At 66.3% G+C, this 112,933-nt stretch carries 104 protein-coding genes, 2 tRNA genes and 10 pseudogenes (2 of these 116 only partly in view); 68 read left to right on the top strand and 48 right to left on the bottom strand.

The window, feature by feature from the left end; all coding sequences use genetic code 11:
• Nucleotides 1-647, bottom strand: the start of a protein-coding gene (locus FGL25_RS12510) for a TonB-dependent receptor domain-containing protein (RefSeq protein WP_138141868.1). The gene continues 1,459 nt to the left of window position 1, outside the view; 647 of the gene's 2,106 nt are visible here — the first part of the coding sequence; the start codon lies at nucleotides 645-647; its stop codon lies beyond the left edge, outside the window.
• A 171-nt stretch (nucleotides 648-818) separates the two neighbouring features.
• Here FGL25_RS12510 and FGL25_RS12505 point away from each other — a divergent pair, with 171 nt between their 5' ends.
• Nucleotides 819-1,889, top strand: a complete 1,071-nt coding sequence (locus FGL25_RS12505; RefSeq protein WP_252970169.1) for a LysR family transcriptional regulator — start codon at nucleotides 819-821, stop codon at nucleotides 1,887-1,889.
• Here the strand turns inward: FGL25_RS12505 and FGL25_RS12500 are convergent.
• Nucleotides 1,854-3,251, bottom strand: a complete 1,398-nt coding sequence (locus FGL25_RS12500; protein WP_138141867.1) for a sensor histidine kinase — start codon at nucleotides 3,249-3,251, stop codon at nucleotides 1,854-1,856. The two genes, FGL25_RS12505 and FGL25_RS12500, sit on opposite strands and share 36 nt — an antisense overlap.
• The gene (locus tag FGL25_RS12495; protein WP_046651725.1) at nucleotides 3,229-3,906 is read right to left on the bottom strand and encodes a winged helix-turn-helix domain-containing protein; all 678 of its coding nucleotides are present in this window, start codon (nucleotides 3,904-3,906) and stop codon (nucleotides 3,229-3,231) included. The genes FGL25_RS12500 and FGL25_RS12495 overlap by 23 nt, the downstream gene beginning before the upstream one ends.
• A gap of 141 nt (nucleotides 3,907-4,047) precedes the next feature.
• Here FGL25_RS12495 and FGL25_RS12490 point away from each other — a divergent pair, with 141 nt between their 5' ends.
• The 6 genes from FGL25_RS12490 to FGL25_RS12465 are packed head-to-tail and all read left to right on the top strand — an operon-like array spanning nucleotide 4,048 to nucleotide 12,506.
• Entirely contained in the window at nucleotides 4,048-5,295 is a 1,248-nt protein-coding gene (locus FGL25_RS12490; protein ID WP_252970168.1) for an isochorismate synthase, read from the top strand.
• Nucleotides 5,292-6,920 (top strand): (2,3-dihydroxybenzoyl)adenylate synthase, encoded by a 1,629-nt coding sequence (locus FGL25_RS12485; protein WP_138141865.1) that lies wholly within the window; start codon nucleotides 5,292-5,294, stop codon nucleotides 6,918-6,920. Before FGL25_RS12490 ends, FGL25_RS12485 begins: the two co-directional genes overlap by 4 nt.
• A complete protein-coding gene (locus tag FGL25_RS12480; RefSeq protein ID WP_138141864.1) occupies nucleotides 6,917-7,564 on the top strand; it encodes an isochorismatase family protein in 648 nt (215 codons plus the stop codon). The genes FGL25_RS12485 and FGL25_RS12480 overlap by 4 nt, the downstream gene beginning before the upstream one ends.
• Nucleotides 7,561-7,824 carry a phosphopantetheine-binding protein gene (locus FGL25_RS12475; RefSeq protein ID WP_024353927.1) on the top strand — a complete coding sequence of 88 codons (264 nt, stop codon included), beginning with the start codon at nucleotides 7,561-7,563 and terminating at the stop codon, nucleotides 7,822-7,824. Before FGL25_RS12480 ends, FGL25_RS12475 begins: the two co-directional genes overlap by 4 nt.
• 9 nt (nucleotides 7,825-7,833) lie before the next feature.
• The gene (locus tag FGL25_RS12470; RefSeq protein ID WP_138141863.1) at nucleotides 7,834-11,724 is read left to right on the top strand and encodes a non-ribosomal peptide synthetase; all 3,891 of its coding nucleotides are present in this window, start codon (nucleotides 7,834-7,836) and stop codon (nucleotides 11,722-11,724) included.
• Nucleotides 11,721-12,506 (top strand): 2,3-dihydro-2,3-dihydroxybenzoate dehydrogenase, encoded by a 786-nt coding sequence (locus FGL25_RS12465; protein WP_138141862.1) that lies wholly within the window; start codon nucleotides 11,721-11,723, stop codon nucleotides 12,504-12,506. Before FGL25_RS12470 ends, FGL25_RS12465 begins: the two co-directional genes overlap by 4 nt.
• A 21-nt stretch (nucleotides 12,507-12,527) precedes the next feature.
• Here the strand turns inward: FGL25_RS12465 and FGL25_RS12460 are convergent, their stop codons facing one another.
• The 3 genes from FGL25_RS12460 to FGL25_RS12450 all read right to left on the bottom strand — a co-directional run bounded on the left by FGL25_RS12460 (nucleotide 12,528) and on the right by FGL25_RS12450 (nucleotide 16,454).
• On the bottom strand, nucleotides 12,528-13,679 hold the full coding sequence (locus FGL25_RS12460; protein WP_252970167.1) for an amidohydrolase: 1,152 nt from the start codon (nucleotides 13,677-13,679) through the stop codon (nucleotides 12,528-12,530).
• 247 nt (nucleotides 13,680-13,926) lie between these two features.
• Complete coding sequence (locus FGL25_RS12455; RefSeq protein WP_138141860.1) at nucleotides 13,927-14,880, bottom strand: hypothetical protein; 954 nt, start codon at nucleotides 14,878-14,880, stop codon at nucleotides 13,927-13,929.
• A 2-nt stretch (nucleotides 14,881-14,882) separates the two neighbouring features.
• Nucleotides 14,883-16,454, bottom strand: coding sequence for a hypothetical protein (locus tag FGL25_RS12450; RefSeq protein ID WP_138141859.1), 1,572 nt, complete (start codon nucleotides 16,452-16,454; stop codon nucleotides 14,883-14,885).
• 100 nt (nucleotides 16,455-16,554) lie between these two features.
• Here FGL25_RS12450 and FGL25_RS12445 point away from each other — a divergent pair, with 100 nt between their 5' ends.
• The 6 genes and pseudogenes from FGL25_RS12445 (at nucleotide 16,555) to FGL25_RS12425 (ending at nucleotide 22,304) form a co-directional block, all read left to right on the top strand.
• Complete coding sequence (locus FGL25_RS12445; protein WP_138141858.1) at nucleotides 16,555-17,247, top strand: IS6 family transposase; 693 nt, start codon at nucleotides 16,555-16,557, stop codon at nucleotides 17,245-17,247.
• A gap of 114 nt (nucleotides 17,248-17,361) precedes the next feature.
• Nucleotides 17,362-17,997, top strand: a pseudogene (locus tag FGL25_RS17635) (oleate hydratase); the annotation flags it as partial.
• Nucleotides 17,998-18,088: 91 nt separating this feature from the next.
• Nucleotides 18,089-19,181 (top strand): annotated as a pseudogene (locus tag FGL25_RS18010) (oleate hydratase).
• Nucleotides 19,178-20,065 carry a 3-hydroxyacyl-CoA dehydrogenase gene (locus FGL25_RS12435; RefSeq protein ID WP_016448220.1) on the top strand — a complete coding sequence of 296 codons (888 nt, stop codon included), beginning with the start codon at nucleotides 19,178-19,180 and terminating at the stop codon, nucleotides 20,063-20,065. The pseudogene FGL25_RS18010 and the gene FGL25_RS12435 overlap by 4 nt, the downstream one beginning before the upstream one ends.
• Nucleotides 20,066-20,251: 186 nt before the next feature.
• Entirely contained in the window at nucleotides 20,252-20,944 is a 693-nt protein-coding gene (locus FGL25_RS12430) for an IS6 family transposase (RefSeq protein WP_138141857.1), read from the top strand.
• Between the two features lie 64 nt (nucleotides 20,945-21,008).
• Nucleotides 21,009-22,304, top strand: coding sequence for a recombinase family protein (locus tag FGL25_RS12425; protein ID WP_290125529.1), 1,296 nt, complete (start codon nucleotides 21,009-21,011; stop codon nucleotides 22,302-22,304).
• Nucleotides 22,305-22,771: 467 nt separating this feature from the next.
• On the opposite strand, the gene FGL25_RS12420 is transcribed toward FGL25_RS12425, so the two are convergent.
• Both FGL25_RS12420 and FGL25_RS12415 read right to left on the bottom strand, forming a co-directional pair.
• Nucleotides 22,772-24,049: a hypothetical protein gene (locus tag FGL25_RS12420; RefSeq protein ID WP_138141855.1), complete on the bottom strand. Its 1,278-nt coding sequence runs from the start codon at nucleotides 24,047-24,049 to the stop codon at nucleotides 22,772-22,774.
• 232 nt (nucleotides 24,050-24,281) lie between these two features.
• Entirely contained in the window at nucleotides 24,282-24,785 is a 504-nt protein-coding gene (locus FGL25_RS12415) for a c-type cytochrome (RefSeq protein ID WP_252970164.1), read from the bottom strand.
• Between FGL25_RS12415 and FGL25_RS12410 the strand changes: the two genes are divergently transcribed.
• The 6 genes from FGL25_RS12410 (at nucleotide 24,687) to FGL25_RS12385 (ending at nucleotide 29,951) form a co-directional block, all read left to right on the top strand.
• Nucleotides 24,687-26,059 (top strand): IS3 family transposase gene (locus tag FGL25_RS12410; RefSeq protein ID WP_095046155.1). Its coding sequence is split into 2 segments (ribosomal slippage): nucleotides 24,687-25,044 and nucleotides 25,044-26,059, totalling 1,374 coding nucleotides; the frame shifts between segments, so codons are not numbered across the junction. The two genes, FGL25_RS12415 and FGL25_RS12410, sit on opposite strands and share 99 nt — an antisense overlap.
• A 93-nt stretch (nucleotides 26,060-26,152) precedes the next feature.
• Entirely contained in the window at nucleotides 26,153-26,401 is a 249-nt protein-coding gene (locus tag FGL25_RS12405; RefSeq protein ID WP_138141854.1) for a hypothetical protein, read from the top strand.
• A 329-nt stretch (nucleotides 26,402-26,730) separates the two neighbouring features.
• Nucleotides 26,731-28,053, top strand: coding sequence for a site-specific DNA-methyltransferase (locus tag FGL25_RS12400; protein WP_138141853.1), 1,323 nt, complete (start codon nucleotides 26,731-26,733; stop codon nucleotides 28,051-28,053).
• A complete protein-coding gene (locus FGL25_RS12395; protein ID WP_040344979.1) occupies nucleotides 28,050-28,484 on the top strand; it encodes a DUF5681 domain-containing protein in 435 nt (144 codons plus the stop codon). The genes FGL25_RS12400 and FGL25_RS12395 overlap by 4 nt, the downstream gene beginning before the upstream one ends.
• 166 nt (nucleotides 28,485-28,650) lie before the next feature.
• A complete protein-coding gene (locus tag FGL25_RS12390; RefSeq protein ID WP_115616142.1) occupies nucleotides 28,651-29,061 on the top strand; it encodes a DUF2924 domain-containing protein in 411 nt (136 codons plus the stop codon).
• Nucleotides 29,058-29,951 (top strand): recombinase family protein, encoded by an 894-nt coding sequence (locus FGL25_RS12385; RefSeq protein ID WP_138141851.1) that lies wholly within the window; start codon nucleotides 29,058-29,060, stop codon nucleotides 29,949-29,951. Before FGL25_RS12390 ends, FGL25_RS12385 begins: the two co-directional genes overlap by 4 nt.
• A 225-nt stretch (nucleotides 29,952-30,176) precedes the next feature.
• Here FGL25_RS12385 and FGL25_RS12380 read toward each other — a convergent pair whose 3' ends face one another.
• On the bottom strand, nucleotides 30,177-31,199 hold the full coding sequence (locus tag FGL25_RS12380) for an IS110 family transposase (protein WP_138141660.1): 1,023 nt from the start codon (nucleotides 31,197-31,199) through the stop codon (nucleotides 30,177-30,179).
• A gap of 148 nt (nucleotides 31,200-31,347) precedes the next feature.
• Between FGL25_RS12380 and FGL25_RS12375 the strand changes: the two are divergent.
• Nucleotides 31,348-31,680: pseudogene (locus FGL25_RS12375) on the top strand (IS6 family transposase); the annotation flags it as partial.
• Nucleotides 31,681-31,715: 35 nt separating this feature from the next.
• Here the strand turns inward: FGL25_RS12375 and FGL25_RS12370 are convergent.
• The 4 genes and pseudogenes from FGL25_RS12370 to tnpA all read right to left on the bottom strand — a co-directional run bounded on the left by FGL25_RS12370 (nucleotide 31,716) and on the right by tnpA (nucleotide 34,551).
• The gene (locus FGL25_RS12370; protein WP_114818814.1) at nucleotides 31,716-32,081 is read right to left on the bottom strand and encodes a DUF3024 domain-containing protein; all 366 of its coding nucleotides are present in this window, start codon (nucleotides 32,079-32,081) and stop codon (nucleotides 31,716-31,718) included.
• A complete protein-coding gene (gene tnpC / locus FGL25_RS12365; protein ID WP_114818816.1) occupies nucleotides 32,081-33,790 on the bottom strand; it encodes an IS66 family transposase in 1,710 nt (569 codons plus the stop codon). Before tnpC ends, FGL25_RS12370 begins: the two co-directional genes overlap by 1 nt.
• 79 nt (nucleotides 33,791-33,869) lie before the next feature.
• Nucleotides 33,870-34,150 (bottom strand): annotated as a pseudogene (tnpB, locus tag FGL25_RS17005) (IS66 family insertion sequence element accessory protein TnpB).
• 62 nt (nucleotides 34,151-34,212) lie between these two features.
• Nucleotides 34,213-34,551: an IS66-like element accessory protein TnpA gene (gene tnpA / locus FGL25_RS12355; protein WP_138141849.1), complete on the bottom strand. Its 339-nt coding sequence runs from the start codon at nucleotides 34,549-34,551 to the stop codon at nucleotides 34,213-34,215.
• A gap of 86 nt (nucleotides 34,552-34,637) precedes the next feature.
• On the opposite strand from tnpA, the pseudogene FGL25_RS12350 reads away from it, so the two are divergent.
• The 4 genes and pseudogenes from FGL25_RS12350 to FGL25_RS12335 form a co-directional block, all read left to right on the top strand.
• A pseudogene (locus tag FGL25_RS12350) lies at nucleotides 34,638-35,015 on the top strand (DDE-type integrase/transposase/recombinase); the annotation flags it as partial.
• A gap of 51 nt (nucleotides 35,016-35,066) precedes the next feature.
• Nucleotides 35,067-35,372, top strand: a pseudogene (locus FGL25_RS12345) (DDE-type integrase/transposase/recombinase); the annotation flags it as partial.
• 364 nt (nucleotides 35,373-35,736) lie between these two features.
• Nucleotides 35,737-36,828, top strand: coding sequence for a protein-glutamate methylesterase/protein-glutamine glutaminase (locus FGL25_RS12340; RefSeq protein ID WP_138141847.1), 1,092 nt, complete (start codon nucleotides 35,737-35,739; stop codon nucleotides 36,826-36,828).
• Entirely contained in the window at nucleotides 36,825-37,658 is an 834-nt protein-coding gene (locus FGL25_RS12335) for a CheR family methyltransferase (RefSeq protein WP_138141845.1), read from the top strand. Before FGL25_RS12340 ends, FGL25_RS12335 begins: the two co-directional genes overlap by 4 nt.
• A 201-nt stretch (nucleotides 37,659-37,859) precedes the next feature.
• Here the strand turns inward: FGL25_RS12335 and FGL25_RS12330 are convergent, their stop codons facing one another.
• Genes FGL25_RS12330 through FGL25_RS12320 form a run of 3 tightly spaced genes read right to left on the bottom strand, consistent with a single transcriptional unit; the run spans nucleotide 37,860 to nucleotide 43,689 of the window.
• Nucleotides 37,860-40,190, bottom strand: a complete 2,331-nt coding sequence (locus FGL25_RS12330; protein ID WP_138141843.1) for a methyl-accepting chemotaxis protein — start codon at nucleotides 40,188-40,190, stop codon at nucleotides 37,860-37,862.
• Between the two features lie 56 nt (nucleotides 40,191-40,246).
• Nucleotides 40,247-40,675, bottom strand: coding sequence for a chemotaxis protein CheW (locus FGL25_RS12325; RefSeq protein WP_252970162.1), 429 nt, complete (start codon nucleotides 40,673-40,675; stop codon nucleotides 40,247-40,249).
• A gap of 50 nt (nucleotides 40,676-40,725) precedes the next feature.
• Nucleotides 40,726-43,689: a chemotaxis protein CheW gene (locus FGL25_RS12320; RefSeq protein WP_167493347.1), complete on the bottom strand. Its 2,964-nt coding sequence runs from the start codon at nucleotides 43,687-43,689 to the stop codon at nucleotides 40,726-40,728.
• Nucleotides 43,690-43,988: 299 nt separating this feature from the next.
• Between FGL25_RS12320 and FGL25_RS12315 the strand changes: the two genes are divergently transcribed.
• The 5 genes and pseudogenes from FGL25_RS12315 (at nucleotide 43,989) to FGL25_RS12295 (ending at nucleotide 47,084) form a co-directional block, all read left to right on the top strand.
• Nucleotides 43,989-44,375: a response regulator gene (locus FGL25_RS12315; protein WP_138141837.1), complete on the top strand. Its 387-nt coding sequence runs from the start codon at nucleotides 43,989-43,991 to the stop codon at nucleotides 44,373-44,375.
• A gap of 1 nt (nucleotide 44,376) precedes the next feature.
• Entirely contained in the window at nucleotides 44,377-44,709 is a 333-nt protein-coding gene (locus tag FGL25_RS12310) for a hypothetical protein (protein ID WP_138141835.1), read from the top strand.
• Between the two features lie 55 nt (nucleotides 44,710-44,764).
• Nucleotides 44,765-45,331 (top strand): response regulator, encoded by a 567-nt coding sequence (locus FGL25_RS12305; RefSeq protein WP_167493346.1) that lies wholly within the window; start codon nucleotides 44,765-44,767, stop codon nucleotides 45,329-45,331.
• A 112-nt stretch (nucleotides 45,332-45,443) separates the two neighbouring features.
• Nucleotides 45,444-45,803, top strand: a complete 360-nt coding sequence (locus FGL25_RS12300) for a hypothetical protein (protein ID WP_138141831.1) — start codon at nucleotides 45,444-45,446, stop codon at nucleotides 45,801-45,803.
• A gap of 92 nt (nucleotides 45,804-45,895) precedes the next feature.
• A pseudogene (locus tag FGL25_RS12295) lies at nucleotides 45,896-47,084 on the top strand (IS3 family transposase).
• Nucleotides 47,085-47,372: 288 nt separating this feature from the next.
• Here the strand turns inward: FGL25_RS12295 and FGL25_RS12290 are convergent.
• Nucleotides 47,373-48,394: pseudogene (locus tag FGL25_RS12290) on the bottom strand (IS110 family transposase).
• Nucleotides 48,395-48,529: 135 nt separating this feature from the next.
• Here FGL25_RS12290 and FGL25_RS12285 point away from each other — a divergent pair.
• From FGL25_RS12285 to FGL25_RS12235, 11 genes and pseudogenes are all read left to right on the top strand, one after another.
• The gene (locus FGL25_RS12285; RefSeq protein ID WP_138141668.1) at nucleotides 48,530-49,228 is read left to right on the top strand and encodes an IS6 family transposase; all 699 of its coding nucleotides are present in this window, start codon (nucleotides 48,530-48,532) and stop codon (nucleotides 49,226-49,228) included.
• Between the two features lie 54 nt (nucleotides 49,229-49,282).
• A pseudogene (locus FGL25_RS12280) lies at nucleotides 49,283-49,417 on the top strand (transposase); the annotation flags it as partial.
• A gap of 57 nt (nucleotides 49,418-49,474) precedes the next feature.
• Nucleotides 49,475-50,023, top strand: coding sequence for a TetR/AcrR family transcriptional regulator (locus tag FGL25_RS12275; RefSeq protein ID WP_138141667.1), 549 nt, complete (start codon nucleotides 49,475-49,477; stop codon nucleotides 50,021-50,023).
• Between the two features lie 68 nt (nucleotides 50,024-50,091).
• Nucleotides 50,092-51,714 (top strand): MFS transporter, encoded by a 1,623-nt coding sequence (locus FGL25_RS12270; RefSeq protein ID WP_252970161.1) that lies wholly within the window; start codon nucleotides 50,092-50,094, stop codon nucleotides 51,712-51,714.
• Between the two features lie 12 nt (nucleotides 51,715-51,726).
• Nucleotides 51,727-52,869, top strand: a complete 1,143-nt coding sequence (locus FGL25_RS12265) for an HlyD family secretion protein (RefSeq protein ID WP_138141666.1) — start codon at nucleotides 51,727-51,729, stop codon at nucleotides 52,867-52,869.
• Nucleotides 52,869-54,233, top strand: a complete 1,365-nt coding sequence (locus FGL25_RS12260) for an efflux transporter outer membrane subunit (RefSeq protein WP_138141665.1) — start codon at nucleotides 52,869-52,871, stop codon at nucleotides 54,231-54,233. Before FGL25_RS12265 ends, FGL25_RS12260 begins: the two co-directional genes overlap by 1 nt.
• 170 nt (nucleotides 54,234-54,403) lie before the next feature.
• The gene (locus FGL25_RS12255; protein ID WP_167493344.1) at nucleotides 54,404-55,279 is read left to right on the top strand and encodes an alpha/beta hydrolase; all 876 of its coding nucleotides are present in this window, start codon (nucleotides 54,404-54,406) and stop codon (nucleotides 55,277-55,279) included.
• A gap of 417 nt (nucleotides 55,280-55,696) precedes the next feature.
• A complete protein-coding gene (locus FGL25_RS12250; protein WP_138141828.1) occupies nucleotides 55,697-56,095 on the top strand; it encodes a hypothetical protein in 399 nt (132 codons plus the stop codon).
• Between the two features lie 142 nt (nucleotides 56,096-56,237).
• Entirely contained in the window at nucleotides 56,238-57,515 is a 1,278-nt protein-coding gene (locus tag FGL25_RS12245; protein ID WP_138141826.1) for a dsDNA nuclease domain-containing protein, read from the top strand.
• Nucleotides 57,512-58,105, top strand: coding sequence for a hypothetical protein (locus FGL25_RS12240; protein WP_138141824.1), 594 nt, complete (start codon nucleotides 57,512-57,514; stop codon nucleotides 58,103-58,105). Before FGL25_RS12245 ends, FGL25_RS12240 begins: the two co-directional genes overlap by 4 nt.
• Nucleotides 58,102-59,214 (top strand): hypothetical protein, encoded by a 1,113-nt coding sequence (locus FGL25_RS12235; protein ID WP_138141823.1) that lies wholly within the window; start codon nucleotides 58,102-58,104, stop codon nucleotides 59,212-59,214. Before FGL25_RS12240 ends, FGL25_RS12235 begins: the two co-directional genes overlap by 4 nt.
• 104 nt (nucleotides 59,215-59,318) lie before the next feature.
• Here the strand turns inward: FGL25_RS12235 and FGL25_RS18005 are convergent.
• The 13 genes and pseudogenes from FGL25_RS18005 to FGL25_RS12175 all read right to left on the bottom strand — a co-directional run.
• Nucleotides 59,319-59,699: pseudogene (locus FGL25_RS18005) on the bottom strand (DDE-type integrase/transposase/recombinase); the annotation flags it as partial.
• A gap of 15 nt (nucleotides 59,700-59,714) precedes the next feature.
• Nucleotides 59,715-60,047: a 2Fe-2S iron-sulfur cluster-binding protein gene (locus FGL25_RS12225; protein ID WP_138141820.1), complete on the bottom strand. Its 333-nt coding sequence runs from the start codon at nucleotides 60,045-60,047 to the stop codon at nucleotides 59,715-59,717.
• A 17-nt stretch (nucleotides 60,048-60,064) separates the two neighbouring features.
• Nucleotides 60,065-60,223, bottom strand: coding sequence for a hypothetical protein (locus FGL25_RS16890; RefSeq protein WP_167493343.1), 159 nt, complete (start codon nucleotides 60,221-60,223; stop codon nucleotides 60,065-60,067).
• Entirely contained in the window at nucleotides 60,162-60,722 is a 561-nt protein-coding gene (locus FGL25_RS12220; RefSeq protein WP_197733844.1) for a group III truncated hemoglobin, read from the bottom strand. Before FGL25_RS12220 ends, FGL25_RS16890 begins: the two co-directional genes overlap by 62 nt.
• Before the next feature lie 117 nt (nucleotides 60,723-60,839).
• Nucleotides 60,840-60,983 carry a cbb3-type cytochrome oxidase assembly protein CcoS gene (ccoS, locus tag FGL25_RS12215; protein WP_138141819.1) on the bottom strand — a complete coding sequence of 48 codons (144 nt, stop codon included), beginning with the start codon at nucleotides 60,981-60,983 and terminating at the stop codon, nucleotides 60,840-60,842.
• Nucleotides 60,980-63,193, bottom strand: a complete 2,214-nt coding sequence (locus tag FGL25_RS12210; RefSeq protein WP_138141818.1) for a cation-translocating P-type ATPase — start codon at nucleotides 63,191-63,193, stop codon at nucleotides 60,980-60,982. Before FGL25_RS12210 ends, ccoS begins: the two co-directional genes overlap by 4 nt.
• A complete protein-coding gene (locus FGL25_RS12205; protein WP_138141817.1) occupies nucleotides 63,190-63,975 on the bottom strand; it encodes a DUF2189 domain-containing protein in 786 nt (261 codons plus the stop codon). The genes FGL25_RS12210 and FGL25_RS12205 overlap by 4 nt, the downstream gene beginning before the upstream one ends.
• Before the next feature lie 17 nt (nucleotides 63,976-63,992).
• On the bottom strand, nucleotides 63,993-64,193 hold the full coding sequence (locus FGL25_RS12200) for a hypothetical protein (protein WP_138141816.1): 201 nt from the start codon (nucleotides 64,191-64,193) through the stop codon (nucleotides 63,993-63,995).
• The gene (gene ccoP / locus FGL25_RS12195; RefSeq protein WP_138141815.1) at nucleotides 64,190-65,068 is read right to left on the bottom strand and encodes a cytochrome-c oxidase, cbb3-type subunit III; all 879 of its coding nucleotides are present in this window, start codon (nucleotides 65,066-65,068) and stop codon (nucleotides 64,190-64,192) included. Before ccoP ends, FGL25_RS12200 begins: the two co-directional genes overlap by 4 nt.
• Before the next feature lie 2 nt (nucleotides 65,069-65,070).
• Complete coding sequence (locus tag FGL25_RS12190; protein ID WP_138141814.1) at nucleotides 65,071-65,241, bottom strand: cbb3-type cytochrome c oxidase subunit 3; 171 nt, start codon at nucleotides 65,239-65,241, stop codon at nucleotides 65,071-65,073.
• A 4-nt stretch (nucleotides 65,242-65,245) separates the two neighbouring features.
• Nucleotides 65,246-65,995: a cytochrome-c oxidase, cbb3-type subunit II gene (ccoO, locus tag FGL25_RS12185; RefSeq protein WP_138141813.1), complete on the bottom strand. Its 750-nt coding sequence runs from the start codon at nucleotides 65,993-65,995 to the stop codon at nucleotides 65,246-65,248.
• A 2-nt stretch (nucleotides 65,996-65,997) separates the two neighbouring features.
• Complete coding sequence (gene ccoN, locus FGL25_RS12180) at nucleotides 65,998-67,623, bottom strand: cytochrome-c oxidase, cbb3-type subunit I (protein WP_252970160.1); 1,626 nt, start codon at nucleotides 67,621-67,623, stop codon at nucleotides 65,998-66,000.
• Nucleotides 67,624-67,754: 131 nt separating this feature from the next.
• Nucleotides 67,755-68,261 carry a DUF4149 domain-containing protein gene (locus tag FGL25_RS12175; protein ID WP_138141810.1) on the bottom strand — a complete coding sequence of 169 codons (507 nt, stop codon included), beginning with the start codon at nucleotides 68,259-68,261 and terminating at the stop codon, nucleotides 67,755-67,757.
• A 118-nt stretch (nucleotides 68,262-68,379) separates the two neighbouring features.
• Here FGL25_RS12175 and FGL25_RS12170 point away from each other — a divergent pair.
• Together FGL25_RS12170 and FGL25_RS12165 are read left to right on the top strand one after the other, a co-directional pair.
• A protein-coding gene (locus tag FGL25_RS12170) for an IS5 family transposase (protein ID WP_099547418.1) occupies nucleotides 68,380-69,137 on the top strand; the annotation gives its coding sequence in 2 pieces (ribosomal slippage) (nucleotides 68,380-68,701 and nucleotides 68,701-69,137; 759 coding nt in all).
• A gap of 73 nt (nucleotides 69,138-69,210) precedes the next feature.
• Nucleotides 69,211-69,968, top strand: a protein-coding gene (locus FGL25_RS12165) for an IS5 family transposase (RefSeq protein WP_099547418.1) whose coding sequence is annotated in 2 segments (ribosomal slippage) — nucleotides 69,211-69,532 and nucleotides 69,532-69,968 — 759 coding nt in all. Because the reading frame shifts where the segments join, the coding sequence is not laid out codon by codon here.
• Between the two features lie 498 nt (nucleotides 69,969-70,466).
• Here FGL25_RS12165 and FGL25_RS12160 read toward each other — a convergent pair.
• Nucleotides 70,467-70,556, bottom strand: a tRNA-Ser gene (locus FGL25_RS12160).
• A 145-nt stretch (nucleotides 70,557-70,701) separates the two neighbouring features.
• Here FGL25_RS12160 and msrA point away from each other — a divergent pair.
• On the top strand, nucleotides 70,702-71,352 hold the full coding sequence (msrA, locus tag FGL25_RS12155; protein ID WP_138141809.1) for a peptide-methionine (S)-S-oxide reductase MsrA: 651 nt from the start codon (nucleotides 70,702-70,704) through the stop codon (nucleotides 71,350-71,352).
• 1 nt (nucleotide 71,353) lies between these two features.
• A complete protein-coding gene (locus FGL25_RS12150) occupies nucleotides 71,354-71,695 on the top strand; it encodes an MmcQ/YjbR family DNA-binding protein (RefSeq protein ID WP_128719590.1) in 342 nt (113 codons plus the stop codon).
• On the opposite strand, the gene FGL25_RS12145 is transcribed toward FGL25_RS12150, so the two are convergent.
• From FGL25_RS12145 to flgF, 9 genes are all read right to left on the bottom strand, one after another.
• Nucleotides 71,692-72,060: a hypothetical protein gene (locus FGL25_RS12145; protein WP_138141808.1), complete on the bottom strand. Its 369-nt coding sequence runs from the start codon at nucleotides 72,058-72,060 to the stop codon at nucleotides 71,692-71,694. The two genes, FGL25_RS12150 and FGL25_RS12145, sit on opposite strands and share 4 nt — an antisense overlap.
• 17 nt (nucleotides 72,061-72,077) lie before the next feature.
• Nucleotides 72,078-73,871, bottom strand: a complete 1,794-nt coding sequence (locus FGL25_RS12140; RefSeq protein ID WP_138141807.1) for a DUF885 domain-containing protein — start codon at nucleotides 73,869-73,871, stop codon at nucleotides 72,078-72,080.
• Between the two features lie 63 nt (nucleotides 73,872-73,934).
• Nucleotides 73,935-74,435, bottom strand: coding sequence for a hypothetical protein (locus FGL25_RS12135; protein WP_138141806.1), 501 nt, complete (start codon nucleotides 74,433-74,435; stop codon nucleotides 73,935-73,937).
• 8 nt (nucleotides 74,436-74,443) lie between these two features.
• Nucleotides 74,444-74,947 carry a hypothetical protein gene (locus FGL25_RS12130; protein ID WP_138141805.1) on the bottom strand — a complete coding sequence of 168 codons (504 nt, stop codon included), beginning with the start codon at nucleotides 74,945-74,947 and terminating at the stop codon, nucleotides 74,444-74,446.
• Nucleotides 74,948-74,983: 36 nt separating this feature from the next.
• Complete coding sequence (locus FGL25_RS12125) at nucleotides 74,984-75,460, bottom strand: hypothetical protein (protein WP_003163668.1); 477 nt, start codon at nucleotides 75,458-75,460, stop codon at nucleotides 74,984-74,986.
• Between the two features lie 124 nt (nucleotides 75,461-75,584).
• Nucleotides 75,585-76,310, bottom strand: a complete 726-nt coding sequence (gene flgH / locus FGL25_RS12120; RefSeq protein WP_046651863.1) for a flagellar basal body L-ring protein FlgH — start codon at nucleotides 76,308-76,310, stop codon at nucleotides 75,585-75,587.
• Nucleotides 76,311-76,321: 11 nt separating this feature from the next.
• On the bottom strand, nucleotides 76,322-77,131 hold the full coding sequence (gene flgA, locus FGL25_RS12115) for a flagellar basal body P-ring formation chaperone FlgA (RefSeq protein WP_138141804.1): 810 nt from the start codon (nucleotides 77,129-77,131) through the stop codon (nucleotides 76,322-76,324).
• Between the two features lie 16 nt (nucleotides 77,132-77,147).
• Nucleotides 77,148-77,936, bottom strand: coding sequence for a flagellar basal-body rod protein FlgG (gene flgG, locus FGL25_RS12110; RefSeq protein WP_138141803.1), 789 nt, complete (start codon nucleotides 77,934-77,936; stop codon nucleotides 77,148-77,150).
• Nucleotides 77,937-77,950: 14 nt separating this feature from the next.
• Nucleotides 77,951-78,688, bottom strand: coding sequence for a flagellar basal-body rod protein FlgF (gene flgF, locus FGL25_RS12105; RefSeq protein ID WP_003163664.1), 738 nt, complete (start codon nucleotides 78,686-78,688; stop codon nucleotides 77,951-77,953).
• A 179-nt stretch (nucleotides 78,689-78,867) separates the two neighbouring features.
• Here flgF and FGL25_RS12100 point away from each other — a divergent pair, with 179 nt between their 5' ends.
• From FGL25_RS12100 to FGL25_RS12070, 7 genes are all read left to right on the top strand, one after another.
• Entirely contained in the window at nucleotides 78,868-79,530 is a 663-nt protein-coding gene (locus FGL25_RS12100; protein WP_138141802.1) for a flagellar basal body-associated FliL family protein, read from the top strand.
• Between the two features lie 2 nt (nucleotides 79,531-79,532).
• The gene (fliM, locus tag FGL25_RS12095) at nucleotides 79,533-80,591 is read left to right on the top strand and encodes a flagellar motor switch protein FliM (RefSeq protein WP_003163662.1); all 1,059 of its coding nucleotides are present in this window, start codon (nucleotides 79,533-79,535) and stop codon (nucleotides 80,589-80,591) included.
• A 1-nt stretch (nucleotide 80,592) separates the two neighbouring features.
• Nucleotides 80,593-81,207, top strand: coding sequence for a DUF6468 domain-containing protein (locus tag FGL25_RS12090; RefSeq protein ID WP_138141801.1), 615 nt, complete (start codon nucleotides 80,593-80,595; stop codon nucleotides 81,205-81,207).
• 100 nt (nucleotides 81,208-81,307) lie between these two features.
• On the top strand, nucleotides 81,308-82,213 hold the full coding sequence (locus tag FGL25_RS12085) for a MotE family protein (RefSeq protein WP_076223475.1): 906 nt from the start codon (nucleotides 81,308-81,310) through the stop codon (nucleotides 82,211-82,213).
• A gap of 66 nt (nucleotides 82,214-82,279) precedes the next feature.
• On the top strand, nucleotides 82,280-82,519 hold the full coding sequence (locus FGL25_RS12080) for a DUF3297 family protein (RefSeq protein ID WP_024354808.1): 240 nt from the start codon (nucleotides 82,280-82,282) through the stop codon (nucleotides 82,517-82,519).
• A gap of 101 nt (nucleotides 82,520-82,620) precedes the next feature.
• Nucleotides 82,621-84,048: a M20/M25/M40 family metallo-hydrolase gene (locus FGL25_RS12075; RefSeq protein WP_354702805.1), complete on the top strand. Its 1,428-nt coding sequence runs from the start codon at nucleotides 82,621-82,623 to the stop codon at nucleotides 84,046-84,048.
• Between the two features lie 50 nt (nucleotides 84,049-84,098).
• A tRNA-Leu gene (locus tag FGL25_RS12070) sits at nucleotides 84,099-84,185 on the top strand.
• 19 nt (nucleotides 84,186-84,204) lie between these two features.
• Here the strand turns inward: FGL25_RS12070 and FGL25_RS12065 are convergent.
• Nucleotides 84,205-85,365, bottom strand: a complete 1,161-nt coding sequence (locus FGL25_RS12065) for a patatin-like phospholipase family protein (RefSeq protein WP_138141800.1) — start codon at nucleotides 85,363-85,365, stop codon at nucleotides 84,205-84,207.
• Between the two features lie 154 nt (nucleotides 85,366-85,519).
• Between FGL25_RS12065 and FGL25_RS12060 the strand changes: the two genes are divergently transcribed.
• The 4 genes from FGL25_RS12060 (at nucleotide 85,520) to FGL25_RS12045 (ending at nucleotide 90,133) form a co-directional block, all read left to right on the top strand.
• A complete protein-coding gene (locus FGL25_RS12060) occupies nucleotides 85,520-87,232 on the top strand; it encodes an alkaline phosphatase family protein (RefSeq protein ID WP_252970159.1) in 1,713 nt (570 codons plus the stop codon).
• Between the two features lie 153 nt (nucleotides 87,233-87,385).
• Nucleotides 87,386-88,849, top strand: coding sequence for a pyruvate kinase (gene pyk, locus FGL25_RS12055; protein ID WP_076223477.1), 1,464 nt, complete (start codon nucleotides 87,386-87,388; stop codon nucleotides 88,847-88,849).
• Nucleotides 88,850-88,858: 9 nt separating this feature from the next.
• The gene (locus FGL25_RS12050) at nucleotides 88,859-89,899 is read left to right on the top strand and encodes a DNA adenine methylase (RefSeq protein WP_138141798.1); all 1,041 of its coding nucleotides are present in this window, start codon (nucleotides 88,859-88,861) and stop codon (nucleotides 89,897-89,899) included.
• Between the two features lie 36 nt (nucleotides 89,900-89,935).
• Nucleotides 89,936-90,133, top strand: a complete 198-nt coding sequence (locus tag FGL25_RS12045; RefSeq protein ID WP_138141797.1) for a hypothetical protein — start codon at nucleotides 89,936-89,938, stop codon at nucleotides 90,131-90,133.
• A 7-nt stretch (nucleotides 90,134-90,140) separates the two neighbouring features.
• On the opposite strand, the gene FGL25_RS12040 is transcribed toward FGL25_RS12045, so the two are convergent.
• The 3 genes from FGL25_RS12040 to FGL25_RS12030 all read right to left on the bottom strand — a co-directional run bounded on the left by FGL25_RS12040 (nucleotide 90,141) and on the right by FGL25_RS12030 (nucleotide 92,974).
• Nucleotides 90,141-90,791, bottom strand: a complete 651-nt coding sequence (locus tag FGL25_RS12040) for a ribonuclease HII (RefSeq protein WP_252970158.1) — start codon at nucleotides 90,789-90,791, stop codon at nucleotides 90,141-90,143.
• Between the two features lie 767 nt (nucleotides 90,792-91,558).
• A protein-coding gene (locus FGL25_RS12035) for an IS5 family transposase (RefSeq protein WP_099547418.1) occupies nucleotides 91,559-92,316 on the bottom strand; the annotation gives its coding sequence in 2 pieces (ribosomal slippage) (nucleotides 91,559-91,995 and nucleotides 91,995-92,316; 759 coding nt in all).
• A gap of 25 nt (nucleotides 92,317-92,341) precedes the next feature.
• Entirely contained in the window at nucleotides 92,342-92,974 is a 633-nt protein-coding gene (locus tag FGL25_RS12030; protein WP_138141796.1) for an HAD-IA family hydrolase, read from the bottom strand.
• Nucleotides 92,975-93,175: 201 nt separating this feature from the next.
• Between FGL25_RS12030 and FGL25_RS12025 the strand changes: the two genes are divergently transcribed.
• The 13 genes from FGL25_RS12025 (at nucleotide 93,176) to FGL25_RS11965 (ending at nucleotide 107,552) form a co-directional block, all read left to right on the top strand.
• A complete protein-coding gene (locus tag FGL25_RS12025) occupies nucleotides 93,176-94,522 on the top strand; it encodes a hypothetical protein (RefSeq protein ID WP_138141795.1) in 1,347 nt (448 codons plus the stop codon).
• A gap of 18 nt (nucleotides 94,523-94,540) precedes the next feature.
• Complete coding sequence (gene ccmI / locus FGL25_RS12020; protein WP_138141794.1) at nucleotides 94,541-95,359, top strand: c-type cytochrome biogenesis protein CcmI; 819 nt, start codon at nucleotides 94,541-94,543, stop codon at nucleotides 95,357-95,359.
• A gap of 67 nt (nucleotides 95,360-95,426) precedes the next feature.
• The gene (ccmE, locus tag FGL25_RS12015) at nucleotides 95,427-95,924 is read left to right on the top strand and encodes a cytochrome c maturation protein CcmE (RefSeq protein ID WP_046651689.1); all 498 of its coding nucleotides are present in this window, start codon (nucleotides 95,427-95,429) and stop codon (nucleotides 95,922-95,924) included.
• A gap of 3 nt (nucleotides 95,925-95,927) precedes the next feature.
• A complete protein-coding gene (locus tag FGL25_RS12010) occupies nucleotides 95,928-97,937 on the top strand; it encodes a heme lyase CcmF/NrfE family subunit (protein WP_138141793.1) in 2,010 nt (669 codons plus the stop codon).
• Nucleotides 97,934-98,413: a cytochrome c-type biogenesis protein gene (locus FGL25_RS12005; protein ID WP_138141792.1), complete on the top strand. Its 480-nt coding sequence runs from the start codon at nucleotides 97,934-97,936 to the stop codon at nucleotides 98,411-98,413. Before FGL25_RS12010 ends, FGL25_RS12005 begins: the two co-directional genes overlap by 4 nt.
• 173 nt (nucleotides 98,414-98,586) lie before the next feature.
• Nucleotides 98,587-100,137, top strand: a complete 1,551-nt coding sequence (locus FGL25_RS12000) for a Do family serine endopeptidase (RefSeq protein WP_138141791.1) — start codon at nucleotides 98,587-98,589, stop codon at nucleotides 100,135-100,137.
• 65 nt (nucleotides 100,138-100,202) lie between these two features.
• Entirely contained in the window at nucleotides 100,203-100,874 is a 672-nt protein-coding gene (locus FGL25_RS11995; protein WP_138141790.1) for a response regulator transcription factor, read from the top strand.
• 9 nt (nucleotides 100,875-100,883) lie between these two features.
• Nucleotides 100,884-102,320: a sensor histidine kinase gene (locus FGL25_RS11990; protein WP_138141789.1), complete on the top strand. Its 1,437-nt coding sequence runs from the start codon at nucleotides 100,884-100,886 to the stop codon at nucleotides 102,318-102,320.
• Nucleotides 102,317-105,202 carry a bifunctional [glutamine synthetase] adenylyltransferase/[glutamine synthetase]-adenylyl-L-tyrosine phosphorylase gene (locus tag FGL25_RS11985; RefSeq protein WP_138141788.1) on the top strand — a complete coding sequence of 962 codons (2,886 nt, stop codon included), beginning with the start codon at nucleotides 102,317-102,319 and terminating at the stop codon, nucleotides 105,200-105,202. Before FGL25_RS11990 ends, FGL25_RS11985 begins: the two co-directional genes overlap by 4 nt.
• A 67-nt stretch (nucleotides 105,203-105,269) precedes the next feature.
• Nucleotides 105,270-105,899: an EF-hand domain-containing protein gene (locus tag FGL25_RS11980; RefSeq protein ID WP_167493342.1), complete on the top strand. Its 630-nt coding sequence runs from the start codon at nucleotides 105,270-105,272 to the stop codon at nucleotides 105,897-105,899.
• Between the two features lie 62 nt (nucleotides 105,900-105,961).
• Nucleotides 105,962-106,594 (top strand): RNA polymerase sigma factor, encoded by a 633-nt coding sequence (locus FGL25_RS11975; protein WP_076223494.1) that lies wholly within the window; start codon nucleotides 105,962-105,964, stop codon nucleotides 106,592-106,594.
• A gap of 2 nt (nucleotides 106,595-106,596) precedes the next feature.
• Nucleotides 106,597-107,022: a hypothetical protein gene (locus tag FGL25_RS11970; protein WP_232463925.1), complete on the top strand. Its 426-nt coding sequence runs from the start codon at nucleotides 106,597-106,599 to the stop codon at nucleotides 107,020-107,022.
• The gene (locus tag FGL25_RS11965; protein WP_138141786.1) at nucleotides 107,019-107,552 is read left to right on the top strand and encodes a periplasmic heavy metal sensor; all 534 of its coding nucleotides are present in this window, start codon (nucleotides 107,019-107,021) and stop codon (nucleotides 107,550-107,552) included. The genes FGL25_RS11970 and FGL25_RS11965 overlap by 4 nt, the downstream gene beginning before the upstream one ends.
• Nucleotides 107,553-107,558: 6 nt before the next feature.
• Here FGL25_RS11965 and FGL25_RS11960 read toward each other — a convergent pair whose 3' ends face one another.
• The 4 genes from FGL25_RS11960 to FGL25_RS11945 form a co-directional block, all read right to left on the bottom strand.
• Complete coding sequence (locus tag FGL25_RS11960) at nucleotides 107,559-109,943, bottom strand: cache domain-containing sensor histidine kinase (RefSeq protein ID WP_138141785.1); 2,385 nt, start codon at nucleotides 109,941-109,943, stop codon at nucleotides 107,559-107,561.
• Nucleotides 109,944-110,019: 76 nt separating this feature from the next.
• A complete protein-coding gene (locus FGL25_RS11955) occupies nucleotides 110,020-110,595 on the bottom strand; it encodes a hypothetical protein (RefSeq protein ID WP_138141784.1) in 576 nt (191 codons plus the stop codon).
• A gap of 86 nt (nucleotides 110,596-110,681) precedes the next feature.
• Complete coding sequence (locus FGL25_RS11950; RefSeq protein WP_046651853.1) at nucleotides 110,682-111,092, bottom strand: CBS domain-containing protein; 411 nt, start codon at nucleotides 111,090-111,092, stop codon at nucleotides 110,682-110,684.
• Nucleotides 111,093-111,175: 83 nt separating this feature from the next.
• On the bottom strand, nucleotides 111,176-112,933 hold the 3' portion of the coding sequence (locus tag FGL25_RS11945; RefSeq protein ID WP_252970157.1) for a vWA domain-containing protein. The gene runs 57 nt beyond the window's last position; only the last 1,758 of its 1,815 coding nucleotides appear in the window; its start codon lies off the right edge, out of view — the gene reads right to left on this strand; its stop codon occupies nucleotides 111,176-111,178.

Here is a 112,933-nt window from a genome sequence, read left to right as displayed (position 1 = left end):
AGGCCCAGGTTCTCCGTGAGCGGGCCGGCCACGTTGACGCCCAGCTGATAGGCGTCGCCGCGCTCGGAATCCTCGGACCAGGTGTAGCTGGTGTTGGCCGACCCGCGCCACGTCGGGGCGATCTTGCGGGTGATGATGTTGATGACGCCGCCCATGGCGTCGGAGCCGTAGAGCGACGACATCGGCCCGCGCACCACCTCGATGCGCTCGATCATGTCGGGCGAGATCCAGTTCAGATCCTGGCGGCCCAGGTCGGGGCGATAGCTGATGTCGCGCGAGTTGCCGACGCGACGCCCGTCGACCAGAACCAGGGTGTAGTTGTCCGGCAGGCCGCGGATGGTGATCTTGGACATGGCGCCGGTCGGGCTGACGCCGCCGGTCACGCCGGGCAGACGGCCCAGCAGTTCGCCCAGGCTCTGCACCGGCTGGCGCTCGATCTCGTCGCGGCTGATGACGCTGACCGAGGCCGGGGCGTCGCGCACGTCGACGGCCGAGCCCGAGGCGGTCACGATCACGTCGCCGACGGCGGTGGCCTGCGGATCGACGCCTGAGAGATCGGCGGGAATCGTCTCGGCCAGGACCGGCGATGTGGCGAGCAGGGTGGTTGTCATCAGGCCCAGCCCGATGCGGCGTTTCGATAGGTGCATCTGCGCCCCCAAAGGCGTGCGTTGGCGGGCGACGAGCGCCCGAGGAGGGGAGGAAAGCTCGACCGTGCGAGCGGCTCGCTCCTAATAATCATTCGCAATATTGTCTCAATGTCGGATTCGGCATGGGGCCTATTCGCCCAGCCGCATGAGGGCGCGGCCGTCGGAGGCGTGATGGGCCGGGGAGCAAAGGCCTATGTCGATATGTTGCAATTAAGAGGCGTTCTTAATACAGCGGAGGCCGACGCGCCGGGCGTCATGCAGCGAGGCCATATGTCGGGGCGACTTCCCCACCGCGTGGATTTCACCCTGCTTCAGCATCTTCAGGTGCTGATCGAGCTGCGCAGCGTCTCGCGCGCAGCCGAGCGCCTGGGCATCGGCCAGCCGGCGATGAGCCGCATCCTGGCCCGGCTGCGCGATCAGTTCGACGACCCTCTGCTGGTGCGCGGGCCGCGCGGCATGATGCCGACGCCGCGCGCCGAGGCCCTGTCCGGTCCCTTGCGCGCCTGGCTCGACGCGGGCGAGAGCCTGCTGCGCGACCCCGGCCTGGACGTCGGGCGGATGAAGCGGGTGTTCCGCCTGGCCTCCACCGACTTCGGCCTGCTCAGCGTTCTGACGCCGGCCCTGGCCCGTATCGAGCACGAGGCGTCGGGGGTGGAGCTGGCGGTCGAGCCTCTGTCGGACGCCAGCCTGCGGCGGCTGGAGGACGGCCGGCTGGATATGGTGTTGACCGGCTGGAGCCCCGAAGGCGCGGGGCTGAAGTCGCGCTGGCTGTTCCGCGAAACTCATCTGGGCCTGGCGCGGCCGGATCATCCGGTGCATCAGGCGACGCCGACGCACGCCGAACTGTTGCGCTGGCCCCATGTCGTCCCCTCGGCGGGGGACGGCTTCGGCGACTGGGTGGCGGATGACCTGCCGGACATGGCCGAGCGCCGCGTCCTAGTGCGGGCCGAGAGCTTCGCCCTGGTTCCCTATCTGTTGCAGACCAGCGAAGCGGTGGCTCTGCTGCCGCGTCGGGCGGCCGAGCATTTCGCGGCGACGCATGGTCTCGGCGCCTTTCCAGCGCCGCAGGAGATGCGGCCGTTCGACTACCATCTGGTCTGGCACGAACGCTCGGACGGGGACGCCGGAACCCAGTGGTTGATCGACGCCCTCTTCGCTGAATTCGAGCCAGGCCCCGCACCGGTGGGGGCTGACGGCGCAGACGGTTCAGGAGACGGTCGGCAGCGCCAGTTCCACGGCTAGTCCGGGCCGGTTGTCGTCCAGCCGCAGTTCGCCGCCGTGCGCCCGCGCCACGGCGGCCACCATGGCCAGGCCCAGGCCCGCGCCGGACGTATGGCCGCTCCCGCCCTGACCAAGGCGATAGAAGCGGCGCAGGATCTTGTCGCGCTCGGCTTCCGGCACGCCGGGGCCGTGGTCGGCGACGCGGACGACCGCCCGGCCTTTTTCGCTGCACGTCGAGACCTCGATTCGGCCGCCGCCATGGAAGACGGCGTTCTCGATCAGGTTGGCCAGGGCCTGCTGGATCAGGGCGGGATCGGCCTCGACCGTTCCTGTAGGGGCGAGGGCGACGGTCAGGCGCCCGCCCGCCTCTTCGACGAAGGGGCTGTAGATGTCGGCCACCGTGGCGGCCAAGGCGGCGAGATCCAGCCGTTCGGTCTGCAAGGCGGCGTCGCCGCTCTCGATCCGCGCCAGGGTCAGCAAGGCCTCGAACAGGGCGCTGACCTGATCCGTCTCCTCCAGCGCGCGTTCGACGGCGGCCTCGCGCGCCTGGGCGTCGTCCAGATTGGCGGCCAGATCCTCCAGTCGATTGCGGATCCGGTTCAGCGGCGCGCGCAGTTCGTGAGCCACGCCCTCGGACAGGGTCTTCAGCGTCGTCAGCGCCGCCTCCTGCCGGTCCAGCATTCGGTTCAGATTGGCCGACAGTTCGTTGAACTCTCGCCCCAGGCCGACGGCGGGCAGGCGCGCCGAATCCTGGCCGGCGATGATGCGGCCGACCGCCTGGTTGACGTCTTCCAGACGCCGCAGGAACAGCCGTCCCGCGAACCAGCCGCCGGCCAGAGCCAGCAGGATCAGGACGATCCCGCTCATCAGGGCGTAGCGGCGGATGCCGCCGCGCAGCTCGTCCAGATGCTGGATGTCGCGTCCGACCGCCAGCAGGCCGCCGTCGGAGGCCCGCGCGCTCAGCGCCAGCATGTTCGGCGTCTGGTCGGGCCATCGCGCGGGGCGCGCCTTGTTGGGCAGGTTGCGGCGGAAGCCGGTCTCATTGACCGCCAGCCGCGTCAGGCCGTTGGAGAAGGTGCTGCCGTCCGGCGCCTCGACCAGCAGCAGATAGCGCCGGGCGTCGCGGTTGCGGGCCTCGGCGTTCAGCTCCTGCACCAGCTGGGCCGTGCCGTGCCGGTCAGCGTCGGCGCGCATGACGTCCATCTGATGGTTCAGCCCGTCGCGGACCTCGGCCTCGGCGAAGCGCATCAGCCCATAGTCCACGCCCGCGATCATCACCGCCGCGCCCAGTCCGAACAGGGCCGAGAAGGCGGCGGCGTAGCGCAGGCTGGCCGTGGACCAGACCGAGGGGCGTTTGGGCTCAGTCCGGGGCCTTGAGGACATAACCCACCCCCCGGATGGTGTGGATCAGCTCCTGATCGAAGCCGCGATCCACCTTGGCGCGCAGGCGGCTGATGTGGGCGTCGATCAGATTGGCGCGGGGGTCGAAGTGAAAGCCCCACAGGCTTTCCAGCAGCATGGTGCGCGTCACGGCGTGACCGGCGTTGCGCGCCAGCCGCTCCAACAGTTTGAACTCATGCGGGGTCAGGTCCAGCGTCCGGCCCGCGCGGGTCGCCCGGTGGGCGGCCACGTCGACCTCCAGATCGGCGACCCGATGCCGCGTCGTGGCTTCGGCCAGCGGGGGGCGCCGCACCAGCGCCTGCAGCCGCGCGCTCAGTTCGCTGAAGGCGAAAGGCTTGACCAGATAGTCGTCGGCGCCCGCGTTCAGCCCCGCCACCCGGTCGTCGACCGAGCCCAGCGCCGTCAGCATCAGCACCGGCGTCTTCAGCCCGCCCGCGCGCATGGCCTGGACCGCTTCCAGACCGAGCAGCCCCGGCATCATGCGGTCAACGACGATGGCGGCGTATGCGCCCTCCATCGCCATGTGCAGACCGGCCTCGCCGTCGCCCGCCTCATCGACCGTATGCCCCTGCTGGCGCAGGCCTTCGGCCACGAAGGCGCGGGTTCGGGCATCATCGTCAATGACAAGCATTCGCATGAGCGCTCTTCTAAACCTCTGCGACGAAACGACCAGACCGGCTTGGAATTAATCTCGCCGCAAGACAATGCGAAGGTTGCTCGGCTATAGGCCAGTTTGTTGCGAATGATATGCAACAGCTTGAGTGCGGCAGGGATCAGCATGGAGTCGAGAATAGCGGAGTTCTGGGGCGCGCCCGATCTGTCGGTTCAGATCGGCGGCGGCGCATCCGAACGGCATGAGGCCGCCGCGCCGAAGGACGACATGGACTGGGCTTTTGGATTGAGCACGCCGGAGCTGCGGCTCTTCACCACGGGCCTGAAGCAGCGCCTGACGCCGGGACCGGCGGCGACCCTGGGCGAGCGCGTGCGCCGCTTCTTCGCCGATCTGCCGGTCGCCCCGGAAACCGATGAGCCGTCGCCGCGCCTGCTGGTCGGCGCCCTGCCGTTCGACCGCAGCGCCGACGACTGCCTGTTCCTGCCCGAGCGCGCCGCCAACCGCATCTGGGACATGCCCTCGGGCGCGCACCGGCCCGCGATCCGCGCCCTGACGCCCGAGCCTTCGCGCGCGGCCTATGAGGCGGCGGTGACGCAGGCGCTTGAGGCCATGCGCGCCTCGCAGGGCGGCGCCGAGCCGGTCGACAAGGTGGTGCTGTCGCGCAGCCTGAAGGTTCAGGGCGACGGCGCGATCGACCCCTTCGCCCTGTGGCGCGACCTGAAGGCCGACCCGACCGCCGCGCGCTTCCTGACGCCGCTTGGTCAAGGGCAGGGCGGGGCCATGCGCCGTCTGGTCGGCGCTACGCCCGAACTGCTGGCGTCCAAGCGCGGCCCGGCCGTCTTCTCACATCCTCTGGCCGGATCGGCCCGCCGCAGCACCGACGTGGTGCAGGACGAGGCGGCGGCGCAAGGCCTGCTGGCCTCCGACAAGGACCGCCGCGAACACGCCCTGGTGGTCGAGGCCATCATGGATCTGCTGGCGCCCTATTGCAGCGACCTGCGCGCGCCGCCCGGCCCGGCGCTCGTCTCGACCCGGACCATGTGGCACCTGGGCACCCGTATCGAGGGGCGGCTGCATCGCCCCGACGAGACTTCCGCCGCCGAACTGGCCGCCCTGCTGCATCCGACGCCCGCCGTCTGCGGCTCGCCGCGCGACCGGGCGGCTGAGATGATCCACGCGCTTGAAGGCTATGACCGGGGCTTCTATGCCGGGGCCGTGGGCTGGACCAACGCCTTCGGCGACGGGGCGTGGTACGTCTCGCTGCGCTGCGCCGAGACGTGCGGCGATCAGGCGCGTCTCTATGCCGGGGCGGGCATTGTCGAAGGCTCCGATCCCGCCGCCGAGGCGGACGAGACGTCGGGTAAGTTCCAGGCCGTCCTGCGCGCCCTGGGCGTGGATGAGGCGAGCGTATGATTCCCCTGCAACAGGTCTGGCCGGACGACATGGCGGCGCATTATCGGGCCAAGGGCTATTGGCGCGGCGAAACCTTCTCCCAACTGCTGCGCAGCCGGGCGGAGGCGCAAGGCGACGCCGTCGCCGTGGTCGGCATGGACCAACGCTGGACCTATGGCGAGCTGCTGGCAAAGGCCGAGACGGCCGCCGCCGGTTTTCTGGCGCTGGGCCTGAAGCCCGGCGACCGGGTGGTGGTGCAGCTGCCCAACCTGCCCGAGTTCCTCAGCGTGGTGTTCGGCCTGTTCCGGGCCAAGCTGATCCCCGTCTATGCGCTGCCCGCGCACCGCTCGACCGAGATCGTCCACTTCGTGACGCGCGCCGAGGCGTCGGCCTATGTCGTGGCCGACCGGCATGAAGGCTTCGACTATCGCGCCCTGGCCCGCGCCGTTCAGGCCGAGGTTCCCGCTCTGCGCCATGTGGTCGTGGTGGGCGAGGCCGAGGAGTTCGCATCCTTCGACGGTTTTCGCGCCGATCCGGCCTCCCTGCCGACGGACGACGCCGATCCGTCCGACGTGGCCTTCCTGCAGATTTCGGGCGGCTCGACCGGCCTGTCCAAGCTGATCCCGCGCACCCACGACGACTATCTCTACAGCGTGCGCGAAAGCGCCGACATCTCGGGGCTGGAGCCGGAGAGCGTCTATCTGACGGCCCTGCCGGCGGCGCATAACTTCCCGATGAGCTCGCCGGGCTATCTGGGCGCCCTCTATGTCGGGGCGACGGTGGTGATGGCGCCGTCGCCGTCGCCGGATGTCTGCTTTCCGCTGATCGAACGCGAGGGGGTGACGATCACCGGACTGGTGCCGCCTCTGGCCCTGCTGTGGATGCAGGCGGCGGCCAATAAGACCCACGACCTGTCCAGCCTTCAGGTGCTGCTGGTCGGCGGGGCGAAGTTCCTGCCCGAGGCGGCGCGGCGCGTGCGCGCTGAACTGGGCTGCACCCTGCAGCAGGTGTTCGGCATGGCCGAGGGGCTGGTCAACTACACCCGGCTGGACGACCCCGAGAGCCTGATCGTCGAGACGCAAGGGCGACCGATCAGCCCCGACGACGAAATCCTGATCGTCGACGACGCAGGCGCGCCGGTGGCCGAGGGCGAGCCGGGCAATCTGCTGACGCGCGGGCCCTATACGATCCGCGCATATCACAATGAACCGGCGGCCAATGCGCGGTCCTTCACCGAGGACGGCTTCTATCGCACCGGCGACGTGGTGCGCCGCACGCCCGAGGGCTATCTGGTCGTCATGGGCCGGGCCACCGACCACATCAACCGCGCGGGCGAGAAGATCTCGGCCGAGGAGGTCGAGGATCATCTTCTGGCCCATCCGGCCGTGTTCGACGCCGCCGTGGTGTCGGTGCCGGACGACTATCTGGGCGAGCGGATCTGCGCCTTCGTCATCCCCAACGGCGCCCCGCCGCGCGGCGTCGAGCTGAAGGCCTGGATGCGCAAGCGCGACATCGCCGACTTCAAGGTGCCGGACCAGATCGTCTTCGTCGACGACTTCGCCGTGACCGCCGTGGGCAAGGTCAGCCGCCGCGAACTGCGCGCGGCCCTGCGTCAGCGCATTCTGGAAGAAGAGGGCAAGGCGTGAGCGTCTCCAGAGGTCTGCCCACCGTCCCGGCCTACGCCCTGCCGACCGAGGCGGAGATCCCCGCCTCGCGCGCCCAGTGGACGCTGGAGCGAGCTCGCGCCGCCCTGCTGGTCCATGACATGCAGCGCTATTTCATGCGCCCCTATGCGCCGGGCGCCGAGCCTCTGCCGGGGCTGATCGCCAACATCGCCCGCCTGATCGCGGCGGCGCGGGCGGCGGGCGTTCCGGTCTTCTACACCGCCCAGCATGGCGATCAGGATCGCCGCGACCGGGGTCTTCAAGCAGATTTGTGGGGACCGGGCATGAGCCGCGCGCCCGAGCATGAAGAGATCCTGCCCGAACTGGCTCCGGCGCCGGGCGACTTCCCTCTGGTCAAGCACCGCTACAGCGCCTTCCAGCGCAGCAACCTCGAGACGCTGATGCGCGTGCGGGGGCGGGACCAGCTGATCGTCTGCGGCGTCTACGCCCACATCGGCTGTCAGCTGACAGCGGCCGAGGCGTTTCAGCGCGATATCGAACCCTTCTTCGTCGCCGATGCGCTTGGCGACTTCTCGCGCGACAAGCATATGGGCGCGGTGGCCTGGGCCGCCGACACCTGCGCCGTGGCCCTTTCGACGGCGCGCGTTCTGGAACGACTGACATGACCAAGCTGACCCCGCAGGATCTGACGCTGGAGCGCATGCGCGCCGATGTCGCCGCCGTGCTGCACGAAACGCCGGACTCCATTCTGGACGACGACAATCTGATGGACCTGGGCGTCGATTCCTTGCGCGCCCTCAACCTGTCGCTGGCGTGGAGCGAGGCGGTGCCGCTGGAGTTCAGCGAACTGGCCGAGCACACCACGCTCGCGGGCTGGTGGAGCGTGGTTCAGGCGCGCCTGCGCGCCGCCGGTCACGACGCCTGACCTGATATCATGGACGACGGACGCATGGCGGCGGCGCTGGAACATCCGCTGACGGAAGCCCAATCCGGCCTGTGGTTCGCCCAGAGGCTGGACCCGGCCAATCCGATCTTCAACACGGCCCACTATCTCGACATCCGGGGCGATCTGGACGTCGAGGCCTTCCGCGCCGCCGTCGACAAGACCGCCGCCGAGGCCGAGGCCCTGTCGCTGCGTTTCGTCGAGAAGAACGGAGAGGTGTTCCAGACCCTCGACCCGACCCATCGGCCTCTGTTGCAGATCGTCGACGTGTCCGCCGCCGCCGATCCGGTCGCTGAGGCCATGGCCGCCATGCGCCGCGATCATGAGACGCCGCTGGACCCGACGCGCGACCCGCTGGCCGCCAACATCCTGTTCCGCATGGGGCCGCAACGCTTCCTTTGGAGCCTGCGCGTTCACCATCTGGCCACCGACGGCTTCGGCATGGCCCTGCTGACCAACCGCGTGGCCGAACTCTACAACGCCGCGCGCGGCGGCCCGGCGCCCGGTCCAGCCTTCAACGCCATCGCCCGGGTGTGGGAAGAAGACGCCGCCTATCGCGCCTCCGAAAAGCGCGCGGCCGACGCGGCCTACTGGCGCGAGATCATGGGCGACGCGCCCGAGGTCGCCTCCCTGGCGCCGGGCAAGGCCACGACCGCCCACCGCTTCCACCGCATCGAGCGCGCCCTGCCGCCGCAGGTCACAGCCCGCCTGCGCGCCCGCGCCGAGGCCGGGCGCCTGTCATGGCCCGACGTGCTGACGGCCATCGGGGCCGCCTATGTCCGCCGCTTCTCGGGCGCGGAAGAGGCCGTGATCGGCGTGCCGTGGATGGGCCGCATGGGCAGCGCCTCGGCACGCACGCCCGCCATGATCATGAACGTCCCGCCGCTGCGCCTGACGCTGGACGAGGACGCCCCGCTGGACGAACAGCTGATCCTGGCCTCCAAGGCTCTGATCAAGACCCGCCGCCACGGCCGTTACCGCAGCGAGCAACTGCGGCGCGACCTGGGCCTGATCGGCGGGGCGCGGCGCCTGTACGGGCCGCTGGTCAATGTCCTGCCGTTCGACCTGCCGCCGCGCTTTGCGGGACTGGACACGACGCTGAAGGTGCTGGGCACCGGCCCGGTGGACGACATCAGCTTCACCTTCCGCGGCGACGCCGCCCCGGCTCTGACGCTGGAGGTCGACGCCAACCCCGACCTCTATACGCTGGAGGAGGCCGCCGCCCACGCAGAGCGTCTGGCCGCCTTCCTCACCAACGCGCTGGACGCCGAGACGCTGGGCGAGGTTCCCATCGCCACGCCGAGCGAGGCCGCGCGCGAACTGGAAGCCTTCAACGCCACCGCCCATCCGGTCCCCGACACGACGCTGACCTCCCTGCTGGAGGCGGCCATGCAGGCGACGCCGCACGCCCCGGCGCTGACCTTCGGCGAGCAGACCCTGACCTACGCCGAACTGGATCGCCGCACGGCGGCGCTGGCCTCGGCGCTGGCGGCGCGCGGCGTGGGGCGCGAGAGTCTCGTCGCCGTCGCCCTGCCGCGTTCGCTGGAACTGGTGATCGCGCTGGTCGCGACCTTACGCGCAGGCGGGGCCTATCTGCCGCTCGATCTGGAGCATCCGGCCGAGCGCATCGCCGCCATCGTCCGCGCCGCCGGTCCGAGCGTCGTGCTGGCCCATGAAGACATCGGCGACGCGTTCGGCGCGGCCCTGCTGGCGCCCGCCGACTGGCCGCTGGACGGGCCTGCCCCTGCCGTCGCGCAAGGGGGCGAGGACGCCGCCTATGTCATCTACACCTCGGGGTCGACCGGCGATCCCAAGGGGGTGCTGGTCGAGCATCGCGCCATCGTCAACCGCCTGCTGTGGATGCAGGCGCAATACGGCATCGGCGCCCAGACCCGCATCCTGCAGAAGACGCCCGCCACCTTCGACGTGTCGGTGTGGGAGTTCTTCCTGGCGCTGATCTCGGGCGGCGAACTGGTCGTGGCCCCGCCCGGCGCGCACCGCGATCCGGCCGCCATCGCCGGGCTGATCCGCCGCCATGCGATCACCGACCTGCACTTCGTCCCGTCCATGCTGTCGGCCTTTCTGGCCGATCCGGCGGCCAAGGGGATCGCGGTCGCCCACGTCTTCTGCAGCGGCGAGGAGCTTCCCGCCGAACTGCGCGACCGCTTCCACCAGACGGTGAGCGCCGAACTGCACAACCTCTACGGCCCGACCGAGGCGGCGGTGGACGTCAGCTATTGGGCCGCCGGTCCGGACGATACGTCGCGCCCCATGCCGATCGGCTGGCCGGTGTGGAACACGCGGCTGGTCATTCTGGACGAGCGGCTGCGCCCCGTGGCGCCCGGCATGGGCGGCCATCTGCATCTGGGCGGCGTTCAGCTGGCGCGCGGCTATCTGAACCGGCCCGACCTGACCGAGGACCGCTTCATACCCGACCCGCACCATCCGGGCCAGCGGCTGTATCGCACCGGCGACGTGGCGCGCAGGCGGGCCGACGGGGCGGTGGTCTATCTGGGCCGCAGCGACCATCAGGTGAAGATCCGCGGCCTGCGCATCGAACTGGGCGAGATCGAAGCCGCCGTCATCGCCAGCGGTCTGGCGCGCGAGACGGTGGTGCTGGCGCGCGAAGACCGCCCCGGCGAGCGCCGTCTGGTCGCCTATCTGGTCCCGGCCGAGGGCTACGACCCCGCCGCGCTGAAGGCAAAGCTGGCGGCGCGCCTGCCCGACTACATGGTCCCGGCCGCCATCGTGGCGCTGGACGCCCTGCCGACGACCTCCAACGGCAAGCTGGACCGCAAGGCGCTGCCCGCCCCGGTGTTCGAGGCCGCAGCGGGTCGGGCGGCCGAAACGCCGACCGAGAAAATCATCGCCGAACTGTTCGCCGAGACGCTGGGCCGGGCCGAACCGGCGGGCGCCGACGACGACTTCTTCACCCTGGGCGGGGACTCCCTGCTGGCGGTGCATCTGATGATGCTGATCCGCGAGCGGCTGGGGCGCGATCCCGGGCTGGGCGCCCTGTTCGACCGGCCGCGTGTGGCCGAACTGGCCGCCCTGATCGACGCCGAGGCGCTGGACTTCGACAACGGCCTTGGCGTGCTGATCCGTCTGGCCGAGGGTGATCCGGCCCTGCCGCCGCTGTTCCTGATCCATCCGGCGGGGGGGCTGTCGTGGGGCTATCGCACCCTGGCGCGCGCCCTGTCGCCGCGCCGCACGGTGTGGGGCGTGCAGTCGCCTGCGTTGGACCCGGCCAACGCCCTGCCGGACGGGATCGACGCGCTGGCGTCGGTCTATGTCGATCACATTCTGGCCTTGGGCGCGCCCGGCCCTGTCCACATCGCCGGCTGGTCCGTCGGCGGCATCATCGCCCAGGCGGCGGCGGTCGAACTGGAGCGGCGCGGGGTCAAGGTCGGGCTGATGGCCATGCTGGATTCCTATCCGGCCGAGTGCTGGCGCGCCGAGCCTGACCCGGATCCGGTCGACGCCATGCGCGCCCTTCTGGCCATCGCCGGCTATGACCCGACCCAGTATCCCGAACTGCGCAGCCGCGCGGCCATTGTCGCCTTCCTGAAGGCGGGCGACAGCGCGCTGGGCGGCCTGCCCGAGGCGGCGCTGGACGGAGTGATCCGCGTGGTGCTGGACACCAACCGCCTGGTCCGCGAACACCATCACAAGCCCTTCGGCGGCCGCACCACCCACGTCCGCGCGGCGCTGGATCACAAGGATCGCGACCTGACGCCCGGCCTGTGGCGCCCTTACGCCGCCGATCTGGACGTGGTGGAGGTTCCCTTCCTGCACCCGCAACTCACCGGCCCGGCGGCGACGGCCCTGATCGCCCCGGCGCTGGACGCCCGCATGACCGCTTTCGAGGAGACCGCACGATGAGAGACAGCGGACTGTCCGGCCGTCTGGCCCTGGTCACGGGCGCGGGCGGGGGCATCGGCGCCGCCGTGGTGCGCCTGCTGGTCGAGGAGGGCGCGCGCGTGGTCGCGACCGACCTGCCGTCCACCGCCCTGTCGGGTCTGGCCTTCCTGAACGGCGTGCGCGTCGAGCCGCTCGACGTGTCCGACGGCGCGGCGGTCGAGGCCCTGTTCGACCGCATCGAGGCCGAGGACGGCCCGATCGACTTTGTCGCCAGCGTGGCGGGCGTTCTGTCCAATGTGACGGTCGATCAGACCTCCGACGCCGAATGGCGCCGCGTCTTTGCGGTCAATGCGGACGGGGTCTTCCATCTGGGCCGCGCGGCGTCGCGCCGGATGGGCGAGCGAGGCCCAAAAGATAAGAAAAACCGCGCCTTCGTCACCGTCAGCTCCAACGCGGCGGGCGTGCCGCGTCATGCGATGGCGGCCTATGCCGCGTCCAAGGCGGCGGCGACCATGTTCACCCGCTGTCTGGGGCTCGAGCTGGGGCCCAAGGGCGTCCGCTGCAACATCGTCGCCCCCGGCTCGACCCTGACGTCGATGCAGACCGGAATGTGGGCCGATGAGGACGGCGCCGCCCGCGTCATCGCCGGTTCGCCCGAGACGTTCAAGGCGGGCATCCCGCTGCAGAAGCTGGCGACGCCCGAAGACATCGCCGAGGCGGTGGTCTTCCTGCTGTCCGACCGCGCCGCCCACATCACCATGACGGATCTCTACGTCGACGGCGGGGCCACGCTGCGCGCCTGATCCCGCCGCCCTGACCTGCCTTCAGGACAGCTTCGCCTCGACGATCCGGGCGAAGACCGAGGCCACGTTCGGCAGCAGGTCGTCGTTGAAGTCATAGGCCGTCTGGTGGACCATCGTCCCGCCCTGTCCGACGAAGAAGTAAGCGCCCGGCGCGATCTGCAACATATAGGCGAAGTCGTCGGTGAACGGGTACGGCTTCAGGTCGCGATGCACCTTGTCCGCGCCGAACACGCCGCCCGCCGCCGCCGCCGCCACATTGGCCTGAGCGGCGGCGTTGAAGACGGGCGGTACGCCCGCCGTCTCGCGCACCGTGACGGTGCAGCCGGTCATGACGCCGACGCCTGTGCAGATGTCCTGAAGCTTCTGCCACATCGTTTCGATCACGTCGGATGAGGTGGCGCGCAGGGTGCCCGCCAGACTGGCTTCGTGCGGCACGACGTTGTGCGACGATCCGGCCTGAAGCTTGGTCACGGTGATCAGGGCGGGCTCCATCGGGTCGACATGACGGCCGACGATGGACGAGATTTCCGAAGCCACGCGCACGGCGGCCTGAACGGGGTCTTTCGTCTTGTGCGGGGCGGCGCCGTGGCCGCCGACGCCCTGAATGTCGATCTTCCACACCTTATAGCCGTTCATGGTCGGGCCGGTGTGGACCGCCGCCTCGCCCAGCGGCAGCAGCGGCATGTTGTGATAGCCATAGACCTCGTCGCACGGATAGCGGTCGAACAGGCCGTCCTTGATCATGGCGACGGCGCCCAGGCCCGTCTCTTCCGCCGGTTGGAAGATCAGCACCACCCGCCCGCGCGCGGGCGGGTTGGCGGCCAGATGGCGCGCCACGCCCAGCAGGGTCGCCGTATGGCCGTCGTGGCCGCAGGCGTGCGAGACGCCGGGCCTGGTCGAGGCATGGGAGACGTTGCTGTCGTCGTTCATGGGCAGGGCGTCCATGTCGGCGCGCAGGCCGATGGACGGGCCGGGGTCGCGCCCTTCGACGACGGCGACCACGCCTTCTCCGCCGATGCCGCTCTCGGGCTTGAGGCCCAGCCCTTCCAGCACGTCGAACACCAGCTTTGCGGTACGCGACTCCTGACCGGACAGTTCCGGGTGGGCGTGGATGTCCCGCCGCCAGGCGGTCATGTCAGCAGCCAGAGCGGCGAGAGCAGGCAAGGGCGTCATGGGGTCGCGCATCCGTCGAAAAAGGGGAGGCGACGAGGTTAGCATCGCCGCTTTCGAAACGACATAGCGGCCGCCTGCCCTGAGCGCAGGGCGATGAGGCGGATATTGATTGAGGCGGCGGACAGAGAGGGGAACCGAAAACTACATTTTTCCGCGACTTAAACTACATTTTTCCGCGACTTATCGCCCCGAGCGGGAGGCGAGCGGAGCATGAGCTATTCAATTCCCGACAATGCCGTGCTCCGGCCTAGATCGGCGCTACGGTCAACTCGATAAGGTCAGAGTAGAGGCCGGCCCGGCGGCGCGCGGTTTCGCCCACCTGCAGTTGCAGGTCATAGGCGTCTTCGCCCAGGCCGGTGCCCTTGCGGCTTTCCACCTGACCGCCCGTGCCCAGGTTGATGGGACGGTTGCCCAGGCTCAGGCGATAGGGCACCCACCAGGACGAGTCCTCGGCCAGCACCAAGCGGCCCTTGTTGCGCGACGACACCGCGACGCGATAGCCGCCGGTGCTCTTGACCCACACCTGCAGCGGCAGATTGGTCCCGCCTTCGGCCAGTTCGCCCAGTTCGATCCGGCCGCCGCCGTCCGTGCGGGTGAATGCGCCGCGCAGGCCCATGACGGCCGACGGCTGGACGTTGAGCGCAAGCACCAGCAGCTTGTCTGCTGAAATGCGGTTGTCCTTGGCGCGGAAGGCGAATTGCACCGGCTGTTCGAACAGGCCGTCCTGGCTGAGTTGATCGACATCGACTTCGAGACGATAGCGGCGCAGGACGCGCGCGCCCGGCTGAAGCGCCAAGGCCGCGCCGCCTGGGCGGGCTTGGGATCGGCCCGCGACCGGGGTCAGGTTCGCCGCCGAAAACTCGTCCGTCAGGCTGTAGGGCAGGGTGGACCAGCGGCCGCTCGGTCCGGTGGTCGGCCGCAAGCCGAACGGCTGGCCTACGGTGGTGACTTCCACCTCGCCCTCGCAGGCGGCCGCGCCGTCGTTGGACCAGGCGATGTCGAAAGTGGCGAAGGCCGCATCGTCGCCATAGGGATCATAGCCGCGGATCTCCCACCGCGCCTGCTGCGGCTCGATCCGCATCTGGCAGCCGGGGGCGGCGGGCCGCGACGCCTGCGCCGTGGCGGCTCCGGCCGCCGCGAGCGATGCGATCAGCGCCATGCCGGCGAAGGCGGACGACGCACGTTTTTGAAGAACGCTCATGCTCAATCTCCTTCAGGCGCAGCGATGTCGACGTGGATGACGCGCAGATTGTAGAGGCCGTCGTTGTCGGCCGGGACGGTGAAGTCGAAGCCGCCCCTGGGGTCAGTGAAGAGTTCGACGCGATAGCGCCCGCCCGGCTTCAGCCCCTGGACGGCGAAGCGGCCGACGCTGTTGGTGAAGAAGGGCTGGGAAGCGGCGTCGGGTTCGTCCAGGGCGATCACACGCCCGCCGATCAGCGACAACGGCGCCGGGCCCGCGGCTCCGCGCCCGGTGACGGAGCCCACGGCGCTGACGAAGGCGTCCGAACCGATCTCGAAGGCGTAGCCGCTGCGATAGGCCGGCCGCACCCGCCGTACGCCCTCGCCGATGTCATAGCCGGCGGGCACGTCGATGACGTCGTAGTAGACGGAATCGTTCACATACGACCCCAGGTAGGGATAGAGCACCGGACCCAGCGGCCCGCTGGCGGCCGAGTAGCGGCCGTCGCGCAGGACTTCGCCGGCGATGACCGGACGATCTTCCAGGCTCGGGTGGCCGTACAGGATGGCGAAGCTGTCGGCGACGCGCCGGCCGATGGCGGCCTTGCCGCCCGCGAAGGCGATGGCGGTAGAGACGCTGGCGGTCGTGACCTGCTGGTCGCTGATCGAGCCGAAGTCCTGACCGTATCCGGCGTGCGAGATCGAGGCGTTGAAGCGGTTGCCGACATAGTCGACGCCGCCCAGAAGGCTGGCGGGACCGTCGTCATAGGTGGCGATGGCGGAATAGCCGATCGAACCGGCCAGGTTCTCCGGGATCTTGTAGAAGGAGGCGGAGGCGCTGTTCAGGTTGGAATCGTAGCGTGCGTCGGCGCGTACGTCGCTGGACGGCCGCCAGGTCAGGGCGAAGGTGAAGCCCCACCCGTCGCGGTCGCGGCGGCCGCCGGGCGTGTCTTCGTACTTGAGGTAGTTCACTCCCGCCTGAGCGCTCCACTGACGGTTGATGGCGTAGTTGGCCGTCAGGTCCGAGCGGAAGGAATCGCCCAGGCCCGCGCTATCCCGCGACTTGTTGTAGGCCAGGCCCACGCTGCCGTAGAGGCGGTCGGAGAAGACGCGCGAGTACTGGCCGTAGGCCTGCCAGGCGATGGGGTTGGAGGCGTCCGGGTCCGAAAGCGTCGCAAAGCCTTCCGACACATGTTCGAACTGAACCGTGAAGAAGTCCGACGTCGTGGGGCGGTCGATATAGAAATCATAGGCTGCGACAAGGGCGTAGCCGCCGCCGGCCGTGTCGCTGTTGCTGGCGCCGACCTGGAAGTTCAGGCGAGAGCCGTTGCGCAGGATGAACTGGGTCTGGGCGTTGGCCATCTGGACCCGTTCGCTGGCCTGCAGGCCGACGCCCAGGGCGGGTTTGTCGATGAAGGCCTTGCGCCAGTAGCCCGTGAAGGCGAGGTCGCCGTCCGAATAGTCCGGCTGGCCGAAGCTGGGACGTCCGGCCACCCCGAGATATCCGCCGTATTCGTACTCGCCGGGATCGAGGTCGATCGAGTCGATATAGGCGCTGTAGCGATAAGATTGGGAAGCGCCCGATCCGTCGACCACGACGACTTCCAGGTCGTTGCTCCCGGTCTGGGTGCTGTCAGTCTAACGATAAAGGTGCTCCACTTCGAAGGCTGCAAGCCATTGGTGGAGAAGGCGTTTTATGAAACCGCTATCGTTTAAGCGACACCGCTTCCCAAGCGAAGTGATCCGTCATGCCGTGTGGTTGTACTTTCGCTTCAATCTTAGCTTCCGTGACGTCGAGGAATTGATGGCGCAACGCGGAATTGACGTCAGCTACGAAACGATCCGGTGCTGGACGATCAAGTTCGGGCATCTGATTGCACGGCGGCTGAAGAAACGGAGAGTGCCTCCGACTGGCCGTTGGCATCTCGATGAAATGGTCTGCAAGATCGGAGGACGGCGCATGTATCTGTGGCGCGCAGTCGACGACGAAGGCGAGGTTTTAGACGTCGTTGTCCAGCGCCGGCGGGACACAGAGGCGGCTTTGAAGCTGATCAAACGTCTTTTACGCAACCAACCTATCGAGCCGGAAACCATCACAACGGATGGGCTGGCATCGTACGGTGCGGCGCTTGATCAGTTGGAACTGCGGCACCTTCATCGCCCTGGCCGGCTACGAGACAATAACCGCGTTGAGAACTCGCATCTGCCGATCCGACGACGGGAACGACAGCAGCAGAGGTTCAAATCTCAAGCCTCAGCGCAAAGATTTCTCACAACCCACGCGGCGATCTACAACACCTTCAACATCCAACGTCATCTGATCAGCAGGTCCACGCTTCGTCGCTTTCGTGCCGATGCAGATACTGCTTGGACGGCGGCTGTCGTCTGATAACGCGTGGGGTAGGGGTCTTTCGACTTCGCTTAGTTAAGCTGACAGCACCAATCAGGAATCGAATTCAAATATCAGATGATATACATTACCGTGGGAGTGACCTTTCGCTAGATCGATGACCTTGAACTTCCCCGACTGGAGTCCGTACATGTATTACAGCAGTGGCAATTACGAAGCCTTCGCCCGCCCGCGCAAGCCAGACGGGGGTCGACGGGCAAATCCGCATGGTTCGTCGGCTCCGGCCTGGCCTCGCTGGCCGGCGCCGCCTTCCTGATCCGCGATGGCCAGATGCCGGGCGAGCGCATCACCATCCTGGAACGCATCGACGTGCCGGGCGGCGCACTGGATGGACTTGAGAAGCCGGACAAGGGCTTCGTGATCCGCGGCGGCCGCGAGATGGAGAACCATTTCGAATGCCTGTGGGATCTGTTCCGCAGCATTCCCTCGCTGGAAGTCGAGGGGGCCAGCGTGCTCGACGAGTTCTACTGGCTGAACAAGGACGACCCCAATTTCTCCCTGCAGCGCGCCACCATCGAACAGGGCAAGCCTGCGCCCGACATGGGCAAGTTCACGCTCAGCAAGGCCGCGCAGAAGGACATGCTCAAGGTCTTCATGGCCACGCGCGAGGAGATGGAGAACAAGCGCATCAACGAGGTGTTCGGTGAGGACTTCCTCGCCAGCAACTTCTGGATGTACTGGCGCACCATGTTCGCGTTCGAAGAGTGGCATTCGGCGCTGGAAATGAAGCTCTATCTGCACCGCTTCATCCACCACATCGGCGGTCTGGCGGATTTTTTCCGCGTTGAAGTTCACCCGCTTCAACCAGTACGAATCGCTGGTGCTGCCATTGGTGAAGTGGTTGAAGGACCAGGGCGTGGTGTTCCAGTACTGCACCGAGGTGACAGATGTCGATTTCGACATCGATGCCACCAACGGACGCAAGCAGGCCACGCGCATCCACTGGAACCGCGACGGCCAGCCCGGTGGCATGGCACTCGGCCCCGATGACCTGTTGTTCATGACCATCGGCTCGCTGGTGGAAAACAGCAACGAGGGCGACCACAAGACCGCGGCGCTGCTGGACGAAGGCCCGGCACCGGCTTGGGATCTGTGGCGGCGCATCGCGGCAAGGATCCGTCGTTCGGGCGGCCCGACGTGTTCGGCACGCACATTCCGGAGACCAAATGGGAATCCGCCACCATCACCACGCTGGACGCGCGTATCCCGAAGTACATCGAGAAGATCGCCAAGCGCGACCCGTTCAGCGGCAAGGTGGTGACCGGCGGGATTGTCACCGTCAAGGATTCCAGCTGGCTGCTGAGCTGGACGGTGAACCGCCAGCCGCACTTCAAGAAGCAGCCCAAGGACCAGGTCGTGATCTGGCTCTATGGCCTGTTCGCGACGTGCCGGGGGATTACGTCAAGAAGCCGATGCAGGACTGCACCGGCGAGGAAATCACCCAGGAATGGCTGTATCACATGGGTGTGCCGGTTGAGGACATCGCGGAGCTTGCAGCCACGGGAGCCAACACCGTGCCGGTGATGATACCGTACATCACCGCCTTCTTCATGCCGCGTCAAGCCGGTGATCGCCCTGACGTGGTGCCAGCGGGCGCTGTGAACTTCGCATTCATCGGCCAGTTCGCGGAGTCGAAGCAACGCGACTGTATCTTCACCACCGAGTACTCGGTGCGCACGCCGATGGAAGCGGTCTACACGCTGTTGGGCATTGAACGCGGCGTGCCGGAAGTGTTCAATTCCACCTACGACATCCGCACCCTGCTGGATGCACTGCACCAGCTGCGCGATGGCGAAGAATTGGCGTTGCCGGGCCCGTCGTTCCTGCGCGACCGCGTGTTGGCCAGGCTCGACCGCACCGAGATCGGTGCATTGCTCCACGACGCCGGCCTGCTGGCCGGGGAGGACGCATGAACATGACACAGGACACCACAAAGACCGTCGCCTCGCCCTCCGGCCTGCAGCGGGTGACCGTGCTGGGCACTGGCGTGCTCGGCGCGCAGATCGCCTTCCAGTGCGCCTTTCACGGCAAGAGCGTCACGGCGTACGACATTGACGCAGCAGCGCTGGAGCGTGCCCGCGACGCCCTGACGCGATTGGCTCAGACATATGCCGCCGACCTGCCGGGGACGACGCCCGAGGCGACCACCAGGGTCGCGGCGGCCATCGCACTGAGCAGCGACCTTGCGCAGGCCGTGCGCGACGCGGACCTGGTAATTGAAGCGGTGCCGGAGAAGCTGGAACTCAAGCGCTCAGTCTATGCCGAACTCGCCAGGCTGGCGCGCGAAGGCACCATCTTCGCCACCAACTCCTCCACGCTGCTGCCCAGTGCATTCGCGGATGCGACGGGCCGGCCGGAGAAGTTCCTGGCGTTGCATTTCGCCAATCACATCTGGCGCCAGAACACAGCGGAAGTGATGGGTACGCCGCAGACCGATCCTGAGGTGTTCGAGCAGGTGGCGCGCTTCGCTGCGGAAATCGGCATGGAACCGATCCGACTGCACAAGGAGCAGCCGGGTTACGTGCTGAATTCGCTGCTGGTGCCGTTGCTCAACGCGGCCGCCGCCTTGTTGTTGAAAGGTGTGGCGAGTCCGGAGGACATCGACAAGACCTGGCGAATCGGGACCGGCGCCAAGCTGGGGCCGTTCCAGATCTACGACATTGTCGGCCTGCGCACGGCGTACAACATCGCAAGCGCAAATCCCGCAACGCAGGGCTGGGCCGAATATCTCAAGGTGAACTACATCGACAAGGGTCGCCTGGGCGCCGGTGCGGGGGGTGGCTTCTACGATGATTGACGCCATGTCCGCCGCCCGTGCGTGCTCCGTCGGGAACGGTCACCGCACGCTGACGGCGTCCTGTGCAAGGCGGTGGCATACTGCCGCCCCGTCGCGCCGGAGCCGGCCGTGAGCCAGGTGCTGTCAGTCTAGCGCTAAAGGTGCTCCACTTCGAAGGCTTCAAGCCATTGGTGGAGAAGGCGTTTTATGAAACCGCTATCGTTTAAGCGACATCGCTTTCCAGGCGAAGTGATCCGTCATGCCGTGTGGTTGTATTTTCGCTTTAATCTTAGCTTCCGCGACGTCGAGGAACTGATGGCGCAACGCGGAATCGACGTCAGCTACGAAACGATCCGGTTCTGGACGATCAAGTTCGGGCCTCTGATTGCACGGCGGCTGAAGAAACGGAGAGTGCCCCCGACAGGCCGTTGGCATCTTGATGAGATGGTTTGCAAGATCGGCGGCCGACGCATGTATCTGTGGCGCGCAGTCGACGACGAAGGCGAGGTTTTAGACGTCATCGTCCAGCGTCGGCGGGACACAGAGGCGGCTTTGAAGCTGATCAAACGTCTTTTACGCAACCAACCTGTCGAGCCGGAATCCATCACAACGGATGGGCTGGCATCGTACGGTGCGGCACTCGATCAGTTGGAACTGCGCCATCTGCATCGCCCTGGCAGGCTTCGTGACAACAACCGCGTTGAGAACTCGCATCTGCCGATCCGACGACGGGAACGGCAGATGCAGCGGTTCAAATCCCAAGCCTCAGCCCAGAGATTTCTCACAACCCACGCAGCGATCTACAATACCTTCAACATCCAACGCCATTTTATCAGCAGATCCATACTTCGTCGTTTTCGCGTCGATGCAGATACCGCTTGGGTGGCGGCTGTCGCTTGAAAATGACCAGGGTAGGGTGGTTCTCAACCGGGTTCAGTTAACCTGACAGCACCACTTCGCCCGCATCGTCGAGCGACTGGACAAGGCTGATGCCTCGTTTGTCTCGGTGACCCAGTCGTTCAACACCACCACCTCGATGGGCCGGCTGACGCTCAATGTGCTGCTTTCGTTCGCTCAGTTCGAGCGGGAGGTCACCGGAGAGCGAATCCGCGACAAGATCGCGATGTCCAAGAAGAAGGGCATGTGGATGGGAGGCGTCCCACCGCTGGGTTACGATATCCCGACCGACCCGACGACCCGCGCCCTGGTGATTCATCAGGCTGACGCCGAGCGGGTCCGGTCGATCTTCCAGCTCTACCTTAAGCTGGGCACGGTCTCGGCCCTCGAGCAGCACATCGCGGCTGAGGGTTGGCGCACGCGCGAGCGGGTGAGCCGAAGGGGCGTTCCGTCCGGCGGGGCGCCTTACAGTCGAGGCATGCTCTTCCACCTCCTGAAGAACCGGGTCTATGTCGGAGAGATCGTTCACGGCCCGACCTGCGCGCCTGGCCTGCACCAGCCCATCATCGACCAGGCCGTCTTTGACCGGGTGCAGAAGCAACTGGCCAAAAATACCGTCACCCGGGCCGAGCGACCGCGGCGATCCGCCGACCTGAAACTGAAGGGCAAGTTGTTCGACGCTGACGGTCATCCGATGAGCCCTTCCTTCGGATACGGCCGAGGCGGCAAGGTCTACCGCTACTACGTCTCCGCGCCGCTGCAGGCGGGTCACAAGCATAAGCTGGATCGCGACAAGGCCATCCGGCGGGTGACCGCCGAATCGATCCACGAGATCGTCAGCGGCGCTGTCGGGCCTCGGCTCTCCAGGAAAGGAGATGGGATCGACGCCGCCGTCGGCGCCGTGCGCCGGATCGAGATCTTGCCCGACGAGGTTCGGCTCAACCTGATTGCAGACTGCCTCACACCGGCCGGCCGAAAAGGCCTGACGACGCAGGGCGACGAACTGGTCGTGACTGTGCCCATGCGATGCCAGCTCAGGGGCGGGCGGGTCGAGCACATCCTGTCGCCAGGCGCTAAGAGGCAGAGGGTCAGGCGCGATCCGACTTTGATCCGAGGACTGCAGAAGGCTCACCAACTCGCCAAGGCGATGGGCTGGCGCGCGGGCGACGGCGATCTGGCTGAGCTGACCATCAGGCAGCCAGACACGGCCTATGACCGCAAGCTGGTGCGCTTAGCCTTCCTGGCGCCCGACATTCAGCGAGCCATCCTGGCGGGCGAGCAGTCGCCCAGCCTCTCCCTCGCCCGTCTCCTCCACGAGCCGATTCCAACAGATTGGGCCGATCAACGACGCGCCTATGCCTGAGGCCTAGGTGAGCTTCACCTGTTCTGTCTGATATGCGCCTGCTGGCCACCTGCTAGTGACCTGCAAGCCGCCTGATACGCACCTGTTAGGTCGCCTGATAAATAGGTGTTCGCCCATGGGGGTTAAGGCGCTGAAAGCCAGTGCACGCGGGGCTTTGCTCAGCGCAGTGCGACTACGGCAATCCGCCAAAAACACAAGTAACAGGAAAACAGGCAAAGTCCTCCGATCTGAGATCGGCCGGAGACTGGGCCGAGCATGAGCGCGGATGATGGAGGGGAGGGAGGGGGACCCGGTGGCAGCCACAGGACATTGGGCCGGCCAAGGGCCCGCGACGAGCCACCGGCTGGCGTGTGGGGGTAAGAGAGACAAGCTAGCTGGGGTCGGTGGCGGAGGGGATGGGTCTGACGTCCAACCTTCTCCACCTTAAGGGATTGATTTCATTATACAAGATCCCAACAGCTCTCGCTTCAGATCACGAACACCGGCGCGAACCCACCCCCTAGCGTCCTGAAATTTGTGGTCTGGCCTTGATAAAGGCGCGCGGCCACCAGAAGCACCTGCCCATCATAGGTATACAGTCGCACGTCCATTTTGCGCCTCTGGGGTGTCTCGTCGATCTTGATCATGCGCTCGCTGGGGCGGACCAGCGTCTGGGCAACGTATCCGCCTCCCACGATCTCCGCCCAGACTCCTTTCGTCAGCTTGTCGCCACGATATACCGCCTTGCCACCATGTCCTCCTGTCGGCTTGAAGAACAGGTCCTTGCGGGATTTCCAAAGTGCATCAGCGTTGTCGGGATTGACCAGAACGGTGCGTGGAACGGCAGCAAGCCCGGCCCGAATCCCCGGGTCGACTCCCCATGCCTCAAGTGTCGCGGAATTCGAAAGAAGCGAAAGGTTGCGCTTGTCGGCAAGGAGCGCGTGGTTGTGCGGATTCGGCGTTACGACAACCGCGCCATCACGGTAGGATTCCTGCAATGCCTTGTGCTCGGGCTGATCAAAGGCGAAATCGGTGACCCGATTGTAAACGAGATCGATCGTCTTTCCGTCGACGCTGAGCCGACCATCGTCGTAGCTAAGGTGACCGGCGTCGGCGATGACCGCGTCTACCCCTCGTGCCGCCAAAACTTGCCGCGCGAGCACGAACTCGGGATAAAGGTACTGTTCCGGCGGATTGTCATCGATGATGGCGATGCGTTGTGGCGTGCCCGTTCCCCGCTGCCGAATCCATTCGTTCTGGAACATGCGAAACGCCGCGTCCTCGAACGATGGCAGCGCCGGGGGGATATCCATTTCGGCACAACACGCGCGCTGCGCCCTTGCAAGAAAGGCATTGAGAAATGCCCCGCCGGCGTTGGTATTGATCTCGATCAGCCGGGGGCCGTCTTCGCCAAGATGAAAGTCGTAGCCCATCAATGCCCCGATCGGACCGTGATCCGCCCGCGCGATTTCCGGCGCCCAGGAAAGGACCGCGGCTTTGTATGCCGCGAGTTGGGCGGTGGTCTCCACAGCCGCTGCGATGGCGCGCATCTCATCCACGGTGGTGGCCGAAAGGAACACCGGTACGTGCGAGAACAGATGGGCCTTGGGGCGGATGAACGTCTCGAAGAATGCCGGCTCACCGGCCTCGCGCTCCATCGCTTCGCGCAGCGATGGAAGGTCCAGTGTAACGCAGAAGCAGTTCTTGTTGAGTCGGTCCGTGCGGTCCTGAACCCGCTTCGATGAACTGGAGCCGGGATTGTTCATCGAGGGAAAACCCGAGGCGGCGCCAAGATCGAGCGCGCTTCAAATGCCAAGTAAGCCATGAATAATCCCACGAACATCCCTCCCAAAGGTTTCGCCATCAGGTCGATCCAAATATGCCGCTTCTGTCCGGCAGCCACAACTGTCACCGGGTGGGCCTCGGAAAACTGAGCAGCCGGTCGCACGGGCAGCTCCGGCCTGCAGCGAAGCTCCATCCCGAAGGTGCCATCAGCGCTCAGCGTGCTTGCGACACATTCTCCTGGTAGGTCAGCTCGCGCTCCGGCCAGGTGCTCTTGATATAGGCGAGCGCAGCCTGGATCTCTGCGTCGCTGAGGACGGCAAAGCCCGGCATGTCGCTCTTATAGCCGCCCCCGACGATGGCGGCCGTGCCCTCCTTGACGATCCGGAACAGGATGTCATCGGGATGGTGCCACGTGTGGCCGTCGGCATCGTGTGGTGGCGCCGGGAGACGCCCGGACGGAAGGGGCGTCTTCCAGTCCGGCTGCCCCTCGAGCTGCGCACCGTGGCAGGACGCACATTGGTCCGCATAGATCTGTTCGGCGTCAGCGCCTTTGGCACAGATCTGGGGTTGCGGATAATGGAGGGATTGGGTCTCGTCGCAGTGACGTAAGGAACGCAGATGAGACCCAATCCCTCCAGCCCAAAATTGGCTGCCAAGCCCACCAAGAAGCCCGCCGAGGTGGTGGTGAAAGATATTCGCCGTGCCACACGCCGGCATTTCTCGGCCGAGGATAAAATCCGCATCGTGCTCGAAGGCCTGCGCGGCGAGGAGAGCATCGCTGAACTGTGCCGCCGCGAAGGCATCGCCCAGAGCGTGTATTATTCCTGGTCAAAAGAATTCCTTGAGGCTGGCAAACGCCGTCTGGCCGGGGACACGGCCCGTGCCGCCACCAGTGACGAGGTCAAGGATCTGCGCCGTGAAGCACTGGCTCTCAAGGAATGCGTGGCCGACCTGACGCTCGAGAACCGCCTGCTTAAAAAAAGCATGATCGCGGATGGGGGCGACCAAGAATGAGGTATCCCGCCGCAGAAAAGCTCGAGATCATCCGCCTCGTCGAGCAATCCCATCTGCCCACCCGACAGACGCTGGAGAAACTGGGCATCCCACGCCGCACCTTTGCCCGCTGGTATGCCCGCTACCTTGATGGTGGGCCTGAGGCGCTGGAAGACCGCCCCTCGGCGCCAAGCCGGGTATGGAACCGGCTGCCCGAGAATGTGCGCAAACAGATCATCGACATGGCGCTGGAGGAAAGCGAACTCTCGCCCCGCGAGTTGGCCACCAAATTTACCGATGAGAAGCAGTACTTTGTCTGCGAGGCCACGGTTTATCGCCTGCTCAAGGCACAGGATCTGATCGCCAGCCCAGCCTATATCGTCATCAAGGCCCGCGACGAGTTCCACACCAAGACGATGCGACCAAACGAGATGTGGCAGACCGACTTCACCTATTTCAAGCTGATCGGTTGGGGCTGGGTTTACCTCTCAACCGTGCTCGACGACTATTCCCGCTACATCATCTCGTGGAAGCTGTGCACCACCATGACGGCGGGCGATGTCACCGACACGCTGGACTTGGCGCTGGCCGCATCAGGTTGTGACAGCGCCACCGTGCTGCACATGCCGCGCCTGCTCTCGGACAATGGCCCGAGCTATGTCGCGGGCGAACTGGCCGCCTATATCGAGGCCCAGTCCATGAGCCACGTGCGCGGCGCCCCCTTTCACCCCCAGACACAGGGCAAGATCGAGCGCTGGCACCAGACCTTGAAAAACCGCATCCTACTGGAGAATTATTACCTGCCCGGCGATCTCGAAGCCCAGATCGAAGCCTTCATCGAGCACTACAACCACCAGCGCTATCACGAAAGCCTGGGCAATGTGACGCCCGCAGATGCCTACTTTGGCCGCGATCGGCAGATCCACGCCCAGCGCGCCGCCATCAAGAAACAGACCATCGAACATCGCCGCTTGCAGCACCGCAAGCTCGCCGCCTAAAAGCCAACCCCTGACGAGGCCCGCTCTCCGTTAACGCCACGCCAAACCTGCGCCAAATGTTTCGACGACGGACACCTCTGGACGGTCGGGTTCGTGCCTGATCTCCAGACCTATCCGGGCCGGGAGGCGCCAAATCCCCTGTCGATAGAACTCACCCGGGGAGACGCCGACCTGACGCAGGTCATGCAGGACGTCCTCGGTCTCACCAAGCTGAACTTTAACGCCTGCATCTATGGAGACGGCACGCCTGTTACCCTGAGGTTTGCGGACGACGTAGGCGAAATCCTGACTGCCGCGCCTATCGCCGATCTGCCGCCCCTGCCGTTCAAACACTATATCTAGCGACATTCTGGGGGACGTTAGCGACTTGATCGGATTGTCTGCTTCCGCGCCGGTATGAATGACCGCTCCTGGCGCGTTCCGGCTGTCACCTCGGCGGCGCGGCCAAGTGAAACTTGATCGGCTCTGCCATTGTCAGGGTTACGGCGCGCCGTTTTACGGCTTCGCTTGCAGAAAAAGTTAGGCCGACTTATTGCAGACTCATCCGCTCCCGTGGCCGCCGGTCGGCCATGAAACTCCCCGGATCTCGGCGGGGTTCGACGTGCGGCTCTCCCTCCGTGATCGATCCATCTTGATCAGCCTCTCGCACGTCGAGGCACGGAGTCATAGCCATGCACCCAGTGCAGGTCACTTATCTGAATCTTGAGTTGCTGCGCCCCAGCGGCGGCAATCCGCGGACGCATAGTCGTCGTCAGAAGGAACAGTTGGCCCGGGCCATCCAACGCTTCGGGTTCACCGTCCCGGTCGTGGTGGACGAGGAGGGCGCCATCCTGGCGGGCCACGCCCGCGTCGAGGCCGCTCGCATGCTCGACATGGTCGAAGTCCCGACCATCCAACTCGCAGATATGAGCCAAGCCGATAAACGGGCTTATGTCATCGCCGACAACAAGCTGGCTGAAAACGCCGGCTGGGACCCGGCCTTGCTCAAGGCGGAGTTCGAGTTCCTGACCACGCTGGAGTTCGACTTCGATGTCACCGTCACAGGTTTCGAGCTGCCTGAAATCGAAGGCCTTCTGTTTGGCGGCGGCGACAAAGAGCCCAAGCCCACGCCCGATGACGCGGCAGTCGGCCCGCCCTGCGAGAGGCCGTGCACTCGGCTCGGCGACGTCTGGGACATCGGGCCTCATCGCCTGATCTGCGGCGACGCCCTCGCTGAGGAGACGTATGCTCGCCTGATGGGCGATGAAATGGCGGGCATGGTGTTTGCGGACGTGCCCTACAACCTCCCCATCGCCGGCCATGTTTCAGGCCTGGGCAAGGCTCAGCACCGAGAGTTCGCCATGGCCTCTGGCGAGATGACGTCGGAGGAGTTCGTCCGCTTCCTCTTCGAGGTCTTTTCTCACCTTACCAAGGTCACGATGGACGGCTCGATTCATTTCCATTTTATCGACTGGAGGCACATGGGCGAGATGCTCCAAGCCGGCAACGACGCCTACACGGAGCTGAAGAATCTCTGCGTCTGGGCCAAGACGAATGGAGGCATGGGTTCGCTTTACCGCTCCGCCCACGAGCTCGTATTCGTCTACAAATCGGGCAGGGCGCCGCACGTCAATAATGTCGAGCTGGGCAAGAACGGCCGCTACCGCACGAATGTCTGGACCTATCCGGGCGCTAACAGTTTCGGCCCAGGCCGGGACCAGGACCTGGCCGATCATCCCACGGTCAAGCCGGTCGGCCTGGTGATGGACGCCATTCTCGATTGCTCCCGCCGCGGCGACATCGTCCTCGACCCCTTCGCGGGCTCGGGGACCACGCTCCTGGCCGCTCACCGGACCGGCCGCAGGGGGTACGGCGTCGAGATCGATCCGATCTATTGTGACGTCATTATCCGGCGCCTGCGCGAACGCGCCGGCCTGGAGGCCACGCTCGCTGGCCAATCCTTCCAACAGGTCGCGGCCGAGCGCGCCGCAACCCTTCTGGAGGATGCGGCATGAGCGCTCATGACGAGGATGACTACGAGGTCGGCTATCGCAAGCCGCCCAAACATTCGCGGTTCAAGCCGGGCCAGTCCGGCAACCCTCGGGGACGGCCCGTGACCCTGCCCCGGGCGGACACGCCCGGGCAGATCGGTCGTGACTTTCGGGCGGTGAGCAACATGACGGTGAAGGGCGCTAACGGGGAGGAAGTGCCGATGATGAAAGCGATGGCGATGGCCCTGGCCAATGCCGGCCTCAAGGGCAAGGCGAGCGCCGCCAAAACTTTCCTTCGGTACCTGGAGCAAGGCAATGAGGAGAACGTGGCCCGCTGCCCGGGCCTCAAGCTGATCGACGACGTGGACCTGGTCGAGGTTAACCGCCGACGCCGTTCCAAGGCGCGGATGGGACGGCTCCTGAAAGACCTGGCGGAGCGATCCAGGAAGAACTGAAGGTCGAAAGAAGCACCACTCCTGAAAGGGCGCGGACGGTCTCCGCGCCCTTTTTCTTGTCCACGTTTTCGACTGGACTGTCCGCCCGGGCGGAGCGTTGGTGTCCCAGGCCTGCACGTCCGGCTGCGGCCGGGGGCGGGAACGGATGCTGACCTGTGAGGCCCTCATGACCGACTTTCACATGTCCCTCGACCGCTTGGCGGAGCTTGGACTGGACGACCTTCGGCGTCGGTGGCGATCTCGGTATGGGGCACCGCCGTCGATCCGCTCGCGCGAGCTTCTGGCCCTGATGCTGGCCTGGCGGCTCCAGGCCGAGCGCGAAGGGGGTATGGAGACAAGCGTCCGCCGCGCCATGCGACGGCCGGGCGGATCGCCCGGACTGGCCGCCTTGCCGCCGGGCGCGCGGTTGTCTCGCGAGTGGAAAGGCGTGCGCCATGACGTGACGGTGGAGGGCGACGGCCGTCTGCGCTGGGAGGAAGGGGTCTATGGCAGCCTGTCGGAGGTCGCCCGCGCCATTACGGGATCACGCTGGAACGGACCGCGCTTTTTCGGCTTGCGGGAGGAGGGCGCGCGATGAGCCGGCCCCGCATCCGCTGCGCCATCTATACGCGCAAGAGCACCGAGGAGGGGTTGGATCAGGCCTTCAACAGCTTGGACGCCCAGCGGGAGGCCTGCGAGGCCTACATCAAAAGTCAGGCGGCGGAGGGCTGGGTGTTGGTCCCGACGGCCTACGATGACGGCGGTTTCTCAGGCGGCAATATGGACCGGCCGGCCCTGCAGCGCCTGCTGGCTCAGGTGGACGCCGGCCTTATCGACACCATCGTCGTTTACAAGATCGACCGTCTCACCCGGGCCCTGTCCGACTTCGCCCGGATCGTCGAGCGCCTCGACCGCCGCGGCGCCTCCTTCGTCTCCGTGACCCAGGCGTTCAACACCACCACCTCCATGGGGCGGCTGACCCTCAACGTCCTCCTGTCTTTCGCCCAGTTCGAACGCGAGGTCACCGGCGAGCGCATCCGCGATAAGATTGCCGCCTCCAAGAAGAAGGGCATGTGGATGGGCGGCGTCCCGCCCCTGGGCTACGATCTGCCGACCGACGCCATGACCCGCGCCCTGGTGGTCAATGAGGCTGAGGCCGAGCAGGTGCGCACCCTCTATCGCCTCTATCTGGAGTTGGGCTCGGTGGCGGCTTTGGCGCAACAGCTAGAGGCCGAGGGCTGGCTGACCCGGGTGCGGGTCAGCCGCAAGGGAAACCACTCGGGTGGCGTCCCCTACAGCCGCGGGGCTCTGTTCCACCTGCTGAAGAACCGCATCTACCTCGGCGAAATCATCCACGGCGAGCTCTCCATGCCGGGGCGGCACCCAGCCATCGTCGACCCGGACCTTTTCGAGGCGGCCCAGCAACGGCTGAGGGCGGTGCTGTCATCTGTGGACGGCCCCTGCACTGCAAGGGTGAATCTGGTTTGAAGTGACGATCTGGGTGTTGCGGTCATCTGTCCGGCCTGTTTGTGCGGCGTCGATGGCCGCTGGCCCTGATGGAGTCCGCTGGACCAGGTCCCAATCAGGCTATCGAGCTCAAGGCTCCGACAGTACCTCGGGTTTTCCCAGCCTGCGGCCACTACCTGATCATCATCATCCCATATGCACCCTTCCAGTTCGGAGCTACAAACCAATGGTTCGCAGCAATCTCGGTTAAACCTTAGCGATAGGTCTGTAGGTCTCGCCTCGCGCCATTACCGCCCACGCAATCCGGGCGGTCTTATTGGCCATGGCTACGGTCACGACGCGGGATGGCCGACGCTCCAGTAACGCCTGGACCCAGCCAGCTGATGGCGTCACACCGGTTCGAGCACGCCGGATCACCGACGTAGCCCCGACCACGAGGAGCTTGCGCAGATAGCCATCTCCCTTCTTGGAGATTTGGCCCAACCGCTCCTTGCCACCAGATGAGTTTTGTCGAGGAACCAGTCCCAGGAAGGCAGCGAACTCACGACCGGATTTGAACAGTTTTGGATCGCTGATGCTGGCCGCCAGAGCGGTTGAAGTGATAATCCCGACTCCAGGAATGGTGGCCAGACGCTGGCTTGTCTCGTTCTCGCGATGCCAAGCCAGCAGTCGCCGCTCAAGCGTGCGTATTTGTACGGCCAGGGCATCAAGCTGGGCACCGAGCATCTGCATTGTCAGCACCGCCGCTTGCGGAAGCGTCGAAGGATGTGTCTCTCGCACCAACTGCAGGAGATCAGTGATCCGTCGCGCGCCCTGCGGGACGACGAGGCCGAACTCTGCGCAATGGCTACGGATGGCCCGGATCAGCGTGGTCTTCTGTCGAACCAGCAACTCCCTGGTCCGATGCAAGGTCAGGATCGCTTGACGCTCAGCGCTCTTGACCGGCACGAACCTCATCGTCGGACGCGTCACAGCCTCGCAGATTGCTTCAGCGTCAGCCGCATCATTTTTCTGGCGGCGGAGGTAGGCCTTTACATAACTCGGCGGCATCAACCGAACTTCGTGGCCCAAGGCAGAGAGTTCACGGGCCCAATAATGGGCGGTGGCGCACGCTTCCATGCCGATCAGGCACGGGGGTAAATCTCTAAAGAACCTCATGAGTTCAGAACGCCGCAGCTTCCGGCGAACAGTAACCTGTCCTTCGCTGCTAACGCCGTGAACCTGAAATACGCTCTTGGCGAGGTCGAGGCCGATCGTGGTAGTCATCATGGTGGACGGTTCCTGTTCTGTGGCCACATCAACAACGACCACACTATGGCGCACTCGACGCCGGACACAGGGGCCGTCCACCCCATCAGTCTAACGATAAAGGTGCTCCACTTCGAAGGCTGCAAGCCATTGGTGGAGAAGGCGTTTTATGAAACCGCTATCGTTTAAGCGACACCGCTTCCCAAGCGAAGTGATCCGTCATGCCGTGTGGTTGTACTTTCGCTTCAATCTTAGCTTCCGTGACGTCGAGGAATTGATGGCGCAACGCGGAATTGACGTCAGCTACGAAACGATCCGGTGCTGGACGATCAAGTTCGGGCCTCTGATTGCACGGCGGCTGAAGAAACGGAGAGTGCCTCCGACTGGCCGTTGGCATCTCGATGAAATGGTCTGCAAGATCGGAGGACGGCGCATGTATCTGTGGCGCGCAGTCGACGACGAAGGCGAGGTTTTAGACGTCGTTGTCCAGCGCCGGCGGGACACAGAGGGTAGCCATCCGGTGAGGACCGCGGCGAGCTAAAGCGGCTGCAGGATCTCGTCGGTCTCGATTTGCTTGAGGGCCTGGGCCAGCGTCTTGCCACGGTAAAGGCGAATCCAGGATCCGGTATGGCGACGCCATTGGATGTCGAAACGGTCGGGACCAGTCCAATCCAGACGGACGAAGGCGGCATCGAACTCTGCTCCCAGACTGTCGCTTGAGCCAGAGCGATATCGCTGGATGAAGCGATAGCGGGCACCGTGCCATTTGCCCTGGATATCGACCGGGTAGTTAAACTCGGTGGGGCGCACGACGCGAAGAAATCTCGGCTTCAGTACGTCGTCAATGAACTGTTGGCAGGCTGCGGTGATGAGCGCCTTTTCTTGCGGAAGGGGACCGTCCATCAGACCGCTGCCGTGACCAGGCTGACGCCCTTGGGACGCCAGTTCCACGGCAACAGCTCATCGAGGCGACTGGCCGGCAGATCGTTGATGCGGGCCAGGACGTCGGCGAACCAGGCCTGGGGGTCGACGTCGTTGAGCTTGCAGCTGACGATGAAGCTGTACATGGCCGCGGCCCGTTGCCCGCCCCGGTCCGAGCCGCAGAACAGCCAGGCCTTACGACCCAGAGCGACGCCCCTGAGGGCGCGTTCGGCGGCGTTGTTCGACAGGCAGACCCGGCCGTCCTCGAGGAAACGCGTGAAGGAGGGCCAGCGCCGCGTGAGATAGTTGACGGCCTTGACGATGTCGTGGTCGCGGGTGAGCTGGGCGCGCGTCTCCTGCAGCCAGACTTCGAGCTCGGCGATAATCGGCGCGCTCTTCGCCTGGCGGACAGCCAGACGTTCCAGCGGCGACTTGCCGTTGATCTCGCGTTCGATGGCGAACAGGGCGTCAATCAAACGCACCGCTTCCAGGGCCTTGGGATAGACGGCCTGGGGCTTCTCGCCGCGCGCCTTTTTACGCGCGGCGGCCTCGAGATCGGCCAGAATGAAGAACTTTCGTCGGGCGTGCGCCCAACAGCCCGCCTCCAGGATAGGGCCGGGCGGCCGCCCCTGCTTGTAGAGCTCGTTGTAGCCGCCATAGGCGTCGGCCTGCAGCACGCCGCTCCAGTTCTTGAGGTGGCCCTGGGGGTGAAGGCCTTTGCGGTCGCGCGAATAGTAGAAAAGCGCGATCCGCGGCCCCGTCCCGCCAAACGGCGCGTCGTCCAGCACATAGGTCCAGAGCCGACCGATGTCGGTCTTGCCCTTGGCCAGAATCGGCACGGTCGTGTCGTCGGCATGCAACCGCTCGGCGGCGAAGCCATGGATCTCGAGGCGGTGGAACAGCGGCGCCATCAATGCGGTGACGCCGCCGACCTGATCGGCCAGGGTGGACAGGCTCAGCGGCACGCCTTCGCGGGCGTAGCGCTCGGCCTGGCGGTTCAGCGGCTGATGCTGGCCGAACTTCTCGAACATGATCATGGCCAGAAGGTTCGGTCCGGCCCAACCCCGCGGCAGGACATGGAAGGGCGCCGGGGCCTGGGCCATGGTCTCGCAGTCGCGGCAGGAAAACTTCTCCCGCACGGTCTGGATCACCTTCCACTGGCGCGGGATCACTTCCAGCGTCTCGGTCACGTCCTCGCCCAGCTTCGACAGGCGCGACCCGCCGCAGCAGGCGCAGGCCGTGGGCGCCTCGATCACGACCCGCTCGCGCGGCAGGTGTTCCGGGAAGGGTTGGCGGGAAGGCTTCTTGCGCTCGAACCCCTTCACCGTCGTGGTCGCGCGGGCGACGGCTTTCTCGGCCGCCAGTTCGTCCTCGGTCGCCGAGGCTTCCAGTTCCTCCAGCTGCAGCTCGAGCTGGTCCAGCAGCCGGCTGCTGCGCTCTGACGTGACGCCGAAGCGTTCACGCTTCAGCTTGGCGATCTGCAGTTGCAGGTGGGCGATCAGCGCCTGGTCCTCGGCGCGGTCGGCCTTGGCGGCCGCCGCCTCGGCGACGGCCAGGGCGGCTTTCTCTTCCGCTCGGGTCGCTTTCTCTTCCGCTCGGACAGCCCCTGCCTCAGCCTGGTCGGCCCGCAGCTCGGCCGCCGCCAGCGCCCTTTTCAGCGCTGCGACGTCGTCCGGAACGGGGGCGGCCATGACTTCCATGGCGAGAATTGAATCATAATTTGCGTCGCTTGTGGCGCCCCAAAATGCAGTCTCGCCAATCTTTTTTCACTCAGCCGGCGCTCGTCGGACGCCAGCTATGCTGGGGATTTCGCCAGTCGATCCCTTCGAGCAAATAGCCGAGCTGGCCCATCGTCAGCGACACGGCCCCGCCCTCGGTCGCCGGCCAGATGAAACGCCCTCGCTCCAGCCGCTTGGCGTAGAGCGACAGGCCGATGCCGTCGTGCCAGACGATCTTCACCAGGCCACCGCCACGCCCCTGAAGACGTAGAGATCTCCGCCATGAGGATCGCGCTTGAGGTGCTCCTGAACGAGCAAGGTCAGGCCCTGCATGCCTTTGCGCATGTCCGTATGGCCGGTGGCGAGCCATACCCGCACGCCAGATCGCATCGGGATCATCGCAGGGCCCGCAGCACCACGTCGACCAGGACCGGCGACGCCGTTCCGCTGATGCTCACCCGCGCCGAAGCCAGCTCGACCTGGATCACCGCTCCCCCGCCGGCGTCGGTCACCACGGACTCCTCGGCGATGACCGCCTCGACGAAGCCTGGGATCATCGATGCCCGCGCCTTGGCGCGCCAAGTGTAGATCAGCCCGCTCGAGACATCATGTCGGCGCGCTGCATCGACGACATTGCCGCCTGGCCCGAAAGCCTCCTCCAGGATCTGGCGCTTATCCTCATCCGTCCAGCGACGTCGCCGCTCCGGACCTGTCAGGAGGGTGATCTGGCTCATCCGCTCTCACGCCTGCTCTTATGACCGGTCTTAAGACCGCACTTAAGAGTCCAGGATCGCCGATGGGCTCAGCCGAACAAGGCGGCCTTCACCGGAGGGGTACCACAGAGGCGGCTTTGAAGCTGATCAAACGTCTTTTACGCAACCAACCTATCGAGCCGGAAACCATCACAACGGATGGGCTGGCATCGTACGGTGCGGCGCTTGATCAGTTGGAACTGCGGCACCTTCATCGCCCTGGCCGGCTACGAGACAATAACCGCGTTGAGAACTCGCATCTGCCGATCCGACGACGGGAACGACAGCAGCAGAGGTTCAAATCTCAAGCCTCAGCGCAAAGATTTCTCACAACCCACGCGGCGATCTACAACACCTTCAACATCCAACGTCATCTGATCAGCAGGTCCACGCTTCGTCGCTTTCGTGCCGATGCAGATACTGCTTGGACGGCGGCTGTCGTCTGATAACGCGTGGGGTAGGGGTCTTTCGACTTCGCTTAGTTAAGCTGACAGCACCCGGAAACCATCACAACGGATGGGCTGGCATCCTACGGTGCGGCCCTCGATCAGTTGGAACTACGGCATCTTCATCGTCCCGGTCGACTGCGTGATAATAACCGCGTTGAGAATTCTCACCTGCCGATCCGGCGACGAGAGCGGCAGCAGCAGAGGTTCAAATCCCAAGCCTCAGCCCAGAGATTTCTCACCACCCACGCGGCGATTTACAACACCTTCAATATCCAGCGCCATCTCATCAGCAGATCCACACTTCGTCGTTTTCGCGCCGATGCGGATGCCGCTTGGATGGCGGCGGTAGCCTGATATTTTGCAGGGTTGGGGGCTTTTTGAATGTGCTCAGTTAACCTGACGGTTCCCTCCCAGATCACGCAAAACGCAAAGGCGTGCCCGGATCTGTGGCGCTGCACTTACGCTGGGCACTCTCGGCGTGGGATATATCAAGACCGTTTCCAAGTGAGGGTAGGGGCTCCACCAATGCAGATGAAGTTCATCGCAGCCGCTGCCGGCATCGCCAGCGCTGCAGGAGCGCAAAGCCAGAAGCTATTGGTGCAGAGATGCACGTGAATCGAATACCTGAACACGGTGCGGTCGAGCTTAACGCATCCTTCTCTCTTGGCTCCTATGTCTGGAGGAAGGTGGCCGCGCGTGTACAGGGTGAAGTTCGAGAATGTTGCAAAGCTTTGCCCCAGTTCAAACACATCCGGTCCGCGTTCTGGTCGTAGACGACTCGGCAGTCGTTCGGGGGCTGATCGCCAAGAACCTCAGGCTGGACCCCGCGATCGAGGTCGTCGGGACCGCTGCCAACGGTCAACTGGCGTTGGACGCTTTGGCGGACAAGGCGGTCGATGTTGTCGTGCTGGACATCGAGATGCCGGTCATGGATGGCCTGACCGCCCTGGAGCAGATGACTGCGAAATACCCAGCGATCCGTGTCATTATGGCCTCGACTCTGACGTTGAGGAACGCCGAGATCAGTATGAAGGCCCTGCATCTGGGCGCCGCCGACTATATTCCGAAACCAGAATCCGGCCTCGGCGCAGCGGAGGAGTTCCAACGAGAACTCATCGCCAAGGTAAAGGCGCTTGCCCCTCGCCGCGGCCGTAGCGCCGGCGCCGCCACGGTACCTTCTGCGAGTGTCCCCCCGCCAGCCAGTCCGCCGCTCCGCAGGTTCGAACGCAGAAAGCCCTCGATCCTCGCCATCGGCTCATCGACGGGCGGCCCCCCCGCGCTACAGCAGATTTTCGCGGCCCTCAAAGGTGCGGTCGATCAGCCCATTCTGCTGACCCAGCACATGCCGGCGACCTTCACAGCCCTGCTCGCCGAACAGCTCAGTCGGGTCGGAGACCGGCCGTGCGCCGAAGCGAAACACGGCGAGCCCGTCCTGCCGGGACGGTGCTACGTCGCGCCCGGCGGTTGGCATATGACGATCGCCAAGGATGGCGCCGTGCCCATCGTGCGTCTGAATCAGGAGCCGCCGGAGAACTACTGCCGACCGGCCGTCGACCCAATGTTGCGCTCCGCCGCCGCCGTCTACGGAACAGGGGTCCTGGCGGTGATCCTGACCGGGATGGGCCACGACGGCGCCCGAGGCTGCGAGGCGGTAACCGAGGCGGGAGGTCGCTTCATCGCTCAGGACGAAGCCTCCAGCGTCGTCTGGGGCATGCCCGGGGCTGCCGTCGCGACCGGGCTGGCCCAGAACATATTACCGCTGAACGAGATTGGGCCGTGGCTCCGTCGTGAAACAGGAGCCGTCGCATGACCGGACTGGATTTTGAGTTTTTCTGCAAGCTGATGCTTGAACGATCCGGCTTGGTGCTCACGCCCCAGAAAAGCTACCTGGTCAAGAGTCGCCTGGAGCCTGTGATGCGCAGCGAGGGTGTGACATCGGTCGAAGCCCTGTTGACCAAAATTCGCTCGGAGCGCCCGGAGCCTTTGATCCAGGCCTGCGTCAACGCCCTGGCGACGCACGAATCCTACTTCTTCCGGGACGGTACGCCCTTCGAACATCTGGTCCAGAGCCAGTTGCCAGCACTGATCGCCGCGCGGCGGGCCACCAAGCGGCTACGTATCTGGTGCGCCGCCTGCTCGAGCGGTCAAGAGCCCTATTCGATCGCCATCATTCTCCAGGAGATGAGCGCGAAACTGCCGGGTTGGACGCTGGAGGTTCTCGGGACAGACATGTCCGCCCCGATCCTTGAGAAGGCCAAATCCGGCTTCTACAGCGACTTTGAAGTCAAACGCGGCCTATCGCCCGAACGTCTGGATCGCTGGTTCACCGCCGAAAACGGCGGGTGGCGGCTCTCGCCAACCGTCCGCCAGATGGTGCAATTCAAGTCGCATAACCTGCTGAAGGGGGCCGCAGGGCTCGGAACATTCGATCTTATCTTGTGCCGAAACGTCCTCATTTATTTCAATGTGGACAACAAGCGTCTTGTCCTGAACAGCCTGTCCCGCGCCCTTGCGCCAGACGGTTCGCTTCTGCTCGGAACGGCCGAGACCGTACTTGGGATCACGCCTGACTTCGAGGCCACGCCCGGCTTTCGCGGCACCTACCGGTTGGTCGGGCGGCAAGCCGCTCTAGCCGGCTGACCACGGCCCCCTCGCCCGCCCGTCAAACCCCCAAGCCTTCGAAACCCCCCGCCCTTAAGCACGGCCCGCACATGCCGGGGCGGCGGTGACGGTTCGCATCGCGGGGCTTCCTGCGGACGGCGAGGCGCCGCCCGCAGAGCGGCGACCATGGAAAAGGCGCCCGCGCTTAGCGCGAGCGCCTCTTCTGGTGTGCGCTGTCCCTTATCGGGTCAGGCCGTCCATCTCGCTGCTCAGGGCTTCCGCCTGATGCGCCAGTTCGCCCGCCGCGGTCAGCAACTGCGCTGAGGCTGCGCTGGTCTGGGAGACGCCGTCGCTGAGCCCCTGGATGTTGCTCGACACCTGCTGGGTGCTGGTCGCGGCTTCCGTGACGTTACTCGCGATCTCTCCAGTGGCGGCGGATTGTTCCTCCACCGCTGAAGCAATCGCCGTCGCGATCATCGAGACCTTGCCCATCGTGTCGGCGATGCCCTGGATAGCGGACACCGAAGTCGTCGTCGCGGCCTGCATCGCCGAGACTTGAGACGAGATTTCGTGGGTCGCCTTTGCGGTCTGGTCGCTGAGGCTCTTCACTTCCGAAGCCACTACGGCGAAGCCCTTTCCGGCGTCACCCGCCCTGGCCGCCTCGATCGTGGCGTTCAGGGCCAGGAGCTTGGTCTGCCCGGCGATGTTGTTGATCAGGGTCACCACATTGCCGATCTTGTTGGCGGCCTCAGCCAGGTTCTGGATAGCCGCCTTGGTGTTGTCGGTTTCGATGACCGCCTGTTGCGTGATGTTGGTCGATTCCGCCACCTGACGAGCGATCTCGGAGATGGACGCAGAGAGTTCCTCGCCTGCCGCCGAGACGGTCTGGACATTGTTCGACGCGACCAGCGCGGCGCTGGTCACAGCCGCAGCCTGTTTCGTCGCCTCTTCCGCCGTGCTTGAAAGCTGTTCGGCGGTGGCGCGCATTTCCGACGAGGCGGAGGAAACGATATTGGCGATCTCCTTGACCCGCTCGGCCGTTTGACGTTGCGGCGTCACGTCGGAGGCGTATTTGACCACCTTGAACACCTTGCCGTCGGCCCCGGTGATCGGGTTGTAGCTGGCCTGGATCCAGATCACGCGACCGCCCTTGGCGATGCGTTTGAACTGGCCGATGTTGGCTTCACCTCGGGCGAACCGTTCCCAGAATTCACGGTAGGCTGGCGTGCCATGCTCCGCGGCGTCGACGAACATCCGGTGATGCTGGCCGCGGATTTCTTCGATGCTGTAGCCAAGGGCGCTGAGGAAGTTCGCATTGGCTTCGCGGATCGTGCCGTCCATGTTGAACTCGATCACCGCCTGCGACTTTGAGATCGCCAGAAGCTGCGAGGTATAGTCCGCGTTGACCGCTTCCTGGGCGCGTCGCTCGGTGACATCCGCCCATTCAAGGCAGTTGCCGATATAGACGCCGTCCGGGTCGAAGATACCGGTGATCGAAACCGTGAACTGCAGGTCCCCGATGGTCAGTTCCATGGCGTGCGGCAGGTTCGACGGATCCGTCAGCAGGCGACGCTGCTGGGACGGATCCTTGTGAAGACTGTCGATCGACAGTCCGATGGCCTTGCTGGGATCGAAGCCGGTCCAGATGGTGGCGAACGCCGCCGGATGTTTGGCCAAAAGCGCCTTTGCACCAGTATTGAGGTAGTTTATGTTGAGATCTCGGTCGACCATCATCACCGAAGCGCCGAGGTTCTCCATCGCCTGTGACCGGATGACGCCGGCCTTTTGTTCTGTGATGTCGGTCGCGTATTTCACGACTTTGAACGGCCGGCCGTTCATGTCCATGATCGGATTGTAGCTTGCTTCGATCCAGATTTCGCGCCCGCCCTTCGCAATGCGCTTGTACTGGCTGGAGTCAAACTCGCCACGACCGAGTTTTTCCCAGAACATCCGGTACTCCGGGGTCGAGCGTGTCGCCGGATCGACGAACAGACTGTGGTGCTTGCCCTTGATCTCGTCGATCTGATAGCCGAGCGCCGCACAGAAGTTGGCGTTGGCGTCGATGATGCTGCCATCGAGGTTGAATTCAATGACCGCCTGGCTCTTGCCGATCGCCGCAATCTGCCCGCTGTAGTCGGCGGCCAGCAATTTCTGGTCGGTTATGTCCGTGGCGAACTTGATGATCTTTATCGGCCGGCCTGCGGTGTCGAATACCGGATTGTAGCTGGCTTCGATCCAGATTTCGCGACCGCCCTTGGCGACGCGCTTGTATTGCCCCGTATCGAATTCACCGCGTCCGAGCTTGTCCCAGAACAGACGATACGCCGGGCCGACCTGCTCGGAGGGATCTACGAACATCCGGTGATGCTGGCCGCGGACTTCGGCGAGGGTGTAGCCTGTGGCATTGAGGAAATTGTCATTGGCGTCGAGGATCGCGCCGTCCAGGTCGAATTCGATCACGGCCTGAGAGCGGCGGATGGCCTCGATCTGGCCCTTGTAGTCCTGAAACAGGGTGTCGAAATCGTCTTCAGCGTCGACCTTGAGAGCGGCGTTTGAGGCTGGGGGAGACATGTCTTTGCGTCCTTAAGAGCGCCCGCGGCACGGGAGCGGTAAAACGAGGGGTGGGATCACGCGGCCAGGCTGGCCCCGGCGTTGAGGTCGAGAACGTGCTCGACTTCGAGAACGAGCAACAGTTCGCCCTCCAGGCGATAGAGGCCGGAGCAGACCGCCCGCCAATGGGCCGAGAGCGTGACCGGACTGGGTTCGTAGTCATCGGGGGACAGCCACAGCACATCGCCCACGTCATCCACCAGCAGGGCGTACAGCTCTCCGACCTGTTCAACGATCACGCTCATGAAGCCCTCTTCGGGGCCGCGAGGCGCCATCCGAAGGCGCCGGCGCATATCGACGGCGGTGACGATCCGTCCACGCAGGTTGAGCGATCCCGCGATCTCCGGCGGACCCAGGGGCACACGGTTGATCGGGGTCTGAACGATGACGTCCTGGACCTTGAGCACCGGCACGCCGAAGCTGTGGTCACCGACGCGGATCGACACCAGGCCCGCCGTGGACGCTGCCGTGGATCTGATCCCACCCTCGCCGGTTGTCATGCCGCCTCCCAATGATCGACCAATGCGTCGGAGACCGCTTCCAGAAGGGTCGATTCAGACCCGAGGGCAGCGGCCGAGTTCTTGTGCGCCGCGAGACTGACCAAAGGCGTCGCATGCCAGCGCGTCGCGGTCTTCAGCGTCGATGCGAATTTGCGCGTCGATTCGGGACGGGACGTATCAGCCATGATCAGGTGGAAGGACTCGCCTGCTTCATAGAGCGACAACGCGGTCTCTGAATCCGAAGCGACGACAACATCATAACCCGCCTGAGCCAGCAGCGGTCGAAGAAGAAGCTGGGAGAAGGGGCTCTCGTCGATCACCAGTAGTCGACGGGTTGGCTGTGCGACCACTGGCGGCGGCGCAGCCACGGGCGTGTCAGGCATCGCGTCGGCCTGCTCCGGCCTGTTCATGGCCTTGCGCCAATAATAGGCCACGTCGATGAGCTCTGTCGCAGCCCCGCCGATAATCAGACTGCCCAGCGTACCCGCGCCCGCGGAGCTGAGATCCGCCTTCAGGGTGCTCTCGACGATATCGACGATCTCGTGGACCAACAGGCCGACCGCCTGATCGTCACGGGCAAAGACCAGCAACTGCCGGCGATCGTCATCGTCCCAGCCCGCGGCGGGTTCGGCTTCCGTTCCCACGATCGGCATCAGCTGGCCGCGGTACTGCACCACGGTGCGACCATCGACGTATTCGATCTGGCTGGAGGCGATCTCCTCGATGCGCGCCACGTCTGCCAGCGGAGTAGCCTTGAGGCGTTCGTTCGCCGCCCTGAAAACCAGGATGGCCGATTGCTCCTCACGCGCCGATGCGACTTCCCCCACCGGCTCGTCCTGGATGCCGGAGCCTTGGCCGGCGCCGGTCTCGGCCGAGAGCCCTTTCAGGTCCAGGATCAGGATGACCGACCCGTCGCCCATGATCGTCGCACCCGAATAAAGCTTCAGATGCCTCAGGACAGTCGCCACCGGCTTGACGACGATTTCCTCGGTGTCGAACACCTTGTCGACCATCACCCCGAAGGTGAAAGATCCGATCTTGACGACGACGATGCAGGTTTCGCCAGCGGAGGTCTCGGTGGGCTGGAGCTCGAGGAGGCTTTGCAGCGAGACCAGGGGCAACAGGCGATCGCGTAGTCTCAGCACCGCCGATCCGTCGATGTATTCGATGGTCCGTCCGCCGGCGCCGTTGGCGCTCACGAGTTCGACGATGGAAGATTGCGGCATGGCGAAGCGGTCGCCGCAGCACTCAACGATCAAGGCGGAAACGATGGTCAGGGTCAGGGGAATACGGATCGTGAACCGTGTGCCGCTGCCCTGGACTGACGTCAGCTCGATGGCTCCGCCGATCTTCTCGATATTGGTCCGCACCACGTCCATGCCGACGCCGCGGCCGGAGACCGACGTGACCTCCGAAGCGGTCGAGAGCCCGGCGTGAAAGATAAGCTGACGAGCCTCGGCGTCCGACATGGAATCGTGCTGCGTCTGAGAGATCAACCCCGACGCCAGCGCCTTGGCGCGGATCTTGTCGGCGGGCAGCCCGCGACCGTCGTCGCCGACTTCGATGACGATGGCCCCGGCCTCGTGCCGCGCCTGCAGTACGATCTTGCCGGTCTCTGACTTCCCGGCCGCGCGACGGTCCGTCGGCGTCTCGAGCCCGTGGTCCGCGGCGTTGCGGATCATGTGGGTGAGCGGATCCTTGATGAGCTCGAGAACCTGGCGATCCAGCTCTGTCTCCTGGCCGTGCATGACCAACTCGATGGACTTGCCCAGATCCTGAGAAAGGTCGCGGACCAGACGCGGCAGTTTGGACCAGGCGCCGCCGATCGGCTGCATGCGGGTGGTCATCACCCCTTCCTGCAGTTCGCTGGTCACCTGATTGAGCCGATTGAGGGGCGCAGCAAACGGACTTTCCGGCTCCAGGCGCAGCGTCTGGATCAGTTGATTGCGGATCAGCACCAGTTCGCTGACGACCGTCATGAGATGTTCCAGAGCGTCGACACTGACCCGGATGGTCTGAGCCGGTCCCGCGCCGCCTCCCACGCCCGGAGCTTCGCCATCGGACCGGACGCGCGGCGCTTCGGCGGCTGTCGCTCCGGTCGTGGCCGTGCCCGTTTCCGAAGGGTTTGGACTGGCCGAGGCCGAGGCTTGCGGACTCGAAGCGGCCGCGAGCGGGGATTGGTCTGCGGCGTCCGCCAAGAGCAGCAGGTTCCGCAGGGCGGCGGTCGCGTCGGGATCGATATCCAGTTCGAAAAGCGCATTGGCGACGATGTCGAAGACCCCCTCGCACACTTTCGAATTCACGCCGATCGAGCCCACGTCAGTCATGCTCGTGACGAAGGCGGGCCCCGGCTGCTCGCTGCGCGCCAAGGTGCTCAGGCTGTCGCGGATGGCGGCCTGAAGCCTGTCGATATCGGCGTCGGCGAAAAGGGCGCCGAAGTCGGGATTGCTCTGGATCGACATGAGGGCCGATTCCGCCGCCGCATCGAGCGTGGCGTCCCCGCCCAGTCGATCGATCAGCTTTCGACCGTCGTTGGTCGGTTCGGGTGATGACGGCTCTATCGCCGGACCGGTTGAAGTGACCTCATCCGGGCTGGCATCGTTCAGAATGGCTTCGAGGCGGCTGATGAGCGCCGAATCATCGCCCGGTGGCTCGACGCCCGTGACCGCGAGGGAATCGATGATCGCGCGGATCAGGTCGACGGTGTCGAGGACCGCAGAGACGGCTACGCGCGTGACTGGAAGGACGCTGTCGCGGAACCCGCCCAGTACGTTCTCCGCCGAATGGGCGACGGTCTGCAGACGCGACAGGCCCAGGAAGCCGCACGTACCTTTTATCGTATGGATGAGGCGGAAAATCCTGCCGAGCGTCTCGGGATCGTCGGGAGACTGCTCGAAGCGCACGAGTTCGCTGTCGAGTGCTTCGAGGCCCTCGCGCGTTTCTGCGACGAAATCGCTCACCAAATCGTCCAAGGGCACCCCAAAAGCACAAACGGCTCGCAATATTGCGCGGATCACCTGAGGGTCGAATCAGTAAATTCTGCGTTAACGACGTTTTGGACATTAACAGGCTAACGATTGTTGGCGGGTGGTCGCCGCCGCCAGCATTCGAGCCGGCAGATCAGAACACCTAACATTGTTCCGACGCAATATAACCACTTTTGGTTGCGCGGAGCCGCCAGGACGACTTCTTAACTATTTTTGGACAGAAATGCTGGCGAAGTTGCAATGATATGCTCAGAGATGAGGAATCGGACTGTATGGCTGTCGACAAATCTATGAATATACTGGTCGTTGATGACTACAAGACAATGATCCGGATCGTTCGCGGCTTGCTGGAACAGTTGGGTTTTAGCAACATCGACGATGCTGTGGATGGGCCTACTGCGCTCGAAAAGATTCGACAGAAGGACTATGGCCTGATCCTCTCTGACTGGAACATGGCGCCCATGACGGGCTACGAACTTCTTCAAGCCGTACGCGGCGACCCCCGAACAAAGGCGGTTCCCTTCGTCATGGTCACGGCGGAGGTCAAGACCGAGAACGTCGTTCTCGCTCGTGCGGCAGGCTGCAGCAACTACATCATCAAGCCGTTCAATCTTGCCGTCCTAAAGCAGAAACTCACCTCGGTCCTGGGGCCGCTCTAGGATGTCCGCAACCGAAGCCAAGGCCATCATCCAGGTCATTCGAGATGAGGTCGATGTTGCAACAGACGTCCTACTGTCAGCAGCAGAACAGGCCCTTCGTGACATCGGCGCCGCCCGAGGCGGCGACGCCGCAGCCCTCGATCGGATCGAGGCGGCGCTCTGCAGCATGCTAGAAGCCTGCGCGTTCCAGGACTTGACCGGGCAGCGCCTGTCCAAGCTGGACAGCATGATCAGTTCTGTCGATGTCGCCAGCGCACCCGCCGACCCGCTGCTGAATGGTCCGGCGCTTCCCGGCGAGGGCCTCGACCAGGCCGCCGTGGACAAATCATTCTAAATTTTCGCGCGTTCGTTTTGCGTCTCATCGAAGTCGAATGAGGAATGTCACGTCGATGCTGAAGTCATCGTCCAAGATGGATTTGGGGAACACAAAGGTCCTTGTGGTCGACGACGATCTGCACGCTCTTGATCTCTTGGTATCCGTTCTGAGCGGTTTCCGGATCAAGGAGCCGGTCGTGTGTCGGGATGGGGAGCAGGCTCGCGAAGCCATTTCGAGACAGGCGTTTGACCTGATCATCCTCGACGCGGAGATGCCGGGCGAAGACGGATTCTCGGTCCTCAGCGACACACGGGCTAAAACGAAATCACCGAATTTCACGGCGCCCATCATGATGATGAGCGCGCACACATCGATCAATAGGGTCTATCGGGCGCGGAACGCCGGCGCCAACATCGTGATAAAGAAGCCGATCGTTCCGGCCATACTGTTGAAGAGGATCGAGTGGCTGGCCCGGGATCGGCGTGATTTTGTCGAGTCCGATGGCTTTCGCGGACCCGACCGCCGCACGAAACAAGGTTTGGCGCCTGAGAATCAAGAGCGCCGTGCCGACGCGTTGGCCCTGATCTCCGATTCGACCCGAGCTCTGTCTCAAGACGATATCAACTCCCTGTTCGATTAGGACCGCCCGATGCCAAAGCCGCGCGTCTTCAGTCTGGTGAATAGATTGGCCAAAGTCATTGACGCACCGAATGCACAGCCCCAGGAAGTTCTGATCAGCAAGGCGAACGCCAATGTCGAAGAACTCGGTGACGCCTTCCGGACCCATATTCGCGCCAAGGTCTCGGAAAATCTTGGCCTACGCGGACCAGGGCGACGATGTCCTGCACGCGGAACGGGAGGGGTTGGGCCGGGCGGCCCTGAGCGTCGCAGAAATCGCCGGAGCGGCGAACATGGAGGCGGTGGGCGAGGTGTCTCGGGGCATTTCAGCCATGCTCAGCGATCTCGCGTCCGGCGGATGGCGCAGCGATGCTCTGCTGGTGCATATTCGGTCGCTTGGTCTCGTTAGCCAACTCGGCCCTCCAACGGCCCCGGACCTGCTCGTGCTGGATCGCCTTGCAGCCATGCGCAAGGCGATCGGCGTTGTCGAATAGTCAGCGCCGCCAGCCAGCTTGGAGGGTCTGACGTGCCCCTGAGAATTTCCTCCACGCGGAGCTAGAGTCCGCCCCTTGAAAGGACGGACGGAATGAAACGAGCGAGATTCACGGAAGAGCAGATCATCGGGATCCTGCGGGAGAACGAGGCCGGCGCGAAAGCGGGCGAGCTGGCGCGCAAGCACGGGCGTGTCTGAGGGCACGATCTACGCCTGGAAGGCCAAGTTCGGCGGGATGAGCGTGTCGGACGCCCAACGCCTCCGGGCCCTGGAAGATGAGAACGGAAAGCTGAAGCGCCTGCTGGCCGACGCCATGCTCGACAAGGCGGCGCTGAACGATCTGCTCTCAAAAAAGTGGTAGGGCCCGCGGCGATGCGCCAGGCCGTCGCCCATGTGAAGGCGACGTTCGGCGTCAGCGAGCGGCGGGCCTGCTCCATCATCAAGGCCGACCGCAAATCGGTGCGCTATCGCTCTTGCCGCCCGCCAGACACGGCGCTGCGGGAGCGGCTGCGCGCCCTGGCTGTCGAGCGGCGACGGTTCGGCTATCGCCGGCTGTTCGTGCTGCTGCGACGTGAAGGCGAGCCTTCGGGCAAGAACCGGATCTACCGGCTCTACCGCGAGGAAGGTCTGACGGTGCGCAAGCGCCGCTCCCGTCGTCGAGCCATCGGCACGCGGGCGCCGATCCTGATCGAGGCAAGGCCGAACGCCCGCTGGTCGCTGGACTTTGTGCACGACCAGTTCGCCACGGGCCGCCGCTTCCGCATTCTCAACGTGGTCGACGACGTCACCCGCGAGTGCCTGGCGGCGATCCCCGACACCTCGATCTCGGGACGCCCGCGTCGCGCGCGAGCTGACAGCGCTGATCGCTCGACGGGGCCGTCCCGCCATGATCGTCAGCGACAACGGCACGGAATTCACGTCCACGGCCATCCTGGCCTGGGCGCAGGATCATGGCGTCGACTGGCACTACATCGCGCCCGGCAAGCCGACCCAGAACGGGTTTGTGGAATCCTTCAACGGCCGGATGCGCGACGAACTGCTCAACGAGAGCCTGTTCTTTAGTCTGGATCACGCCCGCCAGAAGGTCGCTGCCTGGGCGCTGGACTACAATACCCGCCGGCCGCACTCGTCGATCGGCTACCTCACCCCGGAGGCCTTTGCCGCCAGTCTGACCGCAACAGGCCGACCCGCTGCGCAGTATGAAAGCTGCGCGGCTCGGCCTGTTGCTCAACCCACGCTGCGAGGCGTAACTAACCCAAGGACTCTGGTCGCCGCTGGATGAAAACTCAGAGGCACGTCAACATCTGTGGACGGCCCCTGCACTGCAAGGGTGAATCTGGTTTGAAGTGACGATCTGGGTGTTGCGGTCATCTGTCCGGCCTGTTTGTGCGGCGTCGATGGCCGCTGGCCCTGATGGAGTCCGCTGGACCAGGTCCCAATCAGGCTATCGAGCTCAAGGCTCCGACAGTACCTCGGGTTTTCCCAGCCTGCGGCCACTACCTGATCATCATCATCCCATATGCACCCTTCCAGTTCGGAGCTACAAACCAATGGTTCGCAGCAATCTCGGTTAAACCTTAGCGATAGGTCTGTAGGTCTCGCCTCGCGCCATTACCGCCCACGCAATCCGGGCGGTCTTATTGGCCATGGCTACGGTCACGACGCGGGATGGCCGACGCTCCAGTAACGCCTGGACCCAGCCAGCTGATGGCGTCACACCGGTTCGAGCACGCCGGATCACCGACGTAGCCCCGACCACGAGGAGCTTGCGCAGATAGCCATCTCCCTTCTTGGAGATTTGGCCCAACCGCTCCTTGCCACCAGATGAGTTTTGTCGAGGAACCAGTCCCAGGAAGGCAGCGAACTCACGACCGGATTTGAACAGTTTTGGATCGCTGATGCTGGCCGCCAGAGCGGTTGAAGTGATAATCCCGACTCCAGGAATGGTGGCCAGACGCTGGCTTGTCTCGTTCTCGCGATGCCAAGCCAGCAGTCGCCGCTCAAGCGTGCGTATTTGTACGGCCAGGGCATCAAGCTGGGCACCGAGCATCTGCATTGTCAGCACCGCCGCTTGCGGAAGCGTCGAAGGATGTGTCTCTCGCACCAACTGCAGGAGATCAGTGATCCGTCGCGCGCCCTGCGGGACGACGAGGCCGAACTCTGCGCAATGGCTACGGATGGCCCGGATCAGCGTGGTCTTCTGTCGAACCAGCAACTCCCTGGTCCGATGCAAGGTCAGGATCGCTTGACGCTCAGCGCTCTTGACCGGCACGAACCTCATCGTCGGACGCGTCACAGCCTCGCAGATTGCTTCAGCGTCAGCCGCATCATTTTCTGGCGGCGGAGGTAGGCCTTTACATAACTCGGCGGCATCAACCGAACTTCGTGGCCCAAGGCAGAGAGTTCACGGGCCCAATAATGGGCGGTGGCGCACGCTTCCATGCCGATCAGGCACGGGGGTAAATCTCTAAAGAACCTCATGAGTTCAGAACGCCGCAGCTTCCGGCGAACAGTAACCTGTCCTTCGCTGCTAACGCCGTGAACCTGAAATACGCTCTTGGCGAGGTCGAGGCCGATCGTGGTAGTCATCATGGTGGACGGTTCCTGTTCTGTGGCCACATCAACAACGACCACACTATGGCGCACTCGACGCCGGACACAGGGGCCGTCCACCCCATCAGGCTAACGCTAAAAAGTCTCCACTTAGGTTGAAGGGTGGAGGTTTTCATGTCTGGCTTATCGTTCAAGCGTCACCGGTTTCCAGGATCGGTCATTTGTCAGGCTGTGCGTTGGTATTTTCGATTCACACTGAGCATTCGCGACGTTGAAGAATTGATGGCGGAACGCGGGGTTGAGGTCAGCCGCGAAGCTATCCGGTGTTGGGTGAATAAGTTTGGGCCAATGATTGCTGCGAACATTCGCCGAATTCGTAATCGTCCGACGGGCCGTTGGCATTTGGACGAAGCGGTTGTCAGGATCCGCGGTCGCCGAATGTATCTATGGCGTGCGGTCGATGATGAGGGCGAAGTGCTTGATGTACTGGTTCAAAAGCGACGCAACAAGCACGCGGCTTTGAAGTTGCTGCGGCGTTTGCTCCGCAACACAGGCGTTCATCCGGAAGCTATCGTGACGGATAAACTTGCGTCTTATCGCGCGGCGATGAAAGTCCTGAATCTTCAAGGGCGTCATCATCCAGGCGGGATGCGCGAGAACAATCGCGCCGAGAATTCTCACCTCGTTATTCGCCGACGAGAGCGAAAGCAGCAGAGGTTTAAATCGCAGGGTTCAGCCCAGCGATTTCTCTCCAGCCACGGCCCGATTTACAACGTCTTCAATCTTCAACCGCACCTGATTTCCCGATCTGGCCTTCGCGTGCTGCGAGGTCAGGCCGAAACCGCTTGGTCGGCAGCAACGCAAGGGGCCTGAAATCGGCAAGGGGAGGGCTGCTTTTGGCTCAATCCAGTTAACTTGTCAGCACCCAAACGGCGCAACCGCATAGAGATCATGTTTGGACGCCTGAAAGACTGGCGGCGGGTCGCAACCCGCTACGACCGCTGCCCGACCGTCTTCCTGTCCGCCATCGCACTCGCCGCTACCGTGCTCTTCTGGCTATGAGTCCTGAGCCTAGGTCGGCAGTTGACACAGTTCATCTTGATTGTCATTTGAGATATTATGTCTCAAAATCGTCGCCTCCGCAGTGATGTCCTGCGTTCAAAGGTTGCGCTGCTCGACGCTGCCGCACGCTTGTTCGCTGAGCAGGGCGTACATGCGCCGATAGAGCCGCTGGCGGATATGGCAGGGGTGTCGCGCGCGACCCTGTACCGGCATTTTCCGGATCGGCAGACCTTGCTGTTTGCCCTGTTCGATCGGCAGGTAGAGTCTTTCTTTAGCATTGGGGAAGGCCTCGAAAAGGGCGAGGTCCTGCTGGCTCTCATCCGCGAGATGGCCAATATCGCACGCGCGACGCCGGTCCTTTCCGATGCTTGGCGCGCTATTCCGCGCGACGATCCAGAGCTTATTGTCCGTCAAAACCTGCTGCGGGAGCATTTCAGAGAGCCGCTGGCGGATGCGCTGGAGGCGGGCACCGTAAGGGCCGATCTGACGCTTGATGATGTGTTGACGCTTGTCCGCATGGTCAGCGCCGGTAGCCGGTATGCCGACGCTCAGTCGGTCGACCGCATATTTGATCTCGCATTGAACGGTATGAGGTCGCGTTCATGACGTCCAAAACTAGGCGCTATGGCGACCCAATAGGCGAGACGCCGGATTGGGCTCCTCACGAGCGGCCCATGATCCCCGGTTCGCCGTCGACACCGGATATGCCCGCATCGCGCCGTGTGTGGTTCGCCTTTATCGGCCTGTTAATCGGCATAACTAGTGGCATCGGCTCTTCGATCGTGAGCGCCAATCTGCCGGCTGTTCAGGGCACCTACGGTCTGGATACCCGCCAGGGCGCTTGGCTCAGTGCCATCTATCCGATGTTCAACATCTCGATGAACCTGTTGCTGATCAAATATCGGCAGCAGTTCGGACTGGTGCGTTTTGCCAAGGTCTTCCTGTCGATCTATGCACTCGCGACGATCGCCAACCTGTTTGTCACCAGCTATCCGGCGGTGCTGGCGGTCAGGGCGCTGAGCGGCATCGCGGGCGCGTCCATGGGCGGCCTGTGCGTCATGTATATGATGCAGGGTCTGCCGCCCCAGCCCAAATACAAGCTTCCTGCTCTGCTGTTCGGGATTGGCGGCACCCAGATTGGTGCGCCCCTGATCTGGGTCCTTGGTCCGGAACTGCTGGATGCCGGCGGGATGCACTATCTGCTGCTGTTCCAGACGGCGATGGTCTTGCTGTGTCTGGCAGGGATCCAGTTGGTGCGTTTGCCGCCCGGTATGCGGATTGTTGCCTTCGAATGGCGCGATATCCCGAGCTTTATCTTCCTGGCTCTGGGCCTCGGAACGCTGGTCGCGGTGGCTACTGTTGGTCGTGTGGATTGGTGGCTGGATGCGCCTTGGGTGGGGCTGGCTATCGTTGCGGCCATCATCTGCCTCGCGACAGGTGCGGTGCTCGAGCACTATCGCGCGCACCCCATGGTCGATACGCGATGGGTGTTCACCTTCGACTTCTTGAACTTCTCGTTGTCGCTCATGCTGACGCGGGTACTGTTAATCGAACAGCCGTTCGGCGTGACCGGACTGGTGCAGACCGTGGGCCTCGGGCCTGACCAGACGCAGACCTTGTATGCCATCATTCTGGCCGCGACGGTAGCCGGCGTGCTCACCAGCGCCTTCGGTTTGATGCTCAACACCAAGCTGTTGCCGGTTATGCTGTTGCTGGCTTTGGTCCTGATTAGTGTGGCGGCCTTTAACGATGCGGGCGCGACGGTTGATACGCGGCCCGCAAATCTGTTCGTCACTCAGGCCATGATGGGTTTTGCGGCGGCCTTGTTCATGGGGTGCGCCCTTATCCTCGGCTTGGGTCGATTGCTGGCGCGCGGTCTGAACTCCGTCGTCACCTTTGCCATGATGTTTGGTGTCACCCAGATGTTGGGGGGCATTCTGGGCGGCTCACTGCTGGGGACCTATCAGTCCATTCGCGCCCTGCACCATGCTACCTATCTGGCCGAGGGCATTGTCGCGACCGACCCATCCAAGGCCCAGCTGCTGCAGATGTATTCCGGTGCCTATGGCGGCGTCATTGTAGACCCCGCGCTGCGATCGGCTCAGGGCATGGGAACGCTGGCCCAACAGATCACGCAGCAAGCCAACATCCTCGCTTTCAATGACGTCTTCACCATCATCGGCTGGGGGGCGATCGCACTGATCGTCATGAACATCTTCATGTTCATCGCCCTCGCCAAGCAGAGCAAGCAAGCACAAGCCAATAACAGCAGCGCCTCTGGCGCCGTCGCTATCTGACGGAAATCACCAATGACCGATCAACCCCAAAACACCCCCACCCAGCCTTCCCCCCAGCCCGAGGACGAGGGTCTGGAAACGCTGACGCAAGTGGAAAGCAAGCCCAAGAATAAGGGCCTGCCCAAGGCCGCTATCATCACTGCGGTGCTGGCGCTGGCGGCGGTGCTGTTGGTGTTGTTTGTGTGGAAGCTTCCGCCCTTCAGTTCGCCGGTCGAGCGGACTGAAAATGCATATGTGCGCGGTCAGGTAACGGTCGTGGCACCACAGGTGAATGGCTACATCACCGAGGTGCTGGTCAAGGACTTCCAGAACGTGACCAAGGGCCAGCCGCTGTTCCGCATTGACGACCGCATCTATGCTCAGCGTCTCGAGCAGGCCAAGGCCAATCTGGCGTCGGCGGAGTCGCAACTCGCCAACTCGGCTCAGACCACGGCCTCGCGAGAAGCCACGGTGTCGGCCCGTTCTGCTGAACTGGCCTCTGCCCGAGCCGAACTGGCGCGCGCTCAAGCCGACATGGCGCGCGTAAGCGAACTGGCCGAGGATGGCTCTGTTTCCCTGCGCGAGCGCGATCAGGCCATGGCTACCTTGCGTACGGCGGAAGCCCGTGTGGGTCAGGTACAGGCCAATATCGAGGTCGCCCGCCAGGACGTCCGTGCAACAGGCGTTTCGCGTGGTGGCTTGGAAGCTGCTGTCGAGGCGGCACGCGCGGCCGTGCGACTGGCTGAAATCGACTTGGCCAACACGGTCATTGTCGCACCGGAAGCTGGCCAGGTGGGGCAGGTCGGTGCGCGTCTAGGCCAGTATGTCACCGCAGGAAGCCAACTGGTGTCGCTGGTCCCGCCGCAACTGTGGGTCATTGCCAACTTCAAGGAACGTCAGGTTGGCAAGATGCTCGCCGGTCAAAAGGTGACCGTCACTGTGGACGCCCTCGGCGACCGTGAGTTCACGGGGCGCATCGAGAGCATTTCCCCCGCCACCGGTTCGGAGTTCGCCGTGCTTCCTGCCCAGAATGCGACGGGCAATTTCACCAAGATCTCGCAACGTCTGCCGTTACGGATCTTGCTGGATAGCGGCCAACAAGGGCTTGATAAGCTGCGGCCGGGTCTGTCGGTCGTCGCGCGGGTGGATACCGCTTCGGCGAGGGAGAGCCGCTAATGCGCCAGCTTCTTTTGATGGGGGCGGCATCGTTTGTGTTGGCCGCTTGCGCCACAAGCCCTTCGCCCGTGCCCGAGGCCGCTATACCCGAAGTGCCCACGCAATGGCGTGAAGCGTCGCAAGGTGAGGCTTCTGTCTCGGCCGAGTGGTGGCATGCCTATGGCGATCCGCAACTGTCAGCGGCGGTTGAGGCTGCGCTGGCGGGTAATATCGATATTGCTGTGGCCGAAGCCCGCATCCGCGAGGCCGAGGCCTTAGCGGTGCAGGCGCGCTCGGCCCTGTTGCCGTCTCTTGATTTGGCTATGGGCGGTCAGGATGGCCGTAGCCTCAGCGCCTTTGGGATGCCGTCCGAAGTGGCGAACGGATCGGTCCAGCTACAGGCCGCCTATGAGGTCGATCTATGGGGACGCGTCCGCAATGGCGATGCCGCTGCGCGAGCCAGCCTTCAGGCCAGCCGCTATGGCCGCGATGCCATTCAGCTATCGATCTCTGCGGCGACGGCGCGGGCCTACATCACGCTCCTATCGCTCGATGCCCAGTTGGAGATCGCTCGTAATACGCTGGCTTCGCGCGATGAGGCTCTGCGGGTTGCGACGCGTCGTGCCGAAGTCGGCACCACTTCTCGTCTGGAACTGACGCAAGCCACAGCAGAGCAGCGGGCGGCTGCGCGTCAGGTACCGGCACTGGAGTTGGCCGTAACGCATCAGGAAAACGCGTTGCGCTTGCTGACCGGGGCTGCGCCCGGTCCAGTACCGCGTGGGCGTTTCGAATATCTGGAACTCGTTCATCCGCAAGCTGGGATGCCATCGAGTTTGCTGGCCCGTCGTCCTGACATTGCACAAGCAGAAGCCCAGCTTCTGGCCGCCGATGCCTCGCTGGCTTCGTCGAAAGCTTCCCTGTTGCCGCAAGTGCGCCTGACAGCATCGTTGGGCGAATTGGTGGCCGAAGGGATTGATCCTCTGACTGTATGGTCGTTGGGGGGCAGTGTTCTGGCACCGTTCTTCAATCATGGCCGCCTAGCTGCGGGCGTCGATGCGTCTCAAGCGCGGCGCGATCAGGCCGCTTTCGCCTATCGCAAGACGGTCCTGACGGCCTTTTCCGAGGTTGAAAACACCTTGGCCGGTATCGACCGTCTGCAACGTCAGGCCGCCGAAGCCGAAGTCCAGCATCAAGCGCTTGTTGAAGGGCTGCGCCACGCACGAAACCGATACCGTGCGGGCTATGCTTCATATCTTGAAGAACTGGATGCCCAACGCGGCTTACTGAACGTCGAACTGAGCCTTGTACAGCTTCATGAAAGCCGTCTGCTCAACTCGGTATCTCTCTACCAAGCACTCGGCGGTGGATGGGTGGCGGCAAACTGATGATCGCTTTCCGGACAAGACCCGAGGTAGGCGTCCTACGCAGGCCTTTAGGGCAATGGGCCCTTGTCGCGTGCGTGACGTTAACCCTTGGTGCTTGTGCCAGCACGCCGTCTGGAGTGCTCATTCCGGCAACTGTCTCCAAACCCGAGGCGGCCACAGACGTTAGTGTATTGGTCTATTCCACCAGGGCTCTGTCCGACGAGCCGGGCGAGATTTATTCGGGCCAGCGTGGCGACCGGCTCAGCTCTGTGGTTGTCGATATCACTATTCCGCCATCACATCAGACAGGTGTGATCGAATGGCCGAGAAACCGTGAGGTTGACCCAGCGATAGAGTTTGCCACAAGGGCCGTAACGCCTGTGCCTGATGATGCAGCCGCTGAAGCGTGGATAGCCTCACACGCAGCGCGTGGGCATTTGCTGATCTTTGTGCACGGCTACAACGTGCCCTTTGACAAAGCTGTCTATTCGCTAGCGCAGCTCACGCATGACTCCGGCATTGAAGCGGCACCGGTGTTGTTCACCTGGCCATCGCTGGGCCGCGTCTGGGGTTATGTCTATGATCGCGAAAGTGCAAACTACTCTCGCGATGCGCTCGAAACACTGCTCGTCGTTGCGGCGCGTAATCCCGAAGTGACGGAGATCACGGTGCTCGCTCATTCGATGGGCAGCTGGATCGCTGTAGAAGCCCTGCGCCAGCACGCGATCCGCTCGTCGCGGGTTGATCCGAAAATCAGGAACGTGATCCTTGCCGCACCGGACCTCGATGTAGATGTCTTCGAACAGCAGTTTGCGGCTTTGGGACCAGAGCGCCCTCACTTCACTTTTCTTGTTTCCCGCGACGATAAGGCTCTGAGGTTCTCGCGCTTGTTGGCGGGAGGCGTTCAACGCGTGGGGGCTGTAGATCCCTCGGTTGGACCTGTCCGGGACGTTTTGGAGAGGTCAGGCGGAAGTAACGGTTATCAATCTGGCAGACGTGCAAGGTCGCTCCCGGCTGAACCATTCTGTCTTTCTCGAAAGTCCAGAGGTTGTTCGCCTTCTCGGTAGCAGTATCGCCAGCGGCCCCAGCCTGTCAGGGGCCATGGACCTTCCTTTCGAGGGTCTAGTGCTCGACATGGCCGAGACGCTAACTTCTAGCGTTGTTCAGGCCAAGCCTGTGGCGAGACAGTCGAGTGAGGTGAACTATTGATAACTATAGATCGTCGGATAATGGCCCTTAGGCGCAAAAGGGCAGGGGCGTTGCCGAAAAGCGGACCTCCAGAAATTCCGAATCTGACTCGTAGCGGCGGTTTAAGAAGTCTGCTTTGCGGACTTGTTCCAGCGTCAAAGTTCGCAGGCGGTGCGGGCCGCGTGGGGCTTGTCTGGAGGCACGACGATGTGGCCGGGGCTCGGGCTTCCCGATGCAGTTCCTCCAAGCCGTTCAACGGTGCTAAGGTGGCGTTAACAATCCCTCGCGAGGTCGTCGTGCCAAACCCGATCGTCATTTTCGAGCAACAGACGTACGATCTGGATGGCTGGCCTTACCGGGTCGAGGCGAACTGCATCCCACCGGATGAGGCCGATGCCCGCATACGGGATCGCTTCGACAGTCGAGCGATAGATCTGCCCAAGGAGTTGGGGTCGATCTGGTTCGAGGTGTTCGACCCGGTCGGGGCATGGGCGGCGACCGCAACGTTCGCTTGCGGAGAGGGAGTGGTGCGCTGCGATCTGATCGAAGTGGAGCGGCCGCATCGCAGGCAGGGCATCGCGACTGTGGTCTATATTTTGGCCAGCAAGATTTTTGACGCTCCGGTCGTGCCCGCGAGTGTTCGATCCGACGACGCGCTCGCCTTCTGGGCGGGCCGAACCGAGATCCGAGGCTAACATCCAATCAATGACCCGCCTTCTGTGGCTTTGCATTGACCGAGCTTGAGTATAAGGTGCGTTGGTAGATCCGTGTTCGACTGACGTCTCGCGTCGCCGCTTCCGGAGAAGGAGCGGATGATCGCGGGAGGGGTGGCCGCAAATGACGGGTTCAAGCGACAACGCAGGCGGTCTGCTGCCGGAGCTGCGGATCAATCAGGTTCGCAGCCGGGACCCCGGTGACGAATCCGAGCGTAACTTCCGATACCAGCACCAGTACGGGGTCGTCCTACTCGCGGCTGTCCGTCGTGGCTCACTCGACTATTTGCGCGTCTATTGCGAGCACCATGAGGATCTTCTCTGCGAAACTTCGGACGGCATGTTCGATGGGTGGCAAATCAAGACCGCCACGCCCGAGAATGGCCCCTGGACGCTGACGCATGACGCGCTGGTCCGCTCGATCGGTCGGTTCGTCGACCTGCTGTCGACCTATCGGTCTCAGATCAGGCGCTTCGTCTTTGTGTCGAACGCCGAGGTCGACAAGGTGGGGGATGACGTTAAGGACCAAAAGCGCCGTGGCCGGTGCCCGACCCTGATGCTGGAGCACATCCGGGCATGCGTGACCCTCGCGGATCTCAAGACGCCCTTCCTCGAAGCGTTCGACGTCCTGGCGGGCACCCTGGGGGCCGACCGTCAAACCCTTTTCGACGTCTTGCAGCGGCTCGAGATCATCAAGGGACCGTCCCGATCCGAGTTCGACGCCTCCCTAGCGCATGAGCATCTCGGCGGCCTCGCTGAATGCAAGGCCCTGAATGCCAGCCAGTTGTCCGATCTCCGAGACGACCTAGTCGCCCGTCTTCACAGGGCTGCTTCGTTGCATGTTACCGACCCGGTTCGACATATCCGCAGCGTCTTCGCCCAGGATATCGAGGATCCGGTGATCGTCGCCAAACGGATCACCTGCGCCGATGTCGTCTTCGCCCCGCCGGCGACACCGCTCAAACAGCCGCAGTATCAGGGCTCGCCGACCCTTCTTCGTGGCGGTCCGCAACGCGCCGGCGTCCTTGAGCAGAAGCTTGAGGCCGGCGGACTGCAGTACGCGATCTCCTACATGACCGCGAAGGAACGCGCCGCCGAATACGCTCTTCTGGAGGAACAGGCGCGGGATCCCGCCAACGCCGAACAAAACCTGCTGCAGGTAGAGGAGGCCGTGCACGGAGAGTGCATCGAAGCCTACTTCAGCGCTGAAAAGCCGGATGAGACGTTCGGCGTCGCGATGTTCTCCGACGTCAACGCCCGGCTCCGCCGACTGGAGACGGACCGGCGTACGCTCCTGGGCAGCCAACCCTACGAGGTACTCGTAGGCGTCGCGGCGATGCTGACACGGGCGTGCCGCGTCTGGTGGAGCAAGCGGTTCCCTGTGCGGGAGGAGCAACCGTGAGCCTCGGCCTACTCAAAGCCGCTGCCCGCGCCGAAAACAGTGACGGCCTCCATCTCATGCGGCTGCTCATCCTCCTTCGGTGCGCCGACAAGCGGGGCCGTATAGCCAAACCGGTCGAGGGCATCACGAAGCTGGCTAAGCTCGACTTCCTGCTGCGATATCCAGTCTATCTGGAACGCGCTCTGCTCCAGCTGGGAAAGTCCACGGCGGACCTCGACCTCCTCCCGAGGGAACGGACGACCGTCGAGACGAAGATGATCCGGTTCCGGTACGGTCCATGGGACGCCCGATACCGGCGGTGGCTCTCCCTCCTGGCGTCGCTCGGCCTGCTCACGGTGTCCTTGAAGGGGCGCAAGATCGAGATCGGCCTCACGGATGCGGGACGCACCCTCGCGGATGAACTGTCCGGGCAGGCGATCTTCGCCGACCTGAAGGATCGCGGGACGATCGTGATGAAGACCGTGGGCGATATGTCCGGGAGCCGGCTCAAAGATTTCGTCTACGAGATCGTCCCGGAGATCACGGGAATGAAGTGGGGGCAGGAGATCGCCGCCAACGTCGGTGCTGGTGTGGATGGTGAAACCCCATGAAATTCGTTCTCAAGTCTCTCGTCCTGGACCTCCGGCAAGGTCAGGAGACGCTGACTTTCGCAGACGTCTCCTATTTCTGGGGACAGATGGGTGCGGGCAAGTCCAGCATCGCGAAACTTATCGACTACTGCCTAGGCGGAAAAATCCAGCTCTCGCCCGCCCTCCAGGCGGAATTCGTCGGAGCGACCCTGACGGTGGAGCTTGAGCGGTCGGTCCTGTCGATAGAGCGCCAGAGGGACGCGAACAATGTCTTCGCAAGCTGGACAGTAGGGGACGAAATCCACTCCGTCGTGGTGCCGGCCCGGACAGCGGCGGGAGAGGTGATCGCCCAGACCGAAATCGAAACCCTGTCGGATCTGGTGTTCTGGCTGTCCGGCATCCAGACTCCGCGCGTGCGCCAGAGCAAGCTGAAGGTCGAGACCAAGATGGTCCGCCTCTCGCTGCGCGACCTGCTCTGGTACTGCTATCTGGACCAGGACAACATCGACAGTTCCTTCTTCCACCTGGAGGAGGACGCCGAGTTCTATCTCCGTCTGAAGAGCCGGGACGTGATCCGCTACGTCATTGGCTACCACGATGAGCGCGTCGCGGACTTGGAGGCGGAGCTCGATCAACTGCGCGCGAACCGAACGGCGCGGGCCGCTGCGATCACAAGTCTGACGAGGACTCTGGCAGAAGTAGGTGCCGGCTCCGAGCTGCAAATCGCCGAGCGGGAGGCATCGCTGAAGCTGGCCCTGTCACGCGCCGACGAAGAGATTCGCACGCTGCGCGAGGTGACGAAGGTTCAGCAGGCCGATCATGCCGTCGATCTTATCGCCCACAAGGCGAGGAGGCTGGGCGCCCTCATCGGTCGGATCGATGAGACGAGCCGTGAGCTTACTGAGGTTCGGGAGCGCCACATTCGGCATCGGAACGAGATCGAGATGCTGGGTCTCAAGTTCAGGCGTTCGTCAGCGGCGCGCGCCATCCTCGGCGGCGTGAAGTTCGTCGACTGTCCAAGATGCCTGCAACAGCTAAGCGCCAATAGCCGTCTCCAGAGACGGCAAATAGCCCTGGCGTGCTATGCAAGTATCGGTAATGTCGGGGGTATTGGCGGGCGACCCGCATAGCCCGCTTTAGCGGGTGAATAGATGGCGGTGCTGTCAGTCCAACGACAATTTGTCTCCGCTTGGCAAGGAGGGAGGGCGATCGTGAGGCGGCGAGCGCTTTCCACTCAGCTAGGGCGGCGGAGCGACGGGCTTTGATGAGGTGACGATCTTGGTTGAAGTGATTGTGGAAGGCAGCGTGGACGGCGCTGAATTTCTGCAAGGTCCTCATTTGGCGGAAGCGCTGCATGGCCGTTCTCGTCGTCGAAATGGCAGGTTGAATTCTCCGCACGTGCCCCGCGACCGATGATCTGCTTGTCCGCGACTCCAATATCCTTCAGCGCGGTCTTGTACGACCGCAAGCCGTCAGTCACGACTGACTTTGTGGAACCGTGTAGGCGCATGGCTTTCTTGAGGAATTTCAGTGCTACAGCCTTGTTTCTGGGCTTCATGACGAAAGATTCCAGAACCTCGCCTTCGCGGTCCACGGCGCGCCAGAGATAGTGGCGCTCGCGGTTGACGCCTTACAGGCCGAGCACTCGCTGTTCGGCTGGAACTTGGACGATCAGGCCATGGCACGCGCGGGTGACGCGCACTTGGCACGACAGGCGAGATCGCGCATCGACTGCGGCGGTGAAGTCGAGCATGGATTCTTCCATGGCGCTGGGCGCACCGAGTTCTGAGCGCCAGTGCGGCTCGATATAGACGTGGCAGGTGACACAGGCGCAGCCGCCTCTGCATTTGGCCTCTATGCCGGGCACGCCGGCGCGCACCGCAGCTTCCATCAGCGAGGCGCCGGCCTGGATTCGTACGATCTGGCGGGTTCCATCGGTCTGGATGAAGGTGACGGCCGGCATCGACCGTTCCGCCGCCGTCACGCCAGGAGTTTCCAGCCCACGAAGAAGACGACGATGGCGATGGCCGAACACAGGGCCATATTGACCAGCATCCGCATCATGCCCCGCTCGTGTTCATTGGTCAGGCCGATCCGGTTGCACACCATGTTGGCCGGCATCATCAGAAAGCGGAGCATGGGCATCACCTTGTGGCGAGAGGGAAGGGACGGGGGGAAGGGGTCGCGCTAGGCCTTTCGCGAGCGAACAGACGGATGCCTGGTCATCCGACATGTCGCGATGAGCTGCGATTCCGATCTGCAGGCGCTGGGCGATGGCTTCAGACCGGCTAATGAACAGGGCTGCAGCGTCCGGAGGAGTGAGAGCGCGAGCCGCCTGGCGGAACAACTGAAGCCAGCGGGTGAAATGGACGCCATTGATATCCGAAATCCGGGCGTGGACCACCATCGGAGCGCCCTTGAAGCGCCCGCTCATCAGCACCACAGACGACCAGAAGTTGCACATGGTCTCCAGGTGAGCGTCCCAGCCATCGCCGATTTCACGGTCGAAGATCGGCCCCAGCATGGGGTCGGTGCGGATTGCATCGTAGAAGCCGTGGACAAGGGCATGGATCATCGGCTCGGTTACGCCGACGGCCGCACCGGGACTGCGGGGGTCTGGGGGAACGGATTCCATCATTGGCGACCTCGCCTTTCTTAAAGATGCATTTATCATGTATCTTTAAGAAAGGCGAGATTGTGACGGTTAATTTATCTCCGCGATGACGGGGACTGGGCTCTGGATGGTCCGGCCGACCTATTCAGGATCATCCAGGAAGATGCGCTCTGCAGCGCCATCCATGTCGTCGTACTGACCCGCCCGGAAGGACCAGAGGAAGGCCCACAGGGCGGCTCCGCCAAGTATGAGGGCCAAGGGAACCAGAAAGATCAGACTGCTCATGCCACGGCCTTCGTGGTGCTGGCTCGACGGGCCGGAACATTCATCTGCGACTTTACGGCGTCTCGACGCCCGGCTTTGAGGCGCAGGGCGTTCCCCACCACGACGATTGAAGACAGCGACATGGCGAGGGCCGCGACCAAGGGCGTCACGTGTCCAAGGATGGCGATCGGCAAGGCGATGGCGTTGTAAAGGATCGACAGAGCGAAGTTCTGCCTGACGAGTTTTTCGGTTTCCCTGGCGACATCCAGCGCCAGTTCGATGGAATTCAGACTGGGGTTCAGGAAGACGAAGTCCGCTGCATTGCGCCCGATGTCAGCGGCGTCGCCGGGCGCCATGGAGACGTGGGCCGCCGACAAGGCGGGGGCGTCATTCAGCCCATCGCCGACCATGAGGACGCGCCGTCCCTCGGCGGCCAGGGCGTTCAGCCGCTCGACCTTTTCGGAAGGCAGCAGGCGGGCCGAGAAGGTCTCTACGCCCAAGGCCTTGGCGGTCGCTTCCACAACGGGCGTCTGGTCGCCGGAGAGGATGAGGATGTCCAGACCCTTGGCGCGCAGTCGACGGATGGCTTCGGCGGCGTCCGGCCGCAGAGCGTCCTCGAAGATCAAGGCGGCGGACAACCGCCCGTCGCAACTCAATACCGTGCCTTCGATGTCCTGGGCCTGATCTGCGGTCAAAGCCCAGTCGGCGCGGCCGAGACGCCAGATTGCGCCGTCGATGCGCCCTTCGACGCCCAGACCGGCGTCTTCGCGAACATCCGACAGCAGAGGCGCAGGGTAGGGCGAGGCGGCGACGACGGCGCGCGAAACGGGGTGGTTGGAGCCCTGGGCCAGGGCGGACGCGATCGCCAGGTGTTCGGGGGCCAGGCTCCCTGCGTTGACGAGGCGGGGACGTCCGAGAGTCAGAGTGCCGGTCTTGTCGAAGGCGACGACATCGATCCGTGCCAGGCGTTCCAGACCGGCGCCATCCTTGACCATGACGCCGTTCTCGAACAGGCGGCGGGCGGCCATGACCTGTACGATGGGCGCGGCAAGGCCCATGGCGCAGGGACAGGTGATGATCAGAACGGCGATCGCGACGGTGATCGCCTGGCGCCAGTCGCCGGCGACCGCCATCCAGCCGAGAAAGGTCAGGAACGCGACGCTGTGGACGACGGGCGAATAGAGGGCGGCCGCCCGATCGGCGATGCGACGATAGCCCGCGCGCCCGTCCTCGGCCGCCGCCATCAGGCGGGTCATTTCCGCCAGGAAGGAGTCCTCGGCCCTCGCGCTGGCGGTGAGGATCAGGGGACCGGTCAGGTTCAATACGCCCGCTTGGACTGTGGCGCCGGGTTCGACCCGTCGCGGCGCGCTTTCGCCGGTCACGACGGCGCAATCCAGATCCGAGGCGCCGGATTCGACCACTCCATCGACGGGGACGCGGTCGCCGGCGGCCAGGGCGATGCGCATCCCCGGTTCGATCTCTTCGATGGGGCGATGCTCCCGAGCGCCGTCCGCCGCGACGACCGTGGCGCCGCGCGGCGCCATTCGCGCCAGGCCGCTGACGGCGGTGCGGGCCTTCTCGCGCATCAGATGGTCGAGCGTCCGCCCGATCAGCAGGAAGAAGATCAGGGAGGTGACGGCGTCGAAATAGGCGTGCGGGCCGTTGTGCAGGGTGTCGTAGACGCTCATGGCGAAGGCCAGAAGCACCCCGACCGAAATCGGCACGTCCATGTTGGTTCGCCCGCGCCGCAGGGCGGACCAGGCCGAGCGGAAGAAGATCTGGCCCGAATAGATCAGGCAGGGCAGGGCCAGGACGGCTGAGATGGCATGGAAGGCGTGGCGTGTCTGCGCGTCGGCCCCGGACCACACCGAGACGGACAGCAGCATGATGTTCATGGAGGTGAAGCCCGCCACCGCCAGGGCGCGGATCAGCCGCGTCAGCTCGGGGTCTTTGCGTTCGGCTTCCGGCTCGGTCAGGTGCGCGGTGAAGCCCAGACGGTCGAGCGCCTGGATCAGGTCGGGCGTGGAGTCGCCGCTCCAGGCGACGCGGACCCGCTTGGTCGACAGGTTGACCCGGGCCTGCCGCACCTCGGCGCTCTCCAGCAGGCCCTTCTCGATCTTGCCGATGCAGCCCGCGCATCGAATGCCCGGCACGGTCAGCTCGGTCTGGCGCAGGCCATCGCCGAGATCCCGGCTGGCGAGACGGATTTCCTCGCGGGCTGCGAAACTCATCGCATCGCCCGATAACTGTGCCAGGCGGCGTGACCCAGCAGGGGGAAGATCACGATCAAGCCGACCAGACCCGTCGCTACGGCCAGGGCCGTCAACACCGATACGAGAGCGGCCCAGGTCAGCATGACCGGCAGGTTGGCCGAGACCATGGCCATGCTGCTGCCCATGGCGGTCAGGGCGTCGGTGCGGTCATCCATCAGGCGAGGGATGCCGAAACAGCCGATGGCGAAGCCGAAGGCGGCGAACAGGCCGCCGACCGAGGCTCCGGTCGCCAGCATCCACCATCCCTGCGAGGTGTGCGTCAGCATGGTCAGCACGTCCCCGAAGCCGGGGAAGGGCCGCAGGCCGAAGAAGAGGGCGTAGATGATGACGGCTGCGCGCATCCACAGCAGCACCAGCAGGCACAGCATGGCGCCGGCGAACCAGACCTGGGCGCCGCCTTCGGGCTTGACCAGGATCATGCGCTTCAGACTGGTCGGGCGGCCTTCCTCCAGGTCGCGGCTCTTCTGGTACAGGCCGATGGCGATCAGCGGTCCGACCACCATGAAGCCCGCCAGAGCGGGCAGGAGGATGTAGTCCAGTTTCAAGCGAAACAGGCCCCAGACCACCAGGATGGAGACGATGAAGACCATCAGCCCATAGGCCAGGCTGGGCAGGGGATTGCGCCACAGGTCGCGCCAACCGGCGGCCAGCCAGCCGAAGGCCGCGCTGGCGGGGAGGTTCCGCTGGCGCTGGGCGCTGAGGGGCAGGGCGGGCGTCTCGATGCCGTCGATGTTCGTCATGTGAGAATCCCTTTCGGTCAGCAGGCGGATTTGGCCGCGCGGAACGACGCGCCGCCCGTCGTCTTGGCGTGGGGCACGCATTCGGGCTGAGAGCCGACGGCCGCCCAGACCAGATGGATGTTGGCGCCGATCACAATGGCGCCCAGCACCACGACCAGCAGGACGGCGATCAAAGGCCAGCGCAGGTTCGATCGGGGCGGGCGCAGGGCGGCTGTCATCGCTTGTCCTTGGCCAGATCGGCCACATAGACCGCCATCATGCGGATCTCGGCGGGCGACAGACGGCCCTCCCAGGCGGGCATCTGGCCATGACGGCCGCTCTGGATGGAGGTGACGATCGACTGGGTGTCGCCGCCATAAAGCCACTGGCGGTCGGTCAGGTTCGGCGCGCCGACTTTGGCGTCGCCGCGTCCATCGGCGCCGTGACAGACGGCGCACTGGTCGGCGAAGGTCTGGCGCCCTGCGGCCAGGGCGGCGGCGTCGACATATTCAGGCTTCTGGCCCGACAGGGCGCGCACATGGCCGGCGACGCCCATGATCTGATCGTGGGACAGAATCTTCATGTCGCCGAAGGCCAGCATTTCCGAAACCCGGGTCTCGCGGTGCTGGGCGTTGACGCCCACGCGGATGGTCTCGGCCAGTTGGTCCGGCGCGCCGCCCCACAGCCAGGCGCCTGCCGTCAGGGCCGGATAGCCCGGCCCGCCCGCACCGCCGACGCCGTGGCAGACGGCGCAGTTGTCGGTGAACAGGACGCCACCGGTCTGGCGCACATAGGCCATCATCTCGGGATCGGACGTGATCTCGGCGAAATCGGCCGTGGCCAGGCGATCGCTCCAAACGGCGCGCTGGGCGGCGGCGGCTTCAACCTCGCGGGTGACGACCTCGCGTTGATCCAGCCCCAGCAGGCCCTTGGTGTAGGTGACGCCCAGCGGCCAAGCGGGCATCAACACCCACCAGATCAGTGAAAACAGCGTGCCGGCGGCCAGGAAGAACAGGACGACGCGGGGGATCGGCGTATCCAGTTCCTTGATGCCGTTCCACTCGTGTCCCGTGGTCTTGCGACCGGTGACGGGATCAAATTCCTGCTCGTCCATGATTATTCTTCCGGCCGGTCGTCGTCTTCCAGGATGGCGCGCTTGGCGCGGTCGAACCGTTTCCGGTTCGACGGCCACAGGGCGTAGATCAGCACGCCGACCGCCATCGCGATGAGGTAGAAAAGGCCCCAGCTCTTGGCGAAGGCGACCAGCGCCTGATGGTCGATCTGCATGGTTTTATCCGCCCGTGCCTGTGGCGGCGTCAGCCGTCTTGACGGGGGCGTGAGCGGCGTCGGTCAACCGCCCCAGCACCTGCAGATAGGCCACGATGGCGTCCATTTCAGTCAGCCGTTCGGCGTCGCCGTCGAAGGCTCGGATGTTGGTCGCCGCGCCATAACGGCCGCGCACGTCGTTGGAGGCGGCGCTGTCGGGATTGGCCTGGCCATAGGCGTCCGCCGCCGCATTGGCGATCATGGCGTCGTCATAGGGGACGCCCACGGCGCGCTGGGCCTTGAGGCGTCGCGAGAGATCGTTGGTGCGCAGGTTGTTCTCCTGCAGCCAGCCATAGCGGGGCATGACCGATTCCGGCACCACGTCGCGCGGGTTCTTCAGGTGGGCGGTATGCCAGGCGTCCGAATATTTGCCGCCGACACGCGCCAGGTCCGGCCCCGTGCGCTTGGAGCCCCACAGCATGGGGTGGTCGTATTGCGACTCCACGGCCAGGGAGTAGGGGCCGTAGCGCTCGACCTCGTCGCGCAGGGTGCGGATCATCTGCGAGTGGCAGGCGTAGCAGCCCTCGCGGATGAAGATGTCGCGGCCGACCAGCTCCAGCGGCGTATAGACCCGCATGTCGGGCGCCTCCTCCACCGTCTCGTTGATGGTGAAGAGCGGTGCGATCTCGACCAGGCCGCCGATGGCCGACACGCCGATGATGGCCAGGACGAAGCCGATCGCGTTGCGTTCAAGTTTTCGATGAAAGCCGCGCACCATCACTCTCCAGGCTGGGTGGCCGCAGAGGCCGGTTCGAAGTCGGGCGAAAGGGCAGGGGTGTCGGACGCCTGGCGCTGTAGGCGCGCCTGCCGGATCGTCATGGCGATGTTGTAGGACCCGACAATCGCGCCGCTCAGGAACAGCAGCCCGCCGAGGGTGCGCGCCACATAGTAGGGGTGCATGGCGACCATGCTCTCGATGAAGGAGTAGGCCAGGCCGCCGTTGTCGTCATAGGTGCGCCACATCAGGCCCTGGATGACGCCCGAGTTCCACATGGCGAAGACGTAGACAACGGTCCCGGCCATCGCGAGCCAGAAGTGGACCTCGACCAGCTTGGCCGAATACATCTGCGTCTGCTTCCACATCCACGGCACCAGGGCGTAGAACGACCCAAAGGTGATCATCGCCACCCAGCCCAGGGCGCCGGCGTGGACGTGGCCCACGGTCCAGTCGGTGTAGTGCGACAGGGAGTTCACGGCGCGGATGGCCATGAAGGACCCCTCGAAGGTCGACAGGCCGTAGAACACCGCCGCCACCATCATGAAGCGCAGGGTGGCGTCGTCGCGCACCTTGGTCCAGGCGCCGTTCAGCGTGGCCAGGGCGTTGCCCGCCGAGGCCCAGGACGGCACCAGCAGCACCAGCGAGAAGGTCATGCCCAGGGTCTGCACCCAGTGCGGCAGGGCGGTGTAATGCAGGTGGTGCGAGCCCGCCCACATATACATGAAGGTGATGCCCCAGAAGCCGATGATCGACAGCCGGTAGGAGAAGATCGGCCGCCCAGCCCGCTTGGGCATGTAGTAGTACATCATGCCCAGGAAGCCGGAGGTCAGGAAGAAGGCCACGGCGTTGTGGCCGTACCACCACTGGGTCATGGCGTCCTGGACGCCGGAGAACAGCGAATAGCTCTTGGCCTCGAACAAAGAGACCGGCACGGCCAGGTTGTTGACGATGTGCAGCACCGCCACGACCAGGATGAAGGCCATGTAGTACCAGTTGGCCACATAGATATGCGGCTCTTTGCGACGCTGAAGCGTGCGGATGTAGATCAGGAAATAGACCACCCAGACGATGGTCAGCAGGATGTCGGCGTACCATTCCGGCTCGGCGTATTCCTTGGACTGGGTGATGCCGAGAAGATAGCCGCTGGCCGCAAGGACGCAGAACAGGTTGTAGCCCAGCAGCACGAACCACGGGCTGAACTGGTCCGGCAGGCGGGCGCGCGAGGTGCGTTGCAGTACGTGGAAGGAGGTGGCGATCAGGGCGTTGCCGCCGAAACCGAAGATCACGCCCGAGGTATGGACGGGCCGGATGCGGCCGAAGCTCGCCCAGGCGGAATCCACGAAGGTCAGTTCAGGCCAGGCCAGAAGCGCCGAGACCCAGACGCCGAAGCCCATGCCGACGACGGCCCAGATCATGGCCAGCACGATGCCCGCCTTGGTCGGCGTATCGTAGTAGCCGCTCAACCGCTCGGCCGACGGAGCCGGCTCGAAATAGCGCAGGATGATAGGGAAGATCAGGGCCAGGCTGAACCCGGCGATGATGAAGCCGTGCGCGGCGACGGGATCGCCGACGCGACCGCCGCCGGCGGCCAGGGCGATCCCGAACAGGGCCAAGCCCACCAACACGACCAGCGCAAGATGGCGCTCTGAAATTGTCAGCTCTGACGCCACGCGGCCCCCCAATTGATTTTCGAACTCATCGGCGTAGTTTCAAGAAGCGCGTAACGAGCCTGACCTCATCATGCAAGACGGCGGCTTCATGAGGATTTGATCTGGATCAATTTTGTGGGCCCCCTTGGCCCGCGGACGAATTTTAGAAGCGCCCTGATCGACATTGCGGCGAGAACGGCCGCCTTGGTCGTCTCAAGCGCGATATAGAGCAGGTGATGCGGCGTCCGCGGCATCGCTTCAGACACGATGATGCGGGCCACCCGCTCGTTCATGACGGGCAGAAGCCACAAAGACTGCAGCATCAGAACGCCAAGCAGCAGAACGACGCCGATCCATAGGTCGCGCCGCGACCTGGCGCGCGCAGTTGTCCCCGCGATGGCAAGCAGGAGGGCGAACAGGCCCCATTCGACGCGAGAGAACAGGCCGAAGGTCACTCGTCCCACATCCAGGGCCACGGCCAGCGTCAGCGACGCCGCATGGAATTTGATCGGGGTGGCCAGGAAGGAGACGCCGATCACCATTCCAAGCCACAGGGCGGAAACGAAGGCGAGCCCGACCAGGCCTCCCTGGCGTTCAGGCCGGAATGAAGACATCAGGGGCTCCTGAAGATGGCGACGGCGGCGGACATGAAGGCGGTCTGACCGGGCCTAGGCTCAGGACCCATTGAATTGCGGCGTGCGATCTGATTCAGGCTCCTGAGGAGTCTGGATTATGAGCGATCTTTATTGGCTGACGGACGAGCAGATGGCTCGGCTGGAGCCCTATTTCCCTAAGAGCCACGGCAAACCTCGGGTGGATGATAGACGGGTGTTGAGCGGGATCATCTTCGTCAACCGCAACGGCCTGCGCTGGCGCGATGCGCCGCCAGCCTACGGGCCTCACAAGACGCTCTACAATCGCTGGAAGCGGTGGAGCGAGGCTGGCGTCTTCGTTCGGATGATGGAGGGCCTGTCTGGCGCACAGGCCGAGCGCCGGACCGTCATGATCGATGCCACCTATCTAAAGGCGCACCGTACGGCTTCGAGCCTGCGGGTAAAAAAGGGGGCCTCGGGCGACTGATCGGACGGACCAAAGGCGGGATGAATACCAAGCTGCACGCCGTCACCGATGCGAATGGACGCCCCATTAGCCTGTTTGTGACGGCTGGTCAGGTCAGCGACTACACCGGCGCGGCGGCTCTTCTGGATAGTCTACCCCGAGCCCAGTGGCTGCTGGGCGATAGGGGCTATGACGCGGATTGGTTCAGGGACGCCTTGGAAGCCAAGGGGATCACACCTTGCATCCCCGGACGTAAAACCCGCACCGAGCCCATCCGGTATGACAAGCGCAGATACAAACGACGCAACCGCATCGAAATCATGTTCGGTCGTCTGAAAGACTGGCGACGCGTTGCCACGCGTTATGATCGGTGCCCGAACGTCTTCCTCTCCGCCATAGCCCTCGCCGCTACAGTGCTCTTTTGGCTATGAGTCCTGAGCCTAGGCTCAGGACCCATTGAATTGCGGCGTGCGATCTGATTCAGGCTCCTGAGGAGTCTGGATTATGAGCGATCTTTATTGGCTGACGGACGAGCAGATGGCTCGGCTGGAGCCCTATTTCCCTAAGAGCCACGGCAAACCTCGGGTGGATGATAGACGGGTGTTGAGCGGGATCATCTTCGTCAACCGCAACGGCCTGCGCTGGCGCGATGCGCCGCCAGCCTACGGGCCTCACAAGACGCTCTACAATCGCTGGAAGCGGTGGAGCGAGGCTGGCGTCTTCGTTCGGATGATGGAGGGCCTGTCTGGCGCACAGGCCGAGCGCCGGACCGTCATGATCGATGCCACCTATCTAAAGGCGCACCGTACGGCTTCGAGCCTGCGGGTAAAAAAGGGGGCCTCGGGCGACTGATCGGACGGACCAAAGGCGGGATGAATACCAAGCTGCACGCCGTCACCGATGCGAATGGACGCCCCATTAGCCTGTTTGTGACGGCTGGTCAGGTCAGCGACTACACCGGCGCGGCGGCTCTTCTGGATAGTCTACCCCGAGCCCAGTGGCTGCTGGGCGATAGGGGCTATGACGCGGATTGGTTCAGGGACGCCTTGGAAGCCAAGGGGATCACACCTTGCATCCCCGGACGTAAAACCCGCACCGAGCCCATCCGGTATGACAAGCGCAGATACAAACGACGCAACCGCATCGAAATCATGTTCGGTCGTCTGAAAGACTGGCGACGCGTTGCCACGCGTTATGATCGGTGCCCGAACGTCTTCCTCTCCGCCATAGCCCTCGCCGCTACAGTGCTCTTTTGGCTATGAGTCCTGAGCCTAGGGGCAGCTGCATAGTCGCGCCAATTAATCACTGGCTGCGGGAAGATTACTATCAATTACTATAAAATTATCGTCGTTATGCGGTATTTTTATCGCCTCTCAAGCGGCCGATATCGTTCTTCAGGCCCTGTTCTGCGCATTTGAGCGTCCTGTTGTGTCGGATTTAAATCCCTGTTCCTGGCTGGTGAATTCCCTGTTCCGAGGCGCCGGGATTGAGCACCATCCCTCGCGGAACGCTCTGAAGCGCCGGAGGAAATGGAGCCTCACGACCCCTCACGGCCGGTTCCTCGAAAAAGACGAAACAGGGACATCGCCAAACTCCACCAACTCCAGACTTGCCAGAGACTGGGGGCCCAAAGGCCCTCGGAACCGGGCGCAGAAGGTCGGAAACCAGGGCGAACCACGGCGGTTTGGCGAGGAACAAAGCGGAGACTACGGAGAGTTGGCCCTCGGCCCCGCAGCCAGAGACAAGCTATGCGGGGTGTGTGGCGGACAGAGAGGGATTCGAACCCTCGATAGAGTTGCCCCTATACACGCGTTCCAGGCGTGCGCCTTCAACCACTCGGCCACCTGTCCATTCCACCTGGTCCCGGATGCGTCCGGGGCGGAACCGTCGGGAGCGGACCGACGGGAGGGGCTGATTAGAGCATGACGACCCCATGGGCAAGCGCCCTTGAAGCCTCCATATAGGCGAGGACGCTGTTTTCGCGGAGTTCGCGCCATGTTGTTGAAGAAGAATGCTGAACTGCCCACGCCTGACACGGCTCTGCCGGGCCGGGCTGAGGCGTTGCCGACCGATGAGACCCACTTCGTGCTGGGCCATGCGCTGAAGGGACCGCATCCGGCGGGGATGCAGACGGCCGTGTTCGGCATGGGCTGTTTCTGGGGCGTCGAGCGGGTGTTCTGGCAGCTGCCGGGCGTGTGGGTCACCTCGGCGGGCTATGCGGGCGGGATCACGCCCAACCCGACGTATGAGGAGGTCTGCTCGGGCCGCACCGGCCACACGGAGGTGGTGCAGGTGGTGTTTGATCCGGCCCAGATTTCGTACGGCGACCTGCTGAAGGCTTTCTGGGAGAACCATGACCCGACGCAGGGCATGCGTCAGGGCAACGACCAGGGCACGCAGTATCGTTCGGCGATCTATACCTTGAACGAGGCGCAACAGGCGGAGGCGCTGGCCTCGCGCGAGGCCTATCAGGCGGCGCTGAGCGCGGCGGGGCGCGGGGCGATCACGACCGAGATCCAACCGGCCGGGCCTTACTACTTCGCCGAGGGCTATCACCAAGGCTATCTGGCCAAGAATCCGGCGGGCTATTGCGGCATCGGCGGGACGGGCGTGGTCTGCCCGATCGGCTTGGGCGTCGGGGCCTAGGATGGATCGCGCGGGCGTGGGCGAGGCCTGCCTGGCCTTGCCGGGGGCGACGATGGATCACCCGTTCGGGCCGGGCCATGACGCCTATAAGGTCGGGGGCAAGATGTTCGCCATCGTCGGCGCCGAGGGCGGGTTGTCGTTCAAGGTCTCCGACATCGCCTATGCGGTGCTGACCGAGGAGGGGCGGGCGGCGCCGGCCCCCTATCTGGCGCGGGCGAAGTGGGTGCATCTGGCCGATCCGGGCGATTGGCCGGATGCTGAACTGGCCGATCACCTCAAGTCGGCCCACGCCCTGATCGCCGCCAAGCTGACGAAGAAGGCGCGGGCCGAACTGGGGCTTTAGGCGGCGGCGTTCCGCGACCGGAACCACAGGTAGAGAATCCCCAGGGGCGCGATGAAGATCGAGAAGCCCCACAGGAAGAAGTTCACCAGCACCTTCAGGACCATCAGGACGATGGCGTTCATGAAGAAGACGGTTTCGCCCATCATCACCCGCTTGATCTCGTCCCAGACCAGCTTCGAGAAGGGAAACAGCAGGGCGCCGACGCCGAACACGGCCAGGGTGGCGGCGCGGTCATGCAGGGGCTTGGCGCCGTCCAGCGACAGCATCATCCAGGTCATGAAGGCCATGAAGGCGGCGCTGAGCACATAGGCGCGGATCAGATAGCGCGGCTGCACCGAGCCGAAGATGCGCTTGACGAAATTCATGTCGGAGGGAGGCTTTCTTACCGGGTCTGGGTCTTCTGTTCGGCGATCCAGCGGTCCATGCGCGCGTCCAGCAGGGCCAGCGGCAGGGCGCCGTCGACCAGCAGGGCGTCGTGGAAGGTCCGCACGTCGAAGCGGTCGCCCAGCTCGCGCTCGGCCTTCTGGCGGATTTCGCGCAGGCGGATCTCGCCGATCTTATAGGCCGTGGCCTGGCCGGGATCGCCGATGTAGCGCTGCAATTCGGTCTCGATGTTGTGCGGCGACAGGGCCGAGTTGTCGCGGAAGCAGGCGCGGGCCTGTTCTTCGCTCCAGCCCAGCCAGTGCAGGCCGGTGTCGGCCACCAGACGGCAGGCGCGCCACATCTCATAGCTGAGGCGGCCGAACCGCTCATAGGGCGTGCGATAGATGCCCATCTCCTCGCCCAGGAACTCGGAGTAGAGGCCCCAGCCTTCGCTGAAGGCCGTGACCGAGGCGTCGCGGCGGTAATAGGGCTGGTCGGCGGCTTCCTGCTGCAAGGCGACCTGCAGATGGTGGCCCGGCACGGCCTCGTGCACCGTCAGGGCAGGCAGTTCATACAGCGGCCGCTGGTCCAGCTTGCCGGTGTTGACGATGTAGCCCCCGGCCACGCCCGTCGCCATCGAGCCTGAGTTGTAACGGCCGGTGGTGTAGGTCTCTTCCATCTCGACCGGCACCGGACGCACGCCGTAGGGCAGGCGCGGCAGGGTGGCGAACAGCGACGGCAGGCGGTCGTCGGCGCGCTTGGCGATCTCCGACGCCTTCTCCAGCAGTTCCTCGCGGGTCTTGGCGTAGAATTGCGGATCAGTGCGCAGGAAGGTCAGGAAGCCGGCGAAGTCGCCGGTCCAGCCTGCGGCGCGCATTTCCGTCTCCATGCGGGCGCGGATGCGGGCGACTTCCTGCTGGCCGATCTCATGCACCTGATCGGGCGTCAGGTCGGTGGTGGTGTGGCTGCGGACCAGGAAGGCGTAGAGGTCGCGGCCGCCGGGGCGGTGGACCAGCCCCGGCTCCTGCGGGGCCTTGGGCGCATATTCGTCGCGCAGCAGGTCGCGCCAGGCGGTGCGGCGGGCGGTGATCGGTCCCTCGACCAGGGCGCGGGCGCGGGCGCGGAATTGTTCCTGCTGGGCGGCGGGGATGGAGGCGGGCAGGGTGTTGAACGGACGCAGCAGGACGTCGCCCGCCGCGCCCGGTTTCAGGTCGCGCTCGGCCTGGGCCAGGGCGCTGTCGACCACTGATCGGGCCTGGATCAGGCCGGTTTCCAGCCCGCGCCGGGTGTTGGCGATCCCGGCGTCGTAATAGGCGGGCGCGGCCTCCAGACGCTTCAGCCAGGCCTCGGCGTCGGCGGCCGTGGCGATGCGCGCAGCGGGCGCCAGATAGGCCAGAAGCTGGCCGGGACCGCCTTCTGAATCAAAGGCCAGACGCGACGGGTCCAGTTCGATCCGCTCCAGCTCGCGGCCGATCAGATAGCCGACGAAGGCGTGGTTCAGGCGGTGGGCCTCGTCCAGCGCGGCCGGGTTGATGGCCTCCAGCCGCGCCTTCAGGGCGTTCAGCGGAGCGCGGCGGGCCAGTTCGCCCGCACGGCTGGCGTCGGGCAGGCGCGACAGGGCGGCGCGGTCGCCATCCATGCCCGAGCCGATGGGGTCGACCTGTCGCAGATAGGCCTCGTAATCGACCAGCAAGGCGTCCAGTGCGGCGGCGGCCGACGACTGGCCTTGAACGACGGCGGCCTGGGCCGGCAGGGCGCCCGCGCCCGCAAGGCCCGACAGGCCGATACCGGCGGCGAGAAGAAGATGACGCATGAACTAAAGCCCTCCCAAGAACTGGCGGGGAGGGGAGCGGACCGCGCCGCTGCGGTCAAGCCTTCAGCGGCACAACTCCAGGAAACGCGCCGCGCGGCCTTCCGAACCCGGCTGGGCGGCCATCATCGCGCGCTGGTCCCCGTCCCACACGGCCAGCCAGCCGACGCGACGAAACTGCAGGAAAACGGGGTGGGAGGCGGGCGCCGTGGCGACCAGATGGACGCCGTCGTGCATGTCGGCCGCCTCGACGCGAGCGGGAAAGGTTTCGGTGTCGCCGCCTGATTCCAGGGTGATGGCGCGACGGTTCGGCGCCTGATCGGCGGCCAGGGACAGGCCGATCTTGCCCGAGCCGGGCGCGCACATGAGGCTGAGCGGCACGTCGTCCGACTGGGCCAGGCCATAGGACAGGCGCGGTTCGTCCGGGTCTTCGTTCAGGAACCAGTCGTAGCCGGCGACGGGCAAGGGCGCGCCGGTCGTGCTCAGAGGGGCGACGCTGGGGGCGCAGGCGCCCAGGGTGCTTATGCTGATGAAGGCGGCGGCGGTCAGCCAGCGGGCAGGGCGCATCCTCGTCCTTATCCGGTGCACAGTTCGGCGAAGCGGCGCAGCTTGGACAGATTCGCCCGATCGATCTCGATGGCGGTCGTCTGATCGCCGAGGGCGAGGGTCAGGCGGCCGGAGGCCAGGAAGGCGGCGAAGACGGGATGGTCGGCGCGCAGCGTCGCCTCCAGCCGTCCGCGTCGCGCGCGGGCCTCTACCTCGGCCGTGGCGCCGCCGGAGCGGATGACGGCGAAGCCGTCGGCGCCGGGCGCGTCATGGAAGGCCAGGCGAACGACGCTGGAGCCGGGCGCGCATTCCAGGGTGGTGCGCAGGCGCGGCGTGTCGGGAATCTCATTGGCCAGGACCAGGGGACCGTCGCCGCTGTAGAGGGTCCAGGTCCAGCCCTCGGACGCGCGGGCGGACCGGGCGGGCGATGCGGCCTGGGGCCGCTCTGCGGGCGGATGCGCCCCGGTTTGAGGGGCCGTCTGCACGGCCAAGGAGAGCAACGTGGCCTGAACCAGGCCGAGCATTGAGGTCATGTTTCAGCCCCCGCTGAGGAAGACGGGGGACTGTGGTCAGGCATGTCCCGAAGCGCAATAGCTAAGAAAGCCCTGGACCATTCGCCGCTCGGCGCGGGTGGCGGTCAGCTGGCGGTCCCCGGCCTCGGTCTGGACCGTCATGCGTCCGCCGCGCGCCAGGCCGGTCAGGGCCGCGTCGCCGAGCGGCAGACGCGTCTCGAAGGCCTCGCCGTTCGACAGCGGGTCGATGGGCTGCGGCTCGTGCGAGGCCAGGATCAGGCCCGCGCTGCGCGGCTGGACGTCGCCGTAGACCACGGCGAGGCCGTCGCCGGGCGCGCAGGTCAGCATCAGAGCCAGTTGGTCCGAATCCGGCAGGCCATAGGCCAGTTTGGCCATCGTCCCCTCGTGCAGCATATGCCAGCCGGGAACGGCCTCGCCGCCGCTGCGGGACGAGGACGGAGAATAGGTCGCCGCATGGGCCGCGACGGCGGCCAGGCCCACGGCGGCCAGGATGGGAAAGACGGTTTTACGCATGACAAGTCCACTCGCGTTCGACAGATCAAACGCGGGTCGCTTGTTAACGGTTCACGGCTCCGCTGGATCGCGCGCGATTCAGTGATGCGGTGCGGCCGGAATCACACGTTTCGGTGAACGCGGGTCAGAAGGGGCTGAAGCGTTCGACCAGGGACTGGGCGGCGGGCGTCGCCTGCATCCGGCTGATGTCGCCGCGCCCGCCGTAGCTGATGCGCGCCTCGGCGATCTGGCTGTGGCGGATGGTGTTGGCGCTGGAGATGTCCTCGGGCCGGACGATGCCCGCCACGGTCAGCTCGCGCACCTCGCGGTTGGTGCGCACTTCTTGCCGACCTTGGATGACCAGGTTGCCGTTGGGCATGACGGCGGTGACGACGGCGGCGACCGTCAGGTTCACCCGTTCCGAGCGGTTGACGCTGCCCGAGCCGTTGGCGTTCACCGCCCCTTCCGTGCCGATCATGTTCGCCGGATCGAAGCCGCCGGGGAAGGCGCGGCCCAGGCTGTTCTCCAGGCCGAAGAAGTTGGTGACGCCGCCCGAGGCGCTGTTGGTGCGGTTGCGCTGGGTGGTGTTCTGGGTCTGGGCGCGATCGTTGATGTCGATGGCGACGGTGAGGATGTCGCCGACGCGGCGCGCCCGCTGGTCGCCGAAGAAGCTGCGCGCCCCGGTGCGCCACAGGCTGTTGGCGCTGGCCGAGGTCGGCTCGGGCAGATAGGCCTGCTCGACCGGGACCAGGGCGGCCGGATAGCCGATGGGGGCCAGCTCCGGCCCCTTCACCGCTTCGATGGCGGTAGAGCAGGCGGCCAGGCTGAGGGCGGACAAGGACAGGGCGGCGACGGTGATGGGGCGCATGATGGAACTCTCGCTCAACGGGCGGCGAACTGTTGCGGGTTGCGGCGGGCGATCTGGGCGGCGGGACCGGCGACGGCCCGGCCGGGCGCCACGGCCACGGCGTCGATGGTGCGGTTGGACTGGACGTTCAGGATCGGCACGGCCTCGCCCGCCGAGGCGTTGCGGGTCGCCTTGCCGGTGACGGTCAGTTCGACGCCGTCGTTGATATAAGCGACCTCGACCATGTCGTTGCGGGCGATGACCTGAGGCGAGGCCAGGTCGCGCGGACCGACGGGCGATCCGGCGCGCAGGGCGCGCTTGGCTTGGAGACCGATCACCGCCTCGGCGTCCTGGGGGCCGCCTGCGGGGGCTAGGTGCGACTGGACCGAGGCCCAGACCACGTCCTCGGGCTGGATCACGTCGCCGGCGGCCAGGCTGCGGGCGTAGGTCAGAACCTCGACGCTGGATCCCGCTCGGGCGGGCGCGCCGACGCTGGCGGCGGCGGGGCGGGCCGAGGCTTCGGCTGGCAGGGCCCCGCCAGAAAGGGCGCCGCCTTCGCGCACCACGATGCGGCGCAGGCCGGTCGGATTGCTCCACTCCAGCCCGGCGCGGCGCGCGGCGATCTGGACCTGCGAGGCCTCCAGAACGGCGGTGGCTCCGGCGCGGCGGCCGACCACGACGTTCGAGGCGGCGCCCGCGTCGTCGAACAGCTCGCCCAGGGTGATGCGGCCGTCGTCGTCGACCGGATCGGGCAGCAGATTGACCGGCCCGGCCAAGGCTTGGGTGGCGAGCGCGGGGGCGGCGAATGCGGCGACGGCGGCGGCGAGGATCAGGGCGCGCTTCATGGCTCAGACCTTTCCTTCAGCTCTTCACCTGGGCCGAGACGGACAGCATCTCGTCGGCGGTGGTGATGACCTTGGAGTTCATCTCATAGGCGCGCTGGGCCACGATCAGGGCGGTGATCTCGCTGACCGCGTCGACGTTCGACGCCTCGGTGTAGTGCTGCAGCAGATTGCCGTAGCCGACCCCGCCGGGCGCCCCCACCGTGGCCGGACCCGAGGCCGCCGTCTCCAGCAGCAGGTTGTCGCCGATGGCTTCCAGCCCCGCCTCGTTGAAGAAGGTGGCCAGTTCCAGCTGGCCCACGACCTGCGGCTCGGTCTGGCCGGCGGTGGTGACCTGAACCTGACCCGACTTGGAGATGGAGACGTCCAGGGCGTCCTGCGGAATGGCGATGGCGGGCTCGACCGCATAGCCGTCGTCCGTCACCAGCTGCCCTTCGCCGTTGACGGTGAAGTTGCCCGCGCGGGTATAGGCCAGCTCGCCCGAGGGCAGGGTGATCTGGAAGTAGCCCTTGCCCTGGATGGCGATGTCGTAGGTGTTGCCGGTGCGGTTGGGGCTGCCCTGTTCGGTGATGCGATAGACGCTGCCCGCCTTGACGCCCGAGCCGATCTGGATGCCGGTCGGCACCACGGTGCCCTGCGACGAGGACTGGGCCCCCATGCGCTCGACGTTCTGGTACAGCAGATCCTGGAACTCGGCCCGCTGACGCTTGAAGCCGACCGTGTTCATGTTGGCGATGTTGTTGGAGATGACCTCCACGTTCAGCTGCTGGGCGGCCATGCCGGTGGCGGCGGTGCGAAGCGCGCGCATGTCTCAGCTCTCCCTTACGAAACCCGGCCCAGCCGCTCGACGGAGCGGCGTGACAGGTCGTTGGCGTTTTCGATCATCTTGGTCACGCGCTCATAGGCGCGGCTGATCTCGATGAGGTTGGTGATTTCCACGAGGGTGTTGACGTTCGACCCTTCCAGCATCCCCTGGCGGACCTGGGCGTCGGTCGCATCCATCGGCTGGGCGTTGGAGGCGTTGCGGTACAGGCCGTCGCCGGACTTCTGCAGCACCGACAGGGCGTCGAAGCGCACCACGGTCAGGCGGCCGACCGGCTGGCCTTCCTGGCTGATCGTGCCGTCGGCGCCGACGCTGGCGGGGCCGCGCTGCGGGTCCAGAACGATCTCGGCGCCGTCGGCCAAGACCGGCAGGCCCTGCTTGGTCGTCAGCCGCCCTTCGGGATCGGTCACGAAGGCGCCGTCGCGGGTATAGGCGGGACCGCTCGGTGTCTGCACGGTGAAGAAGGCGCCTTCGCCCTCGATGCCGAAGTCCAGCTCGCGGCCGGTCTGCTTCAGCGTTCCCTGGCCGAAATCGCGGCCCACGCCCTTGTCCAGCACGAAGCTGGCCGAGGGGCGGATATTGTCGTTGCGGGCGCGCTGGCCCACTTCGGTCCCGACCATCAGCTGTTCGACCTTGAAGCCGGTGGTGTCGGCGTTGGCGACGTTGTTGGCCACGATGTCCAGCTCGCGGCGAAGCGTCATCTGGCGCGACAGTCCGATATAGGCGGCGTTTTCCACGAGCGGGCTCCTTTCGTCGTTTCCCGTCGCAACGACCGTGCCAACAGGGTTAACGCCCGTGGAATGGGGATTTGAGCGGTTTTCGCCCCTGCGGCGCCCGGCAGGATTTGCCGATCGTAAACGCCTCGTTAACCAAAACAGGGCCACACCCGGCATGTGAGGATCGGGGCGGCTTACGCATGCTGAAACTGAAGCTGGGCAAGAAGAAGAGCGAAGCGCCGACCGGCGACGACGCGAACCTGCCCGCCGTGAGCGACGGCGCGCCCGGCGCCGAGGGCGAGGACGGCGAAGCCGCGCCCGCCAAGAAGAAGATCCCCCTGCTGTTCATCGTCATCCCGGCGGCCCTGGTGGTGCTGGGCGGCGGCGGGGCGACGGCCTTCCTGCTGATGAAGCCCAAATCCGCCGAGGCGGCGGGCGATCATGCCGCTCCGGCCAAGGAAGAGAAGAAAGAGAAGAAGGAAGGCGGCGGCCACGGGGGCGGCGCCAAGGAAGGCGAGGCGGCCGAGGGCGCGGGCAAGATCGCGGCCGGCCCCGACGGCGTGACCTTCTACACCCTGCCGGACATGATCGTGAACATTCAGTCGGCCGACGGACGCCCGACCTATCTGAAGCTGCGCCTGACGCTGGAGATGAAGGACGCCGCCGTCGCCTCGCATCTTCAGGCTGAGGCGCCGCGCATGCAGGACATGTTCCAGGGCTTCCTGCGCGAACTGCGCCCCGAGGATCTGGCCGGGTCGGCCGGGTCGTATCAGCTGCGCGCCGAGATCCTGCGCCGGGTCAATCTGATCGCCGCGCCGGGCAAGGTGGACGCTGTGCTGATCGAAGAAATGCTGGTCCAGTAGTCATGACCGACGCCCTGGCCCCCGAGACGGAACTGGACCCCTTCGGCGGAGAGGTCGATCTGGGCGCAGCCCTGTCCGAGCGGGTGCTGAACCAGGACGAGATCGACAGCCTGCTGGGCTTCGACATGGGCGGCGGCGACGACGCCGAACGCAGCGGCATCCGCGCCATCATCAACTCGGCCCTGGTCTCCTATGAGCGCCTGCCGATGCTCGAGATCGTCTTCGACCGCCTGGTGCGGCTGATGACGACCAGCCTTCGCAACTTCACCTCCGACAACGTCGAGGTCAGCCTCGACACCATCAGCTCCATCCGCTTCGGCGACTATCTGAACTCCATTCCGCTGCCGGCCATCCTGGCGGTGTTCCGGGCCGAGGAGCTGGACAACTACGGCCTGCTGACGGTCGATTCCAACCTGATCTATTCGATCGTCGACGTGCTGCTGGGCGGGCGTCGCGGCACGGCGGCGCTGCGCATCGAGGGGCGGCCCTACACCACCATCGAGCGGGTGCTGGTGCAGCGCATGGTCGAGGTTATCCTGAACGACGCCCGCCAGGCGTTCGAGCCGCTGACCCCCGTTCACTTCAACCTGGATCGGTTGGAGACCAACCCTCGCTTCGCCGCTATCGCGCGCCCGGCCAACGCCGCCATCCTGGTCAAGCTGCGCATCGACATGGAAGATCGCGGCGGCCGGGTCGAGCTGCTGCTGCCCTATTCGACGCTGGAGCCGATCCGCAAGATGCTGCTGCAGCAGTTCATGGGCGAGAAGTTCGGCCGCGACAACATCTGGGAAGGCCACCTGGCCACCGAACTCTGGACCACGGAAACCGAGGTGCGCTGCGTGCTGGACGAGCAGCAGATGCCCCTGTCCAAGGTGCTGGACCTGAAGGTCGGCGACACCCTGATGCTGAACGTCACGCCTGAGTCCGAAGTGTCGGTGCGGGCGGGCTCCATTCCGCTGACCACCGGCCGCATGGGCCGCAAGGGCCAGCACATCGCCGTCCGCGTCGAAGGCCCCATCAGCACCGACGCCGCCGCCCGCCTCGCCAGGGAGAACAGCTGACATGACCGGCATCATCCTCGACTCCATCCTCATGCTGCTGCTGGTCGCGGCCATCGGCTACGGCATCAAGCTGGAGCGCAAGCTCAAGACCCTGCGCGAGGGGCAGTTGGCCTTCGCCGCCGCCGTGACCGAGCTGAACAGCGCCGCCGGGCGCGCCGAACAGGCGCTGGCCACCCTGCGCGCCTCGGGGCAGGAGACGGACTTGCTGCACGACCGCATCATCAAGGCCCGCGCGGTTAAGCAGGAGCTGGAGGTGCTGATCGCCCGCGCGCCTGCCCGCCCGGTCGAGAGCCGCATCGAGACGCGCGAGGACGAGCGTCGCGCCGCCGCCAAGGCCCTGGCCGACATGGAGCCGATGATGGAGGTCGAGCGCGAGACCGTCCGCACCTCGTCGGTCGCCCCCTTGCTTGACGACGAGGCGCGCGCCCGCCGCATGGCCTCGCTGATGGAGCGCATCGAGGGCGCCCGCGCGGTCATGAAGGCGCCGTCGCCGAAGCCCGCGCCTGTCCCCGAGCGCGCCTCGCCGGTGATGCAGGCCCTGGCCGCTAACCATGCTGCGCAACAGAGCCTAAACCGCGCCCGCCGTAGTCTGGACGACGACCTTTTCGCCGCCTGATGTCAGCCCCTATGTCCGAGGCGCGGCCACGGACGACTTGAGGGGCCAAGTGTTTTCCCTGCCCGGCGCGTGGCGCCGAACCGTTCGCTGAGTTTGACCGATGAGCAAGCTGCCCCGCCTTCTGCCCCTGATCGCCGTCGCCATCGGCGGCGTCGTGGCCGTGCGCGCCGCGGGCGTGGCGCCGGAGCTGTTCCAGGGCGCGACCGCCTGGGCCCAGGAAGCGGTCGCCGGAGAAGGCGAGGGGGCCAAGCCCGCGCCCAAGCCCGCCGCCGTCTGCGCCCTGACGCCCGAGCAGTTGGCCCAGCAGGCGGGAATCTCTCCGGCTGAACTGCGGATCATCCAGTCGCTGTCGAAGCGTCGCGACCAGTTGGACGCGCGCGACGCCGACTTCGCCACCACCCTGCCGCTGATGGTGGCCGCCGAGCAGAAGCTGGACGCCAAGCTGCAGGCGCTGGAGGCCCTGAAGGGCGAAATCAGCGCTCTGGTCGGTCAGGTCGATGAGAAGGAAAAGGCCGAGGCCGATCGTCTGGTCGCCGTCTATTCGGCCATGCGGCCCAAGGAGGCGGCGGCCGTCTTCGCCACCCTGGACGACAGCGTGCGCCTGCCGGTGGCCTCGGCCATGCGCCCGCGCACCCTGGCCGCCATCATGGCTCAGATGCAGCCCGCCGCTGCGCGCGAACTGACCGAAAAGCTGGCCAAGCGCTTCCAGGCTCAGCAGTACGCCGCCCGCGCCGCCGCCGCTTCGGCGCCGACTGAGGCTGCGACCGCGCCTGCCCCGGCGCCCGCCGCTCAACCGGCGGCTCAGCCGGCCGCCGCGCCCGCGCCGACCCGCGCCGCTCAGCAGACGGCGCCGCGTCGCGCGCCGACGCCCGCCGCCAACCGTCCCGCCGCTCGACCGGCCGCCCAGCCTGCGGCCAAGGCCCCTGCGCCCGCCGAGACCGGCCCGCGCCCCTACGCCCCGGCTGCCGCCGACGCCCCAGCCCCCGCCCGTCAGTCGGTGCAATAGGCGACGGTTGTCGCACAGGCCTTGCGCGGCTATTCAGCCTGCTTCGATTTTTCGCGAGACCTTTCCATGTCCGACGCCCTGCCTGACCGCCTCTCGGTCGATCCTGACAGCCCCTTCCACGATGCTGAACTGCTGGCGCGCGGCGTGGGCATCCGCTTCAAGGGCGAGGAAAAGACCAACGTCGAGGAATATTGCGTCTCGGAAGGCTGGGTCCGTCTGGCCGTCGGCAACCGCGTCGACCGTCGCGGCAAGGCCCTGACCGTCAAACTGCAAGGCCCGGTCGAGCCCTTCATCAAGGGCGAGTGATTTCGAGCCTTTGATTTCGGCCCAGCGGCGAAGCTGAGACTTTCGGTCGCAGTCTTCGCCCGCTAGGGTCCGCGCCTGTCGTTTGAGTCTGGGAGGCGCTCTTGTCGTTCACTATCCGTCTGATGGCCGCCAGCGCTGTGGCGCTCGGCCTTGTCGCCGCGCCGGTCATGGCGCAGGACGCCCGCGCCATCCGCGCCGCCGAACAGGTGCGCGATCAGGCGCTGAAGGGCAATATCGCCCTCGACTACGTCACCCAGATCACCACCCGCTTCGGCCCGCGCCCGGCGGGCTCGCGCGCCGAGCAGGACGCCTCCGCCTGGGCCGCCGACTACATGCGCGCCCACGGCTTCCAGAACGTCCGCATCGAACAATTTCCCCTGATCGGCTGGGAGCGCGGCGAGGAGAGCGCCGAGATCCTGGGCGCGCGTCCCCAGAAGCTGGTCGTCGCCGCGCTCGGCCATTCCATCGCCACCCCGGCCGAAGGCGTCGAGGCCGAGGTCGTCTTCTTCGATGGTCTGGACGCCTTGCTGGCCGCGCCTGCCGGGTCGCTGAGCGGCAAGATCGCCGTGGTCGACGGCGGCCAGATGGTGCGGATGCAGGACGGCTCCGGTTACGGCCCTCTGTCGCGCATTCGCGGCGTCGGCCCGACCGAGGCGGCCAAGCGCGGGGCGGTCGCCTTCGTCATGCGCTCGGCCGGATCGGACGAACACCGCATGCCGCACACCGGCACTACCCGCTATGTCGAAGGCAAGGTGCCGCTGCCCGCCTTTGCGCTCAGCGCGCCGGACGCCGATCAGATCGCGCGGCTGGTGGGCATGGGCGAGACGGTGCGCCTGCGCCTGAAGTCCACCGCCCACACCTATGAGACCCACAGCCAGAACGTGATGGGCGACATCGTCGGGGCCTCGCGCCCGGATGAGATCATCGTCCTGGGCTCGCACATGGACAGCTGGGATCTGGGCACCGGCGCCATCGACGACGCGGCGGGGGGCGCCATCACCCTGGCCGCGGCCAAGCTGATCGCCGAGCAGGGCCGTCCGGCGCGCACGATCCGCGTGGTGTTGTACGGCTCCGAAGAGGTCGCCCAGCCGACCGACCACGGCAACGGCGGCGGCGCCTATGTCCGCAACATCGGCGCGGGCGTCGAGAAGCACGTCATCGCCGGCGAGAGCGACTTCGGCGCCGACCGCGTCTACGCCCTGGGCCTGCCGCCCGGCTCGCAGAATACGGACTTCGCCAAGATCGCCGAGCGCGTCCTGCACCCGCTGGGCGTGCTGCCGGGCGAGGCCGAGCTGTTCGGCGGGGTCGATATCGGTCCCCTGGCGCGCGCGGGCGTTCCGGTCTTCGGCCTGCGCCAGGACGGCACGCGCTATTTCGACCTGCATCACACCGCCGACGACACCCTGGACAAGATCGACCCGGCCCAGATGACCCAGAACGTCGCCGCCTGGGCGGCCCTGGTGCGCCTGATCGCCGATTCCGACGTGGACTTCCGGGCCGCGCGCGCGGCGCAGGCGTCGACGCGTTAAGGCGCGTCTTGGCGGGATTGAGCGGGCTGGTTATACAGCCCGTCCGGTTAGCGGGCGTGGCGAAACTGGTAGACGCAACGGACTTAAAATCCGTCGGGCGAAAGCCCTTGCCGGTTCGACCCCGGCCGCCCGCACCAGCCGTTCTGACGATCGCCTTCAGGTCTGCGGCGACAGCCGCTCCAGCCATGACATCAACCCGCGCGGTTCGGCGACGGGCGAGCGCCACAGATCGCCGCCGCGCGCGCGTTGTCGTCCGGCCTCGAACAGTCGCTGCATCGTCGCCGTGTCGAAGCTCAGCATCCCGCCCTGCTCGGGCTCGTCCGGGATGGCCGCGACGCTGATGGGCAGGCCCTGCGCCGCGCAGAAGGTCGTGGCGACGCCCAGCGCCTGACGATAGGAGAACCGCAGCATGGCGTCGAAGCTGCGGGTCAGCACCGCCGCGACGTTCTGGGCCGTGGTGCGCGGTTCCGGCTCCAGCACGGTGTTGACCAGGATATGCACCCGGCTGCGCTGCAGGCGCCGTCCGACCCGCTTCCAGCGCAACAGGGCCTCGGGCATCAGGAACAGCGGCGCGGCGACCCCGCCGTCGACGTGCATCTCCTCGAACGGCTCGCCGTCGACCTCGCACGGGAAACGACGCGGCGGAAACAGGCCGGGCAGGCTGGCGGAGGCGGCCAGAACCTCGCGGAACAGGGCGACCGCCTCCTCGCCGCCGTGGCAGGCGATCGTCCCCATGTCCCAGATGCAGGCCTTCTGGCTGTCCAGGTCCGTCGTCGCCACCAGCAGGCGACGCCCCCGGCGATGCTCGGTCGCGACGGCGTCGATCAGCGCCTCGTCGACGAAGGGGTGGATCAGGGCGTCCAGCGCCTCGCCCTGGAACAGGCTGCCGGTCAGGGTCGAGGCCAGCCGCCGCAGGCTCAGCAGGTCGGCCGCATGGCCGCCGGTATAGGCGTCGGCCAGCCGCTCGTCCCAGGCCGGTCCCAGGAAGGCGAAGGGCGCGATCAGGGCGCCGGTGCTGACGCCCGTGACCAGGGCGAACTCAGGCCGCGTTCCCGCCTCGGTCAGTCCGACCAGGGCGCCCGCGCCATAGGCGCCGCCCGCCGCGCCGCCCGATACGGCCAGCATGTCGAAATGCCCCGACGACCAGCCGGAGCGGGGCAGGGACAGACGGTCCGCCGCCGCCTCCAGCGACGTTTCCGCCTGCTCGACGCTCAGCCGGATATCCTCGAACCCCCGAATGCGCCCGCGGCCGGCCGGGGGCGCAGGCAGCCGTTTGCGCGGCAGAGGCAGGGACGACAAGGGGCGCGGATCAATCACGACGGTTTTCTCGGCTTTCGCGCGGCTTGGGTCAAATGCGGCGCCGCGGTTCCGCAGGGCGAAACTGCGCGGGCGTCCAGCTTAACTGTCTTGGCCTCGTCATGAGGGGGGCGTAGGTGTCGCACACTGATTGTTCCGCCAGGTGAGCCGTTTCATGTTTCGTAGCCGACTTCTCGCTTCCGCCCTGGGTCTGAGCCTCTGCCTGGGCGCGGCTGCGCCCGCGGCGTTCGCCCAGACGGCTCAGACTGCGGCTCAGACTGCGGCTCATACTGCGGCTCCGGCGGCGCAGGACGGCCGCGCCGCCCCGTCCCTGATCGTCACCGTGGTGGTCGATCAACTCAGCGCCAATCTGTTCAACCAGTACCGCAGCCAGTTCACCGGCGGGCTGAAGACCCTGGCCGATCAGGGCATGGTCTCGATCAACGGCTATCAGACCCACGGGGTGACCGTGACCTGCGCCGGCCACTCGACCGTCCTGACCGGGGCCCATCCGGCGCGCAGCGGCATTCCCGCCAACGACTGGCTGGACACGACGACGGGCCAGGAGACCTATTGCCTGGCTGCGCCGCAGAACACCCTGGCCCACGGCAAGAACACTGATAACGGCCCGGTCGGTCCGGAACAGTTGAGCGCCTCGACCCTGGGCGACTGGCTGAAGGCGGTCAGCCCTGAAAGCCGCGTCTACGGCGTGTCGGGCAAGGATCGCGGCGCCATCACCCTGGCTGGGCACAAGGGCGACGGCGCCTTCTGGCTGACCGACAACTTCGGCTTCACCACCTATGTCGAGCCGGGCCAGTCGGCCCAGGCGCGCCTGGCCCCGGTGGCGGCCCTGAACGCCCGCATGATCGACCGTTTCACGCGACAGGCGCCCAGCTGGACCTATTCCAACGCCGCCTGCCGCCGCCTGGAAGGGCAGTGGACCATTGCGGGCCAGACCTTCGACTCCAAGGTGCCGCCGGCCAACTTCCGCCTCGACAACTCGCCGATCCTGGACGAGCTGACCATCGAAGGGGCGATCGAGCTGATGGACAGCCGGCAGTTGGGTCGTCGCGGCGTCACGGACATGCTGGGCGTCAGCCTGTCGGCCACCGACCGCATCGGCCACAGCTACGGCACCCAGGGGCCCGAGATGTGCGAGCAGATGCTGCGCCTCGACACGGCCCTGGGCGTGCTGATGGACAAGCTGTCGACCATCCCCGGCGGCGCCATCGTCGTTCTGACGGCCGACCACGGCGGTTCGGACTTCCCCGAGCGCTCGGCGGTCGAGGGCTATCCTCACGCCGGCCGGGTGGATCGCGCCCTGCAGCCGCGCGTCAACGCCGCGCTGAAGGCCCGCTTCGGCCTGGACGCCGATCCTGTGGTGTCGTCGGCTGGCGGTTTCGTCATCGTCGACAAGGATCGCAAGTCCCTGCCGGAGCCGCTGCGGTCTCAGGTGCTGGCCGCCGCGATCGAACTGCTGAACGCCGAGCCGCAGGTCGCCCTGGCCGTGGCCCGCGACGAATTGCTGGCCGAGCCTGTGCCGAACTCGATCAACCCCGAAGACCTGAATGTGCGCGAGCGCCTGCGTCTGTCGGCGGTGGCGGGCCGCTCGCCCGACATCCTGCGCGCCTGGCAGCCGGGCCTGACCGGCCAGGGCCGCGTCGGCGGCGCCATCTCCAGCCATGGCTCGCCCTGGGACTATGACCGCCGCGTGCCCATCGTCTTCTGGTGGCCGGGCGCCGAAGGGCAGGAGCGGTTCCTGCCGATGCGCACCATCGACATCGCGCCGACCCTGGCCAATCTGATCGGCGTCCAGCCTGACGGCCCGATCGACGGCCGCTGCATGGACCTGCCCCAGTTCGCCAAGGGCCGCTGCCCTACGAAGTAGGCGGCGCGAAACAGGCTGCGCGGGCCGTCATAAACTCGTGTTTCGACGCGGTGCGACGGCCTTACGCCTTCCGCGTTTCCTTGGCACAAGGGCTTGAGAAACGCCTCTGAGGGGAGGCGTCAGGCCGTCAGAGCCGCAAGAGGAAACCTGTTCATGCAGAGAGCCCGCCGCGCGCGCATCGTCGCGACACTCGGACCCGCCAGCCGTGCGCCGGGAACGGTCAAGGCGCTGGCCCAGGCCGGGGTGGACGTCTTTCGCCTGAACTTCAGCCACGGCTCGCACGACGACCACGCCGCCGCCCTCAAGGCCGTGCGCGGGGCCGAAATGGCGCTGAAGCGGCCGCTGGGCGTATTGGCCGACCTGCAGGGGCCCAAGCTGAGGCTGGGCCGCTTCGCCGATGTCGAGATCGAGGTGAAGCCGGGCCACCAGATGCGCTTCGATCTGAACCCGGCGCTGGGCGACGAGACGCGGGTGCAGATGCCGCATCCGGAAATCTTCAAGGCGCTGCGGCCCGGCATGCTGCTGCTGCTGGACGACGGCCGGGTGCGGCTGCGCGTGGGCGAGCGCACCGACGAATGGTGCGACGTCACGGTCGAGAGCGGCTCCAAGCTGTCGGACCGCAAGGGGGTGGCCGTGCCCGAGGCGGTCATTCCGGTCTCGGCCCTGACGCCCAAGGACCGCGAGGATCTGGCCTTCGCGCTTCGCCTCGGCGTCGACTGGGTGGCCCTCAGTTTCGTGCAGAAGGCCGAGGACATGGCCGAGCTGAAGCAGATCGTCGACGGCCAGGCCGCCTGTCTGGCCAAGATCGAAAAGCCCCAGGCCCTGAACGACCTGGAGAGCATCCTCGACTACTGCGACGGCGTCATGGTCGCGCGCGGCGATCTGGGGGTCGAGATGGACCCGGAGGAAGTGCCGGTCGCCCAGAAGAAGATCCTGCGCGCCGCCCGCCAGCGGGGCGTCCCCGCCATCGTCGCGACGCAGATGTTGGAATCCATGACCAGCGCCCCGGCCCCGACCCGCGCCGAGGCGTCCGACGTGGCCAACGCCGTCTATGAGGGCGCCGACGCCCTGATGCTGTCGGCCGAGACGGCTGCGGGCGACTATCCGCTGGAAGCCGTGACCATCATGAACCGCATCATGGAGCGGGTGGAGCGCGATCCCCTGTGGCCCGGCCTGATGGACGCCGAACACGCGGGCATGGACATCCACGACGTCGACGCCCTGGTGGCGGCCGCGCGCAAGGCGGCCGAGGCGTCCTCGACCGCCTGCATGGTGGTGTTCACGACCCTGGGCGGCACGGCGCGGCGAATGTCGCGCGAGCGGCCGTTGCAGCCGGTTCTGGCCTTGACGCCCAAGCCCGAGACGGCGCGCCGCCTGGCCTTGGTCTGGGGGCTGGAGCCGCGCCTGGGCGAACAGCCGACCTCGCTGGAAGGCCTGACCGACGATGCGGTCGAGGCGGCCATGCTCTACGGCCTGGCCGAGCCGGGCCAGCGCATCCTGATCTTGGCCGGAACGCCCTTCGGCGCGCCGGGGGCCGCGAATCTGTTGCGTCTGGCCCATGCTCCGGCCCATGCTGCCCCCCGGCAACACGGGGCGAAGCGCGCCCGCAAAACCTGACGGGGCGGAATGATCAAATACATCGGCTCAAAGCGCGCGCTTCTGGGCCAGGTGATCGGCGCGGTGCGCGCGGCTCAGCCGCAGGGCGGGACGGTCTGCGACCTGTTCTCCGGCACCGCGCGCGTGGGCCATGCGCTGAAGCGCGAGGGCTATCGCGTCTGGTCCAATGATCACAACGCCTATGCCCATGCGCTCGCCACCGCCTATGTCCAGGCCGACCGCGAGGTCTGGGCTGAGCGGGCTGAGGCGGTGCTGGCCGAACTGCGCGCCGTGGCGCCCGCGCCCGGCTGGTTCACCCGCACCTATTGCCAGGAAGCTCGCTTCTTCCACCCCGATAACGGCGCCCGCATCGACGCCATGCGCGAGCGCATCGAGGTCATGGGGCTGGAGCCGGAATTGAAGGCGGTCGTCCTGGTCGCCCTGATGGAGGCGGCCGACCGGGTGGATTCCACGGCGGGCCTGCAGATGGCCTTCATGAAGCAGTGGGCGCCGCGCGCGCTGAAGCCGCTGGAGCTGCGCCTGCCGGACCTGCTGCCCGGCGTGGCGGCGGGACCGTGCGTGGCGACGCACGGCGATGCGGTCGAGATCGCCGCCGAGGTCGAGGCCGACCTCGTCTATCTGGACCCGCCCTATAACCAGCACTCCTACCTCGGCAACTACCACTGTTGGGAAAGCCTGGTGCTGTGGGACAAGCCCGAGACCTATGGCGTGGCGCGCAAGCGGGTCGACGTGAAGACGCGCAAGTCGGCCTTCAACAGCCGGCCGGGCATCGGCCCCGCCCTGCAGACCGTCATCGAGCGGCTGAGGGCGCCGAACCTGATCGTCAGCTTCAACGACGAGGGCTATCTGAGCCGCGACGAGCTGACGGCCATGCTGTCGGCGCGCGGCCATGTGCAGGTGGTCGAGATTCCGCGCCCCCGCTACGTCGGCGCCCGCATCGGCATCCATAACCTGAAGGGCCAGAAGGTCGGCTCGGTCGGGCGGCTGAGGAATGTGGAATATCTATTCGTGGTCACGGATCGACCGATCGAACTGCCGGTCGCCGCCTGACGGGAACGAAAGCCGGGCGCACGCCGTTTGTGCCGTATGCGTACGCTTTCCAGTCTTCCTCCCCCCGCTTCCCGCTTTGACGCTGCGCGTTTCGACGCCCAGCGGGAGGCCGCGCGTCCGGTCCGCCCGTCGCCTCGGCGCGGGCGTGGGCTGGACAGCTGGACCATCCTGCTGATCGGCGCGATCGCGGCGGGCCTGATGGGAATGCTGCTGGGCGGCGCCCTGTCCGTCTGATTTTCGCTTAAGCGACGTCCAGCAGGGCCTTGATCGGCGCCCAGCTGCGCCGGTGTTCGGGGCAGGGGCCCAACGTCTGCAGAGCCTTCTGGTGGATGGGGGCGTTATAGCCCTTGTGGCTGGCGAAGCCGTAACCCGGATAGGTCGCATCCATCTCGATCATCAGTCGATCACGCGCCGTCTTGGCCAGGATCGACGCCGCCGCGATCGACAGCGACCGGCTGTCGCCCTTGACCACGGGCGTCACCGCGCACGGCAGCTTGAAGCGGTAGTTGCCGTCCACCAGGGCGTGAACCGGCGCATGGGCCAGGGCCTCGACCGCGCGGCGTATGGCCAGGCCGGTGGCGTGCAGAATGTTCAGCTCGTCGATCTCCTCCACCGAGGCGAAGCCGACGCCCCAGGCCAGGGCGCGGCTCTTGATGAGCGGCTCCAGCGCCGCGCGGCGCTTCTCCGTCAACGCCTTGGAGTCGTCGATGCCCGGCGGCAGATCGTCCGGGTTCAGGATCACCGCCGCCGCCGACACCGGCCCCGCCCACGGCCCGCGCCCGGCTTCATCCACCCCGCAGACATGACCGTTCCAGGTCGCGCGCGCCTCAAGCTCCAGCACCAGGGTAGGGAAGGGGCGGTCGGTCTTGGCGGCGGCGGTGCGGGCGAGCATCAGGCGTCAGTGCCACGAACCGGGGCATGGGGGAAGGCTGCAGCCTGGTCTACTTGTGTCGCGAGAAGCGGCTGTGCCGAGTTGCTGCTGAGGGGGGCGGACCTGCTCCTAAATCGAGGGTTGGTCCTCACTCCAGCATTCAGACAACGCCTCCCAGCTTCGCCGCCCCCACGCGGCGATCTCTCCTGCGTTTGATGACATCTGGACATAGGCCGTGGAGCGGTCGCTTTGTTGGGCGTCGCGAGTCCAGATTGTCCAGCCTATGCCGTCAAGGGTGATGACAGGGAACTGCGGAGGCCAGGTCAGGCCGGGGATCATCGTGGATGGCGGCTGCAACGCCTCAAAGTCATGCATCAGGAGCAGAAGCGACGGACATCTATCGCTGTCGGCCCACCGGATTGCCTCAGGGGCTCCGGACACTCGCTCGACCTGACGCGCAATGAACACGGGTCGTGTCGGCTGGCCTGGCGGCGCGCCCTCTGCAGTCCGGACTACGAATACAGATACCGATCCGGCCGCGTCCTCGAAAGGGTGGCTCCAGCGCCAACCCAATGACGCGGTCGTGCGCCCTAAAGTAAATGATGCGTCCGCCTCGGATGCCATGAGCATGCGCTGTCGGACCGTCGGAGCGCGCTGTGATTGCATGTCCACTGGGGTGGCCGACAGCAGAACGCTGGCGAAAACGGTGATCGAGAAAAAGGCCATGCGCCAGCAGTAACACCGCCGACTTCGTCTATGAAAGTGCGAGGCCAGGTTAGGCTCAGGACTCATAGCCAAAAGAGCACTGTAGCGGCGAGGGCTATGGCGGAGAGGAAGACGTTCGGGCACCGATCATAACGCGTGGCAACGCGTCGCCAGTCTTTCAGACGACCGAACATGATTTCGATGCGGTTGCGTCGTTTGTATCTGCGCTTGTCATACCGGATGGGCTCGGTGCGGGTTTTACGTCCGGGGATGCAAGGTGTGATCCCCTTGGCTTCCAAGGCGTCCCTGAACCAATCCGCGTCATAGCCCCTATCGCCCAGCAGCCACTGGGCTCGGGGTAGACTATCCAGAAGAGCCGCCGCGCCGGTGTAGTCGCTGACCTGACCAGCCGTCACAAACAGGCTAATGGGGCGTCCATTCGCATCGGTGACGGCGTGCAGCTTGGTATTCATCCCGCCTTTGGTCCGTCCGATCAGTCGCCCGAGGCCCCCTTTTTTACCCGCAGGCTCGAAGCCGTACGGTGCGCCTTTAGATAGGTGGCATCGATCATGACGGTCCGGCGCTCGGCCTGTGCGCCAGACAGGCCCTCCATCATCCGAACGAAGACGCCAGCCTCGCTCCACCGCTTCCAGCGATTGTAGAGCGTCTTGTGAGGCCCGTAGGCTGGCGGCGCATCGCGCCAGCGCAGGCCGTTGCGGTTGACGAAGATGATCCCGCTCAACACCCGTCTATCATCCACCCGAGGTTTGCCGTGGCTCTTAGGGAAATAGGGCTCCAGCCGAGCCATCTGCTCGTCCGTCAGCCAATAAAGATCGCTCATAATCCAGACTCCTCAGGAGCCTGAATCAGATCGCACGCCGCAATTCAATGGGTCCTGAGCCTAGTTCTGGAATGAGCGTGCTGAGCGTTGCGCCGGGGGTCCAAAGCGCAGCATTCCAGCCGCGCGCACGTGCGGCTTCGACGTTCTTTGCGGTGTCGTCGATGAAGGCGATCGCCGACGCGGGCAGGCCCACGCGTTGCTCGACCGCCGCATAGAAATCCTGTGACGGCTTCGAAACGCCAAGCTGCGCGGCATAGTGGATGTCGTCAAACCGATCGCGAAGCTTGAGCGTATCCCATAGATAGGACGCGCGTTCATGCTCCTGAACGGTCGCCAGGTGCAGCGGCACGCCTGACGCCCGGACCTCAGCCAGTTGAAGCAGCAGGGCCTCGTCCAGATGGGCGTCGCCTTCGAACCAGTAGCGGATCAACCGATCACAGCTGACATGCGGCGCGACGTCCGCGAGCGCGGGCGCCAATCGGTCCCGCAGCGTTGCGCGGCCATGAACGACATCGTCCCACCACGGCTTGAAGAAGCGGTCTTGCAGCGCCTGGCGCGGAATGCCCAGATCATCCTCAATACGAGCGGACCATCCTGACGGATCAGGGTGACGAACCACGACGCCATCGACATCCACCATCAAGACGGTCGGCTTCATCAGACCTGCAACGCATTGCATCAGAGAAGGAGCTATTCTGCGGGTTTGCAGTCTGGCCGCAAGAGACGCGAAACGAGGTTCACTCAAAGGGCGGGCGATCCTGTCCACGCTATCGATCACGCCTTAAAATCCCCTGTTAACCCGCGATGGCGCACCCTCGGCGCCGTGGCTGTGAATCTCTGTACGGCCGGAGGAGTGGGAATGGCGGACCTGTCGGTCGCCCAGAGGGCCGCCTTGGCCCAGCTGATCGAACGGTGTCCGGACCGGGTTCTGACGCAGCTTTCGGGGCTGGCGGGGACGATGGCGGGCGACCGGGCGGCCGACCTGCGCGACATGATCGAGGTCGAGGCGCTGGATCGGCGTCGCCGCAACATCGCCTTCGGGCCCCTGCTGCCTCTGTTTCAGCCCCGCGCTGACGGCTTGCCGGGCCTCGGCTTTCCGCCGGCGGTGCTGGGGCGGCTGTGGCGCAGCGCCACCCGCAACGAGCCGGAACTGCTGCCGCAGCTGGATCGCGCTGACGACCTGTCGCGCATGATCGCCGACCGCCTGTGTCTCAGCGCCGCCTTCGCCCTGCGCGACCGGGCGGGCGAGATCTGGCCGGAGGATGCGTCTGGACAAGCGCAGGAGCTGGCGGCCTGCCTGGATCTGGCGGCGACGGCGCGCAGGGCCTTGCCGCACCTGCCCGACTGGATCGGCCGTTCGGGGCCGGAAACGGCGGCGGAGCTGAAGCTGGCGCTGCGCCAGGCGGCCGGGATCGCGCCCGAGGGGGCCAGCCGCTTGCTGGAGGTTATTTTCGCCCATCTGGAGGATGCGCGTCTGATCCTGCGCGTCGCCGCCCTGGCCGCGCCGGGCGGGCGCGAGCTCAGCGCCGAGACGGCCTTGGGCGAAAGCGAGCTGGGCCTGTTCGTCGACCGCATCCTACTGGCCCTGGCGCGTCGGGCCGCCGAGGCCGCCGCCTTCGACCCGGCCGGGGGCGAGGCCGACCTGGACGCCTTCAAGGCCGATCTGGACTGGTGCGCCGAGACCCTGGCCGAGATCGACATAGCCCTGCCGCTCAAGGCCGACAGCGCCTGGGGCAAGGCGGTGCGGCAGGCGCGGCTGAAGGTGGCGCTCAGCCTGTCCGAACGCTTCAGCGCGGCCGAGCGGGCGGTGGACGCCGTCCTGCCGGTCGAGCGGACCGCCCTGGTCGGGCGCATGACGCGGCCGGCGCCCCGGCTGGACGGAGCGGTCGAGGTTGCCGCGGCCGATCGGGCGCGGGCGCTGGCGGCGCTGGTGGGATTGGTGCGCGGCCCGGCGGCCGTGTTCGGCTGCGAGGCGGAACGGCGTCAGACGGCCGAGGCCCTGACCGGCCGCCTGGCCGCCTGGGCCGATGAAGCCATGGAGCGGCTCAACGACGGTCTGGCCGCCGACGAGGCGGCGGCGCGCAAGCGCATCATCCTGACCGCCGAGCTTCTGGGCCTGATCGGCGCGCGCGAGGCGTCGCGCACGGTGCGGCGGCGATTGATGGCGTCAGGTGCGGCGTCGCGCGCCTCGCCTCCGGCCGCCTGATCCGCTACAGCGGCGGCCATGACGATCTTCTGGATCATGACGGCTCTTGTGACCGCGCTGGCGGGGTTGGCGGTGCTGTCCGCCGCCCGGCGCGGGGCCGAGGCGGAAAGCGTGGCGGACCGCGATGCGGGCGCACGCGAACTGGCCGAGCTGGACCGGCTGAAGGCGCGGGGCCTGCTGGACGAGGCGAGCTGGACCGCCGCGCGAGCCGAAGCGGGCCGTCGCCTGCTGGCCGCCCAGCGCGCGGATCGCCGTCCGGTGTCGCGCCCGGCCGACCGCTATTGGGTGCTGGGCGGGATCGGAGCCGCGGCCGCCGCGTCGCTGGGCCTCTATGCCGTCTTCGGCGCGCCGGGGATGAAGGATCAGGCCTATGAGACCCGCGTGCGCGAATGGGCCTCGACGCCCGAGGCGCTGGAGCCGGCGCAGGTCGCGGCCGTGCTGGGGCAGGTGGTCAAGGACCGGCCCGACGACCGTCTGGCCTTGACCATGCTGGGCGCCGCCCGGTTCGAGGCAGGCGACCCCATCGGCGCGGCCTCGGCCTTCCGCCGCGCCCTGGCCATCCAGCCGGACGACGCCCAGAGCTGGGCGCGGCTGGGCGAGAGCCTGGTGCGAGCCAATGACGGCGCGGTCGACGGCGACGCCGAGGCGGCCTTCCGCCAGGCGGTCAAGCTGGATCCCGACCAGTTGGGCGCGCGCTTCTATCTGGGCGAGGCCGCCCTGGCGCGCGGCGACCGGGCCGAGGCCGATGCCATGTGGACGCCTCTGATCGCCGTGCTGGCGCCGTCGGATCCGCGCCGCGCCGACCTGCAGAACCGCCTGGCCGAGGCCGCCCGATGAGCCGTTGGCCCGCCCTTAACCTCGCCATATACGCGGTGGTGTTTTCCGCCGTCCCCGGATCGTCGACATGAGCTGGTTGCCCAAATCGCCCAAGGCGCGCCGCCGCCTGTGGGTCGTCATCGCTGCGGCGCCGGTGCTGGCGCTGGCTGTCGGCCTGTCATTGTGGGCGATGAAGGACAATGTGACCTTCTTCTACTCCCCCTCGGAGGTGACGCCGCAGAAGGTTCCGGCCGGTCAGATGATCCGCCTGGGCGGTCTGGTCGAGGCGGGCAGCGTGCACAAGGCCGCTGACGGTTCGGTCGTCTTCGTCGTCACCGACAACGGGGCGACGGCGCAGGTGATCTATCACGGCGACCTGCCCGACCTGTTCCGCGAGGGGCAGGGCATCGTGGCGCAGGGCGCCTTCCGCCCCGACCGCACCTTCGAGGCCAGCCAGGTGCTGGCCAAGCACGACGAGACCTATATGCCGCGCGAAGTCGCCGACCGGCTGAAGGAAAAGGGCGAGTGGCGGCCCGAGGGCGACGAGGCCGCGCCCGCCGCCGCAACCGTGCAGCAGGGGGCCTAAGCCTTGATCGTCGAACTGGGCTCCTTCGCCCTGATCCTGGCGCTGGTGCTGTCGGCGCTCAGCCTGGCGCTGACCACAGCGGGCCGTCTGCGGCTCAGTCCGGTGCTGGCCGGGGCGGGGGGCGGCGCCATGCTGGCCTCGGCCGCAGCGATCGCCCTGGCCTTCGCCGCGCTGATCTACGCCTTCGTGGTGTCGGACTTCTCAGTGTCGAACGTGGCCATGAACAGCCATACCGACAAGCCGGTCTTCTACAAGGTCGCCGCCGCCTGGGGCAGCCATGAAGGCTCCCTGCTGCTGTGGTGTCTGGTGATGACGGTCTTCGGCGGGGCGCTGGCCCTGGCGCGCGGCCTGCCGTTCGGGCTGAAGACCTCGGCCGTGGCCGTGCAGGCGGCCCTGTCGAGCCTGTTCCTGGCTTTCGCCGCCTTCACCTCCAACCCCTTCTTCCGGCTGGACCCGGCGCCGGTGCAGGGCGCGTCCCTGAACCCACTGTTGCAGGATCCGGCGCTGGCGGTGCACCCGCCACTGCTCTACGGCGGCTATGTCGGGTTTTCGGTCTGCTTCTCCCTGGCGGTCGCCGCCCTGATCGAGAAGCGCGTCGATCCGGCCTGGGGCCGCTGGGTGCGGCCGTGGGCGCTGGCGTCCTGGGCCCTGCTGACCGTCGGCATCGCGCTGGGCTCCTTCTGGGCCTATTACGAACTGGGCTGGGGCGGCTGGTGGTTCTGGGATCCGGTCGAGAACGCCAGCTTCATGCCGTGGCTGGCGGGCGCGGCCCTGCTGCACTCGGCCATCGTCACCGAGCGGCGCGGGGCGCTGGCGGGTTGGACGGTCTTTCTCGCCATTCTGGCCTTCACCTTCTCCATGCTGGGCGCCTTCCTGGTGCGCTCGGGCGTGCTGACCTCCGTCCACGCCTTCGCCGTCGATCCCCAGCGGGGGATGATGCTGCTCGCCATTCTGGGCGTCGCGGCGGGCGCGGCCTTCATCCTGTTCGCCCTTCGCGCCCCGGCCATCCGCTCGGGCGCCGCCTTCGCCCCGGTCAGCCGCGAAGGCGCGCTGGTGCTGAACAACCTGTTCCTGACGGCGGCGGCCGCCACGGTGCTGCTGGGCACACTTTATCCGCTCATTCTGGAAGGCGTGACGGGGGCGACCATCTCAGTCGGCCCGCCCTATTTCAACGCCGTCTTCAATCCGCTGATGATCGTGGCCTGCTTGATCCTGCCCGCCGGGCCGCTGTTGGCGTGGAAGCGGGGCGATCTGAAGGGGGCCTTGCAGCGCCTGTGGCTGGCCGCCGCCTTGGCCATCGCCGCCGCCTTCGCCGCCTTCTTCCTGTTCGAGCCGAAGAAGGCGCTGGCCGCCGCAGGCTTGGGCGTCGGCGCCTGGTTGATCGGCGGGGCGCTGGCGGAGCTGGGCGTGCGCACCAAAGCCTTCCGCGCGCCCTTGGCCGAGACTCTGCGTCGCGCCAAGGGCCTGCCGCTGGGCGCCTGGGGTATGGCGCTGGCCCACGCCGGTCTGGGCGTCTTCATCCTGGGGGCCGTGGTCGAGACCAGCTTCAAGGCCGAGGCTGCGCTGGCCCTGCCGCTGGGCGGGGAAGTCGCCGCCGGGCCGTGGAAGGCGCGGCTGGATGCGGTGCAGGTCATCGAAGGGCCGAACTACCTGGCCGAGCAGGGCCGTCTGACCATCATGCCGGTCGACGGCCGCGCGCCCGAGCGCGTCATCACCGCGGAGCGCCGCTTCTTCCCGGCGGGCGGCCAGACGACGACCGAGGTCGGCCTCGACTTCCGCGGTCTGGACGACGTCTACGCGGTCATGGGCGACCGCGCGGCGACCGACGACGGCGAGCGGGCCTGGATCGTGCGCATCTATTATAATCCCTGGGCGCGGCTGATCTTCCTGGGGCCGGCGTTGATGGCGCTGGGCGGACTGATCTCCCTGCTGGACCGGCGCCTGCGCGTCGGGGCGGGCTCACGCGTGAAGAAGGCCGCCCAGCCGGTCGAGCCAGTCGAGGCGCAGGCGTGAAGCGCGCCGCCGCCCTGTTCGCCGCCGTCCTGCTGGCCGGCGCCGCCGCGCCCGCGCTGGCCGAGCCGCCGCCCGCGCCTGACCGGCCCCTGGCCGATCCGGCTGACGAAGCCCGCGCCCGCGCCCTGTTCGGCGACATCCGCTGCGTCGTCTGCCAGCACGAATCCATCGCTGACAGCCCGGCGGGCATCGCCGCCGACCTGCGCGGCCTGGTCCGCGAACAGATCGCCGCCGGAAAGACCGACGACGAGATCAAGGCCGACCTGCTGCGCCGCTACGGCGACTATGTGCTGTTCCAGCCGCCGCTGCGGATCGGCACATGGCTGTTGTGGTTCGGCCCCTTCGCCCTGGCGGCGGGGGCGGGCGTGGTGCTGGTCCTGCGGGCGCGTCGGCGCGGGACGGGCGAGGCCGCCCCCCTGACGCCGGAGGAAGAACGCGCCCTGGCCGCCCTGACGGCGGACGACGAGAACGCCTGAGCCTGTCCGTTTGGAAAGCCTTTCGCCGCCTTCCTGACGCAGACGCGCCACATCGCGAACGACGATCGGGAACAATCATCGCGAGGGCGTGCATTGGCTTGAGCCGTAACGCCCTATATCCATGGGCGAACGGAGCTTTTCCGTATCCGCCAGTAGAGACTGCAAGGACGACGATGCTGAAACGCAAGGAGTTCATTCTGGGGGCCGCTGTCGGCCTGACCTTCGCCGCCGCCGCGACGGCGGGCGGGGTCATCACCTGGCCGGGCGCCGAAGCCGCGCCCGCCGCCAAGGTTGGACAGCTGGTTCCCTCGGCCGGGGCCGGAGCCTTGGCCTTCGCCCCGCCGCAGGGCGCGCCGCTCAGCTTCGCCGACATCTTCCAGCAGGTCGCCCCCGCCGTGGTGCAGATCGACGTGAAGACCCGCGTCCAGCGCCCGCGCGGCGGCGTGTTCCAGATCCCCGGCTTCGGCGCCGTGCCTATCCCCGGCGCGCCGGGCGGCTCGGGCGAGGAAGGCGAAGACAACTCGACCACGGCCCTGGGCGCCGGTTCGGGCTTCCTGATCTCGGCCGACGGCTTCATCGTGACGAACAACCACGTCGTCGAGAACGCTGAGGAGATCAGCGTCAAGTTCAGCGACGGCCGTGAGTTGAAGGGCAAGCTGATCGGCCGCGACGAGGGCACCGACCTGGCGGTCATCAAGGTCGAGGGGTCGGCCTTCCCCTTCGTCAGCTTTGAAGAAAGCGCCGAGCCGCGCGTCGGCGACTGGGTCATCGCCGTGGGCAACCCCTTCGGCCTGGGCGGCACGGCGACGGCGGGCATCGTTTCGGCCAAGTCGCGCGACATCGACCCGGTCGGCTACAACGAATATCTGCAGATCGACGCGGCCATCAACCGGGGCAACTCGGGCGGGCCGACCTTCGACATCTATGGCCGCGTGATCGGGGTGAACACGGCGATCTTCTCGCCGTCGGGCGGCTCGGTCGGCATCGGCTTCGCCATCCCGGCCAGCACGGCCAAGGCTGTCACCGACAAGCTGATGCGCGGCGAAAGCGTCGAGCGCGGCTATCTGGGCGTGCAGATCCAGACCCTGTCCAAGGAGGCGGCGGCCGCCCTGGGGCTGAGCGAAGATACCAAGGGCGCCTATGTCGCCGAGGTGACGGCCGGCGCCCCTGGCGAGCGTGGCGGCATGCAGATCGGCGACGTGGTCGTCAGCGTGAACGGCGAGGCGGTCGACAGCTCGACCGAACTGACTCGCCGCGTGGCCCGCGCCAAGCCCGGCGACACGCTGCGGCTGGAAGTTCTGCGCGACGGCAAGCGCCAGACGTTGAACATCCGCGCCGGCACCCGTCCGTCGGAAGCCGAACTGAACGGCGGCCAGGATTCGGGCGCTCAGCAACCGGGCGAGGACGGCGCCGCCGCCAGCCAGTCGATCGAGGGCATGACGGTGACGCCGATCACTTCGGCTCTGCGTCAGCGTTACTCGATTCCTGAAGATATGCAGGGCGTGGTGGTCACCGCCGTCGCTCCGCGTTCGGAAGCAGGCAAGATGCGGATGCCGGTCGGCACGGTCATTCAGCGCGCCAACAACCGCGTGGTTCGCTCGGAAGCCGATCTGAAGGCGGCCGTTGATGCGGCGCGGACGGCGGGGCGGCCCGGTGTCTTCCTGCTGATCCGGGTGCAGGGAGCCAACTCTTCGGTAGTTCTGCCCTTCGCCAAGTCTGAATAAGGCGTAACTCACGGGATCGGCGGCGATGCGCTAACATCGCCGCCGAATCTTTTTTGGGAGGCTGCATGCGTATTCTGGTGGTTGAGGACGACGCTGAAGCCGCGACCGCCATGGTGCGCGGCCTCAGCGAGGCCGGGCACGAAGTCACCCATGCGGTGGACGGCGCCTTCGGCCTGCTTGAGTCGCAGAAGGGCGGCTACGACGTCTATGTCGTGGACCGCATGATGCCGCGCCTGGACGGCGTCGCCATGGTCGAGACCATCCGCAAGGGCGGCGACCAGACGCCGGTGCTGTTCCTGTCCGCCCTGGGCGAGGTCGAGGATCGCGTCACGGGTCTGAGGGCGGGCGGCGACGACTATCTGGTCAAGCCCTACGCCCTGGCCGAACTGGCCGCGCGGGTGGAGGCCCTGTCGCGCCGCCGCGAGACGGGCGGGGTCCAGACCGTGCTCAAGGTCGGCGATCTGGAGATGAACCTGATCGCCCGCACCGTCCACCGCGACGGCCAGGAGATCGACCTGCAGCCGCGCGAGTTCCAGCTGTTGGAGTTCCTGATGCGCCACGCGGGCCAGTCGGTGACGCGCACCATGCTGCTGGAGAAGGTCTGGGAATACCATTTCGACCCTCAGACCAACGTCATCGACGTGCACATCAGCCGCCTGCGCTCCAAGATCGACAAGGGCTTCGACAAGGCCATGCTGCAGACCGTGCGCGGCGCGGGGTACCGGCTGGAGGCGTAAGGCCCCGGCATGAAACTGCCCTCGCTCTTTCGACGGACGCCCTTTCGGCTGACGCTGCTGTTTCTCGCGCTGTTCGTGGCGACGGCCAGCGCGGTGCTGGCCTATGTCTATTTCGCCTCGGCGTCAGAGGCGCGGGCGCGGGCGGAGGCCAGCGTCAAGGCTGAGGTCGAGGGGCTGACCGCCGTCTATCGCACACGAGGGCGCGATGCGTTGAACCAGGTGCTGGTCGAACGCACGCTGAAGGGCGGGCCCTACCTCTATCTGTTGATGGCGCCGGACCGCTCGGTCATCACCGGCAATGTCTCGGAATCGCCGCTGGACCCGCCCAAGGCGGACGCGCCGCCGTCGACTGCGCGCTGGGACGACTTCCGCCTGACCGACACGGATGAGGACGGGCGTGTGCGTCGTCGCGGCGCTATCGGCGTGGAAACGACCTTGTCCGGCGGCGAGCATCTGTTCGTGGGCGAGGACATCGGCGACATCGAGGCCTATCTGGCGCGGCTGACCCAAGCCCTGTGGGGGGCGATGGTCATGGTGCTTGTGCTGGGCGTCGGCGGCGGGCTGTGGATCAGCCGGGGCGTTGAACGCGCCATGGCCGGTCTGAACCGCGTGGTGGCGGCGGTGCAGGAGGGCGACCTGAAGACGCGCGTTCCGATCCGCCATTCCGGCGACGAGCTGGACGAACTGGCCGAGGGGCTGAACGGGATGCTGGACCGGCTGGAGGGCTCGATGGCCTCGATCCGCCATGCCGGGGACGCCATCGCCCATGACCTGCGGACTCCGCTGAACCGGATGAAGGCCAAGATGGAGGTCGCCCTGATCGACGCCGAGGCGGGGCGAACGTCCGGCGTGGACGCCCTGGGCGTGGCGCTGGACGAGGCGGACGCGTTGCTCAAGACCTTCAACACCGTCCTGGCCATCGCCCGTCTGCAGGCGGGCGGGGCGCCCGATCCCAAGGTGTTCGACGCCGCCGACCTGGCCGCCGACATGGCCGAGCTGTACGAACCGGCGGGCGAGGACAAGGGGCTGGAGTTCGCCGCCGAGATCGAGAAGGGGCTGATGATCGAGGGCAACCAGCCCTTCCTGGCCCAGGCGCTCGCCAATCTGATCGACAACGCCATCAAATATACGCCGGAGGGCGGGGCGGTGACGTTCCGGGCGCGGCGGCGCTCGTCGGGCGACGTGGAGTTTTCCGTGACTGACAACGGGCCGGGCGTGCCGGACGAGGATCGCGAGCGCGTGCTGCAACGCTTCGTACGCCTGGACAACAGCCGCACCGAGCCGGGTTCGGGCCTTGGCCTGTCGCTGGTGACAGCGGTGGCCGAGGCGCACGGCGGTCGCATCCAGCTGGACGAGGGGCCGGGCGTCTATGACGGACGCGGGCCGGGCCTGCGCGTGGCCCTGATCCTGCCAGCCGCGACGCGGGCGCTTGAGGCTGAGGCGTGAGCGAAGCTCTGGCGAACCGGTTGCAGCCGTGCGGTCCCGTGCGCGACGCCGAGGCGGCGGCGCGCCTGCATGAACGGCTGGCCGAGGCGGCGGACGCCGACGGCTGGCGCGCGACGCTGGATGCGGCCTGGGCGGCGCTGGAGCCGGTCTTCGCCGCCTCGCCCTATCTGGCGGGCTTGGCGCGGCGCTGGCCGGATCGGCTGCGGCTGACGCTGGACGCCGATCCCGAAGCGCGACTGGCGGAGATTCTGGCGGCTGCTGACGCCCTAACCGCCGCGCCGGACGAGGCCAAGGCGCCGCTGCGCCGGCTGAAGGCCGAACTGCACCTGCTGACGGCCTTGTGCGATCTGGGCGGCGTCTGGAATCTGGATCAGGTGACGGGCGCCCTGTCGCGGTTCGCCGATGCGGCGGCGCGGGCGGCGCTGCGGATTACGGCCGACGACTGGCGCAGGCGCGGTCGGCTGATCTCGGCGCCCGACGATCCGCGCGGGCCGGTGCCGGGCCTGTTTGTCCTGGCCATGGGCAAGGGCGGGGCGTTCGAGCTGAACTATTCCTCGGACATCGATCTGTCGCTGTTCTACGAGCCGGAGGCGCTGCAGAGCGCCCTGGTCGAGGGCGTGGAGATGCAGGGCTTCGCCAACCGTCTGGCCCAGGGGCTGACGGCCCTGCTGGCCGAGCGCACGGCGGACGGCTACGTCTTCCGCGTCGATCTGCGGCTGCGGCCCGATCCGTCCTCGACCCCGCCCGCAGTCGCGGCGCCGATGGCGCTGGCCTACTATGAATCCGTCGGCCAGAACTGGGAGCGGGCGGCCTTCATCAAGGCCCGCGTCTGCGCCGGGGATGCGGCCGAGGGCGCCGCCTTCCTGAAGGCGCTGGTCCCCTACATCTGGCGGCGCAGCCTAGATTATCAGGCCGTGCTCGACATCCAGTCGATCAAGAAGCAGATCCACGTTCACAAGACCGGCGAGGGACTGGAGGCGGCGGGCGCCAATCTGAAGCTGGGCCGGGGCGGCATCCGCGAGATCGAGTTCTACGTCCAGACCCAGCAGCTGATCCTGGGCGGACGCGACCGGACCTTGCGCTCGCCGCGCACCCTGGAGGCGCTGGACGCCCTGACCGCCGCCGGCCACGTCGCGCCCGAGGCGCGCGACGAACTGCGCGCCGCCTATGTCGAGCTGCGCGCGCTGGAGCATCGGGCGCAGATGCTGGCGGACGAACAGACGCACATCCTGCCCGTCGATCCCGAACGCCGCGCCGATGTGGCGGCTCTGGCGGGGCAGGGAGATCTGGCCGCCTTCGATGCGGGGATTGAGCGCCTGCTGGTGCAGGTCAACGCCCGCTATGGCGAACTGTTCGAGGGCGGCGAAGACCTGTCCTCGCCCTACGGCAGCCTAGTGTTCACGGGAGTGGAGAACGACCCCGGCACGCTGGAGACCCTGGCCCGCATGGGCTTTTCCGAGCCCGCCACGGTGTCCGACACGATCCGCAGCTGGCACCACGGCCGCATTCAGGCGACGCGCACGGCGCGGGGACGCGAGCTGTTCACCCGCCTGGCGCCGCAACTGCTGACGGCGGTGGCCAGGACGGGGGCGCCGGACGCGGCCTTCCGCCGGTTCGCCGTCTTCTTTTCGGGCCTCAGCGCCGGGGTGCAGGTGCAGGCCCTGTTCCTGAATCAGCCCAAGCTGTTCGACCTGGTGGTCGGGGTCATGGCCTTCGCGCCGCGACTGGCGCGGGCGCTGGGACGTCAGCCGCAGGCTCTGGACGGGGTGCTGGACGCGCGCTTCATGACGGCCCTGGGCACCGACACCGGCTTGGCCGATCAGGTGGTGCGCGAGGCGCATGAGGCCGGCGATTTCGAAGGGGCCATGAACGCCGTGCGCCGCCTGCACCGCGAACAGACCTTCCGTATCGGCATGCATGTCGTCACCGGCCGGACCACGGCCGAGCAGGCCGGGCTGACCTACACCTCCCTGGCCGACGCCTGCATGAAGGGGCTGGCCCCGGCGGCCCTGTCCGAGGCTGAGCGGATGGGCGGGGCCTTCGACGGCGCGGTCGCCGTGGTGGCCCTGGGCAAGGCCGGATCGCGTGAGATGACGGCGGGGTCGGACCTGGACCTGATGACCGTCTATGCGGCGCCGCCCGAGGCGGTGTCCGCCGGGCGCGGCTGGAGCGCCGAGACCTTCTACGGCCGTTTCACCCAGCGGTTCATCGCCGCCCTGTCGGCCCATACGGCCGAAGGCGGCTTGTATGAGGTCGATATGCGCTTGCGTCCGACCGGCTCGAAGGGGCCGGTGTCGGTGCGGCTGGAGGCGCTGGAGGCCTACTACGCCGAAGAGGCCGAGACCTGGGAGTTCATGGCTCTGACGCGCGCGCGGCTGGTCTGGGCCAGCGACGAGGCGTTCGGGGCGCGGGTCGAGGCGGCGCTGGAGGCGGCGCTGCGGCGGCCGCGGCCCGGCGTCGACATCGCCGGGGACGTGCGGGCCATGCGCGATCTGATGGACCGAGAGCGGCGGCCCAAGGGCTTCTGGGATCTGAAGCTGTCGGCGGGCGGCCAGGTCGACGCCGAGTTCGCAGCCCAGTATCGCCAGCTGACGGCGGCGCAGGTCGGAGCCCCTTTGACCGTTTCGACGCTGGAGGCTTTGGCCGACGATCCGATCCTGGCGGACGCCTGGCGCACGCATCAACAGCTGGGCCAGTTGATGGCCTGCGCCTTCGACGGCGGGGGCGACCCGGATCAGGAGCCGTTCGGCTTCCAGATGCGGCTGGCCCGAACGGTCGGGGCGCCGGATTTCGACACGCTGAAGGCCCGGTTGATCGACCTGAGACTGCGCGCGCGGCGGGCCTTTGAAGCGATGCTGCCCGCTTTGCGCGACGGAATCTGATCCGGGCGTCGTTTCATCTTTCGACAGGATCGCTTCTCGGCCTTCGGGCCAGATGGAGAACATCGACATGAAAAAGAGTTTCAGCGGCATGGCCGTCCTTGCTTCGGCTCTCGCCGTCAGCGGCGCAGCCATGGCCCAGGCGCCGGCTCGGACTCAGACGCCGGACGCTCGTCCGCACCACGCGCAGATGGCCGAACCCGTCAGCAAGGCGGACTTCGTGCAGCGCCGGGTCGAGCGCCTGCGCGCGGCGGACGCCAATAGCGATGGTCAGGTGACGGCCGAGGAGATGCGGACCTATGCCCAGGCGCGCCGCGCCGAGCGACGGGCCGCGCGCTTCGACCGGCTGGATGCGAACAACGACGGCGTGCTGGACCGTGAGGAGTTCAACACGCCGCGTGCGCGCGGCGAGCGCGGCGAGGGCATGGGCGGGCGTCATGGCGGCGGCCGCAATCATCGGGACGCGAACATGCGCGGCATGGCGCGAGGCGGAGAAAGCCGTTTCCCTATCGTCATCGCTGACGTTGAACGCCGGGCGAATGAGGCTTTTGCGCGTATGGACGCCAACAGCGACGGCGTGCTGACGCAGGACGAACGCCGCGCCGCCATGCGCGCCAATCGAGGCGACATGCGCCAGAGGCACGAACAGCGTCGCGCGCGCACGCCGGCGGCGTCGCCTTCGGCGCCTGCTTCGGAGTAGGGTGATGGCGGGGAAGACGGCTCGTCCGTCCGCCCTTTCTGGATTGAGCCGAAGAGGCTGGATTGGCGACAACCGTCGACCCCGACGAGGATCTGGTGCGCCGTGTGGGCGAAGGCGACCCTGCGGCCATTCAGGCCATGGTGGCGCGCAAGCTGCCGCGCATGTTGTCGCTCGCCCGGCGGATGCTGGGCGACGCGGCGGAGGCTGAGGACGTGGCTCAGGAAGCGATGCTCAGAGCCTGGAGACAGGCGCCGCGCTGGACCCCCGGCCAGGCGCGGTTCGACACCTGGCTGCACCGGGTGGGCCTGAACCTGTGCTATGATCGGCTGCGACGTCGGCGCGAGATCGCGACGGATGTGTTGCCGGACGGCGTCGACGACGGCCCGGCGCCGGACCGGGGCCTGCTGGCGGCCGAGACGGGCGCGCGGGTCGAGGCGGCCCTGGCGCGTCTGCCGGAACGGCAGCGCGAAGCCATCGTCCTCTGTCACTATCAGGAGCTGGGCAATATCGAAGCCGCCGCCCTGATGGAGATCAGCGTCGAAGCGCTGGAAAGCCTGTTGTCGCGGGGCCGACGCGCCTTGCGGACCGCCCTGGCGGACATCGCGCCGCATTCTGGCGTCGCGCGGGATGGGCGACAGGGCATGCGAGGGCGCGCCGCGGAGCGCGCCGAACGACTGTGGCGGGGGACGAGATGACGATGATGACTCCAGAACGCTTTGAGCACCTGGCCGACGCCTATGGCGGCGACCTGCGCCGCTGGCCCGAGACCGAACGCGAGGCGGCGCGCGCCCTGGCGGCGGCGGACCTTCAGGCGGCGGCTCTGCTGCATGAGGCGGACGGCCTGGACGCCCTGCTGGACGCGGCGCCGCGCGTGGCGGCGTCCCACGCCCTGCGCGAACGGGTGATCGCGGCGGCGGTCGGCGCGGGCCTGGGTCGTCGTCGACGCGCAGGGATCGGCGTCATGGCCTGGCTGTCGGGCGCCGGCTGGGCGGCGGCGGCCTGCGCCGGCGCGGTCTTCGGCGTAGTCCTGACCGGCCAGATGACGGCGGACATCCGCGCAGACACCGTGCTGTACCAGGCCAGCCTGAGCAGCGCGGACGACACGGAGGTTCTGGGCGGATGAACGGAAGAGGCCTGAAGATCGCCCTGGCGGCGTCGGTCGCCCTGAATATCTTCGCCGTGGCGGGCGCGGGCGCGGCCTGGATGGCGGCCAAGCGGGTCAAGGAAGCCACCGCCGAGGCGCGTCAGCCGGGCCGCAGCGAGCCTGTCTGGGCGGTGGTCGAGGCCCGCCCGCCCGCCGTGCGCGACCAGATCAAGCGCGAGATGCGCGCCACGGCTCTGGAGGCCCGCCCTGACTTCGAGGAGGCGCGCGCCGCCCGCCGCGAAGCGATCGCCCTGACCCGCTCGGATCAGTTCGACCCCGTGGCGGTCGCCGCCCTGCTGGAACGATCGCGCGCGTCCGAAATGCGCGGTCGGGCGCGGCTGGAATCGGGAGCGGTGGAGACCTTGAACCGCCTCAATCCGGCTGATCGCGCCGCCCTGGCGCCGATCCTGTCGCGCCATAAGTCCCGGTCGAAGGAGTCGTCGAAGTGCGCGGCCTCGACGGGGAAGACGGCGGCCAAGTCGTCGACGGCGTCTGAACCGGCGGCCTGATAGGCCCTACGCCGCGCGGGCCTGAACCCGCTGGGCCGGAGCGCCGACGGGGGCCACGGCGCCCTCGGGCGCGCGGGTCGGCAGGTCGAACCAGACGGTGGTGCCGCGCCCCGGTTCGCTCTCGATCGTCATGGCGCCGCCGTGCAGTTCGATCAGCGACTTGGTCAGGGCCAGGCCCAGACCCGTCCCTTGCGTCGACTTGGAATGCTGACCCTCGACCTGTTCGAACGGCTGGGCCAGCCGCTCCAGATCCTTGGCGGCGATGCCGATGCCGGTGTCCACGACCGAGACGCGCACGGTCGCGGCGTCGCGCGGCGCGACCTTCACCGATACGGCGCCGCCCTCGGGCGTGAACTTCACCGCATTGGAGATCAGGTTCAGCAGCACCTGCTTCAGGCCGCGCTGATCGGCCTCGATATGCAGATCCTCGGGGCAGTCCAGCGTCAGGGCCAGTTGCGCCTCCTGGGCCTTGCCGCGCATCAGCCGCACCGCTTCGGCGCACAGAACGTCCAGCGCCATCGGCTCATAGTGCAGGGTCAGCTTGCCCGCCTCGATCTTGGCCATGTCGAGGATGTCGTTGATCAGGCTGAGCAGATGCTGGCCTGAGCCGTGGATGTCGGCGGCGTAGCCCTTGTAGCGACGGTCGCCCAGGGGACCGAACATCTCGGCGGCCATGATCTCAGAGAAGCCGTTGATGGCGTTCAGCGGGGTCCGCAGCTCATGGCTCATATTGGCCAGGAACTCGGACTTGGCCTGGTTGGCGGCTTCGGCGCGGGTCATGGCGACCTCATATTTGCGCGCCAGCAGGGCCAGGTTCGCCTGGCTGGCCTCCAGTTCCGCCACCATGGCGCGCAGCTCGTCGGCGGCGCGGCGGCGCTCGGCCTCCTGGCGGCGGATGACGGTGATGTCGGCGCAGATCACCACCGTGCCGCCGTCGCCGGTGAAGCGCTCGGCCATCTGCAGCCAGCGGCCGTCCTTCAGCTCGACCTCGCGCACCCCGGCGCGGCCCCCGGCGGAAGGGTGCTCGGCCTTGATCGCCTCGGCGGCGATGCGGTTCAGCTCGTCCTTCTGGGCGCCGGGCCGCACCACGCCCTTGGGAAAGGCGAAGGCGTCCTGGAAACCCTGGTTCCACAGGATCAGCAGCCCGCGCCGGTCGAACAGGACGAAGGCGTCGGACACGCTTTCGATGGCGTCGCGCAGGCGGCTCTCGGCGGCCTGGGCCTGGGCCTTGGTGCGACGCGCCTCGGTGACGTCCAGCGCCACTCCCATCAGGCTGTCATAGCCGCCGTCGCGTTGCGGCTGGCGCGACTGGCCGCGCGCGTCGATCCAACGCACGCCGCCGTTGCTCAGCGGCACCGGGAAGGCGGCCTCGAACACGCCGTCGGCCATGGCCTTGTCCAGGGCCTCGATCATCAGCTGGCGATAGCGCGGGTGGACCCGCTCGATCATGGCCTGGGTGGTCAGGGTGGTTCCCGTCTCCACCTCCAGCAGGGCGGCCATATAGTCGGACAGGGTCGCCTCGCCCCTGGCCAGATCCCATTCCCACACGCCGCAGCGGGCGGCCTCGACCGCGACGCGGAAGCGCCGTTCGGTGTCGGCCCAGCGTCGGCTGGCTCGCATCTGACGCCAGTTCTGCACTGCGATCACCACCAGCATCAGCACCACCAGCAGCAAGGGCGCCGCCAGCATCCAGGCGTCGTCCAGCCAGGCGGCGAAGGCGTCGGGCCGGGGCAGGCTCGCCACGACCGACAGGCCGGTGTCGCCGATCGGGGCGACGGCGGCGGTCCGGGGGCGGCCGTCCGGCCCCTTGGCCGCCTGATCCGGCGTCGCCGGCGCCTGACCCGACGGCAGGACGCTGAGACCGGCCTGCGCCAGCGTCGGCTTCAGGTTCGGCAGGGGCGTGCGGGCGACCAGGATATGACCGCCCGGCGTCGTCCGGCGCGTGGTCAGGCCGTCCTCCCCGATCGACAGGCCCGCAGCCGCGTCCGGACCCAGGCGGGCGCCGCGCGCCGCCAGGGCGCGGCCGTTTGCGTCGGCGATCAGGAAGGCGGCCTCGGGGTCTTCCAGCCGGGCGCTGTCCAGCGCCTGCACCGGCTGGCTGGGCGTCTGGGTCAGAACGCGGGCGGCGGCGTCCAGGGCGCGATCGGTCTGGGCGGAGCGGGCCTCGACCTGGGCGGCGGCGAGCCGAGCCTCAAGCGTCAGGGTCTCCTGGCGGGCGGCCTCGACTTCACGGCTGGGACGGCTGTGCTCGCGGGCGAACAGCATGACATAGGCTGCCAGCGCCAGCGCCACAGCGAGCGCAAGGATGCGGACCCAGGGCGCAGAGCGCGCGGCCTGATGGTCCGTGGCCCGACGGCCCGGCCCGTAACTGCGGCGCTCGGTGCCCCGCAAGGGCGACCCTCCTGTGACGATTCAGCCGGGAATCTAGGCTGCGTCGCGGAATCCGTCGAGGGGGGGATTAAGGTCGTTAAGCCTCGGCTTCGGCGCCGTCGCCGGGCTGGATGGGCGCAGGCGGCGGGGCGGCGATCTCGGTCATGCGGCGCAGGATGGCCTGGGCCTTGCGGGCCAGGCGCTGGGTCTCGGGCGGGGCGTCGTCCGGGGCCTCGGCGACCGAGGCCATCAACTCGCGCGCCAGGTCCATCAGCTCCGGCGCGCCCGCGATCAGGCGAGCCTGGAACTCGACGCGCTGCGGGTCGCGGTCGTATTCGGCGCCGGGCACGCGCCAGCCGCCCCAGTCGGCCTTGTCGGTGACGACGACGGGATAGCTGCCGGGGAAGGGGTGATGGGCGCAGTCGGCCGGATCCTGCCACTTGTTGCGCGCGCGCAGGATGCGCCAGTCGCCCAGGGCGCCGGCGGCGGGATTGTCCGAGGGAACCTGAAGCTCGGCGGCTGCGAATTCCCGGCCCAGCCCCACATCGTAGGTGATGCGGACCGGCTCGTTGAAGCCCTTGGCCCAGACAGGATTGACCTTCTCGATCTGGGCCCAGACGCCGACGCTCTCGACCCAGACCTTCTGGCCTTTCTGGAACTGGGCGCGCGCCATTCCGAACTTCCCCTGCTGAAAGAAGGGAATGATGCGGCCCCGGCCGTTATCGTCGGGTTCCGCGACGTGGTTAGCGGCGGTTAACCCTAGGGGCGGGAGATTTCTTCCAGCGCCTCGCCGGCGTAGCGTTCCTTGACCCGCGTCGAGAGGTCTCCCAGCGAGACGACGCCGACCAGACGGCCGTCCTTGTCGACCACCGGCAGGCGGCGGATCTGGCGCGAGGACATGAGATCCAGCGCGACCTTCAGGTCGTCGTCGGCCCGCACCACCAGGGCGTCGCGCGACAGGACGTCCAGCACCCTCGCCTCCGGCCCGGCGCCCGAGGCGACGGCGCGCACCACGATGTCGCGGTCGGTCAGGGCGCCGATCAGCCGGTCGCCGTCAGCCACGGGGATGAAGCCGAAATCGCCCGCCGCCATGCGTCCAGCGACGTTCTGAAGGGTGTCTTCGGGGCGGGCGACCTGCACGTCCTTGCTCATCACGTCGCGAATCTTCATGGCCATCTCCCTTGGCGCGGCCGTTGCGGCCTGGCCTTAAGGAACCCGCGCCGCCGGTCGCGGTTCCGGCGGCGCGGGGACGCTCAGGGTTCCCGACGTTCCGGCAGGCTCTGGGCGGCGCGGACCAACTGGACGAACTCGGCCCGCTCGCCGTAGGGATCGTCGCCGCGCGCGCCCTGGGCCAGATCCAGCACCCGATCCCAGCCGTAGTCGGGCGCCATCCACGGATCGCCGCGCAGCTTCTGACCGAAGGCGGCGACGGCCAGGGCCCACCGCGTGGCCTCGGGCGGAGCGTCGGTGCGCGAACGGTCGGTCAGCGGCTGCTGGATCAGCTCGGAACGCTGCTGGCCGGGCTGTTTGTAGCGCACCTGGATGAAGCCCAATTCGCCGTTCGGATCGCCGCCGCCGGTTGAGATGCGGTTGTCGGCATAGCGGCGCTCGGGAATCTGGGTCGGCCCGCCGACGGGCGTGATCTCATACAAGGCCGTGACGGAAGCGCCCGAGCCGACCTCGCCCGCGTCGACGGCGTCGTTGCTGAAGTCCTCTTCGTTCAGCAGGCGGGTTTCATAGCCGATCAGCCGCCATTCGGCGACGCGCGCCGGATTGAACTCGACCTGGATCTTCACGTCGTCGGCGATGGGAAAGGCGCCACGGTCGAACATCGGCCCGAACAGGCGGCGCGCTTCTTTCAGGTCGTCGACATAGGCGGCCGTTCCGTTGCCCGCCTGGGCGATCGCCTGCATCCGGGCGTCCTGATAATTGCCGCGTCCGAAGCCGTAGACGGACAGGTAAATCCCCGTCTTGCGCTTGTCGGCGACGTAGTCTTCCAGCCGCTTGTCGTCGGTGACGCCGACGTTGAAGTCGCCGTCGGTGAACATCAGGATGCGGTTGACCTTGTTCCGGCCGAAGCTGGCCTGGGCCTGGTCATAGGCGTTGGTCATGCCGGTGGCCCCGGCCGTGCCGCCCGAAGCCCGCAAGGAGGCGACCGCGCAGCGCAGCTTCAGCTTCTGCGTCCCGGCGGTGGGGGCCAGCGTCGTGCCGGCGCCCTCGGCGTAATAGGCCACGGCGACGCGATCCTGGGGCCGCAGGCGGTCGATGATCAGGTTCATCGACTGCTTGGCCAGATCCAGCTTGTCCGGGCTGTTCATCGAACCGGACACGTCGACCAGGAAGGTCAGGTTCAGCGGGCGGCGCTGGTTCTCGGGCAACTCATAACCCTGAAGGCCCACATGAACGATCCGGCGACCTTCGGACCACGGCGAGGCCGTGGTGGTCGCCGTGACGGCGAAGGGCCGCGCGGCCGAGGTCGGGCGGGCGTAGTCGTAGTCGAAATAGTTGATCATCTCCTCGACCCGCACGGCGTCGCGCGGCGGAGCCCTGCCGTTGTCGATGAAGCGACGGACGTTGGCGTAGGCGGCGGTGTCCACGTCGATGGAGAAGGTCGAGACCGGCTGATCCGCCGTGCGCTTGACCGCATTGGGCGTGGCGTCGGGATAGCGTTCGGTGTCGACGGGACGCGGCGGCAGGGGAGGGCCGGGGGGATAGGGACCGATGCGCGACCCGCTGACGACCACGTCGTTCACGGTGGCGGGCGGGGCGGCGTATTCGACTCGGTCTTCCTTCTTGGTCGCTTCGATCGACAGGGTGACGGGCGGAGGCGGTGCGGGATGGGGCGGCCGTGATCGCAGGACGGGCGGCCGCACATGGGACGGCGGCGACAGATCGAAGCCGAGTTCGCGACAGGCGGCCGGGCTGGGCGTTCCGTCCTGAACCACGGGCGGCGGAGCGGGCGCGGCGCCGACCGGGGCGGCGGTCATGAGGGCGGCGACGGCGACCAGCGT

This window comes from Brevundimonas vancanneytii (assembly GCF_901421975.1).
GTDB classification, from domain to species: Bacteria; Pseudomonadota; Alphaproteobacteria; order Caulobacterales; family Caulobacteraceae; genus Brevundimonas; species Brevundimonas diminuta.
The sequence above is the reverse complement of the archived record's forward strand: the minus strand, read 5'-3'. Positions and strand labels throughout refer to the sequence as shown.

Coding starts and splice junctions, on each gene's coding strand:
- FGL25_RS12145 (WP_138141808.1), bottom strand. CDS start 72,060: ATGAATTTCGTCAAGCGCATCTTCGGCTCGGTGCAGCCGCGCTATCTG.
- FGL25_RS12330 (WP_138141843.1), bottom strand. CDS start 40,190: ATGTCTCCCCCAGCCTCAAACGCCGCTCTCAAGGTCGACGCTGAAGAC.
- FGL25_RS12245 (WP_138141826.1), top strand. CDS start 56,238: ATGACGGGTTCAAGCGACAACGCAGGCGGTCTGCTGCCGGAGCTGCGG.
- FGL25_RS12485 (WP_138141865.1), top strand. CDS start 5,292: ATGATTCCCCTGCAACAGGTCTGGCCGGACGACATGGCGGCGCATTAT.
- FGL25_RS12495 (WP_046651725.1), bottom strand. CDS start 3,906: ATGCGAATGCTTGTCATTGACGATGATGCCCGAACCCGCGCCTTCGTG.
- FGL25_RS12090 (WP_138141801.1), top strand. CDS start 80,593: ATGACCGGCATCATCCTCGACTCCATCCTCATGCTGCTGCTGGTCGCG.
- FGL25_RS11990 (WP_138141789.1), top strand. CDS start 100,884: ATGAAACTGCCCTCGCTCTTTCGACGGACGCCCTTTCGGCTGACGCTG.
- FGL25_RS12400 (WP_138141853.1), top strand. CDS start 26,731: ATGCACCCAGTGCAGGTCACTTATCTGAATCTTGAGTTGCTGCGCCCC.
- FGL25_RS12270 (WP_252970161.1), top strand. CDS start 50,092: ATGATCCCCGGTTCGCCGTCGACACCGGATATGCCCGCATCGCGCCGT.
- FGL25_RS12000 (WP_138141791.1), top strand. CDS start 98,587: ATGCTGAAACGCAAGGAGTTCATTCTGGGGGCCGCTGTCGGCCTGACC.
- FGL25_RS12310 (WP_138141835.1), top strand. CDS start 44,377: ATGTCCGCAACCGAAGCCAAGGCCATCATCCAGGTCATTCGAGATGAG.
- FGL25_RS16890 (WP_167493343.1), bottom strand. CDS start 60,223: ATGCTCCGCTTTCTGATGATGCCGGCCAACATGGTGTGCAACCGGATC.
- FGL25_RS12395 (WP_040344979.1), top strand. CDS start 28,050: ATGAGCGCTCATGACGAGGATGACTACGAGGTCGGCTATCGCAAGCCG.
- FGL25_RS12030 (WP_138141796.1), bottom strand. CDS start 92,974: ATGAAGCCGACCGTCTTGATGGTGGATGTCGATGGCGTCGTGGTTCGT.
- fliM (WP_003163662.1), top strand. CDS start 79,533: ATGACCGACGCCCTGGCCCCCGAGACGGAACTGGACCCCTTCGGCGGA.
- FGL25_RS12470 (WP_138141863.1), top strand. CDS start 7,834: ATGGACGACGGACGCATGGCGGCGGCGCTGGAACATCCGCTGACGGAA.
- pyk (WP_076223477.1), top strand. CDS start 87,386: ATGCAGAGAGCCCGCCGCGCGCGCATCGTCGCGACACTCGGACCCGCC.
- FGL25_RS12460 (WP_252970167.1), bottom strand. CDS start 13,679: ATGACGCCCTTGCCTGCTCTCGCCGCTCTGGCTGCTGACATGACCGCC.
- FGL25_RS12200 (WP_138141816.1), bottom strand. CDS start 64,193: ATGACAGCCGCCCTGCGCCCGCCCCGATCGAACCTGCGCTGGCCTTTG.
- FGL25_RS12300 (WP_138141831.1), top strand. CDS start 45,444: ATGTCGAAGAACTCGGTGACGCCTTCCGGACCCATATTCGCGCCAAGG.
- FGL25_RS12505 (WP_252970169.1), top strand. CDS start 819: ATGGGCCGGGGAGCAAAGGCCTATGTCGATATGTTGCAATTAAGAGGC.
- FGL25_RS12385 (WP_138141851.1), top strand. CDS start 29,058: ATGAGCCGGCCCCGCATCCGCTGCGCCATCTATACGCGCAAGAGCACC.
- FGL25_RS12285 (WP_138141668.1), top strand. CDS start 48,530: ATGTCTGGCTTATCGTTCAAGCGTCACCGGTTTCCAGGATCGGTCATT.
- FGL25_RS12260 (WP_138141665.1), top strand. CDS start 52,869: ATGCGCCAGCTTCTTTTGATGGGGGCGGCATCGTTTGTGTTGGCCGCT.
- FGL25_RS12040 (WP_252970158.1), bottom strand. CDS start 90,791: ATGCTCGCCCGCACCGCCGCCGCCAAGACCGACCGCCCCTTCCCTACC.
- FGL25_RS11950 (WP_046651853.1), bottom strand. CDS start 111,092: ATGAAGATTCGCGACGTGATGAGCAAGGACGTGCAGGTCGCCCGCCCC.
- FGL25_RS12080 (WP_024354808.1), top strand. CDS start 82,280: ATGTCCGACGCCCTGCCTGACCGCCTCTCGGTCGATCCTGACAGCCCC.
- flgA (WP_138141804.1), bottom strand. CDS start 77,131: ATGAAGCGCGCCCTGATCCTCGCCGCCGCCGTCGCCGCATTCGCCGCC.
- FGL25_RS12380 (WP_138141660.1), bottom strand. CDS start 31,199: ATGATGACTACCACGATCGGCCTCGACCTCGCCAAGAGCGTATTTCAG.
- FGL25_RS12390 (WP_115616142.1), top strand. CDS start 28,651: ATGACCGACTTTCACATGTCCCTCGACCGCTTGGCGGAGCTTGGACTG.
- FGL25_RS11965 (WP_138141786.1), top strand. CDS start 107,019: ATGAACGGAAGAGGCCTGAAGATCGCCCTGGCGGCGTCGGTCGCCCTG.
- ccmI (WP_138141794.1), top strand. CDS start 94,541: ATGACGATCTTCTGGATCATGACGGCTCTTGTGACCGCGCTGGCGGGG.
- FGL25_RS12190 (WP_138141814.1), bottom strand. CDS start 65,241: ATGCAGATCGACCATCAGGCGCTGGTCGCCTTCGCCAAGAGCTGGGGC.
- FGL25_RS12050 (WP_138141798.1), top strand. CDS start 88,859: ATGATCAAATACATCGGCTCAAAGCGCGCGCTTCTGGGCCAGGTGATC.
- FGL25_RS12175 (WP_138141810.1), bottom strand. CDS start 68,261: ATGTCTTCATTCCGGCCTGAACGCCAGGGAGGCCTGGTCGGGCTCGCC.
- FGL25_RS12045 (WP_138141797.1), top strand. CDS start 89,936: ATGCGTACGCTTTCCAGTCTTCCTCCCCCCGCTTCCCGCTTTGACGCT.
- FGL25_RS12420 (WP_138141855.1), bottom strand. CDS start 24,049: ATGAACAATCCCGGCTCCAGTTCATCGAAGCGGGTTCAGGACCGCACG.
- FGL25_RS12220 (WP_197733844.1), bottom strand. CDS start 60,722: ATGATGGAATCCGTTCCCCCAGACCCCCGCAGTCCCGGTGCGGCCGTC.
- FGL25_RS12140 (WP_138141807.1), bottom strand. CDS start 73,871: ATGCGTCATCTTCTTCTCGCCGCCGGTATCGGCCTGTCGGGCCTTGCG.
- FGL25_RS12475 (WP_024353927.1), top strand. CDS start 7,561: ATGACCAAGCTGACCCCGCAGGATCTGACGCTGGAGCGCATGCGCGCC.
- FGL25_RS12205 (WP_138141817.1), bottom strand. CDS start 63,975: ATGACGAACATCGACGGCATCGAGACGCCCGCCCTGCCCCTCAGCGCC.
- flgG (WP_138141803.1), bottom strand. CDS start 77,936: ATGCGCGCGCTTCGCACCGCCGCCACCGGCATGGCCGCCCAGCAGCTG.
- FGL25_RS12130 (WP_138141805.1), bottom strand. CDS start 74,947: ATGACCTCAATGCTCGGCCTGGTTCAGGCCACGTTGCTCTCCTTGGCC.
- FGL25_RS12305 (WP_167493346.1), top strand. CDS start 44,765: ATGCTGAAGTCATCGTCCAAGATGGATTTGGGGAACACAAAGGTCCTT.
- FGL25_RS12100 (WP_138141802.1), top strand. CDS start 78,868: ATGCTGAAACTGAAGCTGGGCAAGAAGAAGAGCGAAGCGCCGACCGGC.
- tnpC (WP_114818816.1), bottom strand. CDS start 33,790: ATGGCCGCCCCCGTTCCGGACGACGTCGCAGCGCTGAAAAGGGCGCTG.
- FGL25_RS12275 (WP_138141667.1), top strand. CDS start 49,475: ATGTCTCAAAATCGTCGCCTCCGCAGTGATGTCCTGCGTTCAAAGGTT.
- FGL25_RS11970 (WP_232463925.1), top strand. CDS start 106,597: ATGATGACTCCAGAACGCTTTGAGCACCTGGCCGACGCCTATGGCGGC.
- FGL25_RS12125 (WP_003163668.1), bottom strand. CDS start 75,460: ATGCGTAAAACCGTCTTTCCCATCCTGGCCGCCGTGGGCCTGGCCGCC.
- tnpA (WP_138141849.1), bottom strand. CDS start 34,551: ATGAGCCAGATCACCCTCCTGACAGGTCCGGAGCGGCGACGTCGCTGG.
- FGL25_RS12435 (WP_016448220.1), top strand. CDS start 19,178: ATGAACATGACACAGGACACCACAAAGACCGTCGCCTCGCCCTCCGGC.
- ccoP (WP_138141815.1), bottom strand. CDS start 65,068: ATGGACGAGCAGGAATTTGATCCCGTCACCGGTCGCAAGACCACGGGA.
- FGL25_RS12235 (WP_138141823.1), top strand. CDS start 58,102: ATGAAATTCGTTCTCAAGTCTCTCGTCCTGGACCTCCGGCAAGGTCAG.
- FGL25_RS11955 (WP_138141784.1), bottom strand. CDS start 110,595: ATGGCGCGCGCCCAGTTCCAGAAAGGCCAGAAGGTCTGGGTCGAGAGC.
- FGL25_RS12465 (WP_138141862.1), top strand. CDS start 11,721: ATGAGAGACAGCGGACTGTCCGGCCGTCTGGCCCTGGTCACGGGCGCG.
- FGL25_RS11995 (WP_138141790.1), top strand. CDS start 100,203: ATGCGTATTCTGGTGGTTGAGGACGACGCTGAAGCCGCGACCGCCATG.
- FGL25_RS12085 (WP_076223475.1), top strand. CDS start 81,308: ATGAGCAAGCTGCCCCGCCTTCTGCCCCTGATCGCCGTCGCCATCGGC.
- msrA (WP_138141809.1), top strand. CDS start 70,702: ATGTTGTTGAAGAAGAATGCTGAACTGCCCACGCCTGACACGGCTCTG.
- FGL25_RS12210 (WP_138141818.1), bottom strand. CDS start 63,193: ATGAGTTTCGCAGCCCGCGAGGAAATCCGTCTCGCCAGCCGGGATCTC.
- FGL25_RS11980 (WP_167493342.1), top strand. CDS start 105,270: ATGAAAAAGAGTTTCAGCGGCATGGCCGTCCTTGCTTCGGCTCTCGCC.
- FGL25_RS12455 (WP_138141860.1), bottom strand. CDS start 14,880: ATGAGCGTTCTTCAAAAACGTGCGTCGTCCGCCTTCGCCGGCATGGCG.
- FGL25_RS12025 (WP_138141795.1), top strand. CDS start 93,176: ATGGCGGACCTGTCGGTCGCCCAGAGGGCCGCCTTGGCCCAGCTGATC.
- FGL25_RS12445 (WP_138141858.1), top strand. CDS start 16,555: ATGAAACCGCTATCGTTTAAGCGACACCGCTTCCCAAGCGAAGTGATC.
- FGL25_RS12265 (WP_138141666.1), top strand. CDS start 51,727: ATGACCGATCAACCCCAAAACACCCCCACCCAGCCTTCCCCCCAGCCC.
- FGL25_RS12430 (WP_138141857.1), top strand. CDS start 20,252: ATGAAACCGCTATCGTTTAAGCGACATCGCTTTCCAGGCGAAGTGATC.
- FGL25_RS12340 (WP_138141847.1), top strand. CDS start 35,737: ATGTTGCAAAGCTTTGCCCCAGTTCAAACACATCCGGTCCGCGTTCTG.
- FGL25_RS12150 (WP_128719590.1), top strand. CDS start 71,354: ATGGATCGCGCGGGCGTGGGCGAGGCCTGCCTGGCCTTGCCGGGGGCG.
- FGL25_RS12135 (WP_138141806.1), bottom strand. CDS start 74,435: ATGCGCCCTGCCCGCTGGCTGACCGCCGCCGCCTTCATCAGCATAAGC.
- FGL25_RS12500 (WP_138141867.1), bottom strand. CDS start 3,251: ATGTCCTCAAGGCCCCGGACTGAGCCCAAACGCCCCTCGGTCTGGTCC.
- FGL25_RS12415 (WP_252970164.1), bottom strand. CDS start 24,785: ATGCCGGCGTGTGGCACGGCGAATATCTTTCACCACCACCTCGGCGGG.
- ccmE (WP_046651689.1), top strand. CDS start 95,427: ATGAGCTGGTTGCCCAAATCGCCCAAGGCGCGCCGCCGCCTGTGGGTC.
- FGL25_RS12490 (WP_252970168.1), top strand. CDS start 4,048: ATGGAGTCGAGAATAGCGGAGTTCTGGGGCGCGCCCGATCTGTCGGTT.
- FGL25_RS12315 (WP_138141837.1), top strand. CDS start 43,989: ATGGCTGTCGACAAATCTATGAATATACTGGTCGTTGATGACTACAAG.
- FGL25_RS12370 (WP_114818814.1), bottom strand. CDS start 32,081: ATGGACGGTCCCCTTCCGCAAGAAAAGGCGCTCATCACCGCAGCCTGC.
- FGL25_RS12225 (WP_138141820.1), bottom strand. CDS start 60,047: ATGCCGGCCGTCACCTTCATCCAGACCGATGGAACCCGCCAGATCGTA.
- FGL25_RS12335 (WP_138141845.1), top strand. CDS start 36,825: ATGACCGGACTGGATTTTGAGTTTTTCTGCAAGCTGATGCTTGAACGA.
- ccoS (WP_138141819.1), bottom strand. CDS start 60,983: ATGAGCAGTCTGATCTTTCTGGTTCCCTTGGCCCTCATACTTGGCGGA.
- FGL25_RS12060 (WP_252970159.1), top strand. CDS start 85,520: ATGTTTCGTAGCCGACTTCTCGCTTCCGCCCTGGGTCTGAGCCTCTGC.